At 60.1% G+C, this 115,343-nt stretch carries 92 protein-coding genes, 1 tRNA gene and 2 pseudogenes (1 of these 95 running past the window's edge); 36 read left to right on the forward strand and 59 right to left on the reverse strand.

What is annotated here, in order from left to right; genetic code table 11:
- Positions 1–183 precede the first annotated feature (183 nt).
- Both CQ009_RS18485 and CQ009_RS18490 read right to left on the reverse strand, forming a co-directional pair.
- Positions 184–936 (reverse strand): class I SAM-dependent methyltransferase, encoded by a 753-nt coding sequence (locus tag CQ009_RS18485; protein ID WP_105708037.1) that lies wholly within the window; start codon positions 934–936, stop codon positions 184–186.
- A 108-nt stretch (positions 937–1,044) separates the two neighbouring features.
- Positions 1,045–1,719: a glutathione S-transferase family protein gene (locus CQ009_RS18490; protein ID WP_218275801.1), complete on the reverse strand. Its 675-nt coding sequence runs from the start codon at positions 1,717–1,719 to the stop codon at positions 1,045–1,047.
- 153 nt (positions 1,720–1,872) lie between these two features.
- Here CQ009_RS18490 and CQ009_RS18495 point away from each other — a divergent pair, with 153 nt between their 5' ends.
- Together CQ009_RS18495 and CQ009_RS18500 are read left to right on the forward strand one after the other, a co-directional pair.
- Positions 1,873–2,883 carry an AraC family transcriptional regulator gene (locus tag CQ009_RS18495; protein ID WP_105708039.1) on the forward strand — a complete coding sequence of 337 codons (1,011 nt, stop codon included), beginning with the start codon at positions 1,873–1,875 and terminating at the stop codon, positions 2,881–2,883.
- 248 nt (positions 2,884–3,131) lie between these two features.
- Positions 3,132–3,440 (forward strand): hypothetical protein, encoded by a 309-nt coding sequence (locus CQ009_RS18500; RefSeq protein WP_064390965.1) that lies wholly within the window; start codon positions 3,132–3,134, stop codon positions 3,438–3,440.
- 62 nt (positions 3,441–3,502) lie between these two features.
- Here the strand turns inward: CQ009_RS18500 and CQ009_RS18505 are convergent, their stop codons facing one another.
- From CQ009_RS18505 to CQ009_RS18520, 4 genes are all read right to left on the reverse strand, one after another.
- Positions 3,503–5,893, reverse strand: coding sequence for a TonB-dependent siderophore receptor (locus CQ009_RS18505; protein WP_105708041.1), 2,391 nt, complete (start codon positions 5,891–5,893; stop codon positions 3,503–3,505).
- 111 nt (positions 5,894–6,004) lie between these two features.
- Positions 6,005–6,985 (reverse strand): FecR domain-containing protein, encoded by a 981-nt coding sequence (locus CQ009_RS18510; RefSeq protein ID WP_105708043.1) that lies wholly within the window; start codon positions 6,983–6,985, stop codon positions 6,005–6,007.
- Positions 6,972–7,487, reverse strand: coding sequence for a sigma-70 family RNA polymerase sigma factor (locus CQ009_RS18515; RefSeq protein WP_105708046.1), 516 nt, complete (start codon positions 7,485–7,487; stop codon positions 6,972–6,974). Before CQ009_RS18515 ends, CQ009_RS18510 begins: the two co-directional genes overlap by 14 nt.
- 384 nt (positions 7,488–7,871) lie before the next feature.
- A tRNA-Ser gene (locus tag CQ009_RS18520) sits at positions 7,872–7,959 on the reverse strand.
- 122 nt (positions 7,960–8,081) lie between these two features.
- On the opposite strand from CQ009_RS18520, the gene CQ009_RS18525 reads away from it, so the two are divergent.
- Positions 8,082–8,753, forward strand: a complete 672-nt coding sequence (locus tag CQ009_RS18525; protein WP_064391025.1) for a Bax inhibitor-1/YccA family protein — start codon at positions 8,082–8,084, stop codon at positions 8,751–8,753.
- Between the two features lie 79 nt (positions 8,754–8,832).
- Here CQ009_RS18525 and CQ009_RS18530 read toward each other — a convergent pair whose 3' ends face one another.
- Both CQ009_RS18530 and CQ009_RS18535 read right to left on the reverse strand, forming a co-directional pair.
- On the reverse strand, positions 8,833–9,162 hold the full coding sequence (locus CQ009_RS18530) for a YceK/YidQ family lipoprotein (protein ID WP_105708047.1): 330 nt from the start codon (positions 9,160–9,162) through the stop codon (positions 8,833–8,835).
- Between the two features lie 58 nt (positions 9,163–9,220).
- The gene (locus tag CQ009_RS18535) at positions 9,221–9,658 is read right to left on the reverse strand and encodes an Lrp/AsnC family transcriptional regulator (protein ID WP_064391027.1); all 438 of its coding nucleotides are present in this window, start codon (positions 9,656–9,658) and stop codon (positions 9,221–9,223) included.
- A gap of 149 nt (positions 9,659–9,807) precedes the next feature.
- Here CQ009_RS18535 and CQ009_RS18540 point away from each other — a divergent pair, with 149 nt between their 5' ends.
- On the forward strand, positions 9,808–10,707 hold the full coding sequence (locus CQ009_RS18540; protein WP_105708049.1) for a DMT family transporter: 900 nt from the start codon (positions 9,808–9,810) through the stop codon (positions 10,705–10,707).
- Here the strand turns inward: CQ009_RS18540 and CQ009_RS18545 are convergent.
- The 5 genes from CQ009_RS18545 to CQ009_RS18565 form a co-directional block, all read right to left on the reverse strand.
- Complete coding sequence (locus CQ009_RS18545) at positions 10,704–12,605, reverse strand: acyltransferase family protein (protein WP_105708051.1); 1,902 nt, start codon at positions 12,603–12,605, stop codon at positions 10,704–10,706. The genes CQ009_RS18540 and CQ009_RS18545 overlap by 4 nt on opposite strands.
- A gap of 83 nt (positions 12,606–12,688) precedes the next feature.
- Complete coding sequence (locus CQ009_RS18550) at positions 12,689–13,729, reverse strand: FUSC family protein (protein WP_177330963.1); 1,041 nt, start codon at positions 13,727–13,729, stop codon at positions 12,689–12,691.
- A 61-nt stretch (positions 13,730–13,790) separates the two neighbouring features.
- Positions 13,791–14,750: an HlyD family secretion protein gene (locus CQ009_RS18555; protein ID WP_064391030.1), complete on the reverse strand. Its 960-nt coding sequence runs from the start codon at positions 14,748–14,750 to the stop codon at positions 13,791–13,793.
- Between the two features lie 5 nt (positions 14,751–14,755).
- Entirely contained in the window at positions 14,756–15,106 is a 351-nt protein-coding gene (locus CQ009_RS18560; protein WP_105708053.1) for a DUF3302 domain-containing protein, read from the reverse strand.
- Between the two features lie 130 nt (positions 15,107–15,236).
- Positions 15,237–16,862, reverse strand: a complete 1,626-nt coding sequence (locus tag CQ009_RS18565; protein ID WP_105708054.1) for an NADP-dependent glyceraldehyde-3-phosphate dehydrogenase — start codon at positions 16,860–16,862, stop codon at positions 15,237–15,239.
- 383 nt (positions 16,863–17,245) lie between these two features.
- Between CQ009_RS18565 and CQ009_RS18575 the strand changes: the two genes are divergently transcribed.
- The 14 genes from CQ009_RS18575 to CQ009_RS18650 all read left to right on the forward strand — a co-directional run bounded on the left by CQ009_RS18575 (position 17,246) and on the right by CQ009_RS18650 (position 31,450).
- Positions 17,246–17,599: a cytochrome c5 family protein gene (locus tag CQ009_RS18575; RefSeq protein WP_064391033.1), complete on the forward strand. Its 354-nt coding sequence runs from the start codon at positions 17,246–17,248 to the stop codon at positions 17,597–17,599.
- Positions 17,600–17,675: 76 nt separating this feature from the next.
- Positions 17,676–19,007, forward strand: coding sequence for a D-arabinono-1,4-lactone oxidase (locus CQ009_RS18580; protein ID WP_177431009.1), 1,332 nt, complete (start codon positions 17,676–17,678; stop codon positions 19,005–19,007).
- Positions 19,008–19,078: 71 nt separating this feature from the next.
- Positions 19,079–20,287, forward strand: coding sequence for a DSD1 family PLP-dependent enzyme (locus CQ009_RS18585; RefSeq protein ID WP_177431010.1), 1,209 nt, complete (start codon positions 19,079–19,081; stop codon positions 20,285–20,287).
- 290 nt (positions 20,288–20,577) lie between these two features.
- Positions 20,578–21,180 (forward strand): transposase, encoded by a 603-nt coding sequence (locus tag CQ009_RS30475; RefSeq protein ID WP_064391036.1) that lies wholly within the window; start codon positions 20,578–20,580, stop codon positions 21,178–21,180.
- A 56-nt stretch (positions 21,181–21,236) separates the two neighbouring features.
- Positions 21,237–22,835 (forward strand): ShlB/FhaC/HecB family hemolysin secretion/activation protein, encoded by a 1,599-nt coding sequence (locus tag CQ009_RS18595; RefSeq protein WP_105708063.1) that lies wholly within the window; start codon positions 21,237–21,239, stop codon positions 22,833–22,835.
- A gap of 12 nt (positions 22,836–22,847) precedes the next feature.
- Positions 22,848–24,644: a DUF2341 domain-containing protein gene (locus CQ009_RS18600; protein ID WP_105708065.1), complete on the forward strand. Its 1,797-nt coding sequence runs from the start codon at positions 22,848–22,850 to the stop codon at positions 24,642–24,644.
- Between the two features lie 11 nt (positions 24,645–24,655).
- Positions 24,656–25,081 carry a biopolymer transporter ExbD gene (locus CQ009_RS18605; RefSeq protein ID WP_007915482.1) on the forward strand — a complete coding sequence of 142 codons (426 nt, stop codon included), beginning with the start codon at positions 24,656–24,658 and terminating at the stop codon, positions 25,079–25,081.
- Between the two features lie 3 nt (positions 25,082–25,084).
- Complete coding sequence (locus CQ009_RS18610; RefSeq protein ID WP_093433049.1) at positions 25,085–25,789, forward strand: energy transducer TonB; 705 nt, start codon at positions 25,085–25,087, stop codon at positions 25,787–25,789.
- Positions 25,790–25,828: 39 nt separating this feature from the next.
- Entirely contained in the window at positions 25,829–27,526 is a 1,698-nt protein-coding gene (locus tag CQ009_RS18615; protein WP_105708067.1) for a putative porin, read from the forward strand.
- Between the two features lie 17 nt (positions 27,527–27,543).
- Complete coding sequence (locus CQ009_RS18620) at positions 27,544–28,173, forward strand: DNA repair protein (protein WP_105708069.1); 630 nt, start codon at positions 27,544–27,546, stop codon at positions 28,171–28,173.
- Positions 28,174–28,203: 30 nt separating this feature from the next.
- Positions 28,204–28,674, forward strand: coding sequence for a YbjN domain-containing protein (locus CQ009_RS18625; RefSeq protein WP_064391042.1), 471 nt, complete (start codon positions 28,204–28,206; stop codon positions 28,672–28,674).
- Positions 28,671–29,618 carry a peptidylprolyl isomerase gene (locus CQ009_RS18630; protein WP_064391043.1) on the forward strand — a complete coding sequence of 316 codons (948 nt, stop codon included), beginning with the start codon at positions 28,671–28,673 and terminating at the stop codon, positions 29,616–29,618. The genes CQ009_RS18625 and CQ009_RS18630 overlap by 4 nt, the downstream gene beginning before the upstream one ends.
- Positions 29,619–29,775: 157 nt before the next feature.
- Positions 29,776–30,756 (forward strand): LysR family transcriptional regulator, encoded by a 981-nt coding sequence (locus tag CQ009_RS18640; protein ID WP_105708072.1) that lies wholly within the window; start codon positions 29,776–29,778, stop codon positions 30,754–30,756.
- A gap of 175 nt (positions 30,757–30,931) precedes the next feature.
- Positions 30,932–31,450: a GNAT family N-acetyltransferase gene (locus tag CQ009_RS18650; protein ID WP_105708075.1), complete on the forward strand. Its 519-nt coding sequence runs from the start codon at positions 30,932–30,934 to the stop codon at positions 31,448–31,450.
- Between the two features lies 1 nt (position 31,451).
- On the opposite strand, the gene CQ009_RS18655 is transcribed toward CQ009_RS18650, so the two are convergent.
- Positions 31,452–32,144 carry an aspartate/glutamate racemase family protein gene (locus CQ009_RS18655; protein ID WP_064391046.1) on the reverse strand — a complete coding sequence of 231 codons (693 nt, stop codon included), beginning with the start codon at positions 32,142–32,144 and terminating at the stop codon, positions 31,452–31,454.
- 195 nt (positions 32,145–32,339) lie between these two features.
- On the opposite strand from CQ009_RS18655, the gene CQ009_RS18660 reads away from it, so the two are divergent.
- Entirely contained in the window at positions 32,340–32,831 is a 492-nt protein-coding gene (locus CQ009_RS18660; RefSeq protein ID WP_105708077.1) for a hypothetical protein, read from the forward strand.
- A gap of 140 nt (positions 32,832–32,971) precedes the next feature.
- Here CQ009_RS18660 and CQ009_RS18665 read toward each other — a convergent pair whose 3' ends face one another.
- Both CQ009_RS18665 and ccoN read right to left on the reverse strand, forming a co-directional pair.
- On the reverse strand, positions 32,972–33,193 hold the full coding sequence (locus CQ009_RS18665) for a hypothetical protein (RefSeq protein ID WP_064391048.1): 222 nt from the start codon (positions 33,191–33,193) through the stop codon (positions 32,972–32,974).
- Between the two features lie 15 nt (positions 33,194–33,208).
- Positions 33,209–34,636: a cytochrome-c oxidase, cbb3-type subunit I gene (ccoN, locus tag CQ009_RS18670; RefSeq protein WP_064391166.1), complete on the reverse strand. Its 1,428-nt coding sequence runs from the start codon at positions 34,634–34,636 to the stop codon at positions 33,209–33,211.
- Positions 34,637–34,975: 339 nt separating this feature from the next.
- On the opposite strand from ccoN, the gene CQ009_RS18680 reads away from it, so the two are divergent.
- The 3 genes from CQ009_RS18680 (at position 34,976) to CQ009_RS18690 (ending at position 38,333) form a co-directional block, all read left to right on the forward strand.
- Positions 34,976–36,649, forward strand: coding sequence for a nitrite/sulfite reductase (locus tag CQ009_RS18680; protein WP_064391049.1), 1,674 nt, complete (start codon positions 34,976–34,978; stop codon positions 36,647–36,649).
- Positions 36,646–37,125, forward strand: coding sequence for a DUF934 domain-containing protein (locus CQ009_RS18685; protein ID WP_105708079.1), 480 nt, complete (start codon positions 36,646–36,648; stop codon positions 37,123–37,125). Before CQ009_RS18680 ends, CQ009_RS18685 begins: the two co-directional genes overlap by 4 nt.
- Before the next feature lie 233 nt (positions 37,126–37,358).
- On the forward strand, positions 37,359–38,333 hold the full coding sequence (locus CQ009_RS18690) for a hypothetical protein (protein ID WP_064391051.1): 975 nt from the start codon (positions 37,359–37,361) through the stop codon (positions 38,331–38,333).
- 811 nt (positions 38,334–39,144) lie between these two features.
- Here CQ009_RS18690 and CQ009_RS18695 read toward each other — a convergent pair.
- Positions 39,145–41,502: a tetratricopeptide repeat protein gene (locus CQ009_RS18695; protein ID WP_105708082.1), complete on the reverse strand. Its 2,358-nt coding sequence runs from the start codon at positions 41,500–41,502 to the stop codon at positions 39,145–39,147.
- Positions 41,503–41,713: 211 nt separating this feature from the next.
- Here CQ009_RS18695 and CQ009_RS18700 point away from each other — a divergent pair, with 211 nt between their 5' ends.
- On the forward strand, positions 41,714–42,388 hold the full coding sequence (locus CQ009_RS18700; protein ID WP_105708084.1) for a DUF3313 domain-containing protein: 675 nt from the start codon (positions 41,714–41,716) through the stop codon (positions 42,386–42,388).
- A 49-nt stretch (positions 42,389–42,437) separates the two neighbouring features.
- On the opposite strand, the gene CQ009_RS18705 is transcribed toward CQ009_RS18700, so the two are convergent.
- From CQ009_RS18705 to CQ009_RS18770, 14 genes are all read right to left on the reverse strand, one after another.
- Positions 42,438–43,433: a DUF3829 domain-containing protein gene (locus CQ009_RS18705; RefSeq protein WP_105708086.1), complete on the reverse strand. Its 996-nt coding sequence runs from the start codon at positions 43,431–43,433 to the stop codon at positions 42,438–42,440.
- A complete protein-coding gene (locus CQ009_RS18710; protein WP_105708089.1) occupies positions 43,430–45,067 on the reverse strand; it encodes a J domain-containing protein in 1,638 nt (545 codons plus the stop codon). The genes CQ009_RS18705 and CQ009_RS18710 overlap by 4 nt, the downstream gene beginning before the upstream one ends.
- A gap of 100 nt (positions 45,068–45,167) precedes the next feature.
- Positions 45,168–47,672, reverse strand: a complete 2,505-nt coding sequence (locus CQ009_RS18715; protein WP_105708091.1) for a fused MFS/spermidine synthase — start codon at positions 47,670–47,672, stop codon at positions 45,168–45,170.
- 196 nt (positions 47,673–47,868) lie between these two features.
- Positions 47,869–49,449 (reverse strand): arylsulfatase, encoded by a 1,581-nt coding sequence (locus CQ009_RS18720; protein ID WP_105708094.1) that lies wholly within the window; start codon positions 49,447–49,449, stop codon positions 47,869–47,871.
- A 73-nt stretch (positions 49,450–49,522) separates the two neighbouring features.
- The gene (locus CQ009_RS18725; RefSeq protein ID WP_105708097.1) at positions 49,523–50,545 is read right to left on the reverse strand and encodes an HAD family phosphatase; all 1,023 of its coding nucleotides are present in this window, start codon (positions 50,543–50,545) and stop codon (positions 49,523–49,525) included.
- The gene (locus tag CQ009_RS18730) at positions 50,542–51,957 is read right to left on the reverse strand and encodes a BatD family protein (protein WP_105708101.1); all 1,416 of its coding nucleotides are present in this window, start codon (positions 51,955–51,957) and stop codon (positions 50,542–50,544) included. The genes CQ009_RS18725 and CQ009_RS18730 overlap by 4 nt, the downstream gene beginning before the upstream one ends.
- A complete protein-coding gene (locus CQ009_RS18735) occupies positions 51,954–53,534 on the reverse strand; it encodes a VWA domain-containing protein (RefSeq protein ID WP_105708104.1) in 1,581 nt (526 codons plus the stop codon). Before CQ009_RS18735 ends, CQ009_RS18730 begins: the two co-directional genes overlap by 4 nt.
- A 1-nt stretch (position 53,535) precedes the next feature.
- Positions 53,536–54,528 (reverse strand): VWA domain-containing protein, encoded by a 993-nt coding sequence (locus CQ009_RS18740; protein ID WP_105708106.1) that lies wholly within the window; start codon positions 54,526–54,528, stop codon positions 53,536–53,538.
- Complete coding sequence (locus CQ009_RS18745) at positions 54,515–55,114, reverse strand: DUF4381 domain-containing protein (RefSeq protein ID WP_105708108.1); 600 nt, start codon at positions 55,112–55,114, stop codon at positions 54,515–54,517. Before CQ009_RS18745 ends, CQ009_RS18740 begins: the two co-directional genes overlap by 14 nt.
- The gene (locus tag CQ009_RS18750; RefSeq protein ID WP_064391063.1) at positions 55,111–56,046 is read right to left on the reverse strand and encodes a DUF58 domain-containing protein; all 936 of its coding nucleotides are present in this window, start codon (positions 56,044–56,046) and stop codon (positions 55,111–55,113) included. The genes CQ009_RS18745 and CQ009_RS18750 overlap by 4 nt, the downstream gene beginning before the upstream one ends.
- Positions 56,043–57,023 (reverse strand): MoxR family ATPase, encoded by a 981-nt coding sequence (locus tag CQ009_RS18755; RefSeq protein WP_064391064.1) that lies wholly within the window; start codon positions 57,021–57,023, stop codon positions 56,043–56,045. The genes CQ009_RS18750 and CQ009_RS18755 overlap by 4 nt, the downstream gene beginning before the upstream one ends.
- 23 nt (positions 57,024–57,046) lie before the next feature.
- Entirely contained in the window at positions 57,047–57,997 is a 951-nt protein-coding gene (locus CQ009_RS18760; protein ID WP_064391065.1) for a transporter, read from the reverse strand.
- 12 nt (positions 57,998–58,009) lie between these two features.
- Positions 58,010–58,210: a hypothetical protein gene (locus tag CQ009_RS18765; RefSeq protein ID WP_105708111.1), complete on the reverse strand. Its 201-nt coding sequence runs from the start codon at positions 58,208–58,210 to the stop codon at positions 58,010–58,012.
- A gap of 10 nt (positions 58,211–58,220) precedes the next feature.
- On the reverse strand, positions 58,221–59,009 hold the full coding sequence (locus tag CQ009_RS18770; RefSeq protein ID WP_105708227.1) for a hypothetical protein: 789 nt from the start codon (positions 59,007–59,009) through the stop codon (positions 58,221–58,223).
- 326 nt (positions 59,010–59,335) lie between these two features.
- Here CQ009_RS18770 and CQ009_RS18775 point away from each other — a divergent pair, with 326 nt between their 5' ends.
- Positions 59,336–59,560: a cold-shock protein gene (locus CQ009_RS18775; RefSeq protein WP_064391067.1), complete on the forward strand. Its 225-nt coding sequence runs from the start codon at positions 59,336–59,338 to the stop codon at positions 59,558–59,560.
- 100 nt (positions 59,561–59,660) lie between these two features.
- Here the strand turns inward: CQ009_RS18775 and CQ009_RS18780 are convergent, their stop codons facing one another.
- The gene (locus tag CQ009_RS18780; protein WP_224790858.1) at positions 59,661–60,041 is read right to left on the reverse strand and encodes a YciI family protein; all 381 of its coding nucleotides are present in this window, start codon (positions 60,039–60,041) and stop codon (positions 59,661–59,663) included.
- Between the two features lie 229 nt (positions 60,042–60,270).
- Positions 60,271–60,696 carry a YciI family protein gene (locus CQ009_RS18785; RefSeq protein WP_105708117.1) on the reverse strand — a complete coding sequence of 142 codons (426 nt, stop codon included), beginning with the start codon at positions 60,694–60,696 and terminating at the stop codon, positions 60,271–60,273.
- Between the two features lie 344 nt (positions 60,697–61,040).
- Here CQ009_RS18785 and tpx point away from each other — a divergent pair, with 344 nt between their 5' ends.
- From tpx to CQ009_RS18825, 7 genes are all read left to right on the forward strand, one after another.
- Positions 61,041–61,541, forward strand: a complete 501-nt coding sequence (gene tpx / locus CQ009_RS18790; RefSeq protein WP_007955056.1) for a thiol peroxidase — start codon at positions 61,041–61,043, stop codon at positions 61,539–61,541.
- 175 nt (positions 61,542–61,716) lie between these two features.
- Positions 61,717–63,024: an MdtA/MuxA family multidrug efflux RND transporter periplasmic adaptor subunit gene (locus CQ009_RS18795; protein ID WP_064391069.1), complete on the forward strand. Its 1,308-nt coding sequence runs from the start codon at positions 61,717–61,719 to the stop codon at positions 63,022–63,024.
- Complete coding sequence (locus tag CQ009_RS18800) at positions 63,021–66,122, forward strand: MdtB/MuxB family multidrug efflux RND transporter permease subunit (RefSeq protein WP_064391070.1); 3,102 nt, start codon at positions 63,021–63,023, stop codon at positions 66,120–66,122. The genes CQ009_RS18795 and CQ009_RS18800 overlap by 4 nt, the downstream gene beginning before the upstream one ends.
- Positions 66,123–66,264: 142 nt before the next feature.
- Positions 66,265–69,372 (forward strand): efflux RND transporter permease subunit, encoded by a 3,108-nt coding sequence (locus CQ009_RS18810; RefSeq protein ID WP_105708119.1) that lies wholly within the window; start codon positions 66,265–66,267, stop codon positions 69,370–69,372.
- Positions 69,369–70,841, forward strand: a complete 1,473-nt coding sequence (locus tag CQ009_RS18815) for an efflux transporter outer membrane subunit (protein WP_064391072.1) — start codon at positions 69,369–69,371, stop codon at positions 70,839–70,841. The genes CQ009_RS18810 and CQ009_RS18815 overlap by 4 nt, the downstream gene beginning before the upstream one ends.
- A gap of 348 nt (positions 70,842–71,189) precedes the next feature.
- Complete coding sequence (locus CQ009_RS18820) at positions 71,190–73,271, forward strand: bifunctional diguanylate cyclase/phosphodiesterase (RefSeq protein WP_105708122.1); 2,082 nt, start codon at positions 71,190–71,192, stop codon at positions 73,269–73,271.
- A 190-nt stretch (positions 73,272–73,461) separates the two neighbouring features.
- Positions 73,462–74,208, forward strand: a complete 747-nt coding sequence (locus CQ009_RS18825) for an SDR family oxidoreductase (protein ID WP_095118727.1) — start codon at positions 73,462–73,464, stop codon at positions 74,206–74,208.
- Between the two features lie 149 nt (positions 74,209–74,357).
- On the opposite strand, the gene mapR is transcribed toward CQ009_RS18825, so the two are convergent.
- The 3 genes from mapR to CQ009_RS18840 all read right to left on the reverse strand — a co-directional run bounded on the left by mapR (position 74,358) and on the right by CQ009_RS18840 (position 77,954).
- On the reverse strand, positions 74,358–75,767 hold the full coding sequence (gene mapR, locus CQ009_RS18830) for a GntR family transcriptional regulator MpaR (RefSeq protein WP_034155962.1): 1,410 nt from the start codon (positions 75,765–75,767) through the stop codon (positions 74,358–74,360).
- Positions 75,768–76,079: 312 nt separating this feature from the next.
- A complete protein-coding gene (gene ccoG, locus CQ009_RS18835) occupies positions 76,080–77,510 on the reverse strand; it encodes a cytochrome c oxidase accessory protein CcoG (protein ID WP_105708124.1) in 1,431 nt (476 codons plus the stop codon).
- 195 nt (positions 77,511–77,705) lie between these two features.
- Positions 77,706–77,954 carry a DUF3203 family protein gene (locus CQ009_RS18840; RefSeq protein WP_064391076.1) on the reverse strand — a complete coding sequence of 83 codons (249 nt, stop codon included), beginning with the start codon at positions 77,952–77,954 and terminating at the stop codon, positions 77,706–77,708.
- 123 nt (positions 77,955–78,077) lie between these two features.
- On the opposite strand from CQ009_RS18840, the gene CQ009_RS18845 reads away from it, so the two are divergent.
- Positions 78,078–78,590: an MgtC/SapB family protein gene (locus CQ009_RS18845; protein ID WP_105708126.1), complete on the forward strand. Its 513-nt coding sequence runs from the start codon at positions 78,078–78,080 to the stop codon at positions 78,588–78,590.
- 136 nt (positions 78,591–78,726) lie between these two features.
- Here CQ009_RS18845 and CQ009_RS30095 read toward each other — a convergent pair whose 3' ends face one another.
- Positions 78,727–78,885 carry a hypothetical protein gene (locus tag CQ009_RS30095; RefSeq protein WP_016985118.1) on the reverse strand — a complete coding sequence of 53 codons (159 nt, stop codon included), beginning with the start codon at positions 78,883–78,885 and terminating at the stop codon, positions 78,727–78,729.
- 216 nt (positions 78,886–79,101) lie between these two features.
- Between CQ009_RS30095 and CQ009_RS18850 the strand changes: the two genes are divergently transcribed.
- The 3 genes from CQ009_RS18850 to glgB all read left to right on the forward strand — a co-directional run bounded on the left by CQ009_RS18850 (position 79,102) and on the right by glgB (position 86,841).
- Positions 79,102–81,096, forward strand: a complete 1,995-nt coding sequence (locus CQ009_RS18850; RefSeq protein ID WP_105708128.1) for an alpha-1,4-glucan--maltose-1-phosphate maltosyltransferase — start codon at positions 79,102–79,104, stop codon at positions 81,094–81,096.
- A 169-nt stretch (positions 81,097–81,265) separates the two neighbouring features.
- The gene (treS, locus tag CQ009_RS18855; protein ID WP_105708130.1) at positions 81,266–84,607 is read left to right on the forward strand and encodes a maltose alpha-D-glucosyltransferase; all 3,342 of its coding nucleotides are present in this window, start codon (positions 81,266–81,268) and stop codon (positions 84,605–84,607) included.
- Positions 84,608–84,609: 2 nt separating this feature from the next.
- Positions 84,610–86,841 (forward strand): 1,4-alpha-glucan branching protein GlgB, encoded by a 2,232-nt coding sequence (glgB, locus tag CQ009_RS18860; RefSeq protein ID WP_105708132.1) that lies wholly within the window; start codon positions 84,610–84,612, stop codon positions 86,839–86,841.
- A gap of 123 nt (positions 86,842–86,964) precedes the next feature.
- Here the strand turns inward: glgB and CQ009_RS18865 are convergent, their stop codons facing one another.
- The 20 genes and pseudogenes from CQ009_RS18865 to CQ009_RS30485 form a co-directional block, all read right to left on the reverse strand.
- The gene (locus tag CQ009_RS18865) at positions 86,965–88,035 is read right to left on the reverse strand and encodes an autotransporter outer membrane beta-barrel domain-containing protein (protein ID WP_105708134.1); all 1,071 of its coding nucleotides are present in this window, start codon (positions 88,033–88,035) and stop codon (positions 86,965–86,967) included.
- 323 nt (positions 88,036–88,358) lie between these two features.
- The gene (locus tag CQ009_RS18870; protein WP_105708230.1) at positions 88,359–90,896 is read right to left on the reverse strand and encodes an autotransporter outer membrane beta-barrel domain-containing protein; all 2,538 of its coding nucleotides are present in this window, start codon (positions 90,894–90,896) and stop codon (positions 88,359–88,361) included.
- Between the two features lie 195 nt (positions 90,897–91,091).
- Positions 91,092–91,874, reverse strand: coding sequence for an endonuclease/exonuclease/phosphatase family protein (locus CQ009_RS18875; RefSeq protein ID WP_064391082.1), 783 nt, complete (start codon positions 91,872–91,874; stop codon positions 91,092–91,094).
- Between the two features lie 188 nt (positions 91,875–92,062).
- Positions 92,063–92,821, reverse strand: a complete 759-nt coding sequence (locus CQ009_RS18880; RefSeq protein ID WP_064391083.1) for a PIG-L deacetylase family protein — start codon at positions 92,819–92,821, stop codon at positions 92,063–92,065.
- A gap of 187 nt (positions 92,822–93,008) precedes the next feature.
- A complete protein-coding gene (locus CQ009_RS18885) occupies positions 93,009–93,665 on the reverse strand; it encodes a glycosyltransferase family 2 protein (protein WP_064391084.1) in 657 nt (218 codons plus the stop codon).
- A complete protein-coding gene (locus CQ009_RS18890; protein ID WP_064391085.1) occupies positions 93,662–94,261 on the reverse strand; it encodes an SAM-dependent methyltransferase in 600 nt (199 codons plus the stop codon). Before CQ009_RS18890 ends, CQ009_RS18885 begins: the two co-directional genes overlap by 4 nt.
- On the reverse strand, positions 94,258–95,016 hold the full coding sequence (locus CQ009_RS18895) for a PIG-L deacetylase family protein (protein WP_064391086.1): 759 nt from the start codon (positions 95,014–95,016) through the stop codon (positions 94,258–94,260). The genes CQ009_RS18890 and CQ009_RS18895 overlap by 4 nt, the downstream gene beginning before the upstream one ends.
- A complete protein-coding gene (locus CQ009_RS18900) occupies positions 95,013–96,011 on the reverse strand; it encodes an acyl-CoA dehydrogenase family protein (protein WP_064391087.1) in 999 nt (332 codons plus the stop codon). The genes CQ009_RS18895 and CQ009_RS18900 overlap by 4 nt, the downstream gene beginning before the upstream one ends.
- A 1-nt stretch (position 96,012) precedes the next feature.
- Positions 96,013–98,172, reverse strand: coding sequence for a glycogen debranching protein GlgX (gene glgX / locus CQ009_RS18905; protein ID WP_064391088.1), 2,160 nt, complete (start codon positions 98,170–98,172; stop codon positions 96,013–96,015).
- A 224-nt stretch (positions 98,173–98,396) separates the two neighbouring features.
- On the reverse strand, positions 98,397–98,711 hold the full coding sequence (locus CQ009_RS18915; RefSeq protein ID WP_064391089.1) for a DUF2934 domain-containing protein: 315 nt from the start codon (positions 98,709–98,711) through the stop codon (positions 98,397–98,399).
- 27 nt (positions 98,712–98,738) lie between these two features.
- Positions 98,739–101,507, reverse strand: a complete 2,769-nt coding sequence (locus CQ009_RS18920; RefSeq protein ID WP_105708138.1) for a malto-oligosyltrehalose synthase — start codon at positions 101,505–101,507, stop codon at positions 98,739–98,741.
- Positions 101,504–103,582, reverse strand: coding sequence for a 4-alpha-glucanotransferase (gene malQ, locus CQ009_RS18925; protein ID WP_105708141.1), 2,079 nt, complete (start codon positions 103,580–103,582; stop codon positions 101,504–101,506). The genes CQ009_RS18920 and malQ overlap by 4 nt, the downstream gene beginning before the upstream one ends.
- On the reverse strand, positions 103,579–105,381 hold the full coding sequence (treZ, locus tag CQ009_RS18930; RefSeq protein ID WP_105708143.1) for a malto-oligosyltrehalose trehalohydrolase: 1,803 nt from the start codon (positions 105,379–105,381) through the stop codon (positions 103,579–103,581). The genes malQ and treZ overlap by 4 nt, the downstream gene beginning before the upstream one ends.
- A gap of 18 nt (positions 105,382–105,399) precedes the next feature.
- On the reverse strand, positions 105,400–106,986 hold the full coding sequence (gene glgA, locus CQ009_RS18935) for a glycogen synthase GlgA (RefSeq protein ID WP_064391093.1): 1,587 nt from the start codon (positions 106,984–106,986) through the stop codon (positions 105,400–105,402).
- Between the two features lie 592 nt (positions 106,987–107,578).
- Entirely contained in the window at positions 107,579–108,532 is a 954-nt protein-coding gene (locus tag CQ009_RS18940; RefSeq protein WP_105708145.1) for a D-2-hydroxyacid dehydrogenase family protein, read from the reverse strand.
- Positions 108,533–108,545: 13 nt separating this feature from the next.
- Positions 108,546–109,595, reverse strand: a complete 1,050-nt coding sequence (locus CQ009_RS18945; protein WP_064391095.1) for an alpha/beta fold hydrolase — start codon at positions 109,593–109,595, stop codon at positions 108,546–108,548.
- Positions 109,596–109,682: 87 nt separating this feature from the next.
- On the reverse strand, positions 109,683–110,117 hold the full coding sequence (locus CQ009_RS18950; protein WP_064391169.1) for a YqaA family protein: 435 nt from the start codon (positions 110,115–110,117) through the stop codon (positions 109,683–109,685).
- Positions 110,117–110,563, reverse strand: coding sequence for a DUF411 domain-containing protein (locus tag CQ009_RS18955; RefSeq protein WP_064391096.1), 447 nt, complete (start codon positions 110,561–110,563; stop codon positions 110,117–110,119). The genes CQ009_RS18950 and CQ009_RS18955 overlap by 1 nt, the downstream gene beginning before the upstream one ends.
- A gap of 325 nt (positions 110,564–110,888) precedes the next feature.
- Positions 110,889–111,416: pseudogene (locus CQ009_RS30480) on the reverse strand (methyl-accepting chemotaxis protein); the annotation flags it as partial.
- Positions 111,417–111,749: 333 nt separating this feature from the next.
- Positions 111,750–112,880: pseudogene (locus tag CQ009_RS30485) on the reverse strand (cache and HAMP domain-containing protein); the annotation flags it as partial.
- A 382-nt stretch (positions 112,881–113,262) separates the two neighbouring features.
- Between CQ009_RS30485 and CQ009_RS18965 the strand changes: the two are divergent.
- A complete protein-coding gene (locus CQ009_RS18965; RefSeq protein WP_064391098.1) occupies positions 113,263–113,790 on the forward strand; it encodes a hypothetical protein in 528 nt (175 codons plus the stop codon).
- A gap of 53 nt (positions 113,791–113,843) precedes the next feature.
- Here the strand turns inward: CQ009_RS18965 and CQ009_RS18970 are convergent, their stop codons facing one another.
- Positions 113,844–114,782, reverse strand: a complete 939-nt coding sequence (locus CQ009_RS18970; RefSeq protein ID WP_064391099.1) for a GNAT family N-acetyltransferase — start codon at positions 114,780–114,782, stop codon at positions 113,844–113,846.
- Positions 114,770–115,343, reverse strand: the 3' portion of a protein-coding gene (locus CQ009_RS18975) for a phenylacetate--CoA ligase family protein (protein ID WP_105708149.1). It continues 728 nt past the right edge of the window; only the last 574 of its 1,302 coding nucleotides appear in the window; its start codon lies off the right edge, out of view; its stop codon occupies positions 114,770–114,772. The genes CQ009_RS18970 and CQ009_RS18975 overlap by 13 nt, the downstream gene beginning before the upstream one ends.

The raw sequence follows: 115,343 nt of genomic DNA on the forward strand, positions 1-115,343 counted from the left end.
AAAAAACGGAGAGACCAAGGCGAAAGTGCGCAAGAAGTTGCGCAGTACTGCGCAACTTCTTGCGCACTTGGCTGCAGGCCATGACAGGCCTGGCCTGCAGCGAATTTAAGGGCGAAATATTACGAGCATGTGCGCAACTTCTTGCGCAGTATGGCAATAGGCCGCGCCGGGCATTTGAAGGCGTCAAACTTTTCGCGCCCAGCCTGCGAACATCACATCACCGACGTACACGCCTGAAGAGGCTGAACGTTCCTGATCCAGACGCTCTTGCAACGTTTCAATTCCGACCTCTTCCGCGCTGGCGACGCCTAGTGCGAGGATTCGCGGCAAGCACGCTCGAACAATGGCGCCAAGGCTGTAGGGACTATCAGGGGTTTGTATCAGGCATTCAGCGCGCACGCTTTCTACGGTCAAGCCTGCCTGAGTGAAAGTACGGTGGAGATTGAAACCGATGTGTAAATCCGCGCCTTCGCGAGCAATCATTTCCTGTATCCAGAACTGCGCTCTTTTATGCAACGGGAAAGGGTCCACGCTTGCAGGCGCCATCGTCGTATCGTGTTCTTGAAAGACCATGACGCCGCCGGGACGCAAGCGGTTCGACAGCGCTCGGATCGTCGCCACAGCATCCCTTTGATACATCAGGACGCGCCTCCCGACGATGGCATCAAAAGTACCAAGCGAATCCTGCAGTTCCAGAAGCTCGCACTGGATGAACGTTAGTGAAGGGTAACCATGTGCGGCGCTATGCTGGCGTGCGATGGCAATGGCATGGGCGTCATGATCAACGCCGACGACCTCTCCATTCCCTCCCGCCAGATCACACAACAAAACAGAAACATCACCCGAGCCGCAACCCACGTCCAGGATTCGCATCCCTTTTTCGATGCCCGCGTCGATCAGCAAACGCGTGGTGAAGTCGAGTCGGTTGATCGACATTGCTAAGCCTCTCTGAATGTTCTGAAAAGTCTATGGTATGCACTTCGGCCAACACGCCGCTTGAGGTCGATAGCACCCGTCGCGAACGGCGGCTCTCGACCTCAAGGATCAGGCTGCACCCAGCATTGCTTCATCCTTCGCCACCGCACGTTTAAAGGCGTCGCGGCTCGTTAACTTCTCGGCGTAAGCGAGGAACGCAGCTCTGGGTGGCAAGGTTTGCAAGCCTAGTCCCCAGCCGATGTGGGAGCCAACATAAACATCCGCAGCGGTGAAGTGTTCACCGGCAATAAAGGGATGCGCCAGCACCGCGCGTTCGAGCTGATCCACGGTGCGCTCATAGCTTCCGTAGCCAAAGAAAAACTCCTGTTCCGGCTTCGGATTGAAACCGGCGCGGTGGTTAGTCACCGCCTGTTCCAGAGGCCCCGCAGCAAAAAACAGCCAGCGGTAATAAGCGGCACGATCCACCGCCGCAGGAGCCAGCCCGGCCTCGGGAAATGCGTCGGCCAGATACGCACAGATGGCGGCAGTTTCTGTTATGGTTTGCCCGTTATGCACCAGCGCGGGGATCTTTCCCATCGGGTTCACGTCGCGAAAAAAACCGACGCGTGAATCATCAGCATCGGCCAGCGTCGGCGCGGCCAGCGCGGCACCACCCCAACGGTCGGTCTGACTGATCGACTGGTAATCCATAATCACCGTCTCATAGGTGCAGCCGATTTCTTCGAGCATCCAGCGCACCATGCGTCCGCGTGAATTGGGGTTGGTGTAGAAAGTCATTGTCATCGTGAGCTCCTTTTGGCTCGGTTTGTTGACGACAATGGTAAGAGCGAAGCTGCATCAGCCCGTGGGCGGTTTACGCCAGAATACTTGCGGAACGCGCCATTAGCGGCGCGTAGCATTACGCATTGCCGCCCTCCTGCGGTTCGGAGCTTAGAAATGTCGCACCTTCACACCAGCGCCGAACGGTGTAAATTGCCCAGGGTGTTCTGGCAGTCGATAGAGCAACTGGGCCTGGATCCCTCGTTGATTCAGCAGCACGCTCAACTGCCCCATGATCTTCACCTTAACGAGTCTGCTTTTGTCAGCACCCATCAACTGTTTGCCGTCTGGAACGCCATCGAAGTGCTTTCGGCGGATCCTGCCTTCGCGATAAAGATGGTTCGCGACACACCTAGCGCGAAACACAAACTGGCGTTCCTCACTGCGTTATATGCGGCTGACTTTCGTGACGGCCTCGCTCGGTTGGCGCGCTTCCAGCGTCTATGTAGCCCCGACAAACTTTGCATCGACGAGCGCGAGGGCACTGTTTCACTCACGATTCAGTGGCCTTCCGGCACGGATCCGGCGCCTTATCTTTCAGTCGAGGCGTGTTTTGCCTTGGCACTGGAACTCGGTCGACGAGGCACCGGCAAACACATTGAGCCTCTGTCATTGAGCTTGAGAAGGCCCCAGCAAATGCTGGAAACGCACTCAAGTTATTTCGCCTGCCCCATTCTCTACGGCGCTGCCAGGGACGAATTGATCCTTCGCACCTCTGACATCGGTCTGGCTTTTCTTGAGCACAATCCGGAAGTGCTGCACATGATGACCCCCGGCCTCACCGCCGCAATTCGCGCGATTGAAGCGCCAGTTGGCTTTTGTGAGCAGGCCATTGAAGTGCTGAAACGCGCACTGGCGGGCGGGCGGCCAAGTTTGCAATTCCTCGCCCGTGAACTCTTGCAGAGCGAGCGCACGTTGCAACGACGATTAGCGTGCGAGGGTACAACGTTCAGCGCTCTGCTCAACGAGGCCCGGCGCCAGGTGGGATTACTCCTGTTGGCTGATACCGGCCTTGAGCTGAAAGAGGTGGCGTATCTGCTTGGCTACGAGGACGTCAACTCTTTCCATCGGGCTTTTCGGCAGTGGGAAAAGATTTCGCCCACTCAGTGGCGACGTTTCAATGCCTGAAGCATGGCGCTGGCCATAGGCGCAAAGGCATGACTGCTTATGGCCGAAGACCTCGCCGCGACGGCTGAGTGTCCGGCGACTGCCTTCGTACTGGAATGATCAAGCGCTTCGCTAAAGGCCCTCACAACAATAGCCGATTCAAGGATCCCGATTACTATCCCCCTGCGAATCTCTATCCCGGCACAGACGTTTTATAAAGGGGCCAGCGAAAGACCAAGACTGCCAATACAACTGGAAGGAGTCGTTCATTGAGTGTCAGAAATGACTGGAAAACGCTCGGCGAACGAGCATCAGAAGATCTGTTCGCATGGGCGGCGTTTGTCGCGAAAACAGAGTTCCTGTGGCAAGACCCTGCCTCGGTCAAGGACGCCGATGCTTGGCAGCGTCTTTGGTTTGAACTGGAGATCATCAACGGGCTTGCGTTGGCGCAATGGGAAGATGAGGGAAAGCCAGATGACTGGTCACGCAGCTGGAGCAAAGACTATCGACAAGAAGCGGCCGCCCTGGCGACTGAACTGGTAGCAATGCTTGGCGATGCAGATTCATCTGCCACCTGACTGGCGGTGCCCGCGGTAAAGCGGGCACCGTTTCCTGTGTGGGAAAAGGGCTAGACGCCTGCTTACCAGTTGTAACTCACTTTGGCGGTAATCTCGCGACCCGGGTTGTAGAAGTTCGCTGTGCCGGAACCGACCACGTGCTGCTCATCCAGCAGGTTGCTGAGGTTCACCGCAAGGTCGGTGCCCTTGGCGATCTTGTAGTTGAGCGCGGCGTCGAACAGCGTGGTGCCATCGCTTTTGCCAGAGTTGGCTGCATCGAAGTAGTAAGAGCCGACGTAGCGCGCACCCAAGCCAACGCTGACATCAGTGGCAGGCACGTCGTAGTAACTCCAGAGCGAAGCGGAATGCTTGGGTGCCGTGGCGAACTCATTACCCTTCAAGGAGCTGCCGTCGTACAACGAGCCGCGCTGTACCTCGGACTCCATATAGGAATAACCACCGATCAAGCTGAGGTTCTGCGTCACCTGCGCCTTGGCTTCCAGGTCGAGGCCACGCGCCCGCGACTCGCCCACCGTCTGCTGCTCAATGATGCCGCTCGGCAGCACCACGGCGATGGTGACGTTTTCCTGGGTCAGGTCATAAACGGCTGCGGAGAACAGCGCGTCGATCGCCATAGGCGAATACTTCACGCCCACTTCGTACTGCCGGCCCGTCTGCGGTGTTACACCAACCTGCGGCGGCGAGACGGATTCCACCATGCTCACATAGGTGGACACCTCATCGTTGACGATATAGGTCAACGCACCTCGGTAGGAGGTTTCGGAGAAGGTGTCTTTCTCAGTGGATTCCAGGCCTTTGCTGGTCAGGTCCATCGAGTCGTTGCGCACGCCGCCGGTGACGATGAAACGCTCGTAGAACGACAAGTTCTGCTGGAGGAATACGGCCTTGGTGGTCGCGTCTCGCTTGTTCACGGCATACGGCGCGATTGAGCGTGAAACGCCAGTAAACACCGGGTTGGCAATGTCAATCGAAGTCGTCGGAGCGTAGACCGAGCTTTCCTTGGTGGTCGAATCGAGGTATTCGACGCCCACCAGGCTGCTGCTGTCGATGTTCTCGAAGCGGGCATCGTATTGCAGCATCAGATTGCCGTTGAACTGGTCGGCTTCGGTGTCCGTTCCAAACTGATAGCGGTCAACGATGGTACCGACACGTGCGGCGCTGTCGCTGAGGTAAACGTAGCCAAAATCATCAGTCAACTTGCTGTAACGCAGATTGCTGCGCAGTACGAAGCCGTTGTCGAAGTCATGGGTGACGTTGCCGCTGAGGCTGGTGCGCTCGACATCGTGAAAGTTGTAGCTGGGCTCGCCATAAAACTTGCTGCGGTCGTATTCCCTGTCCAGCGGATAGCCACCGCTGTTTGGCGAACTTTCGGTTTTCAGGTAGTCCAGAATCATCGTCGCCGACGTGTAATCCGTCGGTGCCCAAGTGAGGCCACCCATAAACAACTGGTTGTCGTCCTGCGAGTGATCGTACTCGCGGTCGCTGTTTTGGCCTTTGGCAGTAAAGCGGCCAGCCAGGGTTTTCTCGTCGTTCAGCGCATCCCCGACATCGATGCCTGTCTCGACATGGTCAAAGGAGCCGTAGGTGACATAGCCTTGGCCAAACTGCTCGAAGCGCGGCTGTTTGGTCACGAAATTCACCGAACCGCCCGGGTCCGCCGGTCCAAACAGCGTGGAGTTGGCGCCACGCAGAATCTCGATGCGCTCGTAAGCGAATGGATCTTCGCGTACGCCGCGCATCGAACTCAGGGTCAAGCCGTCACGGTAAGTGGTGGCCTGGAAGCCACGGATCTGGAAGTAGTCGTTGCGGTCATCCGTACCATAGAAGTCAGTGATCACGCCGGGTGTGTATTGCAGCGCTTCTTCCGTGGTGCTGACGCTGCGCTGTTCCATTTCCTTGTTGGTCACAACCGACACTGATGCCGGTGTATTGAGAATGCTGGTCGCCACCTTGCCGCCAACCCAGAGTTCCTTGGCGACCACCGAGTTGGCGTCGTCGTCGGCACTGACCCTGACCTTGGCGTTGATGATGAGGGGCGCAAGGCGGTAGTCCTCGACGTCGGTTGCGTCGAGTTCGAGCGGGCCGGCAGGCTTTGGCTGAGGTGTCAGCAGGTAAGCGGTCGGGCCTTGCTGCTCGATCTGCAATTGGCTCCCCTGCAGCAACGATGACAGCGCTGCCGACGTATCGAGCGAGCCATTTACGCCAGCGGTGGTGCGGTTCGCAACACTCGACGCATCGAAGGAAAGACTGATGCCAGCCTCACGCGCAAAGCGATCAAGCGCCGGCGCCAGTGGGCCGGCAGCGATGTTCCACTGCTTGACTTGATTGCTGTGGTCAGCGCTCGTCGTTTGCCCCAGCGATGGCAATGCGTAGCTGCTGACAATCAGACCCAACATCGCACCTTGCAAGGCACGATTTAATGGATGGCGCTGTGAAACCGGGGACGAACTCATTTTCTCGCTCCAAGAAAGGACATCGGCAGACTGGCCTGTATTCCGGCCTTCCTAAGAGGTCGAACGAGAATGCGAAACCACCTCATTATTTTTCAGGTGGTTTTGATGGGCTCAGGTAGCAGCGGTCACAGTCACCCAGTAACGGGTTCGGTAATCGATGTGCAAGCGCAGTGATTGCGCGATCAATGCCAGGACCTGATCGTTGTCGGCGAGTTGGAAGGTGCCGGAAACGCGACGATCCGCGACCTCTTCGGCGCAGCGCAATACACCGGGACGATAACGCGACAACTCGACGATGAAATCATCGAGACGCATATTGCGCGCACTGATCACTCCGTCACCCCAGCTCCACAGATCGAGGCCGTTGTCGCTGAACGTTCGGGCGCCACTCGATGTGAACAGCAGCTGATTGCCTGCCTGGACGCTGCGGTTCGCAGGCGTTTGACTGAAGCCGGGGAACACCGTGACTGACCCTTCCTGAGCCGCGACCAGCGTGCCATCGTCACGTTCGCGTGCCAGAAAGCGCGCACTCTGAGCGCGCATGATCCCGTCACGTGATTGCACCCAGAGCGGTCGCGCTTGAGGCGAGTGTTGATCGGCGCCGACATTCACGATGATTTCGCCCCGTCGCAGGATGATCAGGCGTCGCTGGGCGTCGAAATCGCTGTCGACGGCGCTATCGCTATTGAGCTGGATAAGGCTGCCATCATCGAGTTGGAAGCGTCGTTGCTCGCCGGTGCTGCTGCGTTGTTGCGCAAGCATGGCGGGAACGGGTGTGTAGTCGCGACCGAGCCAGGCTGCCGTGCCAACAGTCGCCAATAGGCCCAGTAGCTTCAGGCTTTCGCGCCGGCGCATTCCCTGATGGGTGCCATTGAGGGTTTGTCGCGCCAGTTGAGCGGGTACGCCGGCAAATTCATCCCCAAGGGTTTCCACACGCTGCCACGCCAACACATGCTCTGGGCGCTGCTGCAGCCAGTGCTCAAAAGAGTGCTGTGTTTGTTCATCGGCCAGATTGAAGCGAAGGCGCACCAGCCATTGGATCGCCTGCTCAACGATGGCCGGATCCAGCGCCTGCGGCTCAGGCCTCGACATAACGCAAGCGATAGCAGTGTTGCAGGGCCGTGGCCAGGTCGCGTTCCACCGTCGCGCGGGAAACACCCAGCTTTTCGGCTATTTGCGCGCACGTCAGACCGTCGAGTCGGGCACATAAAAACGCCTGACGAACCCTTGGTTTAAGCAAACTGAGCATGCGGTCTATGCGCTCGAGCGCATCAAGAATCAGCAACCGGCTTTCTTCCGAGGGGACCTCGTGTTGAGGCAGCAACGTAACGCTTTCCAGATAGGCACGTTCGAGTTCGCGACGACGATACTGATCAATCATCAGTCCGCGGGCGATGCTGCTCAAATAGGCGCGCGGCTCGCGCAAGGGGCTGGACTGACGGGATTTGAGCAGACGTACAAAGGTGTCCTGCGCCAAATCTGCTGCGTTATCGCGACATCCAATGCGTCGGATCAGCCAGCCGTGTAACCACGAGTGGTGGGTGCGATAGAGCAGCCCTAGATCTGCAGTACCTAGCGTTTCGTCGCTGCGCATCGGAATCCCGGAAAGTACACAATTGATAATTAATCGCATTCTACTCACGGGATAGGGCCGGAGGCAAATACGTGGCGCTCAGCGTTCGGATTTGGGCGAATGGGGTCATTCTGAAGGGGGGCGAGTGGAAGGATGCGTCCAGCGATTGGAAGATTTGAACCCTGGCGATTAGCGTGAACGTAAAGGTTTCAGGAGGGATGCGGACCCGTGTAATGGGGCAGCAGGGGCCGGCGGTGGAGTCTTGGTCCGAGCCGCCGGCATTGAGCATGGTAACTCTACGATGCAGATTTTCTACTCGGGTGATTTGCCTAACCCACTGCGCAGAATGCTCCCACGCCAGAAACGACAAAGCCCTGAATAATCAGGGCTTTGTCGGTACAAATATGGCGGAGGCGATGGGATTCGAACTCATGGACCTGTTACAGTCGACGGTTTTCAAGACCGTTGCCTTAAACCACTCGGCCACACCTCCGTTGCGTTGCGGGCGCCATAATACCTGAATGAAACACACTGTCAAACTCTCTGCATGGCTTGTTACAGAGCGTCTGTTATGATCTTTGCGACTGAACGTTTCAAACCAACAGGAGTGTCGCCATGCGCGAACAGGATTACGCAGTTAATAACGGCGTGCAGGCTGAGCAGCTAGAGGTTAGCCGCGTCCTGCGCAACACTTACGGCCTACTGGCTCTCACCCTTGCATTCAGCGGTGTGATGGCTTTCGTTGCCCAGCAGATGCGCGTTGGCTACCCGAATATTTTCGTGGTGCTGATCGGCTTCTACGGGTTGTTCTTCCTTACCAACAAGCTGCGTGATTCCGCGTGGGGCCTGGTGTCCGCATTCGCGCTGACCGGTTTCATGGGTTTCCTGCTCGGCCCGATCCTCAACCGCTATCTGGGCATGCAGGGCGGCGCTGAAGTGGTCAGCTCGGCGTTCGCGATGACTGCACTGGTGTTCGGTGGTCTGTCGGCCTACGTGCTGATTACCCGCAAGGACATGAGCTTCCTCGGTGGTTTCATCACCGCCGGTTTCTTCGTGTTGCTGGGAGCAACGCTGGCAAGCTTCTTCTTCCAGATCAGCGGCCTGCAACTGGCGATCAGCGCAGGTTTCGTGCTGTTTTCGTCGGTGTGCATCCTGTTCCAGACCAGCGCCATCATCCACGGCGGCGAGCGTAACTACATCATGGCGACCATCAGCCTGTATGTATCGATCTACAACCTGTTCGTCAGCTTGTTGCAGATCTTCGGCATCATGAGCCGCGACGACTGATCGCAGTCTGTGAAATAACGAAAAACCCGCCTAGGCGGGTTTTTTGTTGTCTGCGTGAAAGTGGTGAGGCCATGCTCGGCTAATTGATCACGATGCTGCCGTCGACCTGCTGCTTGTAGATGGTGTAGGGCAGCAGAAAAGTATCGAGTGCCCCGGATATCACCGCATCGATCAACACCACAGGAATCGCGGCGTTTTTGTAGTCGTCGGCCTCCACGCCTTCGCCCAGAGGGGCATGCAAACTGCAGAAATCGTAGGCGAGGCCGCTGTAGATTCTTGGCACCGCCCCGCAATAACTCTTCTGTTTCTTGAGGCTGTGCACCGCGGCCTGATCATTGCGCACCACGGTTTGAACTGTCCCGCAACCGCCTAGCATCAACGCCGCCAGTATCATTGCCTGAATTCTCATTGCCGCCAATCCTTCGCCGGAAAAACCTCAATCTACGCCGAACATGCTGAAAAAGCACTTACGCCATCGGCGGCAATCGGCGTTTGACCGGTGTCTTCTTGACAATCGCAGTATTGGTTTCCGCCAGAGTATTGAGCCGGTCGAGAAGGGTGTCCAGTTGCTCCATCGAGCGCACGTGCAGACGGGCGATAAAGCAGTCCTCGCCGGTGACCTTGTCGCACTCGGTAAACTCTGGAATCGCCAGAATCTGCCGCTCCACTTCCTGCAATTGCCCCGGCAGTGGCCGCACGCGAACGATTGCCTGTAGCTGGTAACCGAAGCATTTCGGGTCGATTTCGACGGTATAACCTTTGAGCACACCGCGCTCTTCAAGCCTGCGCAAACGTTCGGCCACGCTCGGCGAAGACAACCCACTTAGCTGTGCCAGCGCCTTGAGCGAGCGCCGCGAATCTTCCATCAATGCGCTGATGAGGATCTGGTCTATATCGTCTGTCATGAGCTGATTCCAGGATTAGGCAGCTGAGGGAAACCACCCTCGATAAAAAAGGCACAAATCGAGTTTAGCCTGCTTTTTACTCTGGAGAACAGGTGGTTGGGCTTGACATACTTTTGTCACGTTTTCAGCAAATGCTCAGGAGATTGATGATGGACAACCCAATCCGTCGCGGCACATTTGAAATGACTGCGGCCATGCTTATCTCTGGGACGATCGGCTGGTTCGTCCTGGTGTCCGGGCAACCGGTGCTCGACGTGGTGTTCTGGCGCTGTGTGTTCGGCGCAGGCACCTTGCTGCTGATTTGCGCGGCCTTCGGCTTTTTGCGTCCGGGTATTCTGACCCGCACGACGTTCTTGCTGGCGGTGCTCAGTGGTGTAGCGATTGTCGGTAACTGGGTGCTGTTGTTTGCTTCTTATTCGCGCGCTTCGATAGCCATCGGCACGGCCGTGTACAACGTGCAGCCGTTCATGCTGGTCGGTTTGGCGGCGCTGTTTCTTGGCGAGAAAATCACCTTGCAGAAGCTGTTCTGGCTGGCGATTTCGTTTATCGGCATGCTGGCGATTGTCAGTGCCCATGGTACGCAAGGCGAGGGCGGCAACGACTACCTGCTGGGCATCGGCCTGGCATTGGGCGCGGCGTTGCTCTATGCGATAGCGGCGCTGATCATCAAGCGCCTGACGGGCACACCGCCCCACCTGATCGCACTGGTTCAAGTGTGCACCGGCGTGTTGTTACTCGCCCCGTTTGCGCACTTTTCTGCGCTGCCGCAAGTCCCCGGTGCCTGGGCCAGTCTGGTGACGCTGGGCATCGTCCACACCGGCCTGATGTATGTGTTGCTGTATGGCGCGATCCAGAAACTGCCGACGGCGTTGACCGGTGCACTGTCGTTTATCTACCCGATCGCGGCGATCCTCGTCGACTGGTTTGCCTTTGGCCATCGCCTGGAAACCCTGCAATGGCTCGGGGTGGCAGCGATCCTGCTGGCGGCCGCCGGCATGCAACAGGGGTGGGGCGTGAAATCCCGGGCCGCGGTGGCTGCGCGGCCCTAAATGGCCTTGATCAGTTCCTTGAACAGACCTTTCAACTGTTGGTTACCGGCATCCACCAAATGGTTGTCATCGAAGTACCAGGCCACGCCGTCCCTGGACCCCATACAAGTACCTGCCGGGCAAAGGTACGGCGTCGGATCGATCACCGTTGCATGGCAGCGTTTGGCGGCTGCCTCAATGGTGTAGTTGGCGATTCTGTTGCGTTTTTCATACTCGCTCAGCGTGATCGAAATATCGGCGTTCTGCCGGAACAGGCGTTGATTAAGATTCAGGCCTTTGTAGACGCTGAAGGGCATTTCCGGGATCGGCCTGACGATGTAAACCGGGTGGTTTTCGGCAATCGAGCAAACGGTCTTGCTGTATTCGGCGATGTAGGCGTCGACAAAAGCTGCATCGCCAGAATGCGCGCTGTCCGGAAAGTGAATGCGGTAATTGTTGCTTCTCCCGGGATCGGCATACAGCGCGGCGCGGCTGAACAGCACTACCGGAACGCCCGGGAAGTCAGTCTTCAACACGCGCAGCTTTTCATCGTTGAAGGCGCGGCATTTGTCTTGCAGATCCTTGTCGCGCATTTCGAAGTTCAGCAAGGGCGGGCAGCCGCCGCGCGACCAGGACAGTGCGGCTTGCGGATTACTCATCTGTACGGCGGCAGCGGTGGATTGCGCGTGACTGTCACCGAACAGAATCACCGAGATTTCGCCTGTGCCCAATTTGCAGTCAGCCGCAGCGTAGCGGTTGGGATAGCACTCTTGGGGATACAGTTTGCTGGTGTATTCGGGCTGACCGAGGTCGACAAATGCCAGGCGGGCATCCGGGTATTGCTTCACCAGCGAGGAGGTTGCGGCCGAAAAACCGATGACGCCGACGATCAGCGAGGCAAACTTGAACAGTGTGCGTGGTGCGGTACCTGTTCTGCTGACCTTCGATTCGACCCAGTAGTAGGAGACGGCGCCGAGCAACAGTGAAAGAGCGATGGCGCCCAGCACATGCGGCCAACTGCTCAACAGTCCGCACAGATACAGAAGCACCACCAGCGGCCAGTGCCAGAGATAGACGGAGTAGGAAATGCTGCCAGTGAATTGCAGGATTTCATTGCGACTGAAGAGCGACTGGCGGTTGCTGTAGATCACCAGCAGGGTACCGATCACTGGTAGCAGGGCGAGATAACCCGGCCAAAGATCTTCTTCCGAAAAATACGTAACGCTGAGGGCGATCGCCAGGAGTCCAGCTCCCTCACACAGCGCACTGTTGCGGCGGCTGAGAGCCAGAGGAAAAACAAAGGCCAGACCGCCGACGATCATCTCCCAGGCGCGGGTGGGCAGCATGTAAAAGGCAAAAACCGGGTGGGTTTTACTCAAGTAAACCGAAGCACCGAGCGAGATGGCCGCCAGCACGATCAAGGCGATTTTGCTTGTGCGCTCGCCACAATATTTGAACAGCCCCATCATCAGAAGGGGATAAAGCAGGTAGAACTGCCACTCAACCGACAGCGACCAGGTGTGCAGCAACCAGTTTTCGTGCAGCGGTGCGTCGAAGTAATTGCCGTCTTTGGCGAAGAGGAAATTGGAACTGAACAGCAGGCTGCTCTTGATCGTGCGAATCGTCTCGCGAAAATCATCCAGCGGCAGGTACACGTAGCCGAAGATCAGCAGCGCGATACACAGGGTCAGCAGCGCCGGAATGATGCGTCGGGCACGAGATGCATAGAAGCCGAGAAGGGAGAAGTTTCGTTGCTGCAAACCCGTGACGATGATCCCCGTCATCAGGAAACCGGAGATTACGAAGAATATGTCAACGCCGACAAAACCGCCGTCAAAGCCCGGAATCCTGAAGTGGAAAAGCACTACCGCGAGAACGGCAAGCGCCCGTAAAGCATTGATATTCTTCCTGAATTGCATTTATGCATCCATGACACGTCCACTGTGATGGCGCATTGTAATGATCCTGTCGGCTTTGTTACATGGAAATTATCCAGCGCTGCTCAGATGTTCCAGCGTGGCGCCGTTAGCGCCAGGCGCTGGCGCATCTCGCCGATGTTGGCGGCGAGTTGCCGGGTCAACAGGCGATAGCCATCCAGCGTGCTGTAGACCGGTGCATCAAGGCTGGCGTCGGGCAATTCCAGCGGGCGCTCCAGCCGTTGTGATGCACCGGTCTTCAACGCCCGCGCCATGCCGATCAATTGCACACGAATCTGTCGGTGTTCAGACTTCAACGCGGTTCGCAGATGGGCCATGGCCTGTGGGTCGTTGGTGTCTGGCCGGGTATTGCCGAGGATCTCCAGCGTGCTGATGCACATGCGCAGGTTGCGCTGGATGGCATCGAGCTCGGTCATGGAAATCTTCACTTCCTTGGACACCGATGGCATCAGCGAACGCAGTTGCACCATCACGGCACCCAAGCGGCTCATCAGCTTCAAATGCTCATCGGCGCTCACCGCCTGGCCGCTGATGATGCGGCCGTACACCGTGGCGCAATCGCGCAAGGCGTCGGCGAGGTTGTAGCGCCACGAGTACACGGCGTACAGCGGCAGAGCGAAAGAGAAGGCCAGAGCGAGGGCAATGCCGATCAGAATGTCGACGCCGCGCCACAAGCCGTCGGTGATCGGATTGTCGCCATGCCCGGCAACAATGAACACGGTGATCGCCGAGAGCAGGGCGGTATAACCCCCTTTGCCAATCGCGTGATAAGAAAAAAAACCGCAGACCACCGCCATCGCAAAATACGTCAGCCACGGCATGCCGAGCCACGCCTGCTGCGCCACCAGCAACAAACCGACGCCGGCGCCGATCAAGGTGCCGGTGGCGCGTTCGGCGGCTTTTTTACCGATGTTGCCGTGGTGCTGCAAACCGCCGATCACCACCAGCATGGTCACCGAGGCCCACTCACCGTGGGGCAGGTTGATGCCGGTGGTCAGCAGGATCGTTGCCAGCAACCCGAGGGCCACGCGCACTGCATGAATCAGCCGCGCGTGCCGGTAGCGTCGATAAGGATCAAGCAACGGACGCAGGACACGGCGCAGCAAGGGCGGAAGTCGATGGGTGCTGTAAGTACTCAGTGCGGGCCTCTCGTGATTGGGCTTCAGATCAATGGAAAGGGAAAATGTAATTCATCCATGCTGCCATACGCAGGAGGATTTTGCGCATCGTGCCAATGTGGTGAAAGTGCTGACTGTACAACGCGGCCTGCCCGTAAGCACCGCCCGGCATTAGCTTGCTGTACTGGGCGAATTCCGGATCGGTGATTTCGATGATCACCGGCACACGCCCGGCCGGCGGCGAACCGGTGTAGCCGATCAGCGTGCCGGAAGGCTGCACCTGACCTTCGGCAATCACCCCGATGACGTTTTTCACCCGACCGGCGAAAACCTTTCCGGGAATGCCGTCGAACGCGACTTCAGCTTCATCGCCGACGGTCAGGCGCAGCAGGCTGTTCTGGCGCATCCACGCGGCGAAGTATTGGCCTTCCTCGGGAATGAACACCATTGAGGGACGCAACGGCAACTTGCTCGCCATCATTCCCGGACGCAGCGAAACATGGGTGACGAAGCCTTTGCTCGGCGCGCGGACGGTGGTGTTGTCCAGCTCGAACTGGGCGTTATCCAGTTGCGCCTGCAGATCATCGGTGCGGGCGATGGCAGCGTCCAGTTCGCGCTGGGTGCCGAAGTTGCGCCGGATCAGTTCGGTGATGCGATAGCGATCACCCTTGGCGGCCACCAGTTGCGCTTTGAGCGACTTCATGCGGTTTTCAAACGGTGTAGGGTCGATGCGAAACAGCACATCGCCTTTTTCCAGCGGCTCGTTACCCTTCACCGGCACGTCGATCACCTGGCCGCTGACGATGGGAATCACCGGCACAGACACGAAGTAAGTGCGCGCCACCTCGGAGTAGGGATGGTTGTAGTTCATGGTGAAAATCAGGGCGCCGATCATCAGGATGCCGCCCAGTACGGCGGTGGGCACCGTCCATTTGTTCAGCGGGATACGGAAGATCTTGAACACTGCGACGCAGAACGCGGCGTAAGTCAGGATGAGCAGCAGATCCATGGCGTTCAGCCCTCCCGGTTTTGGGGGGCGGTGGCATTCAGCGCTTCGAGTCGTTCGAGGCGTCCTTGCAGTTCGACCACCTGTTGCTCCAGGCGAACCACATGGTTTTGCACGGATTTACCGTCACCGAAGCCCCAACCGCGATCTTCTCGATAGGCCATCGCCCAGATCCACAGGAAAGGCCAGAGCGCATGCAGCGTGAACAGACTGACCCAGCCAGTGGCATGGATCGCATCCTGATGCGGGTGTTTACGATGAACGGCAATTTCATAGGGAATGTCGTGCAACACGATGATCCCGTAAAACAGTACGAGCCCGGCAAACACCAAAACCCCTAGCGCAAAGTAATCCAGCATGGTCAAGCTCCCGGCATCCAGCACAGTGCTGGCATCAGTGTAGACACTGATTTGCCGGGCGCTTGGCGACTTTGGATCAGAACCGCACGGGCTCGCCTTCTTGCTTATTCACGATTCGGGAGACCGTGGATCAGAAGATGTAATCGGTGGTCAGGAAGCTCGAATCACGCCCGCGAATGATCTCGCTGATCAGGTCCTTGTTGCTGTCCTGGAACTTGGTTGCCACCAGCGTACGGATCGAGAACACCCGCAACGCATCGTGCACCGAGAGCGTACCTTCGGCGGAGTTTTTGCGGCCGTTGAACGGGTAGGTGTCCGGGCCGCGCTGGCATTGCGCGTTGAGGTTGATCCGCCCGACCTGGTTGGCAAAGGTGTCGACCAGACGACCGACCGCCACCGGGTTGGTGCCGAAGATGCTCAACTGCTGACCGAAATCCGACTCCAGCACATAATCGATCACGGTATCGAGATGACGGTACGGCACGATCGGCACCACGGGGCCGAACTGTTCCTCCTGATAGACACGCATCTGCGGATTTACCGGGTACAGCACTGCCGGGTAGAAGAACGACTCGCGGGATTCGCCACCATTGGGGTTGACCACTTCGGCGCCTTTGCTGCGCGCATCGGCCACCAGACCGTGCAGGTAATCGACCTTGCCTGATTCCGGCAGCGGCGTCAGCGACACACCCCTGTCCCACGGCATGCCCGGTTTCAGAGTGGCCAGCTTCGCGTTGAATTTTTCGATGAAACTGTCGACGACATCTTCATGGACGAAGAGGATTTTCAGCGCGGTGCAGCGCTGGCCGTTGAACGACAGCGAACCGGTCACGGCCTCGCTGACGGCATTGTCCAGATCGACTTCCGGCAAGACGATACCGGGGTTTTTTGCATCCAGACCCAGCGCCGCGCGCAAGCGGTGAGGTTTTGGGTGGAGTTTCTTCAGATCGCTGGCAGCCTTGTTGGTGCCGATAAACGCAAAGATGTCGATCTTGCCGCTGGCCATCAGCGCGCTGACGGTTTCACGGCCGCTGCCGTAGATGACGTTGATCACACCGGTCGGGAAGCTGTCGCGGAACGCTTCCAGTAACGGACGGATCAGCAGCACGCCAAGTTTGGCCGGTTTGAACACTACGGTGTTGCCCATGATCAGCGCCGGAATCAGCGTGGTGAAGGTTTCGTTCAGCGGATAGTTATAGGGGCCCATGCACAAAGCGACGCCGAGCGGCACGCGGCGGATCTGGCCGAGGGTGTCCTGTTCCAGCTCGAAACGGCTGGAGCGGCGGTCGAGTTCCTTGAGTGCATTGATGGTGTCGACGATGTAATCGCAGGTGCGGTCGAACTCTTTTTCCGAATCCTTGAGGTTCTTGCCGATTTCCCACATCAGCAACTTCACCACCGCATCGCGCTGCTGGCGCATGCGGCCGAGGAAGGCTTCGACGTGCTGGATACGTTCGGCCACGCGCATGGTCGGCCACAGGCCCTGGCCCCGGTCGTAGGCACGCACGGCGGCGTCGAGCGCGGTGAGGGCGGTGTCGGCATCGAGCAGTGGCGTGCTGCCGAGGATCACTTGTTCGTCGCCATTCTCACCTTTTAGATAGACCGGGCTGCGCACGGTGGCGAGCGGGCCGTCCCAACGCCGCAACTGACCATCGACGAGGTATTCGCGTTGCTCGACCTGACCGTCGAGGCGGTATTTTTCCGGGATGTCGCTGACAGAAGGGAACAGGTTGCCAAGGATGTTTGTTGTGGTCATGTCGCTACCCCGTGTTGATGTCCGTATGCAGATCAAAAAGCCTTCACAGGTTATACGCCTGAATGCGCCGCAATTTAAACCCGCAAATGTCACCCGAATGTCACGCAAACGCGCAGAGCAGAGCGGGCAGCAACACCGCAAACTCTGTGGGAGCTGGCTTGCCAGCGATTGATCGTTCCCACGCTCCGCGTGGGAATGCAGCCCGGGACGCTCTGCGTCCCATTGGAACGCGGAGCGTCCCTTGAGGCATTCCCACGCAGAGCGTGGGAACGATCATCGGGGGAGAGGGCTGGCCTCGTTTGCCCCCCTCGCTGTCCCGCAATGCCCTCAACCCGTTGCAGCCGCTGCCTTAAGGTGTGAACACAACAATAAGCGAGGCCGTTATGCGGGCAATCCGACTCACTCTAATGCTGGCGTTGGCCGTGGCGCTGCCTGGCTGCGGCGAAGATCCCAAACCACCGGTCACCACCCATAACGCCATGCCCAACGACCCGGCACTGGCGCAGATCTACACCAACAGCTGCCAGCTCTGCCACGCCAACCCCGCTGCCAACGCGCCGCTGACCGGCGACCGCAAGGCCTGGGAACCGCGCATCCAGCAGGGCACCGACACGCTGCTCGACCACGCCATCAACGGCTACAACGGCATGCCGCCGATGGGCCAGTGCGTCGAATGCTCGCAAGAACAGTTTGTGCAATTGATCGGCTTCATGGCCGACCAGCCCCTCCCAGAGTAAGGTGCCCGGCATGACCATGGATCTGACTCGGCGTCAGTTGTTGCAGCGAGCAAGCATCGTTGGCGCATTCAGCGCGTTGGCGAGCCATCCGGCATTGGGCCAATTGATGCGCGCACCAAGGTTGATTCCGTGGCGCAACTGGTCGGGTGGGCAGAGCTGCCTGCCAGCAGCGCGGCTGGCACCGAAAAATCTCGATGAGCTGGTGACCGCTATCCAGCAGGCGCAGGGCAAGATCCGCCCGGTCGGCTCGGCGCATTCCTTCAGTGCGTTGGTGCCCACCGATGGCACGCTGTTGTCGCTGAGCTATTTCAACGGTTTGCTCAATCACGATGGGAAAACCTTGCAAGCCGAATTCGCCGCCGGCACACCGATGTCACGCATGGGCCTGCCGCTGAAAGACATCGGCCAGGCCCTGCAAAACATGGCTGACATCGATTACCAGACCCTGGCCGGAGCCATTGCCACGTCGACCCACGGCACCGGGAAAAACTTCCAGTCCTACTCGGCCCACGTCTGCGGCCTGCAACTGGTCACCGCCAATGGCGAAGTGTTGGACTGCGACAGTCAGCGTCACCCTGAAGTATTCAATGCCGCACGGGTTTCCCTCGGTGCCCTCGGCGTGGCGACGAAAATCCGCCTGCAAAACCGCCCGGCCTATCGCCTGCGCGAACGCCAGTGGATCGCCAAGACCGAAGAACTGCTCGAAGACCTCGACAGGAACACCCGCGAAAACCAGCACTGGGAAATGCTCGTCGTCACCCATTCCGACTACGCCTTGTCCATCGCCCTCAACGAAACCGACGAACCGGCGACGCCGCCGATCCCGCCTGAAGAGGAGGGCGGCAACGAGTTTGTCACCCTGATCGAGAAGATCGACAAGTACGGCAGCGACTTCCCCGACCTGCGCCGCACGCTGCTCAACAGCTTGCGCCATCTGGCCAGTTTCGATGATCGCATCGGCGACTCGTTCGACATTTACGCCAACGTGCGCACCGTGCGTTTCAACGAGATGGAATATTCGGTGCCCGCCGAACACGGGCCGGCCTGCCTGCGCGAGATTCTCAAGCTGATCCAGGACAAGGACCTGCGCACCTGGTTTCCCATCGAGTACCGCTACGTCAAGGCTGACGATATCCCGCTGAGCATGTTCGAGGGCCGCGACAGCTGTTCGATCTCGGTGCACCAGCATTATCAGATGGACCATCACAATTTCTTCGCAGCGGTCGAGCCGATTTTCTGGAAGTACAACGGCCGCCCGCACTGGGGCAAGTTGCACACGCTCAACGCGCAAACCCTGCAGCCGCTGTATCCGCGCTGGCGTGAGTTTGTCGATGTGCGACAGGCGCTCGATCCGAACGGGCGCTTTCTCAATGCGCATTTGTCGTCGATTTTGGGGATGAGCTTATGACGGTCAATCGACGTAATTTCCTGTTGGGTACGTTGGGCGTCGGCGCTTTGTTGGTGGGCGTTGGCGCTTGGCTGCGGCCGGGGGATCGTGGCGCGCCGTACAGCGAATACTTCCGGGCGCTGAACAACGAGTTAAAGGAAAAGGGGCCGATGCGTCCGGTGCTGCTGATTGATCTGGATCGCCTCGACCACAACATCGATGTGGTGATGCAGTCGGTCAAACGCGGTGGCAAGCAATTGCGTTTGGTGGAGAAGTCGCTGCCATCGCCGGGGCTGTTGAGCTACATCGCCCAACGTGCCGGGACGCAAAAATTGATGTCGTTCCATCAGCCGTTTCTCAATCACGATGCGCAGGTGTTTCCGCAGTCCGACATTCTGCTTGGCAAACCTTTGCCGGTGCGTTCGGCAGCGCAGTTTTATCAATCCCACAAAGGCGCGTTCGATCCCGCGAAGCAACTGCAATGGCTGCTCGACGGGCCGCAGCGTTTGCAGCAATACCTCGCGCTGGCTCAGGGGTTAGGCACAAGGATGCGCATCAACATCGAACTGGACGTCGGCCTGCATCGCGGCGGCGTCAGTGATGTGAATGTGTTGGGCCAAATGCTCACGCTGATCAGCGCCAATCCGCAGCATCTGGAGTTCGCCGGGTTCATGGGCTACGACCCGTTCGTGGGCATGGGCGTGCCGGGGATCCTTGGCGCACCGGAAGAACTGTTCGCCAAGGTCATGGTGATTTATCAGCGTTGCGTCGATTTCACCCGGCAGCAGTTTCCGGCGTTGTGGCATGACGGCTTGTGCCTGAATACCGCTGGCAGTCCGAGTTATCGCATTCATGAAAACGAGAAACTGAGTACCGAGGTTTCCGTGGGCACGGCGATGCTCAAACCGACGCACTATGATTTGCCATCGCTGGTCGAGCACGTACCCGCGACTTACATCGCCACGCCGGTGTTGAAAAGCACCGGCGCGGTGAACATTCCGGCGCTGGATGACAAGTCGAAGCTGTTTTCGTGGTGGGACCAGAACCAGCGCCAGACTTTCTTCATCTATGGCGGCAACTGGATGGCCGAATTCGAATCGCCCCAGGGTTTACAGAGCAACAGCGTCTACGGACGCAGTTCCAACCAAGAGATGGTCAATGGCTCGAATGCCGTCGGCCTCACAGTGGAAGACCAGGTGTTCCTGCGCCCGATCCAGACCGAAGCCGTGCTCCTGCAATTCGGCGATCTGCTCGCCGTGCGCAACGGCAAAATCGTCGACACCTGGCCCGTCTACACCTGACCCAAAATCACCCAAACACTGCAAAACCCTGTGGGAGCTGGCTTGCCAGCGATAGCGTCATGTCAGCAATCCTTTACTTCGCTGACAGACCTCTATCGCTGGCAAGCCAGCTCCCACAGGGTTCTCGATGTATGTCCCATCTCATTGCCAAATTCTGTAATGAAGCTTTTATGACAAAAGTTCGGTAGCACATCGCCAGTCCGGTCATGCCTATGTAACGCGCTTGAGGAGCCCAACGGGGCGCTTTTCACAAGCCGAGGCGGGACGCCGGGAGTGAGGCAATGGGGACTATGGAACGCTACTCGAAAGTGGGCATGCAGGAACTCGATCAACGCCTGTCGAAGATCGTCGAAGCCGCGCGCAAGAAGCCGGTTTCGGTGTATCGCTACGGCGCGCCGTGGGTCTGGATCGTCTCGCAGGATGACTGGCAAGGCGCCTTGAAAGAGGTGTCCAGCTACATTCCGCCGGGGCATTCGCTGGTTCTGTTGCGCCCGCAGATCGATGATCTGCTCGACGCCCACCAAAGCCTTCTGCACGACCTCAATGCCCAGCCCGGCATGCTGATCCCCGCGCAAACGGTCATGCACATTCTGCTTCTGCAACTGCTGTATTCGGTGCCCAGCGAGCAGCAACTCTACGAACAGCTCAATTACAACTTGCTGTTCCGCTGGTTCGCAGGTCTTGGCCTGAACCAGAAAGTCTGGAGTTTCAACGCCCTCAGTCGCGACATCGCCACGCTGCTCAATGAGCCGCGCGCGGTGCTGCTCATTCAAAAAATCATCGGCGAAGTGTTCTGCGGCGCCTTGCTGCAAATGCCCGAGTTCTCGTTGAACTTCGCGCTTTTGCACACGTGGCTGGGCAAACACGCCTGCGCCTCGACAGCCAGCAATTGACGCCATACACGCGGCGTTCGAAACGCCAACAGGTCATCGCGAATTCAGGGGGTAGTGTGGAACCGATTTTCAAGTCACGGCTGGCGCTGTGGGGCTGGCTGCTGGTGACGGCGGGCGCGCAGCCGGCATTGGCCGAAGAGGCTGCCGAAAACGCGGCGGCCCAGCGTCTGGTCGACGTCAACGAATACTTCGTGCGCGGCAACACTGTGCTCGATGCGCGGGCGATTGAAGAAGCGGTGTACCCGTTCCTCGGCCCGCAAAAAGCCCTCACCGATATCGAAGGCGCACGGGATGCCTTGCAGAAGGCCTATCAGCAACGCGGCTATCAGTCGGTGTTCGTCGAGCTGCCGGAGCAAGCCGTCGCCGATGGCATCGTATATCTGCAAGTCAGCGAAACCAAGGTCGGCCGCGTGCGTGTGGTCGGCGCCAAACACTATTCGCCGCTGGACATCCGCGACGACGTCCCGGCGCTGAAAGAAGGCGAGGTGCCGGACTTCGCCAAGGTTCAGGGCGAACTGGCGCAGCTCAACAAAACCCCGGGCCGGCAAGTGATGCCGCTGGTGCGCGAAGGGCAGCGCCCCGGCACCATGGACGTCGATTTACAGGTCGAAGATCAGAACCCGTGGACCGCCAGCGTCGGCCTCAATAACGACTACAGCGCCGACACGGAAAAGCTGCGCACCGTCACCAGCCTCGGCTACAACAACCTCTGGCAACTCGGCCATAGCGTCAACCTGACGTTCTTCACCGCGCCGCAGGAAACCGACAATGCCAAGGTCTGGTCGGGCTCCTACACCGCGCCGCTGACCGATCGCTGGAGTGTGCAGTTTTCCGGTTACCAGTCCGACAGCAACGTCGCCACCATCGGCGGCAGCAACGTGCTCGGCAAGGGCCACAGCTACGGTGTATCGGCGATCTACACGCTGCCCTCCAGCGGCAACTGGTCGAACTCGCTGTCGGCCGGCATCGACTTCAAGGACTTCGACGAACGTCTGACCCTGTCCGGCGAGAGCGACAAAGTCCCCCTGCAATACGCGCCGTTCACCTTCGCCTACAACGGCTATCGCTACAGCGAAAAGAGTCAGCTCGGCCTCGGCCTGAGCCTGGTTGCCGCGACCCGCAGCATCTTCGGTTACGGCAGTTCCGACGAAGATTTCGACTACAAACGCTACCGCGCCAAACCGAGTTTCGCCGTGCTCAAGGGCGATACCAATTACACCTGGACCTTCGACAGCGACTGGCAGAGCGCAAGCAAAGCCGCGTTCCAACTGGCGTCCGGGCCTTTGGTTTCCAACGAACAATTCTCTGCCGGTGGCGCCACTTCGGTGCGCGGTTATCTGGCCGCCGAACGCACCGGCGATGACGGCGTGCTGCTCAGCCAGGAAGTGCGCACGCCATCGCTGGCCAAGTACGCCGGCACATGGATGCAGGACTGGCGCTTCTACGCCTTCGCCGAAGGCGCGCAACTGTATCTGCGCGACGAGCTGCCGGATCAGGACGCCAATTACGCCTTGGCCAGCGTCGGCCTCGGCACCCGCGCCAGCCTGAGCAAATGGCTGTCCGGCAGCCTCGACTGGGGCTACCCGCTACTCGAAGGGCCGAACACCTCGAAACAGGAATCGCGCCTGCACTTCAACCTTCAAGCCACTTTCTAAAGGAGCACGTTCATGCAGCGCCTCATTCTTTCGTTGTTGATCTGCCTGGGCTTCGTGCTCCCGGCCACGGCTCAGGCCTGGTGGCAGGACGACTGGCACTATCGCAAACAGATTGCCGTCGACACCACGCCACAAGGCGCGGCGATCAATCAGGCCCTCGGCCGCACCGCGCTGCTGGTGCGTCTGCACACCGGCAACTTCACCTTCGATGGGGTGAAGGAGGACGGTTCGGACCTGCGCTTTGTCGCCGCCGATGACAAAACCGTGCTCAACCATCAGATCGAGAGTTTCGACGCGTTGATGGGCATGGCGCTGATCTGGGTCGATGTGCCGAATGTCGAGGGCGGGCAGCGTCAGGACATCTGGATGTACTACGGCAATCAGAAGGCCCCGGCGACTGGCAACGGCCAACTGACTTTCGACCCGAATTACACCGCGCTTTATCACTTCGACGGCGCCACCGGCGCCCCGGCCAAAGACACCACCGCCTATGGCAACACGGCGCAAAGTGCGACCGGCGCGGCGATTGACGGTGTAGTAGGGCGCGCGTTGCAGTTCAGCGGCCAGCCGTTGTTGCTGCCGGCGAGTCCTTCGTTGCAACACAACGCCGGCAGTGCATTCACTTTCAGTGCCTGGTTGCGACTGGATCAGGCCAGTGGCGAACAACTGATTCTCGCCCGTCGCGAAGGCGCCAACAGTCTGCTGATCGGTGCGAATCAAGGCGTACCGTTTGTGGAAGTCGATGGCCAACGCGCCGTCGCCACGCAAGCGCTGAACCCGGGCCAATGGCAACACGTTGCGCTCTCCGCTGAAGGCTCGAAAGTGACCCTGTTCATCAACGGTCGCGAAGCTGCCATGCTCGCTCAGGCGATGCCGGCCTTCAACTCGGTCATGGCCATCGGCGCCGACCTGCACGAAGGCCCGTTCCAGCCTTTTGTGGGCGCTATCGATGAATTGCGCCTGTCGAAGGTTTCACGCCCGGCAGCGCTGTTGCTGGCGGACGCGACTTCCCAAGGCGCCGAGTCGAAACTGGTCGCTTACGGCGTCGACGAAGAACAGTCCGGTTTTGGCTTCGGCAGCCTCGGCTTCCTGCTCAACGCGGTGCCAATCGACGCTTGGGTGATCATCGCCGTGCTGGTGCTGATGATGTTCCAGTCGTGGATCATCATGCTGCGCAAAAACCGCAGCCTCAGCCGCGTGTCTGCCGCCAACGAAGACTTCCGTGTGCAGTTCGCCAAGGTCGGCACGCGTCTGGAGATGTTCGCCGACGACGCGCAACTCGCCCAGCGCTTGCAGCATTCGTCGCTGTGGCGTCTGTACCTGGTGGCGGTCAAAGAGATTCGCACCCGTCGCGAGCAGGGCGCCGATACCTCGTCGGTTTCAGCGGCGACCATCGAAGCGATCCGCTGCTCGATGGACGGCGTGCGTACCCGCGAAAACCAGCAGCTCAGCTCGAAACTTTCGACCCTGTCCAACGCCATCGCCGGCGGCCCGTACATCGGCCTGCTCGGCACCGTGCTGGGGATCATGGTGGTGTTCCTCGGCACGGCGATGGCCGGTGACGTGAATATCAACGCCATCGCCCCGGGTATGGCTGCTGCGTTGCTGGCCACGGCAATGGGCCTGTTCGTCGCGATTCCAGCGCTGTTTGGTTACAACCGCCTGATCACCCGCAACAAGGAAGTCAGCGCTGACATGCGCGTGTTCGTCGACGAGTTCATCACCCGCCTGGCGGAGATGCATGGCGAGAGCCAGTTCAGTGAGGCGTCGCATCGCGGCCATCACGCCAACCACTCCGTACCGGCCTGAGGAGCACTGACATGGCGTCTGTAAATGCCTCCCACGACGATGACGAAGATGCAGCGGTGGACAGCATCAACATCACCCCGCTGGTCGACGTGCTGATGGTGGTGCTGGTGATGTTCATCCTCACTGCCACCGCGCAGGTCTCGGGGATCCAGATCAATTTGCCCAAGGCCAGCGCTTCCGTGTCGCTGTCCGAGGCCAAGACCAAGGCGATCTCGGTCAACGACGGCGGCCAGGTGTTCCTTGACGCTTACCCGGTGACCTTGGCCGAGCTCGAAGAACGCCTGCGCATCGAGAAGGCGCAGAGCCCGGATTTCCCGGTGATCGTGCGCGGCGACGCGACGGTGCAATACCAGAAAGTCATCGAAGTGCTGGATCTGTTGCGCCGGCTCGAACTGTCCCAGGTCGGTCTCGTCACCGGCAAACCGAGTCAGGGCTGAGTCATGACCGCACAACTCCCGATCGAGCCGCTGCCGGTGAAAAAACCGGCGCTGCGTTACGCCAAGTGGGGCGCCGGATTGCTGATCGGCGCGCTCGCCGCGTGGTTCCTGTGGCAGTGGGCCAACGACATGAGCGGCATCCGCCGCGAAGCGCCGAAGGTGCCGACGATCATTCCGTTGCCACCACCGCCACCTCCGCCGCCGGAAAAACCGCCGGAGCCGGAAACCCCGGTGGAAGAAAAAGTCGTCGAGCCAGAACCGACGCCGGAACCCGAAGAGGTCAAGCCCGAGGAAGAAGCGCCGCCATCCCCGGCGGACGATCTGGCCAACCCGATGCAAATGGACGGCGATGCGCAATCCGGCAACGACGCCTTCAACATCGGCGCGGGCAAGGGCGGCGGCATGGCTGGCACTGGTGGTGGGCGTTTGGGCACGGGGACGTACAGCCAGTTTCTGGCGTTCACCTTCCAGCGTTTGCTGCGCGAGAACCCTGAGCTGCGCAACCTCGCGTTCTCGTTGCAGGCCGATGTCTGGTTGAGCGGCGTCGGCGAGATCACCCGGGTCGAGCTGATCAAGTCCAGCGGCAACCCCGAAATCGATACCCAAGTGTTGGCGGCGCTGCGCGGTGCCCCGGCACTGAGCGAACGGCCACCGGCCTCCATCACTTTGCCTGTGCGCCTGTCCCTGCAAGGGCGGCGTCCGGGTTAATTCATTTATTTACGCTTTGGCAAAAGGAGTTGTGTGCAGATGATTTCCAACGTGAATCGATTGTCCCTGGCGGTCGGCATGGTCATTGCGACCCTGGTCGGTCAGGCCGCGGCAGCGCCTGCGCCCTCGGAGAACGCCACGATCAATCTGATCCGCTTGCTGGTCGAGCAGGGCATTCTGAAACAGGACAAGGCCGACGCACTGATCGCTCAGGCGCAGAACGAAGCGGCCCAGGCCAAACAGGCCGCTGCGTCTACCGCAGTCGCAGCCGGACCAGTGGCGGCGCCGGGCGACGTGCGTGTGCAATATGTGCCGGCCGCGGTGCGCGACCAGATACGCGATCAGGTCAAAGCCGAAGTCATGGCCACTGCCAAACAGGAAAACTGGGCCGCGCCCAACAGCTTCCCGGAATGGGCTGCGCGCATCAGTTTCGACGGCGACATTCGCTTGCGCAACGAATCGCGCTACTACTCGGACAGCAACAGCAACGAGATCGTCGACTTCGCCAAGCTCAACAACAACGGCCCGTACGATGTGAATCCCAACAGCAGCACCAGCCTGCCGCCGCTGCTCAACACCCGCGAAGACCGCACCAACCAGTTCCGCATCCGCGCACGGTTGGGCATGAAAGCCGAGATCTCGCCGCAATGGACCGCCGGCATTCGTATCGGCACCGGTTCGGACAACAACCCGGTGTCGACCACGCAAAACCTCGGCGGCGGTTTCGCCAAAAAGGACATCTGGCTCGATCAGGGCTACCTCAACTGGAAGCCGACGGATGAGCTGACCCTGACCGGCGGGCGCTTCGCCAATCCGTTCATGTCCACCGACATGCTCTATTCCAACGACTTGAATTTCGACGGTGTCGCGGCGATTTTCGACCACAAGCTCAACCGCGATTGGGGGGTGTTCGGCACCGTCGGCGCGTTCCCGGTGGATTACACCAACGACACCGCCAGCAGCAACGGCTTCGACAAGGAAGAGAGCGACAACAAGTGGCTGTACGGCGCGCAAGTCGGCGCCAAATGGGCGATCAACAGCAACAACCGCTTGAAGGGCGCGTTGGCGTACTACCGTTTCGACGACATTCAGGGCGAGCGCTCCAGCCCTTGCGAGCCGTGGGCCGGTGCGCCGGGCTGCGACAGCGACGGCAGCCGCACGGCGTTCATGCAGAAGGGCAACAGCGTGTTCCTGCTGCGCGACATCACGCCGAACCCGCTCAACCCGACCACCACGCCGCAGCCGCAATTCGTCGGCCTCGCTTCGGAGTTCAATCTGCTTGATCTGAACGTGGTGTGGGACGCCGACCTGCCGGAAGACTTCAAACTGCGCAGCCAGGGCAACTACATCCACAACCTCGCGTACGACGAAGGCGACATGCGCAAGCGTTCCGCCGGGCAGATCGTCAACAACCTCGACAGCAACGGCAACATCGAAAGCGGCGCCAATGCGTGGATGGTGCAGTTCACCCTCGGCAGCGCACTGGACCTGAAAAAGCAGGGCGACTGGAATCTGTTCGCTGGCTACAAGTACATCCAGCCGGATGCCTTGCCAGATGGCTTCAACGACTCCTCGTTCCACCTCGGCGGCACCAACGCCAAGGGTTATTTCATGGGTGGCAACTACGGTCTGGCGAAGAACGTTTATGCCACCGGTCGCTGGATGAGCACCGAAGCGGTGTACGGCGCGCCGTTCGACATCGACGTCTTGCAGCTTGAGATCAACACGCGCTTCTAAGGCGCCGGGAGAGGGTTATGAAAACGCGATTTGTGTGGCTCGGGCTCGGGCTTTTGATCGCCACTGGAGCGCATGCCGAAGGCATGGAAGAACGCCTGCGCACGCAATTGCGCAGCACCGCTCAGCAACTGCAGACCCTGCAAAGTCAGCAGGCCCAGGCCAGCGCCGCGCAACTGGCGGCGCAAAACGAAGCCAAGGCTGCGCAGGCGCAAATCAAGCAATTGACTGCCGAACTGGCCAAGGCCAAAGGCGTTGCCGAGCAATTGGCCGGACAGCAACAGAGCCTGCACAGCCAGGCGCAGGCACAAGTGGCAGCCAGCGCCGAGCAGACCGGCAAGTTCAAAAAGGCCTATGACGAGTTGCTCGTCATGGCCCGTGCCAAAGAGGCAGAACGGTCTAAGCTTCAAGCGCAATTGACTGAACGTGACACACAAGTGCAGCAATGTTCAGTCAAGAATCAGCAGATGTACGGCGTCGCCAAACAGATCCTCACTGCCTACGAAAACATCGACGTGGCCGAGGTGATGAAGATCCGCCAGCCCTTCGCGGGCAGCGCCCGGGTCAAGTTCGATGAACTGGCTCAGGGGTTCGGTGACGAGCTCTACAAGACTCAATTCGACGCGCCGCAAGCCGCGCTCGCGCATTGATTTAAAAGACTGCTAAACAAGGAAGAAACAATGACTCAATTGATCAGCCACGTATCGCCACAATCCCTGACCGACGTCCTGCAAGCGGCCGGTTATCGCGTCAATCAGACCGAACAGAACGGCATCGTCCAGTTGCTCAGCGCCAGCCAGGGCATTGGTTACGCCGTGCGTTTCGGCAACCCGGCGGTGGAGCAGGGCAGCTACGTCGATTTCACGTTCAGCTGTGCGCTGCGGGTGCAGGGTGAGTTGCCGCAGGGTGTGGCCGAGCAGTGGAACGCCACGCGCCGTTTTGCGCGCTTGTCGTTGCAGGGCGAGTTTCTGGTGATGGAAATGGACGTGGTCGTGGCGGCGGGCGTGAGCAACGATCACCTGCGTGGCAACCTGGAATTGTGGGATCGTCTGCTGCAGGAGTTCATCGTTTATCTGCGTGACTTCACCCAGAACGGCAGCGCGCAGACCGCCAAAGTCGCCGTGGCCGAGGAAGAGGAAGTCGCGCTGTGAAAAAGCCTGCCATGGTGATCAGCGCCGCTGCGGTAGCGCTGTTGGTGGTGGCCGTGGCGCTGGTGGTGCGACCGGGCAGTGACCCGGTCGCCGCCCAGCAATCGTCGCCAGTGGCGGCGGTTGCTGCGGGGCCGGCGGTGGCGCGGTTGGGTAATCAGCAGGTAACCCCTGCGGAACTTCAGACCCTGCTCGCGACAGTCCCGCCAGAGACCCGCGAACAATTGCGCGGCAATCGTGAGGCGCTGGAACGCTGGATTCGCACGCGTCTGGCCGAGAAAGCGGTGCTGGAGCAGGCTGATGCGCAGGGTTGGGCGCAGCGCCCGGAGGTTGCGCGGCAGACTCGTGCGGCCACCGAGCAGATTGTCTTTCGCGATTACTTGCGTTCGGTCAGTGAAGTGCCGGCGGATTATCCGAGTGCGGCTGAATTGCAGCAGGCTTATGACGCGGGCAAAGCCAATTGGCAGACCCCGGCGCTGTATCGGGTCAGTCAGATTTTCCTTGGGGTGAATGATCCGCAGAATCTTGAATCGGTGCGCAAGCAGGCGCTCGAACTGAGCAAGAAAGCCCAGGCGACGCCGGCAGAATTTGCCGCGCTGGCGACTCAATATTCACAGGATCGCGTCACCGCTGAACGCGGCGGCGATAGTGGCCTGCAACCGTTGCAGCAACTCGTTCCGGAGGTGCGTGGCGCTGTGGCGCGGCTCAAGGTCGGCGCAGTCTCTGATCCCGTCCAAAGTGCGGCCGGGTTTCACGTAATCAAACTCACCGAGCAACAGCCTGCACGCACCGCAACCCTCGATGAACTGCGCGATCAACTGACCCAGGCCTTGCGTGCGCAGCGCCAGGAGCAAATCGCCCAAGCCTATCTGGACGGAATGCTCAACACCGCAACACTGAGCATCGACGGCGCTGAACTCAACAAAGTCCTAGAGGAAAAACGCTAATCCCACCGTCACCACAAGCCCCCTGTAGGAGTGAGCCTGCTCGCGATAGCGGTGTGTCAGGTTAAGCAATGTCGACTGACACACCGCTATCGCGAGCAGGCTCACTCCTACAAGGAATTGCGTAAAGGCAACCACAAAGATCGACAGGGAGTCATCGATGTCATTCACCGAACCCGCAGAACGACAGGGCAGCGCCGAGTACTGCTGGGCGCAGGACAAAAGCGATTCCTGGCTGGCACAAGCCGCCGCGATCAATGCCGATATCGCCCAATATTTCCTGGTCAGCGCCCGCTGCGGCTGCTTCATGCAAGCCGCGCGCAGCCTCAACGTACGCTCGACCTTGCTGCGCAAACAGTTGGCGCAGCTTGAACAAGAGCTCCAGCACTCACTGTTCAGCTTTCAGGGCAGCGCCCTGAGCCTGACCCGCGAAGGCCAACAGCTACAGGCCAAACTGGTGGCGCTGGCCAACGAACGCAAACTCCCGGTGATCGAGCAACCGCTGATTCGCCTGGCCGTCGCCGAATCGATCCTGCATGACATCCTCGGCCGCGACCTGATCGCGCTGCTGCGCCGCAACGCCAGTGTGCGCCTGGAAATCATCGCGCTGGACAGCGAATTGTCCCTGCGCGCGGTCAGCGCCGACATCGTCCTCTGGCTCGCCCACGGCGAAACCCCACACCCCGGCCCGACCTTCGCCACCAGCGAACCGCAACCGCTGGCGCGTCTCGACTACCTGCCGCACATCGCCAAACGCTACTCCCGCGTTACCGCGCGCCCGGACACCCCCGACGACCTCGCCGACTTCATGCTGGTGCAATGGCAACACGACCGGCAGATCCATAGCTTTCGCCCATGGAATGAGCTGGTCGAACAGCGGTTGGCCGGGGTGGTGCAGATGCAGTCCTATGAACTGATGCTGGAGATGATCCGTTGCAGCGCGTGCATTGGTTTGCTGCCGGCGTATATGAGCCGCTTTGATCGAGGCCTGATTGCGCTACCGGGGCTGTTCGAGGAACCGATGCAATTGCAGGCGTGGCTGGCGGTCAACGCTGAATCGCAGAGCATGCCCGAAGTGCAGACCCTCACCGACCTCATCCACCACACTTTCAACGAACGCCAGGAATGGTTCCAGCCCTGACGCATTCCCCTGTAGGAGCGAGCCTGCTCGCGATAGCGGTGTGTCAGATTGATCAATGTTGACTGACACACCGCTATCGCGAGCAGGCTCACTCCTACAAGTATTTACCTATGGCAGATGTCGTGTTTGGCGGTTTAGAGTGGTCAGCCACACATCGATCCAGGAAGGATCCGCCATGCCCGACCACAACGCCGCCATTCACATCGAACGCTTCAGCGAGGCGCACCTCGAGGCTGTCACTGCGCTCTACAACGAGCGGGCCGTCACCCGGCAAGTGTTGCAGATGCCGTTTCAGTCCGTCGACGTCTGGCGCCAACGGTTGCTGGCGGAAAATGAACGGGTGTTGAAGCTGGTCGCGCTGCATCAGGGCGTGGTGATCGGCCATCTGGGGCTGGAAAACTATTCGCGGATTCGCCGCAGCCACGCCGGCAGCGTCGGTATGGCAGTCGCCGGGGCGTGGCAGGGCAAAGGCGTGGGTTCGAAGCTGTTGGCGGCGGCACTCGACGTCGCCGACAACTGGATGAACCTGCACCGCGTCGAACTCTCGGTTTACGCCGACAACGAGGCCGCCATCGCGCTCTACCGCAAATTCGGTTTCGAGGACGAAGGCCTGTTTCGCGATTACGCGGTGCGCGACGGGCAGTGGGTCGACACCCTGAGCATGGCCCGCCTGCGCAATCGTTCGAAAACCTGACTTACTCGCCCAGCGCGAACGCCACCGCCGACTGCGCATGCAGCTCGGTGGTGTCGAGCAGGGGCAGGGCGCTGTGTTCGGGTTTGAGCAACAGGCCAATTTCCGTGCAACCGAGAATGATCGCCTGCGCGCCACGAGCGGTGAGGGATTCGATCACCCGCTGATAGATTTGCCGCGACTGATCGCTGATCACGCCGACGCAGAGTTCGTCGTAGATGATTCGGTGCACGTCCTTGCGCTCGGCTTCGTCCGGCACCAATACGGTCAAACCCTTGGCGACCAGGCGTTGCTTGAGAAAGTCCTGTTCCATCGTGAATGCGGTGCCGAGCAAACCGACGGTGCGCGCATCAATGTCCAGGGCAGCCTGCGCGGCCGGTTCGGCAATGTGCAAAAACGGAATGCTGATCGCCGCCTGAATCTGCTCGGCGACCTTGTGCATGGTGTTGGTACACAGCACCACACATTCCGCGCCTCCCGCTTCCAGCCTGCGCGCAGCATCGACCAGAATCGCCGCCGCATCGTCCCAGCGCCCGGCGTGCTGGGCCTGTTCGACAGGGCCGAAGTCGACGCTGTACATCAGCAATTGTGCCGAGCGCAAAGGGCCGAGACGATCACGGACGTGTTGATTGATGAGTCGATAGTATTCGGCGCTGGATTCCCAGCTCATGCCGCCGATCAGGCCGATGGTGCGCATTGGATGTCCTCAGGCAAATGACAGTGTCGAGTATTCAGGTCTGCCAGGAGTTTCCTTCGGTTTCCGGCACGATACCAGCAGCAACTGACTGTACCGCTGATCTTTCGCGCAAGTGTCATGGTGTTTCTGACCGTACAGAGAGGCTCCGATCTGCCACTATGGTGTTTCGCAGGATCCTTTCCGAGGCACACCGCAATGAGCGACGTTCAACAACTGGGCGAGATGCTTCGTCACTATGCCGAAAGCGAAGCGCACAAGAAGCAGGTTTTCGAAACGCAGTCGCAAGTCTGGGCAACACGGATTACCGCGTTGTTCGGCGATATTCAGCAATGGCTGGAACCGGTGCAAGCGCCGAATCTGCTGGAAGTCAGCCGCGAACCGTATGTCGCATTCGGGCCGAGCACGCCGGTGGAGACATCGACCTTCAAGACCGAAAAACTGAGCATCGTCATCGCTGGAAAACCGGTCGAGTTTGTGCCAGACGTAATGGGCAGCGCGGGACAGATTTCCCTGGCGGTGATGGGGCTGACGGCAGCGCGCTATGGCAGCATTTCGCTGGTGGGATTGCCGGACGGCGCGTGGCAGTGGCGCAAGACCAATGGCCTGAAGGACCCGGATACCTTCGCCTTCGATGCCAACTTCCTTGCCCAGCAACTGCAAAGTCTGATCCCCCGCGATCGCGCCTAGATCACACGGACTCTCGCGATGATCGTCCCCACGCTCTGCGTGGGAACGCCTCTACGGACGCTCCGCGTTCGGCTTTTGGGACGCAGAGCGTCCCGGGCTGCATTCCCACGCAGAGCGTGGGAACGATCAAGGCGAGAAGGCTACATATCGAGATTGACCCACCCCGGCTTCGCCACCTCGGGCGCCACCGCTTTCACGGTTTTACCGGTGGCCAGCTCCACCCGCCGCGCCACTTCCGGATCGTCGGCAAACGGCACCATGCTCGCCTCATCCAGACTGTCCGCCGTCTCCCGCCGCAAGCAGTACTCGACCGCCAGCCACAGAAACACCACGCCCAGCACATCGAAAAAAATCTCCAGCATGACCGGCTCCCCGCCTCAGGCGATTTGCGCTTCACGGTGGGCCAGTGCGACGTCGGCGACCCGCACCGTGCGCCAGACGTTGTAGGCCATCAGCAACATCCCGGTGAGGAAAAACACCCCCCCGGCGAAGCGCACGATGAACCCCGGATGACTGGCCTGCAGCGCTTCGACAAATGAGTAAGTCAGCGTGCCGTCCTCGTTGATCGCCCGCCACATCAGGCCCTGGGTGATACCGTTGACCCACATCGACGCGATGTACAACACGGTGCCGATGGTCGCCAGCCAGAAGTGCAGGTTGATCAGCGGCGTGCTGTACATCTGCTCGCGGCCAAACACTTTTGGCACCATGTGATAGGTCGCGCCAAAGGTGATCATCGCCACCCAGCCCAACGCGCCGGCGTGGACGTGGCCGATGGTCCAGTCGGTGTAGTGGGAGAGGGCGTTGACGGTTTTGATCGCCATCATCGGCCCCTCAAATGTCGACATGCCGTAGAACGCCAGCGACAGCACGAGGAAGCGCAGGATCGGGTCAGTGCGCAACTTATGCCAGGCGCCGGACAAGGTCATCATGCCATTGATCATGCCGCCCCAGCTCGGCGCGAGCAGGATCAGCGACATGGCCATGCCCAGTGACTGCGCCCAGTCCGGCAGCGCGGTGTAGTGCAAATGGTGCGGGCCGGCCCAGATGTACAGGGTGATCAGCGCCCAGAAATGCACGATCGACAAGCGATACGAATACACCGGCCGATTGACCTGTTTCGGCACGAAGTAATACATCATGCCGAGGAAGCCTGTGGTCAGGAAGAAACCCACCGCGTTATGCCCATACCACCACTGCACCATGGCGTCGGTGGCGCCGGAATACACCGGATAAGACTTGAACCAGTCCACCGGAATCGACAGGTGATTGACCACGTGCAACATGGCGATCACCAGAATGAACGCGCCAAAAAACCAGTTGCCGACGTAGATGTGTTTGGTCTTGCGTTGCACCACGGTGGTGAAGAACACCACGGCGTAGGCGACCCAGACAACGGCCATCCACACCGCGCCGGAGAATTCGATTTCGGCGTATTCCTTGGTAGTGGTGTAGCCCATCGGCAGGGTGATCAGCATGATCACGATCACTGACTGCCAGCCCCAGAAAGTGAATGCGGCGAGGGCGTCCGAGTACAGCCGCACCTGACAGGTGCGTTGCACCGCGTAGTAACTGGCGGCAAATTGCGCGCTGCCGGCGAAGCCGAAAATCACCAGGCTGGTGTGCAGCGGGCGCAAGCGGCCGAAGGTGGTCCACGGCAGGTCCAGGTTCATCTCTGGCCAGACCAGTTGCGAGGCGATCAACACGCCCATTGCCATACCCACCACACCCCAGAAAATTGTGGCGATGACGAATTGACGGACGACCTTGTAGTTATAAGCCTGTCCGATTGTTGCTGTGCTCATGGTCAGTTCATCCACGGTTGCAAAGTCTTGCCAGGCCACCCGGTCTGGCATGAGCTGCACTGTAGAAACCCCGTCAGAAACAAAACAGGCTCAGGAATTGTTCATTTGTGCGGATCAGATGTAAGTACTGGCTGCGGCGTTCTGCCGCGCCCTGATATGGTTTTTATCGCTTCAGGTGAATCTGTAACGCGCTGCGCTGCTTCGTCATAGTGCTTTGAAGAAAACTGTGGGAGCGAGCCTGCTCGCGAATGCGGTGTGTCAGCCAACAATGCAGTTGCCTGACACACCGCATTCGCGAGCAGGCTCGCTCCCACAGGAATAACTGATGAGGTGGCACGCATGTATCAATACGATGATTACGACCGGGCGCTGGTGTTCGAGCGCGTTGCGCAATTCCGCGATCAGGTCGAGCGCTTCATGGCCGGGGAATTGAGCGAAGAGGAGTTTTTGCCGCTGCGCCTGCAAAACGGCCTGTACCTGCAAAAACATGCCTACATGCTGCGCGTAGCGATTCCCTACGGCACCTTGAGCGCCGAGCAGATGCGCACGCTGGCCAGCATCGCCAGTGACTACGATCGTGGTTACGGCCACTTCACCACGCGGCAGAACATGCAGTTCAACTGGATCGAGCTGGCCGAGGTGCCGGACATCCTCGAACGCTTGGCGCAAGTGAACATGCATGCGATCCAGACATCGGGCAACTGCGTGCGCAACATCACCACCGAAGCGTTCGCCGGGGTCGCCGCAGACGAAATGATCGACCCGCGCCCGCTGGCCGAGATCCTGCGGCAGTGGTCGACGATCAACCCGGAATTCCTCTTCCTGCCACGCAAATTCAAGATCGCCATCTGCTCGGCGAAGCAGGATCGCGCGGCGATCATGATGCACGACATCGGCCTGTATCTTTACCCCGGGCGCGACGGGCAGATGTTGCTGCGAGTGATCGTCGGTGGTGGCCTGGGGCGCACACCGATTCTCGGTTTGCAGATTCGCGAAGGTTTGCCATGGCAGCATTTGCTGTCCTACGTCGAAGCGGTTTTGCGCGTGTACAACCGTCACGGCCGGCGCGACAACAAGTACAAGGCGCGCATCAAGATTCTGGTCAAGGCGTTGGGCATCGAGGCGTTTGCCAAGGAAGTCGAGGAGGAGTGGCAACACCTCAAGGATGGCCCGGCGCAGTTGACCGAAGCCGAATATCAACGGGTCGCCAGTGCCTTCGTGCCGCCGGTTTATCAGACCTTGGCCGACACCGATCTGGACTTCGGCACGCGTCTGGCGCAAAGCCCGGCGTTCGCCCGTTGGGTCGCGCGCAACGTGCAGCCGCACAAGGTCTCGGGTTACACCAGCGTGGTGTTGTCGACCAAACCGGGCCCGACGTCGCCGCCAGGGGATGTGACCGGTGTACAGATGCTGGCGGTGGCCGACTGGTCGCAGCGTTTCGGTTTCGGCGAGATCCGTATCGCCCATGAGCAGAACATCGTCCTGCCCGACGTGGCGAAGAGCGACCTCTACGCGTTGTGGCAACTGGCGTGCAAACACGATCTGGGCAGCGCCAACGTCGGCCTGCTCACCGACATCATTGCCTGCCCCGGTGGCGATTTCTGCGCGTTGGCCAATGCCAAGTCGATCCCGATTGCCCAGGCAATTCAGGCGCGCTTCGATAACCTCGATTTCCTGCATGATCTGGGCGATATCAGCCTGAACATCTCCGGCTGCATGAACGCCTGCGGCCATCACCACATTGGCAATATCGGCATTCTTGGCGTCGATAAGAACGGCAGCGAGTGGTATCAGATCACCCTCGGCGGCGCCCAAGGCAAGCACAGCGCGCTGGGCAAAGTCATCGGCCCGTCGTTCAGCGCTGCCGAAGTGCCGCAGGTGATCGAGCGGATTATCGGCACGTTTGTGCGCTATCGCGAGCATGAGGAATTGTTTATCGACACCGTGGCGCGAATAGGCCTGGAGCCGTTCAAGGAACGGGTCTATCCGAAGACGCTGGAGGCCGCGGTATGAATAATCTGTTGCGGCTGGAGCAGGGCGTGGCGCGAATAGTGACGAACGATCCGTGGACGCTGGTGCGTGAGCCTTCGACGCCACGGCCTTCGGGGTTGTTGATGCTGCCGTTGGCGCATTGGCTGCAATCGCCGGCGACTCACGCCGTGTGGCTTGGGCCGGACGATGAGGTTGAAAGCCTGCTGCCGTGGCTGGCCTCGTTGCCACTGATTGCGCTGGATTTCCCGAGCTTTCGCGATGGGCGTGCTTACAGTCAGGCGTATCTGCTGCGCAGCCGGTTTGGTTGGACAGGGGAGTTGCGCGCGATTGGCGATGTGCTGCGTGATCAGCTCAGCCATATGCGCCAGTGCGGGTTCGACAGTTTTGCGGTGCGTGAGGACAAATCCGCCGAGGATGCGCTGAAAGGATTGGCCGGCATGAGTGTGCTGTACGGGCGCTCGGTGATCGAGCCGCGTCCGCTTTTTCGTCGGCGTTGACGGTTAAAAAGATCGCAGCCTTCGGCAGCTCCTACATTTGATCCCGTGTAGGAGCTGCCGCAGGTTCGGGCCGCGTTCGGACGATCTTTTGATCTTCGATGTACACCGGGGAAACCCCTACAACCCTCACTCGTTGGGCATTTTTCCTTGGGTCGATGGTGGCCTTTTGGTAGAGTCGCCGTCGCCAGCGGGTTTTCGGCTGGACGATGGAACCGAAGAAGGGAGTCTGATCAGTGAGTCCGGGCAAAAAAATTCTCGGCCTCACAGCGTTGCTTTTGATGGTGACGCTGTGGGCCAGTTACTTTTACGTATTCAAGGAAAACCGCGGCGGCCAGCTCGGCGGCGTCGGTGAAAGCACCGCGTGGTGCGGCACGCCGCCATCCACGGAAGCAGCGTTGCTGGGCAAGGACCAACTGACCTTGCGCGTCACCAACAACCTGCGCGGCGAGTTCATGCTCGGCGGCTCCCTGGTGGTCTCCGAACGTACCTTCAACCGCTATGACCTCGGTCGCAACGAACTGCGTTTGCGTCTGGAACCCTTGCAGTGGACCTACGGCGCCACGCCGATATTCCTCGAACAGGTGAAGATCCAGCCACTGAGTCGCAACCTCTCTACGACCAACAAAAGCGCCTACGCGCAACTCGAATCACGTCCGATCGGCGTGCAGGGCCAGGTCACCGAATTCCCGTTCGACACGTATCGCTACGGCTACAAACCGGTGCTCTATTACCTCAAGGGCAGCGAGCGCATCGACCTGCGTTTCAAGAACATCACCACGCTGATGGAGATGTCCAACACCTTCACGCCGATCCAGAAGTACAACCGCGTCGACTACATCAACGAGAAAACCTCGATGATCCGCGATGAGGATTACAAGGCCTACGGGCCCCACGAATGTGCCTTCAGCGTCGAGCGCAAAGGTTCGTTCAAGGTTGTCGTGTTGTTGCTGCTGTTGGTGTTGTGCCTGCCGTTGCTGCTGGTGTTCTACCGCAATGAACCGGGGATCGACTTTCTCGCCACGCTGTTGGGCGCTGCGATCGTGCGGGTGCTGCTGATCGGGCCGGTGCAGGACTTCCAGTTGTACAACATCGACTTCCTGTTGGGGGCGGCGATTTTGCTGGTGGGCACGGTGTCGCTGATCAAGGCGATGCACATCAACAGCCGGCGGGAGATGGCGTTGCGCAGCGGTGAGACTTCGTCCTGGTAATGGGGTGAACCCTTGAAAGCCCCTCACCCTAACCCTAACCCTCTCCCGGAGGGAGAGGGGACTGACCGAGGTGTCTGGCGAGTGACACCGACGTGAAAGACCGAGTCGATTATGGATTCAAATCCATACGTTCACGTCGGCGTATCTCTTGAATCTCCCCCAATCGGTCCCCTCTACCTCTGGGAGAGGGCTAGGGTGAGGGGGCGACGATCTCCAGCCAATCACTTGAGCGCCGGATCACCCATATTCATCTTCTTCCACCCCTGCAACAGCACCCGCGCCTTTTCCTGGTAAACGGTTGAACCTTGAAAAGCCCCTCACCCTAACCCTCTCCCGGAGGGAGAGGGGACTGACCGAGGTGTCTGTCGTCCTGCACCGACGTGAAAGACCGAGTCGACTATCGATTCAAAGCCAATCGTTCACGTCGGTGTATCTCTTGAACATCCCCCAATCGGTCCCCTCTACCTTGGGAGAGGGCTAGGGTGAGGGGGCGACAATCTCCAGCCAATCACTTGAGCGCCGGATCACCCATATTCATCTTCTTCCACCCCTGCAACAGCACCCGCGCCTTTTCCTGGTAAACGGTTGAACCTTGAAAAGCCCCTCACCCTAACCCTCTCCCGGAGGGAGAGGGGACTGACCGAGGTGTCTGTGGCCCTGCACCGACGTGAAAGACCGAGTCGATTATGGATTCAAAGCCTATCGCTCAAGTCGGCGTATCTCTTGAATCTCCCCCAATCGGTCCCCTCTACCTCTGGGCGGTCCGACGTTTCGGGAGGGCTAGGGTGAGGGGGCGACAATCTCCAGCCGATCACTTAAGCGCCGGATCCCCCATATTCATCTTCTTCCACCCCTGCAACAGCACCTGCGCCTTCGGTTCCTGCCCACTGTCGAGATACCACTGAATCAGCGACAACCGCGCATTACGGTTCGCCGGTTGAGTCTTGAGCAAACCTTCGAGCACCGCACACGCCTCATCGACCTTGCCGCTTTCATGCAACGCCACCGCCAGCACATAACCGTACTGCGCGTTCTGCGGTTCCTGTTGCGCAGCTTTCTTCAGCGGTGCCATGGCTTCGGCAGTTTTGCCCGCGCGGATCAGCGACAGACCTTGAGTGTGCTGCAACAGCGCCGCGTCCGGGTGTTGCTTGAGGCTGTCATCCAACAGCGTCTGCGCTTCCTGACCACGACCATTGGCTTCCAGCCATTGCACCAGCGTCACCAGCGCCGGATAGAAATCCGGGTCGCGCTTGAGTGCCGAGCGCAACAGACCTTCAACTTCCGCGCCACGGCCACTGGCCTGGTACAGCATCGCCAGGTTCAGATTGGCTTCGGCGCGTTCCAGCAGACTCTTCTGCACCGCTTCGTATTCGGCAATTGCGGCATCCCAGTTGGCTTGCGCAGAACCGAGACCGCCATTGCGCGCAACACTGAGCAGATCCCGTGCGGCAACGATGCGTACGGCTTTCACCGGATCACCCAGCAACGGCGCCAACAACGGCGCACGCTCCGGAGGCGGCAAGAACGCGCTGATCGCCCGCACGGCGCTTTCGCGTACCTGCGGTGCCTGATTTTTCAGGTCCTGTGTCGCCAGCTTCAACGCTTGCTCACTCGGATACAGCGGCAGCTCCGCGAGCAATGTCGCCCGTTGAATCGCCGGCAGATTACTGCGCTGCAACTGCTCATAAAGTGCATCAGCGGCGCCCGGTCGCCCATTGCGGATCAGCCACAGGCTTTCGTCGTAGCGCGGTGCTTGCGGCGCGGTGGAGGCGCTCCACAGCTTGAATTGTGCGGTGACCTTGTCGCCGGCCTTGCCTTGATGGCAGGTCAGACAGGCATCCGGCGTGCCGAGCTTCTGCGCGCGTTCCGGGTCGGGAATGCTGAAGCTGTGGTCATGTCTGAAGTCGTTGCCCATATAGAACTTGCCAGGCATGTGGCAATCGACGCACTGCGAACCGGGCTGACCCATGGTGTGACGGGTGTGTTCAATGGAATCGTAGTTCTTCGCCTGCAGGCCCTTGCCGTCCACACCCTCGACCGAAGTCTTGCCAGCAGTGTTGTGACATTGCAGACACACCGCGTTGCCCGGTGCTTTCAGTTCATTGCTGTGCGGGTTGTGGCAATTGCTGCAGCGCACACCCTTGTCGAACATCTTGCTTTGCAGGAACGAACCGTGTTCGAACACTTCGTCCTTGATCTTGCCGTCCAGCGCGTACAGCTCACGGGTGAGGGGGCTCGGCAGATAATCGTCCATCAAGCGTTTGCCGACGGTGTAGCCGTCGCCCAACGGCGCACGGCGCGCATGGCAGCGTGCGCAGGTTTCGATCTCGACGGTGGCGTTCTTGTCCTTGAGATCGACAGCGAAACCCTGATGAATCAGATCGCCTTTTTTCTGCGTCCATTCCAGGTGATTGGACGCCGGACCGTGACAGGCCTGACAGCCGACACCGAGGCTGTTCCACTGACTGTTGAAGGTGTTGCTGGCCGCATCAAAATTGCGTTTGAAACCGGTGGTGTGGCACTCGACGCACATGAAGTTGGCGTTCTGGCTCGGCTTGCTCCAGTGCAGCGGATTCTTGAAGTTGACGCCCTGGCCGGGATAGAGATGAAACCAGCGATGTTTCTCGGTATCCCACGCCACGCCGAGGGCCTGCAAGCGACCTTCGCCAACCTCGATCAGGTATTGCTGCAACGGCGCGATGCCGAAGGTGTAGGCGACTTTGAAGTCGGCATGCTTGCCGTCGATGCCGGGCGTGTTGACCCAGAACTCATCGTCCTTGCGTGAAAAGCGCGTGGTCTCGTTTTCGGCCTTGAAGGTGATGTTGTTGAAATCGCCGAGCATCGTTTCAGCGTTCGCCGGCTGCATCGCCAATTGGTGATGCGAACCTTGCCAGTCCTTGACCTGTTCGGTGTGGCAGCCCTGGCATTGTTGTTCATCGACCATCGTCGCTGGTTTGCTTGCGAGCACGGCTTGCGGCTTGGCGGCGACAATGGGGGCGCTGACCGGCGCAGGTTTCACCGGCACCGAAGCGGGGCTGAACAGAAACCAGCCGATCCCCGCCACGGCGGCCAGCAGCACGCCAATGGTGATCGGGAACAGATATTTTGAGGGTGAAGATCGAGTCGAATCAGGGTCAGGTTGTGCGGTTTTATTTTTATGCTTGGGCATTGCGACTTCCGTAGTCCAGGTGCATTTGCCGTCTGGCGTGCGTTCAAGCTCGATGCAGCTTTGCCGGATGACAGGCGTCTGTCAAATGACCGTTGTGATCCGCCACGCAGCCTTGCGTGAATTTTGTGCTTTGCAATCGCAATTACTGAGGTTTTAGCTATACCTGTAACTCCCCCGGCAAAGTTTTTGGCCTTCTGACAGGAGTTACAGCATGAAGCTAGCAGTGATGATGGGCACTCTGTGTTTTGCCACGCTCGCAGTGGTGGGTTGTTCCAGCAAAACCGTCGACCCGAAAGAGTACTCCGGCTTCCTCAAAGACTACAGCCAGCTCAAGGAGGCCAAATCGCCGTCCGGTGCCGAGGTCATGCGCTGGATCGATCCGAAGGTCGACATCAAGAAATTCACCAGCGTTTATATCGAACCAACCCAGCTCTACCCGAAACCGCAACCGACCGCGAAGATCTCCCAGCAAACCCTCAATGGCATCACTTCCTACTACGATCAGGCGCTCAAGCGTGAAATCGGCAAAGACTTGCCGTTGGCGACTGGCCCAGGTCCAGGCGTGATTGTGGTGCGTGCGGCGATCACCGCCGTGAGCAGCAAGACCGAAGGCCTGCACGCGTATGAGGTGATTCCGATTGCCTTGGTGGCAGCAGCGGTCAGCACGGCCAGCGGTATTCGCGATCAGGAAACGACGTTGGCCACCGAAGCGGTATTCCTCGATGGCGCGAACAACAAGGTTATCTCGCAAGTAGTGCGCAAAGGCACCGGCAAACCGTTGGAAAATGACTCGCAGGCGATGACGGCGAATGACGTCAAACCGGTGATCGATGGCTGGGCTTCAGACATGCGTCAGTCGTATCTGAAGCTTAAGGCCGGCAAATAAGCGCACGAGGCCGGATTGTCCGCGAGGACCGTCCGGCCTGTGCACACCCTCAAAAGTTGGCGCGTGCCTGACGGTTGTATTGGCTGAGCAGGGCGTCGTAGCCACGGGTGACGGCGTAGTAGTCGTCGCTCAAGCGTTGCGGTTCGGCGTGGTTCTGCCAGTCCTTGTGCAGGGTGTTCAGCGCGTCGAGATAGCTTTGCGCTGGCTCACTGATGTGCCGCCACAGCTCCCGCGCGTCATCGTCCTTGTTTCGAAATCCACCCTCGCGAAGAGCAATGAAGGGCGCGCGACGATTCCACGCCTGTTGCAGATCAGCGGTGGTATCGGCCACAGCTTGCGGGCTCAGGGTGCGGTGTTTCATCCCGTTTTCTAGCAACTCCAGTGTCTCCCGAGCCTGAATCATGTACGCCAGCAGCGACCAGTGGATCTCCTTACCCACGCGCGCTTCCAGCCGCTTGAGCTGCTCGGGGCGCTGTGCCACGTCCAGTGGCAGCAGTTCCTCTCGCAAGGCTGTCGATGCGTTGATGTAGGCATTGCTGGCGGCCTGGATTTGCCCCGAGCCCTGGGACAACCGGGCGAGCGGCGTGGCATAAAAGTTCGCACTTCTGTCGAGTCGCTCCGGCGTAAAGATCACCGCTGCCCCCTGCAGTGCTTGCGCGTAGTCACGGACTTTTTGCGAAAGCACTGGCTGATAGGCCAAGAGTTCGAGTTTTTCGTTGATATGACTGAGGCAGAGATCCTTTTGGATGTCCTGCACGGTGTACGCATCCGTGTTGTCGAAATCCCGTGCCTCAGCAAGATAATGCCCGAATGCATCACTTGTTGGTCGCGGACGTTCGAACTTGTCGTAGGCGTTGCGCCAGTGCACATCGACGCGGTTGACGCAGGCGATGATCGGGCTCAGCGCGTTGGCCTGCGCGGTCACGGGGGATTCGCGCTGATCAAGCCACAGATCGAGCTTCAGGAACGGCCGTGTCGCGCTCGACAGCCCCATCACCACCAGAACGACCACTACGCCGCTGACAAACATGAATCTCGACGTCATGGCCGTGCCTCCGCGGGATACCACTGTTCACGGGTGGCCGGAGCGCCGCAATCGAAAGAACTCGCCGGCAACCGGCTACACAAACGCTCCGCCCAGGGTTGTAGCCCCTGATTGCGATTGACCGTGCCTTGACTGGCGGCCACTTTGAACACGCCCAGCACCAGCACCAGGGCGACAACCCCGAGTAGCGTCAGGCCGATTTTCACCGGCAGGTTGGTCTTTTCCCAGGACGTGTGTGGTTTGACCTGACGGCGACGGATCAAACCCACGCAGGCCAGTGTGGCGGCATAGACGACGCCGGCGATGGGGCCGAAAAACCAGCTGAGCCCGGCCACCATCAATACGCAGGGAATCAGATCGCGCAGTACGCCGAACGGCGCAGCGTCCTTGGCTAAACCTGGCCACAACCGCGCGCTGAGGCGGTCATCCAGCAGCCAATGGGTGTGCGCCAGTTCGTGAGTCAGCCAGTTGATGCCCGCAGCGATCACCCCAAACACGATCGTTGAGGTCATGACGATATTGATCAGCCCGGTGACGCGTAGCCCCAGCGGGATGAAATGAGTAAACGCACCGATCAGACAGGCCAGCACCACGCCAAGGTATGTCGGCCATTCGTCACGGCCGAGCTCCCAGTCGCGCCAGAAAAACGCGGTGCCACCGGGCAACTCTGCGCAGACCTTCGGATGATTGGCATACAGTGCCGAACTCAAATGTCGGCAATGCTCCCAATCTTTCTCCCGCAGGCGCCGGGCCAGTGCGCGACGCTGGCTGAACGGGCCGCTGCCGAGCAACAGGCGCGCGGCGCGGTGTTCGGCAGTGGCGGGCGGCGCTTCGGCGAGTTGACGCTGCTGCGCCAGAAAAAGCGGTGCTTCATGGCGCGCGACCAGTCGCTTCCATTCATCTTGCGGGCAACGGTTGGCCGGGCCGGAATGCCAGCCCTGGCCCGCACAAACCTGCTCGAAAACAGTGGAGGACCAGTGTTCGCTGTCCAGTAGCAATCGACTCAGGAACAGGTTGAACCACTGCCGGTGTACTTCTGCGTCGAGCCAGAGGCATTGCGCGCACTGTGCGTAGGCCTGCAAAAAGGCCGCAATGTCCTCACGTTCGAGGGCCTCACGCAACGGTCGAGTAATGCGTTCCCGCTGCTGATCGAGCAAATGTTCGATGGATTCCTCGTCCAGTTCCAGGCGCTGCCAGGCACTGAACCAGTGATAGGTCTGCACCGCCCAATCGACCATCGGCGCTGATGTTTGCGGGTTCTCGATGCAATGCTGCAGCAGGGTCTCTTCGAGGATATGCGCGCAACCCTGCTCAACGGCGAGGGCATGGCGCTGCTGCAACTGTGCAAGGCTGGTGCCCTGCAGCGAGCGAGTTGCTTGTTGCAAGGCATCGACTTCGACCACGGTCAGGCCGGTCAAATCCCAGCTGTCGTCCTGCGCTGCGTTGTCTTCGTTGTCTTCGTTGGCCTGCGCCCATTCCTTGTAATTCAGGGCTTGCTCATAGGCGTCACGCAGGCGCTGGAAGCCCTCGGCGTCTTCGTCCGGACGGGTCTGTTTGAGCAGGGCAGCGTATTGTCGTTTGATACTGCGCGTATCGGCGTCGGCGGTGAGGCCAAGGACGGTCCAGCAACTCATTGCGTGTACAACTCCATGAAAACCGTCGACGCGGTCCAGTGGTGGCACTTTGATTGTGCGCACCTTATCTGTTTCGCGTCGAAAAGTCCTCAGCCGCCGCTTATTTGCCGACGAACCAGCGGAAATACGGGTTGCTGCCGTCGCCGCGCATCACCTCGCCGATATCCCGCGCCCAGGCATCGCGGTCACCGTCATAGGCATGCAGGCTGGCGCGATAGAACTGCATCAAGCGCTGACGATGACTTTCCATACGCTCATTGAACCCGGCATCGGCATTGATCAGTGGCGGTGCCTGATACAGGTCCAACAGTGCCGGCAACACCCGCGTGATCTCCTTGCTGCGCACCCACGGCGCATATTCGATACGCGGTTGATCGTCGGTCACCGCAGGCGCGTCGGCAGCGAAGCGCTCAAGCCCGGCGCGATCGGTGACCCAGGTCGAGAGCAGGGCAGCGGCCGAGCCGATGCCGACATCCTGCAAGGTGCTACGCACGCTGTCCTGCTGGAAACGCGCGGTGATTTTCGCGGCATCCAGTTCCATTGGCTGCAGCGAACCGACCAGCAACATCTCATGGAATTCGCTGGTCCACAGCGAGGCGTACGGGAACACATCAAGGAAACTGCGCACCAGCGATCGCGAGTCATCGATGTTCTGCGTCGGCAACGGCAGCCATTGGGCGACGATGCCTTGGTGCTCCAGGCGACTGGCGGTTAACTGATAGAAGTCCCGCGAATACAGATTGACCACACCAGCAGCGGAGGGCGGCGGCGGTTCGAGGGTGATCAGGTCGTAGGTTTGTGCGCTGCGCAGCAGTTCCTGGCGCCCGTCGCGCAGACGCACATCGACGCCGGGATCGCTGGCGGCATTGAAGTTGCCTTTGAACAGCGGTGCGGCTTTGACCACCGACGGCAGCAGCTCGGCGACCACTCGATGTTCCAGCCCGGGATAGCGCAGCATGGCGCCGGCAGTGATGCCCGTGCCGAAACCGATCACCAGCGTCGAGCGTGGCTCGCCGTTGTGAATCAGCAGCGGCAGCAAGGCTTGCACGCGCATGTAGCGCAGTGAGGGCATGGCATCACCGGTGTTCGACACGCCTTGAATATACAAACGGTGGAAGGTGTTATCGCCGCGTCCTTGAGCAACCACCGCAACCGTACCGCCGCGACCTTCTTCATAGAACGCCAGTGTGCCGTTGCGCGCGCCGGGTAACAGGCTGGCGAGCTTGTCGACCGGGGTGAACACGGCAAACGCAACCGAGACCAGGCCGAGGGCGACGACGGCCTGACGCCGGCCTTTCTTGACGTGATGACCTTTGCGCACGGCAAAGTAGCCGATGCCGGCAGCGATGAGCGCCAGCAGGCCCAGCGTGCGCACCAGCCCCAATAGCGGGATCAGCAGAAAGCCGCAAAGCATCACCCCGACAATCCCGCCGAGCGTATTGAAAGCCACCACGGCGCCGACATCCCGGCCGACGCGCTCATGGCCGACACTCAAACGCAACGCCAGCGGAAACGCCGCACCGAGCAACAACGTAGGCACAAAGACAATGCTCAACGCTGCCACGGCGAAGCGTGCGCTCATGCCGGCCAGTTCGCTGGCGCCCAGGCTCAACAGCCACATTTCCGCCTGACTTTGCGCGATCACCAGCCAGCGCCCGAGCACGGCGATTTCCAGTAGCGCGATCAACCCGGCGCCGGCAATCAGCAAGCCGAACACGCCCCACGGATCGCGGATCCGTTCGACCCGCCGGGCGAGCAGGGCGCTGCCGATAAACAACCCGGTCAGATACGTCGCCAGCACCACGGCAAACGCGTAGGTGCGCGTGCTCATGAACTGCACGATCGATTGCGACCAGACCACCTCATAACCGAGCGCCACGCCACCGGCGATGGAATACAGCCACAGCGCGGTTCGATCCGGGGCTTTTTCTGCGTGATGTTTAGCGAGGGTTGCCACTGGCACTGGATGCTGCCGGGCCAGCCATAACGCGCCGATGGCTGCCAGCAGATTGAGCATCGCCGCGAACAACGCGCTGCCTCGGACGCCGAGGCTGGCGATCAACACAAACGCGGCGAGCAGGGTGCCGACAATCGCCCCCAAGGTATTGGCCGCATACAACTGACCGCCAGCCTTGCCCGGATCGGCGGCGAGCGAACGCACCAGCACCGGCAGGGTGCCGCCCATCAACACCGCTGGCAGGCCGACCAATGCGAACGGCAATATCCACGCGAACAGGCCGACATGCTCTTGCAGCCAGGCAAAAGGACTGGCCGCCAGGCTCATGGCCACGGTCGCGCCGACGCCGAGAATCGCCACCAGCACTTCCAGCCCGGCATACAACAACACCGGTTGCTGCAAGCGATCGGCCCAGCGCCCGAACAGCCAGCCACCGATCGCCAGGCCTGCGAAAAACGCACTGATACCGGTGGTGATCGCGTACACCTCGACGCCGACCACCAGCGACAGTTGCTTGATCCACAGCACCTGATAGACCAGCGCCGCGGCGCCGGAGATGCACAGCAGCAGGGCGGGGATCAGCAGCGCCGGGGCGGCGCTGTGCGAGGCGGGTATGGCCGACGGCTTGCTGGCGATACGTGAGGACATGCGGAGGCCTTAATTCAAAAGTCATTGAGACTGGCTGATCGTTCCCACGCTCTGCGTGGGAATGCCTCATTGGACGCTCTGCGTCCGCTTCGGCAAGGGACGCGGAGCGTCCCGGGCTGCGTCCCCACGCAGAGCGTGGGAACGATCAAAAAAAACGGGCCGTCCGCCGGTGAGGGCGGGCGGCAGTCCAGCGGTCTTACTGTGCAGCTTTCATTTTTTCAGCGATTTTCGCGTCTACCGCAGCACGGATCTGGTCAACACTGAAGCTGGCCGGTTTCTGGCTCGGTGGGTACTCGATGAAGGTCTGCAGGAACGCCGCCGACTTCATCACGGCCATCTCGGTCAGATAAACGTTTTTGGTGGTCCAGTCGTAGTACTGATCGGAAACGATGTCAGCACGTTCATACGGGTCCATGCGCAGGTTGAAGATTTTCGGTACGCGCAGACACACGAACGGTTCGCTCCAGACCTTGAAACCACCCGGTGCACGTTGTTCGCAGAACACCGCTTTCCAGTTGCCGTAGCGCATCGACACCAGTACGCCGTCGTCGTTGAAGTAGTAGAACTCTTTGCGCTCACTCTTAGGGCTTTGGCCGGTCAGGAACGGCAATTGGTTGTAACCGTCCAGATGCACTTTGAAGCTGGTGCCGCCAGAGGTCGGTGCCCAGCCTTTGAGCAACTTGTTGGCGACATCGGTTTCACCCGCCGCCGCGAGCAAGGTCGGGAACCAGTCCAGGCCCGAGAACATCTCGTTGGTGACTTCACCCGGTTTGATCTTGCCCGGCCAGCGAACCATTGCCGGCACGCGATACGCACCTTCCCAGTTGGAGTTTTTCTCGTTGCGGAACGGCGTGGTTGCCGCGTCCGGCCAGGAGAACTGGTTCGGGCCGTTGTCGGTGGTGTAGACGACGATGGTGTTGTCGGTGATTTTCAGGTCATCGAGGGTTTTCAGCAGTTTGCCGACGTCAGCGTCATGCTCGAGCATGCCGTCCGCGTATTCGTTGCCGGGCATGCCACTCTGGCCCTTCATCGAATCACGTACGTGGGTGAACAAGTGCATGCGCGTGGTGTTCATCCAGACGAAGAACGGTTTGTCCGCCTTGGCCTGTTTCTCGATGAACGCTTGTGCCGCCGCCGTGGTTTCGTCGTCGATGGTTTCCATGCGTTTGGTGGTCAGTGCGCCGGTGTCTTCGATCTTGCCGTCGGCGAAGCTGTGGATCACACCACGCGGGGAAACAGCCTTGACGAACTCGGCGTCATCTTTTGGCCAGTACGGACGCTCCGGCTCTTCTTCGGCATTGAGGTGATACAGGTTGCCGAAGAACTCGTCGAAACCGTGGTTGGTCGGTAGGTATTCGTCCTTGTCGCCCAAGTGGTTCTTGCCGAACTGGCCGGTCGCGTAACCCTGCGACTTGAGCGCCTGAGCAATGGTGATGTCGCGTTTTTGCAGACCCACCGGGGCACCGGGAATGCCGACTTTCGACAAGCCGGTACGCAACGGCGTCTGCCCCGTGATGAACGAAGATCGTCCAGCCGTGCAGCTGTTCTCCGCATAGTAATCGGTGAACATCATGCCTTCTTTGGCGATGCGGTCGATGTTCGGGGTCTTGTAGCCAACCACCCCCATCGAATAGGCGCTGATATTGGTCTGGCCGATGTCATCGCCGAAGATCACCAGAATGTTGGGTTTTTCAGCCGCTGTGGCCGTTGCCGACAGCGCCATGACCGAAGTCGCCACTAAGGCGAGCTTGGGTAGCCACTTGCGTATGCGAGTCATCTGACTTGCTCCTTTTCGCGGGGGTCGTTTATTGCGACTTACGTTTATTGCAGTCCTGCAGCACGCTTTTTTCTTATTGCACCTGCTCGGTTACCGCTGGCTCGAACGGATAGATCCGGCGCCATTCGGACGCCATGTCGACCACGGTCCAGCCACGGGAATTTGCTTCGTCGAGGGCCTTGTCGAGCCGGCCGATATCGGATTTGCGGTCATAGGCCCACTCGCGTTTCGCGTCGGTGTGGTGCACCAGGCCCATGAAACGCTTGCCGGAACCTGCAGCGGTCCACTGCAGCATCTGCAGGTCGCCGTCGGAGTTGCCGAAGGCGAGGATCGGCCGTTTGCCGATCACCGCGTCGATGCTTTCCGGTTTGCCGGGGCCATCGTCGTTGTGCGCCAGTTTCGGGGTGCGCACGATCGAGGCCTTGCCGTCCTTGAACTGGTACGAAGTGATGAACGTGGTGCCGATCACCTGCTCCGGCGGAATGCCGTAGACCTTCTCGGCGAAGGCACGCATGAAACCGGTGTCGCCGCCGGAGACGATGTAGGTCTTGAAGTCCTGTTTGCGCAGGTAGTCGAGCATTTCCAGCATCGGCTGGAAGATCATCTCGGTATAGGGCTTGCCGGTTTTTGGATGGCGCGCCTGGCTCAGCCAGGTCTTGGCGTAGTCATCGAAGGCTTCAGTGGTCATGCCGGTATGCGTTGCGCCGACGATCTTCAGCAGGCCATCCATGCCCGACGCGGCGAGGGCTTTGTGATCGTTTTCCAGCACGGCTTTGAACGGTTGGGTGGTCTTCCATTCCGGGTGCTGCGCGGCGGTACGCTTGATCTCATCGAAGGCGAACAGCAATTCGAAATAGGCCGGTTGTTCACTCCACAACGTGCCGTCGTTGTCGAACACGGCGATGCGGTCGCCCGGTTTGACGAAATCCTTGCTGGACTGGTCGGTTACGGTCTGCACGAATTCGATAATGCTCTTCTTTGCCGGGCCGTCATTCCACGACGGCAGCGGCTCGTTGGCCTGGGCCAGCAGCGGCAGGGCGAGGCCAAACAACAAGGCCAGGGCGAATCGTTGGCGGTGCAGTAGCGCAATCGTCATGGGAAATCCTTCTCGTGAACGGGGTTGAGCGGGCGCAGGGCCGAGGCCGGTTTTGCGTGTTGCTGTTCGGCCTGACTGTGAAGCGTAGTCAATGATTCGCGCAGGTGAACGAGTGTTTGCCCGGTACTCGGCTGGCGACCGTAAAGCCCGCGTAACAGGCCTTGCAGGCGTGGGCCGGCATTGACCAGTTTCAGCCCCAGGCGACTGCGCCGCAGCCACAGGTACAGCGCCGTCAATTGCGCCGGACTGGCCTGCAGTTGGCTATTGATTTGTTGCCAGGCGAAAGCAGGGGATTGCTGCCAGGCCCGTTGCTGCGCTTGCCGGCGTGCTTGCCACTGTTGCCTGGCGCGGATGAACGCAGGACGCAGCAGATAAACGGCGGCAACGACTGCGGCAATCAGCGTCAGCCACAACAGCCAGCGCGTGGAGAAACGCAGGTGATTCTGGCCCAGTCGCTGAAGGTCTTCGCTGATCGAAAACACCGGTTTGTAGGCAGTGCCGGCCGCTGCTTCGAAGGTCACCGCCGGCACTTGCGCGATGCGCGGTTGGCGAGTGCTGGCGTCCCACCATTTCACCTCAACGGCCGGCAGGGTGTGTGAGCCGGCCTTGTCGATGCGGTAGCTGACGCTGTCGATGCGCTGACCGCCGAGGATGTCGCCACGACCGTCGTCCAGAGCGGTGACTTGCGGGGTTTTCGCATAGCGGCTCAGACCGGGAACATCACCGAGCGTTGGAATCGGCAGAGCCATGGCCAGTGCGCCGTCCGCTTGCAGGGTCAGTTGGCGGGTGATGCTGTCGCCGACTTTCAAGGGGGTCGCCGAGTTTGTGACGGTCTGGGTGAAACGCAATCCACTGGCCACCAGCGGTGTTTCCCCGGGTTTGAAACCGGGCGTTTGTGCCACGCTGAACTGCACCGGTTGGCTTTGCGCACTGATTTCTGTCGTGGCTTGGCCGGGTGTCGCGCGCACGGTCAGAGAAGGGATATCAAACGTGCGCGCAACGTTCGGGGTGATCAGGTAGCTGTAGCGCAAACCGCTGAAAGCCTGGCCGTCGATGGTTTGATTAAGGTGTTGGGCTTGCCCGCCCGGCGGCATGACCAGGGCGCCGTCGAGTTTCAGGTCGGGCAGGGTGGCGGCGCTGGTGAACCAGGTGTCGGTGAGGACATCGACTTGCAGTTCGACCAGTCCGCCGACCATCGCGCCTTCGGCGGGTTGCAGGTGGGCCTGGACTTTGAGTTGGGGTTCGGCGGCGAAGGCCTGGAGTGTGAACAGGCCACTGATGAGCAAGGTGCTGAGTGTTCGGGCGCCTGTGCTGGCCTTATCGCGAGCAGGCTCACTCCTACAGGGGATTGTTGGCGCACACAAAACCAATGTAGGAGTGAGCCTGCTCGCGATAGCCACGACTCGGTTCATGGTCTGGCCTCCTGCTGATCCTGCAAGCTGAACTTCTGCCTGAGAAACTTCGCCGGCGAGGTGGTCAGATTCTGCAACCACAAGGCATCGGACGCGGCCTGCTCAGTCTGCACGGCTTTGCTCTGGCCCTTGCCCGGTGCCTTGTCGAATTTCACCTCGTCGGGTTTGGTTTCCGGGGCGTTTTTCTCGGCGCTCTCGGTGTCCTTCAGCAAGGCTTGCGCCAGGGCCAGATTGGCCGTGGCTTCTGGGAACTGCGGTTGCAGCTTCAAGGCCTGGGTATACGCGGCGATGGCTTGATCGAACTTGAAGCGCCGCACGTAAATATTGCCCAGATAGAAGTACGCCTGCGGCGTGTCCAGCCGTGCGAATGTCGCCAGCGCCAGGTCGTAATCGGCCGCGTGATACGCCGCCACACCTTTCCAGTATGGGTCGACAAACAGCGCCGCTGCTTGCGGCAGATGCTCATGTTCGAACGCCCAGCGCCCTTGCTGGTCGCGGGTGAAGAAGGCGTCGGTCAGGGCGTTGGCCTGTGCTGGTGCTGCTGGCCAGCTCAAGCCAACCGCCAGCGCCAGCGCCGGCATCCAGTTGACGCTCCAGCCCTTGCGCACATTGCACAGCGCCAACAGCAACAACGGCCAGCACAGCCAGTAACCGGCGTCTTTCCAGTGCAATTCGCGCTGCTCGGCGCTGGCACTCTGGAAGTGTTGCTGCGCGTGCAGTTCAATCCAGTCGAGGTCATCGTCATTGAGCGTCAGGCTGCCCAGTGGCGCAGCGACGGCGGAGGCCAGTTGCTTGATTGCCGCCTGATCGAAGCTGCCCAGCGCCGGGCGGCCGTTGGCATCGGTGCGCGGCTGGCCGCTGGCGTCGTGAATAATGCCGCCGTCCTCATTGCCGACGGCCAGTACCAGCACTTGCAACGGACTGTCGCCCAGACGTTTATCGAGGCCGTCGAGTTGCGAGGTGTCGGCACCGTCGGTGATCAACAACAGACTGCCCGGAGTCTTCTCGGCGCTGAGCAAGCGTTTCGCCTGATCGATCACCGCGCCGACGTCTTTGCCCGGTTTGTCGATCAGCCCGCTGCCCAAGGCTTGAATGAACGTGTCGAGCAGCGCCGGATCGTCGGTGGGCGGCAACACCAGATGCGCGCTGCCGGCGTAGGCGATCAGAGCAGTGCGGGCGCCGGCGCGGCGCTGGATCAGGTCGTGCAGTTTGTGTTTCGCCGCTTCCAGGCGAGTCGGCTGCACATCGCTGGCGTCCATCGACGGCGACAGATCGACGGCGACAATCAGCGGCGCGCGGTTCTCGAGAAAGTCTGGTCGATCCTGTTCCCAGGTCGGCCCGGCGGCCGCGACTGCGCCGACGATCAACAGTGCGCACAGCAGGTGCACCGGGCGCAGGCGCTGATGGTCTTGCGGGGTGATCAGCAAATGCGGCAACAGGTGCTCGGCGATATTGCCGCGCAGACGTCGTTGCAGGTCGCGACCGCGACGCCAGAGCAACGGCAGCGCGGCGCCGAACAGTGCAAGGAGCAGCCATAGCGGGCGCAGGAAATGGAAGTCGCTGAGGTTGATCTCCATCTCAGGCCTCCTGTCGCTGACGGGTAAACGCCAGGCGCACACGCAGCAGCGCGCCAAGGTGATACAGCGCCAACAGGGCAACTGCCGCGCCCAGCGGCCAGTAGAACAATTCGCGTTGCGGTTGATGGCTGAGGGTTTTCACTTGATGCGGGGTCAGTCGATCGAGGGTGCTGTAGACCTGATCCAGCGCGTTGCGGTCTTCGGCGCGGAAGAACTGGCCGCCGGTGGTTTTGGCAATCTGCTCCAGCGCCGACAGGTTGACCTTGGCTTCGCCGGATGCGCTCGGGTCGCCGATACCGATGGTGTGGATGATCACGCCTTTGTTGGCGGCCATTTCAGCGGCGTGATCGGGAGTGATCGCGCTGCTGGTGTCGTTACCATCGGTGAGCAGGATGAGGACTTTTTCCTGTTCGTGGGCCTTGTCGAGCAGCTTCAGGCTCAGGCCGATCGCGTCGCCGATCGCGGTGTTGGGCCCGGCCATGCCGATACCGGTGTCCGCCAGCAACAGCGACAGGCTGGCGTGATCGAGGGTCAGCGGCGCCTGCGGGTAGGCGCCGCTGCCGAACACGATCAGGCCGAGACGGTCGTCCTTGCGCTTATCGATGAAGCCTTGCACGACTTCTTTGACGGCAGCGAGGCGATTGATTTTTTCACCGTTGGCGTTGCTGAAGTCTTCGGTTTCCATCGACTGCGAAAGGTCGATGGCGAGCATCAGGTCGCGCACCGGTTGCTGGCGTTCGATAGGTTTTTCGATAAACACCGGACGAGCAGCAGCCAACAGGATCAGTGCCCAGACCAGCACATTGAGCAGCAACTGCCAGGTGTTGCGCCGATTGCCGACGTTGCTCGGTGCTTCACCGACTGCGCGACTCATGGCGCTGAAAAACGGCACGCGCACTGCGCTGCGCGCTTCGTTGTAGGCGGGCAGATATCGGTAGGCCAGCCAGGGGAGCGGCAGCAGCAACAACAGCCATGGGTAATCAAGCTGCCACATGGTGATGCTCCATCCAGTATTGGCAGGTCTCGAACAGTGCCTGACGCTGCGGCGCGGGGAGGGCGCGCAGGGTTTCGTCAGGGGCGTAGGCGAGTTGTGCGAGTTGTTCGCTGAAATCCGCCGGGAGCGGCTTTTTGCAGTGGCGCTGCAAGAAGTCTTGCCAATCCTCCCTCCCCAGCGCCGCAGGACCCTGTAGGAGTGAGCCTGCTCGCGATGGCGTCCGGTCAGTCGATGAATGTGTTGAACGTGATGACGCTATCGCGAGCAGGCTCACTCCTACAGAGATCGGGTTCCAGCTCGGGGATTGTGTGGGCATCGACAGCGCCACGCGCTTGAGCAGTTCCGGCAGTTCGCGCAAGGCATTCAAGTCATCACTGCGGCTGCGCAACTGCGCCAGACGCGCAAGGCCCTCGCGCCGATAAGCGTCCCTGCGCCATTGCCAATAACGCCGAATGCCGATCAACAACGCGGCCAATATCAGCAGGGCAAGCAACACCCACCAACCCCACGTCTGCGGTGCATAACTGACCGGAGCCGGCAGGCCCAGCTCTTTAAGCTGTTCGATGCTGGGAATATTCGGATTCACCGCCGCGCTCCAGCACTCTTGCCCAGCTCGGCGCGCAGTTGGGCATGGGCTTCTTCTGCGGTGCTGATCATCATCAGCGGTACCTGACTGCGGCGCAGCAGGGTGGCGACGTCCTGGAGCCGCCCGCTGAGAAAATCCCCCAGCGGCTGATGCACATTGCGTTTCTCGATGGCCAATTCAACCTGCAACTCGCCTTGGGTGACCAGCAGGCGACCATTGTTCGGCAGCTTCATCGCCAGCGGGTCGTAGACCTGCAGCGCAATCACATCGTTGTGCGCCGACAGTTGCCGCATCAGTTGCAAGGTACGCTCGCCAGCCCCGGCGAAGTCGCTGACGATGCAGATCAGGTGGTCGTGCCCGGCCAGCGCGAGACAGCGCTGCAAGACTTTGTCCAGTTGATCCTCATCCTCGGCGTCACGGTTGCCGGCGTTCAAGGCGCGGTTCTGTTCGGCAATGCGGCTGAGCAGCGCTTCGACGCGCTTGCGGCTGCGCAGTGGGGCAATGCTGTCGATGCGTTGATCGTTGAACACCAGCCCGCCGACCCGGTCGCCGGCATGGAACACCATCCACGCCGCGAGTGCGGCGAGTTCGGCAGCCACGGCGGATTTGAAGCTGCGTTGCGAGCCAAAGAACATTGACATGCGTTGATCGACCACGAGCAGCGCCGGCCGATCGCGCTCTTCGGTGAAGGTGCGCACCACCGGTTTGCCGGTGCGCAGCGAGGCGCGCCAGTCGAGGTGGCGCAAATCATCGCCTGGCTGATAGCGGCGCAGTTCGTCGAAGTTCAAGCCACGGCCGCGCAAGCGCGAGGCGTGATTGCCGGCAAGGATGCTGCCTTGCGGCTGGCGGGCGAGAAAACTCAGGTCACGGGCCTTGAACTCCAGCGCCATCAGTTGCGCGAGAGAGACGTAGACCAGGCCTTCATCGTTCATGCCGGAATCGCCACTTTATCGAGAATCCGGTCCAGCACCTGATCGGCGCTGACACCGTCCGCCACCGCGTCATAGCTCAGTTGCAGACGATGGCGCAGCACCGGATGCACCACGGCGCGCACGTTGTCCGGCGAAACGAAATCCTGGCCCTGCAACCACGCATCGGCACGCGCACAACGATCCAGACCGATGCCTCCACGCGGGCTGGCGCCGATGCTGATCCAGCGCGCGAGGTCTTCGTCATAGTCGGCAGGGTGGCGGGTAGCGTTGATCAGGTCGATCAGGTAGCTGTCGATGGCCGGCGACACGTGCACGGCGCTGACCTCTTTGCGCGCCGCGAAGATCACATCCTGCGCGAGGCTGAAACCCTTGATGGGTGTGGTGCTCGCACCTTGAGCGAATTCTTCGTTGCGCAACAGGCGCAGCACCTGGCTCTCGTTTTCCGCGCTCGGGTAATCGAGCAGGACTTTCATCAGAAAGCGATCCATCTGCGCTTCCGGCAGCGGGTAAGTGCCTTCCTGCTCGATCGGGTTTTGCGTCGCCACCACGATGAATAATTCGGGCAATGCATGACTGTTGCCGGCGACGGTGATCTGCCGCTCCTCCATGGCTTCGAGCAACGCCGCCTGCACTTTGGCGGGGGCGCGGTTGATCTCGTCGGCGAGAATCAGATTGCCGAACAGCGGGCCGGGCTGGAAGCGGATTTCATTCTTGCCTTCGACCTGATGCAGCACCTCGGCGCCAGTGATGTCTGACGGCAGCAGATCCGGGGTGAACTGGATGCGGCTCATCTTCGCGTCGAGGTGTTTGGCCAGTGCTTTGACCGTGCGGGTCTTGGCCAGCCCCGGCAGACTTTCCAGCAGCAAGTGACCGTTGGCCAACAGGCCGAGGAGGATTTGGCGGATCACCTGATCCTGGCCGAGTACGGCTTCGGCGATGCTGGCTTGCAGGGCATTGAGGTCGGTAAGTGCGGTCATGGCAGCAGTCCTTTGTGTCCGGTCTAGAAAAACGCCAGGGTCAGGTTGACGCTGAAGCCGTTGCCCTCGGGGCGATTCTTGGTGTCGAATTCCGGCACCCAGCGGGCGCTGATGTTGGCTTGGGCATCGGCGAATTTGCCGGTCCAGCCGAGCACCGGACCAGCGCCCACAGAACGTCCGCGATAGCCGTTGAACGTGTTGGCGGTCTGGCCTTTGTCGTCGGTCAGTTGCTGGATATAACCGGCGGCAACGCCGGCATTCCAGCCTTCGCCAAACCCAAGGGTCCACAGGGCATCGAGGCGGAAGATGTTGCCGTTGCGGTAATCGGTGGCGTCGTTTTCGGTGTAGCGCTCGAAAGCGCTCATGAGGCTGAATTCGCCACCCTTGCCATCCAGATGAGTGAACGCCACGGTCGGCATGAACGTGTAGTTGTTCTGTCCCGGGTTGGCCAGGCGATCCTTGTTGTAGGCACCGGTGGGCACGTAGATCGGCAGCGAAAACGAGATGTGGTTCAGCTCATCGAAGTGGTAGCCGGCGGCAATCGGCGTGATCAAGGCGTCGGCGAATTGTGTGCCGGAATCGCTGTCGCCCAGCGTGCGGCCGCGCGGGCCGGAGATACTCGCTTTGATGTCGGTGTACTGCACCGGCACGCCGATCGCCGAGGCGTAGTTCCAGCGACCCTTGCCGGTGTCCCAGACGTGGGTGAAGTTGCCCATGGTGTAGGAGACTTTCATGTCGATCCCGCCACTGACGGCACCGGAAATCGGCGCGCCGGAACTGCCCTTGAGCGAGCCGTCGTACCAGATGCTGGTCAGCGACATGACCCAGCCCGGTTCGGGCGGGACTATCCCGGCGTTGGAAAACACCTGCTGGCCGGTGATCGGTCGGCCAACGCCACCCTCTGCTGCGTAAAGCAGAGGACTGCCGATCATGCACAGCGCCAGCAATGGGCGCACTACGTTGGGCTTGATCATCAAAAACTCCGCTTATTGTTTTGAATTGATCGGGTTGAGCAACGGCATTTTCCATTCACCACTGGCGACTTCCGGTGTCGGCTTATCAAGGCGAACAATCTCCTGTGCCGACCCGTTTGGCGTCGTGGGGCAGTTGGGTTGCTGGGCGCCGACACCACAGCTGACAAACATGATCATCAGGCCGTATCCAGTGGCTTTGAAAATAGCGTGCATGGCGTTTTCCTTATTTGCCGAATGTCACATTGATGCCGGTGTACACAACGAACTGCGGCAGTCCTTCGCCCTTGCGATCAACCGTCCACTGCGGCTCGACGAAGGCGTTGAGGATGTTGCTGCCGGACTTCCAGGCTTTGCCGACACCCAGACCGAGCGGGATGTAGTGCGTGTCGTTTTTCAGGTCGAAAGTCCAGGTGCCGGTAGAGCGCAGATACCAGCCTTTTTCCAGGTTATGGATGATGAACGGCTGCATGGTGGCGCTCTCGACGTGCGGGCGGTCGTTGTCGCCAGCGAAGGAGCTTTGATACTGCACGAGAGCGCCGAGCAACCCGCGCGGCGAAGCGTCGATGGCCACCGCTGCCAGACCGCCTTGCCATTTGCCGGTACCGAGCTCGTCCTGTTCAGCCGTCGGTGCGGTGATCAACGGGCCAATGCCCAACTGCACGCCTTCGGTTTTCAGAATGAAGATATCGAACAGGTTCAGATCGCCGATGCCGGTGCTGTATCCGTTATGCGGGTCTGGGCGAGTGCTGATCGGCAGCGTCGCGCGAACCAGTTGCGGCACGCCGATGAAATCGTTCGGCGCGATCGGCAGGGTGCCGCGCAGCAACACGTCATTGCTGTGCGCATTGCTGTCGTAGAGTTTGGGGGTGTAGTAATCCTGCAGATTGGCGCCCGGTGCGACGTTCAACGGGTTGTTGCTCTTGTTCGAGTCCTCGGCGTTATCCGCCTGTGCCGCACACGCAGCCGCCAGCGAACTCACCAGAAAAAGAGTCTTCCCCACTCGATTGAACATCATCCCCGATTCCCTGGTGGCTTATAGACAGCTCGGCACTCTCGTCGGCACTTCTCGACCGTTACGGCGTAATCCCTTTCTTATCAAGCCTGTAGGACACGTCTGAATGACGCTAGCAGCTAATCGGGAGTTAGCCAGCCGAATGGATTAATTCTTTGGTTTTGTGTACGGGTTAACAATCGAGTTGTGTACTGGATGGCCTGCGACCGTTAGTCGGTAATGCTCGGCACCTGTCAGAGTTGACAGTTGTTCAGCGAGGATGAATGTCGCTTGATGTTGAGGGAACCACTGCTGACTGGTGGTGAAGAGAAGGCTTCAATAAGGGGATGGATGTGGCGACGGGAACGGTGATCTTCTACAATGTTGCTCAATATTCCGGATTTATCAAGCAGGATGAAACAGGAGAGCTTGTGTACTTTAGTGCCAAGGATATTGGTTTGGACATCTACTTACTGGTCAATCAGAATTCAAGAGTTGAATTTGAAAAAGTCGAGTGCCCCATGGATAAAGGTAAAAAAACCTGGCGTTGCGATAGTCTCAAGTTGATCTAAGGCTTACTGCTTTGTCTGTGATGCCAGAGACTGCGATCGTTTGCTTATGTTTTGAAGATCAAAAGATCGCAGCCTGCGGCAGCTCCTACCTGTGTAGTGTTCAGCTATTTTTCTTGGCTTGTTCGCGAACGCGTTCTTCCTGCGCACGTGCTTCGGGGGTGAACTCGGCGCCGAAGTCTTCGGCAGAAAATATCTGACGGATTTCAATTTCCGAATCGCCGGGCATCGGGTTCGGGCAGCGCTTGACCCATTCGATGGCTTCTTCTTTTGATTTCACTTCCCAGATCCAGTAACCCGCAACCAGTTCTTTGGTCTCGATGAACGGCCCGTCGATGACCGTGCGTTTATCACCGGAGAAGCGTACGCGGGCGCCTTTGCTGCTCGGGTGCAGGCCATCGGCGTCGATGAGAATGCCGGCTTTGACCAGTTCTTCGTTGAAGTTGCCCATGGCGGTGATCAGTTCTTGATTGATCGTTCCCACGCTCTGCGTGGGAATGCAGCCCCTGACGCTCTGCGTCAAATTCGCAATTTGGAACGCGGAGCGTCCCGAGAGGCATTCCCACGCAGAGCGTGGGAACGATCAAGATCCGCTCTATGCCCGAGTGATCGATTCTGTAGCTGTCGAATGAAACGAGGCTGTGATCTTTTGACTTTGCTTTTCAAGATCAAAAGATCGCAGCCTTCGGCAGCTCCTGCATGGGATGTCCGGTTTAGCCGTTTTTCTTGGCTTGTTCGCGAACGCGTTCTTCTTGCGCACGCGCTTCAGGGGTGAACTCGGCGCCGAAGTCTTCTGCAGAAAATATCTGGCGGATTTCAATATCGGACTCGCCCGGCATCGGGTTAGGGCAGCGCTTGACCCATTCGATGGCTTCTTCTTTTGATTTCACTTCCCAGATCCAGTAACCCGCCACCAGTTCTTTGGTCTCGATGAACGGCCCGTCGATGACCGTGCGTTTGTCACCGGAGAAGCGTACGCGGGCGCCTTTGCTGCTCGGGTGCAGGCCATCGGCGTCGATGAGAATGCCGGCTTTGACCAGTTCTTCGTTGAAGTTGCCCATGGCGGTGATCAGCTCTTCGCTGGGCATGATGCCGGCTTCCGAGTCGACGCTGGCTTTGACAAGGATCATGAAGCGCATGGCGGTTACTCCTTGGATTGTGGGGATTCGTTGTTTAGTCGAACGGGCCGGGCTTGAATCGACAGGGCCTCTGGTAAAAGGTGCGGAGAATTTTTTCACACCGCAGATCTCATTGTAGGAGTGAGCCTGCTCGCGATGGCGGTGGGTCATATACGCAGATGTTGACTGACAGACCGCTATCGCGAGCAGGCTCACTCCTACAGGGGAACGGCTGTGGTTTTGTATACAATTTTTCGCGCAGGCACCCAACAATTTCCAAACAGGGCATAGGTCGTCGGACAATTTCGTGGTTAACTTCGGCCTCTTGCATGCTTTCCAATCAAAACATCAGAAGGACTCAAGTCATGGCTCAAGTCACCCTCAAAGGCAATCCGGTTCAAGTCAACGGCCAGTTGCCACAAGCCGGTTCCAAGGCGCCAGCCTTTTCTCTGGTTGCCGGCAATCTGTCCGACGTCACCCTGAAAGACTTTGCCGGCAAGCGCAAAGTGCTGAACATCTTCCCAAGCGTTGACACCCCGACCTGCGCTACCTCCGTGCGCAAGTTCAACGCTCAGGCCAATGACATCAGCAACACCGTGGTGCTGTGCATCTCCGCTGACCTGCCGTTCGCCCAAGCGCGTTTCTGCGGCGCCGAAGGTCTGGAAAACGTCCAGAACCTGTCGACCCTGCGCGGTGCCGAGTTCATCGAGAACTACGGCGTGGCCATCGCTGACGGCCCGCTGAAAGGCCTGACCGCTCGCGCCGTCGTGGTTCTGGACGAAAACGACAACGTTCTGCACAGCGAACTGGTCAAGGAAATCGCTGAAGAGCCTAACTACGAAGCGGCACTGTCCGTTCTCAAGTAAGCGCTTTTACAATTGTTAACGGCCTGGCCCTGTCCAGGCCGTTTTCATTTGTGTATCAGTGTTTTGCCTCACACCTTGAAACGTAAGGTGTAAGTAAATTGCCGGTAAAGCTGCTTTGCTAATTCCCCATCAGTGCTTATCGTTCAGCCTCCCGTAATAGAAGCCCACGCGCCCAATGGTTAATCACTCCATGCAATCGTCCCCCCGTAACTCCCGTCGCTGGCTGATCAGCCTGCTTGTCCTGTTGGTGATCGCCGTTTTGTGCTGGAAATTCTGGCCGGCCGGTTCAGCCCACAAGGAGGGCGCTGACAAGGCTGCTGCCGGGCATGCCGGACGTTCGGGGATGATGCGGCCGGGCTTCGGTGGCGGCACCGGGCCGATTCCGGTGCGGGTGGCGCCGGCGGTCACCGGCGACTTTCCGCTGTACTACAAGGCGCTGGGTACGGTGACTGCGCTCAACACCATCAATGTGCGCAGCCGTGTGGGCGGCGAGCTGGTCAAGATCAATTTCGAAGAAGGCCAGATGGTCAAGGCTGGTGACCTGCTGGCCGAGATCGACCCGCGTCCCTACCAGAACGCCTTGCTGCAGGCCGAAGGCACCTTGCTGCAAAATCAGGCACAGCTGAAAAACGCGCAGGTCGACGTCGAGCGTTATCGCGGTCTGTTCAAAGAGGACAGCATCGCCAAACAGACGCTGGACACCGCCGAAGCGCTGGTCGGTCAGTATCTGGGCACGGTCAAGACCAATCAGGCGGCGGTCAATGACGCCAAACTCAATCTGGAATTCACCAAAATCCGCGCGCCGATTGCCGGCCGTGTCGGTCTGCGCCAGATTGACGTCGGCAACCTCGTCACCGCCAACGACACCACGTTCCTCGCGGTTATTACCCAGACACAACCGATCAGCGTCGCTTTCACCTTGCCGGAAAACAGCCTCGAAACAGTGCTCGCCCGCTATCGCAGCGGCGCCAAGCTGCCGGCCGAAGCGTGGGATCGCGGCGACACCAAACTGCAGGCCACTGGTGTTTTGCAAAGCCTCGACAACCAGATCGACGTCGCCACTGGCACCCTGAAATTCAAGGCCCGCTACGAAAACCGCGATCAGGCGCTGTTCCCCAACCAGTTCGTCAACGTGCACTTGCTGGCTGACACGCTGAAAGGCGTGGTGCTGGCGCCGTCGGCGGCCATCCAGTTCGGCACCAACGGTACCTTCGTTTATGCGCTGGACGGCGACAAGAAAGTCACCATTCGCCAGTTGAAGATCGGCGCCAGCGATGGCGAAAACACCGTCATCACCGAAGGTCTGGCCGCTGGCGACCGCGTGGTGCTGGAAGGCACCGACCGCCTGAAAGAGGGCAGTGAAGTGGAAGTGGTCAACGACAGCAATCAAGTGCCGACCACCCCGACCGAACACCTGCAAGGCAAATCCGCCGCCAACGCACCGGATGCTGCGGTCACTGACAAGGCCAAGAAGGGCGCATGAACATTTCGCGGCTGTTCATCCTCCGACCGGTAGCCACCACCCTGAGCATGCTGGCCATTGTTCTGGCCGGCCTGATCGCTTATCGCTTGCTGCCGGTGTCGGCACTGCCACAGGTCGATTACCCGACCATCCGCGTCATGACCCTGTATCCCGGCGCCAGCCCGGATGTGATGACCAGTGCTGTAACTGCGCCACTCGAGCGCCAGTTCGGGCAGATGCCGGGCCTGACGCAAATGGCCTCGACCAGCTCCGGCGGCGCGTCGGTGCTGACCCTGCGTTTCAGTCTCGATATCAACATGGACGTCGCCGAACAGCAGGTGCAAGCCGCGATCAACGCCGCGACCAATCTGCTGCCGACCGATTTGCCAGCGCCGCCGGTGTACAACAAGGTCAACCCGGCAGACACCCCGGTACTGACCCTGGCGATCACCTCGAAAACCATGCTGTTGCCCAAACTCAATGATCTGGTCGATACGCGCATGGCGCAGAAAATCGCCCAGATCAGCGGTGTTGGCATGGTCAGCATTGCCGGCGGTCAACGTCAGGCCGTGCGCATCAAGGTCAACCCGGAAGCGTTGGCCGCCAACAGCCTGAACCTGTCGGACGTGCGCACCTTGATCGGCGCTTCCAACGTCAATCAGCCGAAAGGCAACTTCGACGGCCCGACCCGAGTGTCGATGCTCGACGCCAACGACCAGCTGACCTCGCCCGAGGATTACGCCAACCTGATCCTCGCCTACAAGAACGGCGCGCCGTTGCGGCTCAAGGACGTGGCGGAAATCGTCGATGGCGCCGAGAACGAGCGTCTCGCGGCGTGGGCCAACCAGAATCAGGCGGTATTGCTGAACATCCAGCGTCAGCCGGGTGCCAACGTCATCGAAGTGGTTGACCGCATCAAGGCACTGCTGCCGAGCATCACCGACAACCTGCCGGCCGGCCTCGATGTCACCGTGCTGACCGACCGCACGCAGACCATCCGCGCCTCGGTCACTGACGTGCAGCACGAATTGCTCATCGCCATCGCCCTGGTGGTGATGGTGACGTTCCTGTTCCTGCGCCGCGCCAGTGCGACGCTCATTCCGTCGGTGGCCGTGCCACTGTCGCTGATTGGCACCTTCGGCGTGATGTACCTGGCCGGGTTCTCGGTCAATAACCTGACCTTGATGGCGCTGACTATTGCCACCGGTTTTGTGGTCGACGACGCCATCGTCATGCTCGAGAACATCGCGCGCTTCATCGAAGAGGGCGACAGCCCGATGCAGGCCGCGCTCAAGGGCGCCAAGCAGATCGGCTTTACCCTGATTTCCCTGACCCTGTCGCTGATCGCAGTACTGATTCCGCTGCTGTTCATGGCGGACGTGGTCGGGCGGTTGTTCCGTGAGTTCGCCATCACCCTGGCCGTGGCAATCCTTATTTCCCTGGTGGTCTCGCTGACCCTGACGCCGATGATGTGCGCACGTTTGCTCAAACGTGAACCCGAGGAACATGAACAGGGCCGTTTCTACCGAGCCAGCGGCGCTGTCATCGACTGGATGATCGCCGAGTACGGTCGGATGCTGCGCTGGGTACTCAAGCACCAGCCACTGACCTTGCTGGTGGCCATCGGTACGCTGGCATTGACCGTGTTCCTCTATATGGTCGTGCCGAAAGGCTTCTTTCCGGTGCAGGACACCGGGGTGATTCAGGGCATTTCCGAGGCGCCGCAGTCGATTTCCTTTGCCGCCATGGGTGAGCGTCAACAGGAACTGGCGAAAATCATTCTCGAAGATCCGGCGGTGCAGAGCCTGTCGTCCTACATCGGTGTCGACGGCGACAACGCCACGCTCAACAGCGGCCGTTTGCTGATCAACCTCAAGCCCCATGGCGATCGTGATCTGACCGCCACTGAGGTGATTGCGCGCCTGCAACCACAACTGGACAAACTGGTCGGCATCCGTCTGTTCATGCAGCCGGTGCAGGACCTGACCATTGAAGACCGCGTCAGTCGCACGCAATACCAGTTCAGCATGTCCTCGCCGGACTCTGAACTGCTCAGCCAGTGGAGCGGCCGACTGGTCGAAGCGCTGGCGCAGCGTCCGGAACTGACCGACGTTGCCAGTGATTTGCAGGACAAGGGTTTGCAGGTGTATCTGGTGATCGACCGCGATGCCGCTTCCCGCCTTGGCGTTTCGGTGGCGAACATCACCGATGCGCTGTACGACGCTTTTGGCCAACGCCAGATCTCGACGATCTACACCCAGGCCAGCCAGTACCGCGTGGTGCTGCAAGCTCAGGCCGGGGAAAAGATCGGCCCGCAGGCGCTGGACCAGATTCACGTCAAGACCACCGACGGCGCACAGGTACGCCTGTCGAGTCTGGCCCATGTGGAAGAACGTCAGGCGCAACTGGCGATTACCCATATCGGCCAGTTCCCGGCAGTGATGATGTCGTTCAACCTGGCGCCCGGTGTAGCGTTGGGGCATGCGGTCGATGTCATCGAACAAGTGCAGAAAGACATCGGCATGCCGGTCGGCGTACAAACCCAGTTCCAGGGCGCGGCGGAAGCCTTCCAGGCCTCGCTGTCGAGCACCTTGCTGCTGATTCTGGCGGCGGTGGTGACCATGTACATCGTGCTGGGCGTGCTGTACGAGAGCTACATCCACCCGATCACCATTCTCTCGACCTTGCCGTCGGCGGCAGTTGGCGCCTTGCTGGCGTTGCTGCTCAGTGGCAACGATCTGGGCATGATCGCGATCATCGGCATCATTCTGCTGATCGGTATCGTCAAGAAGAACGCGATCATGATGATCGACTTCGCCCTCGATGCTGAACGCACCCAAGGCATGGCGCCGGAGCAGGCGATCTATCAGGCGGCGCTGCTGCGCTTCCGGCCGATTCTGATGACCACGCTGGCGGCGCTGTTTGGTGCGGTGCCGTTGATGCTCGCCACCGGTTCCGGGGCTGAACTGCGTCAGCCGTTGGGTCTGGTGATGGTCGGTGGTCTGCTGGTGAGCCAAGTGCTGACGCTGTTCACCACACCGGTGATCTACCTGTACTTCGACCGTCTCGGACGGCGCTTTGGCAAGACCAATGCGGATGCCGAAGAGGTCTCGGTATGACTGTCCGTACACATAACCCCTGTAGGAGTGAGCCTGCTCGCGATGAGGCCGGCACATTCAATATCAGTGGAGGCAGACACACCGCTATCGCGAGCAGGCTCACTCCTACAGGGGATGGGTGTGAAGTCGGGGTTTGTGGTCAATGAACCTCTCCGGTCCTTTCATCAAACGCCCAGTCGCGACGATGCTCCTGAGCCTGGCGATCATGCTGCTCGGCGGTGTCAGCTTCGGCCTGCTGCCAGTGGCGCCGCTGCCGCAAATGGATTTTCCGGTGATCGTTGTGCAGGCGAGCCTGCCCGGTGCCAGTCCGGAGGTCATGGCGTCCACCGTGGCCACGCCGCTGGAGCGCTCATTCGGCGCGATCGCCGGCGTCAACACCATGAGCAGCCGTTCCAGTCAGGGTTCGACCCGGGTCATTCTGCAATTTGATCTCGACCGCGACATCAACGGCGCCGCGCGGGAAGTGCAGGCCGCAATCAACGCCTCGCGCAACCTGTTGCCTAGCGGGATGCGCAGCATGCCGACCTATAAGAAGGTCAACCCGTCGCAGGCGCCGATCATGGTGCTGTCGCTGACCTCCGATGTGCTGGAAAAAGGCCAGCTCTACGATCTGGCTTCAACCATTCTTTCCCAGAGTCTGTCCCAGGTGCAGGGTGTCGGTGAAGTGCAGATCGGCGGCAGTTCGCTGCCGGCTGTGCGCATCGAACTGGAACCGCAGGCGCTGAACCAGTACGGAGTGGCGCTCGACGATGTGCGCAAGACCATCGCCGATGCCAACGTGCGCCGGCCAAAAGGTTCGGTCGAGGACGGTCAGCGCTTGTGGCAGATCCAGGCCAATGATCAGTTGGAAAAAGCCAAGGATTACGAATCGCTGATCATCCACTACGCCGACGGTGCCGCGTTGCGTCTGAAGGACGTGGCCAAGGTCAGCGACGGTGTCGAGGACCGCTACAACAGCGGCTTCTTCAACGATGACGCGGCGGTGCTGCTGGTGATCAATCGCCAGGCCGGTGCCAACATCATCGAGACGGTCAACGAGATCAAGGCGCAGTTGCCGGCCCTGCAAGCGGTGTTGCCGGCCAGCGTGAAGCTGAATCTGGCCATGGACCGCTCGCCGGTGATCAAGGCGACACTGCATGAAGCCGAGATGACCTTGCTGATCGCCGTGGCACTGGTGATTCTGGTGGTGTTCCTGTTCCTCGGTAATTTCCGCGCGTCGCTGATTCCTACCCTGGCCGTACCGGTGTCGCTGGTCGGCACCTTTGCGGTGATGTACCTCTATGGTTTTTCGTTGAACAACCTGTCGCTGATGGCGCTGATTCTGGCCACCGGTCTGGTGGTGGATGATGCCATTGTGGTGCTGGAGAACATCTCGCGGCACATCGACGAGGGCGTCAAACCGATGCAGGCCGCTTACCTCGGGGCCAAGGAAGTCGGTTTCACCTTGCTGTCGATGAACGTTTCGCTGGTGGCGGTGTTCCTGTCGATCCTGTTCATGGGCGGGATTGTCGAAAGCCTGTTCCGCGAGTTTTCCATCACCCTGGCGGCGGCCATTGTCGTCTCCTTGGTGGTTTCGCTTACGCTGACGCCGATGCTCTGTGCCCGTTGGCTGAAACCGCACACGCCGGGGCAGGAGAACCGCCTGCAACGCTGGAGCCGCCGCACCAACGACTGGATGGTCGGCAAATACGCGACCAGCCTCGACTGGGTGTTGCGCCATCGTCGTCTGACCTTGCTCAGTCTGCTGATCACCGTTGGCGTCAACGTCGCGCTGTACGTGGTGGTGCCGAAAACCTTCATGCCGCAGCAGGACACCGGCCAGTTGATCGGTTTCGTGCGCGGTGACGATGGTCTTTCGTTCAGCGTGATGCAGCCGAAAATGGAAATCTTCCGCCGTGCCGTGCTCAAGGACGAAGCAGTGGAAAGCGTCGCCGGGTTCATCGGTGGCAGCAACGGCACCAATAACGCCTTCATGCTGGTACGTCTGAAGCCGATCAAGGAACGTCAGCTCAATGCGCAAAAGGTCATCGAACGCCTGCGCAAGGAAATGCCCAAGGTCCCCGGTGCGCAATTGATGCTGATGGCGGATCAGGATCTGCAGTTTGGCGGCGGCCGCGAGCAGACCACGTCGCAGTACAGCTACATCCTGCAAAGTGGTGATCTGGGTGAGTTGCGCAAGTGGTATCCAAAAGTGGTTGCTGCGTTACGTGCGTTGCCCGAACTGACCGCGATCGATGCCCGTGAAGGCAAGGGCGCGCAGCAAGTGACGTTGATCGTCGACCGCGATCAGGCCAAACGCCTCGGTGTCGACATGGACATGGTTACCTCGGTGTTGAACAACGCCTACAGCCAGCGGCAGATTTCGACGATCTACGACAGCCTCAACCAGTATCAGGTGGTGATGGAGGTCAATCCGAAATACGCCCAGGACCCGGTGACGCTCAAGCAGGTGCAGGTGATCACCGCTGACGGTGCGCGGGTGCCGCTGTCGACCTTCGCTCATTACGAAAACAGCCTGGAGGACGACCGCGTCAGCCACGAAGGCCAGTTTGCCTCCGAGGACATTTCTTTCGACATGGCCGAAGGCGTGACGGTGGAGCAGGGCAGTGCCGCCATCGAGCGGGCGATTGCCAAGCTCGGCCTGCCGGAAAACGTGATCGCGAAAATGGCCGGCACCGCCGACGCCTTCGCCGCGACGCAGAAGAGCCAGCCATTCATGATTCTCGGCGCGCTGCTGGCGGTGTATCTGGTGTTGGGCGTGCTGTATGAAAGCTACATCCACCCGCTGACGATCCTGTCGACCCTGCCGTCGGCCGGGGTCGGCGCGTTGCTGTCGATCTATGCGCTGGGCGGCGAGTTCAGTCTGATTTCGTTGCTCGGGCTGTTCCTGCTGATTGGCGTGGTGAAGAAAAACGCCATTCTGATGATCGACCTCGCGCTGCAACTGGAACGTCATCAGGGCCTGTCGCCGCTGGAGTCGATTCGCAGTGCCTGCCTGCAGCGTCTGCGGCCGATTCTGATGACCACGCTGGCGGCGATTCTCGGTGCCCTGCCGTTGCTGCTGAGCCGGGCCGAAGGCGCGGAAATGCGCCAGCCGTTGGGCCTGACCATCATCGGCGGGCTGATTTTCAGCCAGGTGCTGACGCTCTATACCACGCCTGTGGTTTACCTCTATCTCGACAAGCTGCGCCATCGTTTCAACAAATGGCGTGGCGTGCGTACTGACGCCGCTCTGGAAACTCCGCTATGACTGACCGTTCGCTTTTCAATCTGGCCACTGTTCGCGGCTCGCGTCTGCTGAGCCTGTCACTGTGCGTGGCGATGCTCAGTGCCTGCGCCGTCGGCCCGGACTACCAGCGTCCGCAGACCGCTGAAATTGCCCAGTACAAGGAGGCCGAAGGCTGGACCCAGGCCAACCCGAGCGATTCGCTGGCCCGAGGTGCCTGGTGGGAGCTGTATGGCGATCAACAGCTCAACGGGCTGATCGAAAAACTAAACAGCTCCAACCAGACCGTCGCGCAATCGGAAGCACAGTTTCGTCAGGCCCAAGCCTTGGTGCGCAGCGCACGCGGGGCGTTCTATCCGAGTGTCGACCTCAGCGTGGGCAAGACCCGTTCCAGCCAAGGCACCGGCAGCAGCAGTTCGAGTCTGAGCAGTTCCTCCAGTGGCATCCGCGACACTTATAACGCCGAACTGGGTGTCAGTTGGGAAGCTGACGTTTGGGGCAAGCTGCGCCGTGGACTGGAAGCCGATGAGGCCAGCGCCCAGGCCAGTTTTGCCGATCTGGCCGCCATGCGCCTGAGCCAGCAATCGGAACTGGTACAAAACTACCTGCAACTGCGCGTGATCGATCAGCAAAAACGCCTGCTCGAGGCCACGGTTGCCGCTTACGAACGCTCGCTGAAAATGACTCAAAACCAATACCGCGCCGGCGTTTCCGGGCGCGATGCGGTCGCCCAGGCGCAGACGCAACTGAAAAGCACCCAGGCCGATCTCGTCGACCTGATCTGGCAGCGCGCGCAATTCGAAAATGCGATTGCCGTGCTGACCGGGCAAGCGCCGGCGGATTTCAACATTGCCGAAGTGCAGACCATTCCGAAGCTGCCGCAGGTGCCGTTGAGCCTGCCATCACAGTTGCTGGAGCGGCGCCCGGACATTGCTTCGGCGGAGCGCTCGGTGATTGCGGCCAACGCCAACATCGGCGTGGCCAAAGCGGCGTATTACCCGGATCTGAGTCTGAGCCTGAGCGGTGGCTACAGCAGCAGTACCTCGCAGAACCTGATCAGCCTGCCAAACCGCTTCTGGTCGGTAGGGCCGAAACTGGCGCTGCCGCTGTTCGACGGCGGCATTCGTTCGGCGGAAGTCGATCGCACGGAAGCGGTGTACGACCAGACCGTGGCCAAGTACCGCCAGACCGTGCTCGACGGTTTCCGCGAGGTGGAAAATTATCTGGTACAGCTCAAGGTCTATGAGGACGAAGCGGCGGTGCGCCAGGAAGCCCTCGATGCTGCCCGCGACTCCCTGCGCCTGACGGAAAACCAGTACAAGGCCGGGCTGATTGCCTACATCGATGTGGTGGTGGTGCAAGCCACGGCGTTGAGCAACGAGCGCAGCGTGCTGAACATTCTGCAAAGCCGCTTGATTGCCAGCGTGCAATTGATTGCGGCGCTGGGCGGTGGCTGGGACGGGCAGCTGGATGTCAGCGATAACACCCGCTGAAGGTTGGCTTCACTGATCGTTCCCACGCTCCGCGTGGGAACGCCTCAACGGACGCTCCGCGTTCGGCTTTGAAGGGACGCGGAGCGTCCCGGGCTGCATTCCCACGCGGAGCGTGGGAACGATCAAATCGGAGGACGTATTCGCGAGCAGGCTCGCTCACACAGTGAGTTGCGCAAGCTGCAGAAAGGCCCACTCCAGAGCCTTGTCGGACGATCGAACAAGCGTTTCATCGGCTTGATGGCCATTTGATTACTTTGTCAGTGCGTTCTTCTGTGCAATCAGTACAATCGCCGCATTTGCCCGACCGGGAATGGACGCAATCCGCGTTGGGTGGCCACGAGAAATCCCATGCTCATCGGTAGTTATTCCTCCACCCTGGTTTTCATTTCGTTGTGCGTGGCGATTCTCGCTTCGTACACCGCGCTCGACCTTACCGGCCGCATTGCCACGGCCAAGGGCCGGGCGGTGCATTTCTGGACCGCCGGCGGTGCGTTTGCCATGGGCATCGGCGTCTGGTCGATGCACTTCATTGGCATGCTGGCCTTCAAACTGCCGATCGATCTGGGCTATGACATCACCCTGACGGCGCTTTCGCTGCTCATCGCGGTGTTGTCCTGCGGGTTCGCCTTGTGGCTGGTCAGCCAGCCGAAGCTGCCGATTCTGCAACTTGCGTTCGGCGCGCTGATCATGGGCGCCGGCATCAGTGCCATGCATTACACCGGCATGGCGGCGATGCGCATGACCCCCGGGATCGACTACGACCCGACGTTGTTTGGCGCCTCATTGCTGATTGCGGTCGGCGCTTCGGCGGCGGCGCTGTGGATCGCCTTCCGCTTGCGTCAGCACTCTCCCTATGTGCGGCTGATCCGTGGTGGCGCAGCGATCATCATGGGCATCGCCATAGTTGGCATGCACTACACCGGTATGGCTGCCGCGCAATTTCCCGACGGCAGCTTCTGCGGTGCGACGATCAATGGCCTCAAAGGCAACGGCCTCGACAGCCTCGTGTTGATCACTACGCTGGCAGTGCTGTCGATTGCCTTGCTGACCTCGATTCTCGACGCGCGCCTCGAAGCGCGCACCGCCGATCTCGCGCACTCGTTGACCGTGGCCAACCGCGAACTCACGCAACTGGCCCTGCACGACACCCTGACCGGTTTGCCGAACCGCATGCTGCTGGACGATCGCATTAATCAGGCAATGAAGAAGGTCCATGAGCAGGGCGGCTGTTTTGCCTTGATGTTCATCGATCTGGACGGCTTCAAACCGGTTAACGATGCGTTTGGTCATCACATGGGCGATCAGTTGTTGCGCGAAGTCGGTGTGCGTCTGCGTGAAGATTTGCGCAGCCTCGACACTCTCGCGCGGATCGGCGGCGATGAGTTCGTCCTGCTGGTGCGTCTGACTGAGCCGAACGACGCGCTGGGGCTGGCGGCACGCCAGGTCGGCTTGATTGCGCAATCGTTCCGCGTCGCCGAGCATGACTTGCAGATCTCCGCCAGCGTCGGCATCGCCCTGTATCCGGGCAATGGCCAGAACGCCCAGGAACTGCTGATGAACGCCGACGCAGCGATGTACCACGCCAAGGGCGGCGGCAAAAACGGCTACAGCTTTTTCGACGCATCGATGAACACCAACGCGCGCAAGCAATTGCAGTTGTTGCAGGATCTGCGTGCGGCGCTGGAACACAGCCAGTTCAGCTTGCATTACCAACCCAAGTTCGACGCCGCCAATGGCCGTCCGGTCGGCGCTGAAGCGCTGTTGCGTTGGCAGCATCCCGTCCACGGCATGCTGATGCCGGACAAGTTCATCGAACTGGCCGAGAAAACCGGTCTGATCATACCCATCGGTGAATGGGTGCTCAACGAAGCCTGCCGGCAGATGCGCGAGTGGTACGTGCTCGGTTACACCGATTGGCGCATTGCGGTGAACCTGTCGGCGTTGCAGTTCTGCCACACCGGTTTGGTTCGTAGCGTGGCCAAGGCCTTGGCCACTCACCACTTGCCGGCCAACAGCCTGACCCTGGAAATCACCGAAACCACGGCCATGAGCGATGCCGATGCCAGCATGACGGTGTTGCAGGAGTTGTCGGACATGGGCGTCGACCTGTCGATTGACGACTTCGGCACCGGTTATTCCAGCCTGATGTACCTCAAGCGGTTGCCGGCCAATGAGCTGAAGATCGATCGTGGGTTTGTGCGCGATCTGGAGCATGACAGTGACGATGCGGCGATTGTCTCGGCGATCGTTGCGTTGGGCCAGGCGTTGGGGTTGCGCATTGTCGCTGAAGGCGTTGAAACCGGAGTGCAGCAGGAGTTTCTGACGCAGTTGGGGTGTGATTCGTTGCAGGGGTATCTGCTGGGGCATCCGATGCCGGCGGAGAAATTCATGCAGGATATTGCACGGGGTGAGCAGTTGGCGGTGGTCTGATCGACTGCGTTATCGTTCTTCGCGAGCAGGCTCGCTCCCACATTGGCTGTGTGAACGACACAGAACCCTGTGGGAGCGAGCTTGCTCGCGAAGGCGTCTGCCCAGACACCACAGACTCCATGCAAAACCCGCCAATGGCGGTTATTCTTCCCCCCGACTGTTACGTGTGCATTGGGGGAGAAAGGCCAGCATGGATAAAGTCATTGTGATCACCGGTGGCGGGCGCGGGATTGGCGCCGCTACGGCGTTGTTGGCTGCCGAGCAAGGCTATCGGATCTGCATCAACTATCAGTCGGATGAACAAGCCGCGCAAAGCGTGCTGGAGCAAGTCCGCGCACTGGGCGCACAAGCCATCGCGGTGCGCGCCGACGTCAGCATCGAAGACGAAGTGATCGCGCTGTTCCAGCGGGTCGACACTGAATTGGGCCGTGTTACTGCGCTGGTGAACAATGCTGGCACCGTCGGGCAAAAGTCGCGGGTCGACGAAATGTCCGAATTCCGCATTCTCAAGATCATGAAAACCAATGTCCTGGCGCCGATCCTTTGTGCCAAACACGCGATCCTGCGCATGTCGCCCAAGCACGGCGGGCAGGGTGGCAGTATCGTCAACGTGTCGTCGGTGGCGTCGCGTCTGGGCTCGCCAAATGAATACGTCGACTACGCCGCGTCCAAAGGCGCGCTCGACACTTTTACCATTGGCTTGTCCAAGGAGGTGGCGGGTGAGGGGATTCGGGTCAACGCCGTGCGCCCGGGTTACATCTATACCGATTTCCACGCTTTGAGCGGCGACCCGGATCGGGTCAGCAAGCTGGAGTCGGCGATTCCGATGGCCCGTGGCGGGCGGCCGGATGAGGTGGCGGAGGCGATTGTCTGGTTGTTGTCGGACAAGGCGTCGTATGCGACCGGGACGTTTGTTGATTTGGGGGGCGGGCGCTGATCGTTGGGATTTTTGTTGCCTGATCCGGCCCCATCGCTGGCAAGCCAGCTCCCACAGGTTTCTATGTCGTACACAACATACGCGGTGACATAGAACACTGTGGGAGCTGGCTTGCCAGCGATGGGGCCAGTGCAGTCAGCAACAATCTTTCAGAACGACCGCACAATCCGCCCCAACGTCTCCATGGCTTTTTCCGAATCCTCGGTCCAAGGGCTGCCATAGTTCAGGCGAATACAATTCCTGAAGCGCTGCGTCGGCGAGAAAATCGGCCCCGGCGCAATACTGATGCCTTGCGCCAGTGCCATCTGAAACAACTTCAATGAATCCATTTGCGGTGGCAGTTCCAGCCACAAAAAGTAGCCGCCCGCCGGTTGGCTGACCCGGGTCTGCGCCGGGAAGTAACGGGCGATGGCGGCAAGCATCGCGCTCTGCTGTTCTTCCAGTGCATAGCGAAGTTTGCGCAGGTGACGGTCATAGCCGCCGTGTTGCAGATAGTCGGCAATCGCCGCTTGCGCCGGCATCGAGGCACATAACGAAGTCATCAGTTTCAGCCGTTCGATTTTCTGCGCGTAACGCCCGGCAGCGACCCAGCCGATGCGATAGCCGGGGGCCAGGCTCTTGGCGAACGAGCCGCAGTGCATCACCAGACCTTCGGTGTCGAAGGCCTTGGCCGGTTTCGGCGCCTGTTGGCCGTAATAGAGCTCGGCGTAGACATCGTCCTCGATCAGCGGCACCTGATGGCGGCGCAGCAGTTCGACCAGTTCCTGTTTTTTTGCCTCGGGCATGGTTGCGCCCATCGGGTTCTGGAAGCTGGTCATACACCAGCAGGCCTTGATCGGATGCCGTTCCAGCGTCTGCGCAAGTACGCCAAGGTCGATGCCGTCACGCGGGTGCACGGGGATTTCCACGGCTTTGAGTTTCAGCCGTTCCAGTACTTGCAGGCTGGCGTAGAACGCCGGGGCTTCGATGGCCACTAGGTCGCCAGGCTCGGTCACCGCTTGCAGGCACAGGTTCAGCGCTTCGAGGGCGCCGTTGGTGATCAGCAGTTCTTCCATCGGCAGCATCAGGCCGCCGACCATGTAGCGCAGAGCGATTTGCCGGCGCAGTTGCGGATTGCCCGGCGACATGTCGGTGACGACCATGCGCGGGTCCATCTCGCGGGCGGCGCTGGCCAGCGAGCGCGACAGGCGTTGCAACGGGAACAGCGTGGGGCTGGGGAACGCCGAGCCGAAGGGGATCGTGCTCGGGTCCTTGATCGAATCGAGGACCGAGAACACCAGTTCGCTGACGTCGACTTCGGTGGAGTCGTTAACGTGGCTGCTGATCACCGGCTCGGAAAACGGGCTCGGCGCGTGAGTGTTGACGAAGTAGCCGGAGCGCGGCCGCGCGCGGATCAGGCCGCGGCGTTCGAGCAGGTAGTAGGCCTGGAACACCGTGGACGGGCTGACCCCGTAGGTCTGGCTGGCGTAACGCACCGAAGGCACGCGCTGGCCGGGGCCGAGGACACCGGAGCGGATCAGTTCAGCGATGTCGTCGGCGAATTTTTCGTAGCGTTTCATCGAGGAGCCTTGGTGCTGGTTGATGATGAGGTGTGTCAGGAGTACTGCCCCTCACCCTAGCCCTCTCCCAGAGGGAGAGGGGACTGATTGGGGGATGCTTGCTAAATACACCGACCTGAAAGTGCTTTGCTGAATCCACAATCGACTCGGCCTGAAAGTGTTTTGCTGAATCCACAATCGACTCGGCCTGAAAATACTTTGCTGAATCCGTAATCGACTCAGTCTGTCAGGTCGATGGATAGCGACAGACACCTCGGTCGGCTCCCTCTACCCCTGGGAGAGGGCTGGGGTGAGGGAGCGGATTCTAAGGGATCAGCGATTCATCGGCGCCACAAACCTGCTCTTCGCCACGCTGTAAACCTCAGGCTCATCGCTGTCGGCAATTTTGAAACTCAAGGTTTGCGAGCTGCTGGCCGGGCGCTCCGTGGTCATCGCCACCGACACCGGCACATCGACAATTTCCCCCGGCGCCAGGCTGAGCTCGGTCTTGCCTTGCAGCTGGAAGCCATCGCCATCCACCAGCGTCAGGTTGTAGTCCTGGCGTTGCTGGGTCTTGTTGATGACTTTGAGGCTGTAGATGTTTTCGATCTGGCCTTGACCGTTCTCACGGAACAGCCCGCGATCCTTGGTCACGTCCAGCGAGACCATTGGCCGCTCGACCAGCGCCAATGCCAACGCGCCGATCATCGCTACCAGCACCACGGTGTAGCCAATCAGACGCGGACGCAGCAGATGGGTTTTACCCCCCTGCAATTCGCGCTCGGAACTGTAGCGGATCAAGCCGCGCGGGTAGTTCATTTTGTCCATGATCGAGTCGCAAGCGTCAATGCACGCGGCGCAGCCGATGCACTCCATCTGCAAGCCGTCGCGAATGTCGATGCCGGTCGGGCAGACCTGCACGCACAACTGGCAGTCGATGCAATCACCCAAACCTGCTTCTACCGGTTTCACGTCGCGTTTGCGCGGGCCACGGTTTTCGCCACGGGCCACGTCGTAGGAAATCGTCAGGGTGTCCTTGTCGAACATCACGCTCTGGAACCGCGCATACGGGCACATGTGCATGCACACCGCCTCACGCAGCCAACCGGCGTTGATGTACGTGGCGGCGGCGAAGAACAGCACCCAGAACAGGCTGACCCCGCCGATCTGCAAAGTCAGCAGCTCTTCAGCCAGTGGCCGGATCGGGGTGAAGTAACCGACGAAGGTCAGGCCAGTCATCACGCTGATCGCCAGCCACAGCGTGTGCTTGGCCGCACGCCGGGCCAGTTTGTTCAGGCTCCACGCCGCAGCTTGCAATTTGATCCGCTGGTTGCGTTCGCCTTCGGTGATTTTCTCGCACCACATGAAGATCCATGTCCACGAACTCTGCGGACAGGTGTAACCGCACCAGACCCGACCGGCGAACACGGTGATGGCGAACAGGCCGAACGCGGCGATGATCAGCAGCGCCGACAGCAGGATGAAATCCTGCGGCCAGAACGTCGCGCCGAAGATGTGGAATTTGCTTTCAGAAAGATCCCAGAGCACTGCCTGACGTCCGCCCCAATTCAGCCACACCGTGCCGAAAAACAGCACAAACAGAAATCCCGCGCCACTCATGCGCAGGGTGCGGAACAGACCGGTGAAGCTGCGGGTGTGGATCTGGTTGTCACTGGACTTGGCCGTCGCCTTCATTGGGCGTGCGGGCACACTTTTAATGGTTGGCGTTGCTTCTACGGTTCGGACGGGGATTTGTTCGCTCATGGTTATTCGCTCATCAGCCTCCATCAGGCCAGAGCACTATGAGCGTCGATCTGTTTGCATAACAGACTCAGGTATTTCAATAAAAAGCGGATCAGATGGGTTTTCGCGCAGCGCCTGCGACAACTTGAAGCAGCCCGCAGACAAAGGCGCAAACGCCTATCGCAGACGTTTGCGCGGGGTTTTGATCAGGGTCAGTCAAATCACCGAATCACTCTCGTCGGCCTTCAAGTGCTTGCGACCGTCTTTGGCGCCTGCGACGGTCAAGGCGTCAGCTTCTTTTTCGCTGATGTAAACGCGCCGGCCTTCTATTTCCACGAACGACATGGATTTTTCGCTATCCGTCATGACTTCCAGGGTGTCGCAAATGCGAATTTCCTCGCCATGTTCAACGGTGAAAAAACACACTTTTTGTTCGGGGTTGGATTCATCGACTCGGAGAGGCATGGGAGCAGTCCTTTTTTCAGGGAGGTCTGCAAGGTTAGGGCGCACGCTGCGCCGATCGTTCTGCGCAACTGATTAATGGTCGCCGCTGTCCATCCTTTATAGACCCTTGGAAAGGACTGCCGGATGAACGCGTGGTGGCATGAAGTGTGGGAAACCCTGCAAGCGGAATTCGCCGACGTCGGCGATGCCTCGCAACTGACGCGGATTACCGTGCGCCTGCTGATGGCGGCGATTCTGGGTGGCATTCTCGGGTTCGAGCGCGAACACAAAGGCAAGGCTGCCGGGGTGCGCACACATATGCTGGTGGCGCTCGGCGCGGCGTTGTTTGTGCTGGTGCCGCAGACTTCGGGGGCAGAGTCGGATGCGATGAGCCGGGTGGTGCAAGGGGTGATTGCCGGGATCGGCTTTCTCGGTGCCGGGACCATCCTGAAAAACAAGGAAGGCGATGAAGGTCATGTCAAAGGCCTGACCACGGCTGCCGGGCTGTGGATGACCGCTGCGATCGGTGTTGCGGCTGGGTTGGGCAAGGAAGCAACGGCGTTGCTCAGCACCTTTCTGGCGCTGGCAATTTTTAGCGTGATGCCGCGGATCGTGAAGCTCTTCGAAAAAGAAGAAGAGAAGACTGATGACCACTGATCATTCCGGCGCCGGAGATCGTTCCCACGCTCTGCGTGGGAACGCCTCAATGGACGCTCCGCGTCCGCTTTGGGACGCGGAGCGTCCCGGGCTGCATTCCCACGCGGAGCGTGGGAATGATCAGTCACACTGTCAGTCAGACGATGACGGGTGGCATCGTGCTCGGCGGTTCTTCCTTAGGCGGTGGCGTGGTGCCCGGCGGTTCCTGCTCGGGAATCGGCTGCGGCTCGGTCTCGGGCAAGGTGGGTTTGTCGATGTTCGGATCGGGCGTTTCCGCCGGGATCGGGATATTCATCTGATGACCTCCGTGTGGCACATGGCGTGAGAAGTGCTTAAGTGGATTGACCACCTCATGGCGAATTCGATCCGCTTTTCTGACACGGTAATTTCATCTGAACTTTTCCCGGCGCCGGTCGCTCGGAACCTAAGTGAGTTCATTCCGGGCAGGCGCTCGATTGCGAACGCTGAACCGGCACAAGAGCGTCCTTGGGGCGTTAAGGAGAGATGCTCAATGACTGCTGAAAAACCCTCAGAATTAAACTACAACCCGCATATGCCACTGTCGCAGGCTTTGCTGTTGCCACGCATTGCCATCGAAAACACCATGCCGACCCTCGATGGCGGGCAGTTCGCGGTGAAGTCGATCGCCGGCCGTGAAGTAGTGGTTACCAGCAAGGTGTTCGCCGACGGCCACGACAAACTCGCGGTGCGCATCCGCTGGCGCGAGGAAGGCGAAGAGCAATGGCAAAGCGAAGTCATGGCCGATCAGGGCAATAATGGCTGGCAAGGCCAGTTCCGCCCTGAACAGCAGGGCCGTTACCTATATTGCATCGAAGCGTGGATCGATCACTTCGCCAGTTTTCAGTACGAACTGGAGAAAAAACACAATGCCGCCGTCCCCGTTTCGCTGGAGTTGCAGGAAGGCCGGACCATGATTCAGCAGGCCGCCGAACGCAGCGAGGGCCAGCTCAGCGAACAACTGGCGGCGTTGCACCACGAATTGTCCGGGTTGCTCGAAACCGAGCAGGTCGCGCTGTTTCTGCACTCGCGCAGTGCGCAATTGATGGCTGAGGCCGATCACCGCGCCTACTTGAGCGTCAGCGCCGAATTCCCCATGGACGTTGAGCGAGAACTGGCCGAGTTTGCCAGTTGGTATGAACTGTTTCCGCGCTCGATCACCGATGATCCCCGCCGTCATGGCACTTTCAATGATGTGCACGCGCGTCTGCCGATGATTCAAGACATGGGCTTCGACGTGTTGTACTTCACGCCGATCCACCCGATCGGCCGCGCGCACCGCAAGGGCCGCAATAATTCCTTGACCGCCGGCCCGGATGATCCAGGCAGCCCTTATGCCATCGGCAGTGAAGAGGGCGGCCACGAGGCGATTCACTCGCAACTCGGCACCCGCGAAGACTTCCGCCGACTGGTTGCCGCTGCTGCCGATCATGGTCTGGAAATCGCCCTCGATTTCGCCATCCAGTGTTCCCAGGATCACCCGTGGCTCAAGCAGCATCCGGGCTGGTTCAACTGGCGCCCGGACGGCACGATCAAATACGCAGAGAACCCGCCAAAGAAATACCAGGACATCGTCAACGTCGACTTCTACGCGCCGGACGCGATTCCGAGTCTGTGGGTCGAACTGCGCGACATCGTCATTGGCTGGGTCGAGGAGGGCGTGAAGATCTTTCGCGTCGACAATCCGCACACCAAACCGCTGCCGTTCTGGCAATGGCTGATTGCTGACGTTCGCGCGCTTTACCCCGAAGTGATCTTCCTCGCTGAAGCCTTCACTACGCCGGCGATGATGGCGCGCCTCGGTAAGGTTGGTTACACGCAGAGTTACACCTATTTCACCTGGCGTAACAGCAAGGCTGAGCTGGCGACGTATTTCACCGAACTGAACGAATCGCCTTGGCGCGAATGCTACCGGCCGAATTTCTTCGTCAATACGCCGGACATCAACCCGGCATTCCTGCACGAATCCGGGCGCCCGGGGTTTCTGATTCGTGCGGCGCTGGCAACCATGGGTTCGGGCTTGTGGGGCATGTATTCCGGTTTTGAACTGTGCGAGTCGGCGCCGGTGCCGGGCAAGGAGGAATACCTCGACTCGGAGAAATACGAGATCCGCGTTCGCGACTTCACCGCGCCGGGGAACATCATTGCCGAGATCGCCCAGCTCAACCGCATCCGCCGGCAGAACCCGGCGCTGCACACGCATCTGGGCCTGAAGGTCTACAACGCCTGGAACGACAACATTCTGTATTTCGGCAAGCGCAGCTTTGACGGCAGCAATTTCATTCTGGTCGCGGTCAGCCTCGATCCGCATAACGTGCAGGAGGCGAACTTCGAACTGCCATTGTGGGAAATGGGCCTGCCCGATGACGCGACGACCCACGGCGAAGACTTGATGAACGGCCATCGCTGGGACTGGCACGGCAAATACCAGTTCATGCGCCTGGACCCGGCTTACCAGCCATTCGGCATTTGGCGAATCACTGCCTGAACACAGAACCATTGTAGGAGTGAGCCTGCTCGCGATAGCAATCTTGCAGGCGACAACTCTACTGAATATGAAACCGCTATCGCGAGCAGGCTCACTCCTACAGGTTGCTCAGCGTTTTCGAGCCAGATGATCGGCTCACGGTTTATCCAGAATTCAACAGGAGTTTCACATGGCGAAGAAACCCAAGGCAGCCACCTTTATCAAAGACCCGCTCTGGTACAAGGACGCGGTGATCTATCAAGTCCACGTCAAATCGTTTTTCGACTCCAACAATGACGGGATCGGCGACTTTCCCGGCCTGATCGCCAAACTCGACTACATCGCCGACCTCGGCGTCAACACCATCTGGCTCCTGCCGTTCTACCCCTCGCCACGTCGCGACGACGGTTACGACATCGCCGAATACCGAGGCGTACACAGCGATTACGGGACCATGGCCGATGCCAAGCGCTTTATCGCCGAGGCGCACAAGCGCGGTTTGCGAGTGATCACTGAACTGGTCATCAACCACACCTCCGACCAGCACCCGTGGTTCCAGCGTGCGCGCAAGGCCAAACCCGGCTCGGCGGCGCGGGACTTTTACGTGTGGTCGGATGACGATCAGAAATACGACGGCACGCGGATCATTTTTCTCGACACGGAGAAATCCAACTGGACCTGGGACCCGGTCGCGGGCCAGTACTTCTGGCATCGTTTCTATTCGCACCAACCCGATCTGAATTTCGACAACCCGCAAGTGATGAAAGCCGTGCTCTCGGTGATGCGTTACTGGCTGGACATGGGCATCGACGGCCTGCGTCTCGACGCCATCCCTTACCTGATCGAGCGCGACGGCACCAATAACGAAAATCTCCCCGAGACCCATGACGTCCTCAAGCAGATCCGTGCGGAAATCGACGCCAACTATCCCGACCGCATGCTGCTCGCTGAGGCCAACCAGTGGCCGGAAGACACTCAGCTGTACTTCGGTGACACCGATGCCGAAGGTCTAAACGGCGACGAATGCCACATGGCGTTTCACTTCCCGTTGATGCCGCGCATGTACATGGCGTTGGCCCAGGAAGATCGCTTCCCGATCACCGACATTTTGCGCCAGACTCCGGAAATCCCCGCCAACTGCCAATGGGCGATTTTCCTGCGTAACCACGATGAGCTGACGCTGGAGATGGTCACCGACAAAGAACGTGACTATCTATGGAATTACTACGCCGCTGACCGCCGTGCGCGGATCAACCTCGGTATTCGCCGTCGCTTGGCGCCGTTGATGGAGCGCGATCGCCGCCGCATCGAATTGCTCAACAGTCTGCTGCTGTCGATGCCCGGCACGCCGACGTTGTATTACGGTGATGAAATCGGCATGGGTGACAACATCTACCTCGGCGACCGCGACGGTGTGCGTACGCCGATGCAATGGTCGATCGACCGCAACGGCGGTTTCTCCCGCGCCGATCCGGCGAGCCTGGTACTGCCACCGATCATGGATCCGCAGTACGGCTATCTGTCGGTCAACGTCGAAACCCAGTCCGGCGATCCGCATTCATTGCTCAACTGGACCCGACGCTTGCTCGCTGTGCGCAAACAGTCGAAAGCCTTCGGCCGTGGCACCTTGAAGATGCTCTCACCGAACAACCGTCGCGTGCTGGCCTACACCCGCGAATTCACCGATGTCGATGGCAAACACGAAATCATCTTGTGCGTGGCCAACGTCTCGCGCAGTGCGCAAGCGGTGGAACTGGACCTGTCGGCCTACGTCGGCATGGTGCCGGTGGAGATGCTCGGCGGTAATGCCTTCCCGCCGATCGGTCAGTTGAATTTCCTCCTGACCCTGGCGCCGTACGGTTTCTACTGGTTTGCACTGGCCGCGGAAAACCAGATGCCGAGCTGGCACGTCGAACCGGCGCAGAGCCTGCCGGACTTCACCACGCTGGTGTTGAAGAAACGCATGGAGGAATTGCTCGAAGCGCCGTCGCGCACGACGCTGGAGCAGAGCATCCTGCCGAGCTGGCTGCAGAACCGGCGCTGGTTCGCTGGCAAAGATGCTGGCATCGACAAGGTGCATCTGGCCTATGGCGTGCGTTTCGGCGACGCGCAGCATCCGGTGCTGCTCAGCGAAATCGAAGTCACCAGCGCTGGGCAGACCAGTCGTTATCAATTGCCGTTTGGCTTCATTGCCGAAGATCAGGTCGGCCCGGCGTTGCCGCAGCAATTGGCGTTGTCGCGTGTACGAAGAGTGCGACAAGTCGGTTTGATCACCGATGCGTTCAGCCTTGAAGCGTTCATTCGCGCGGTGCTGCACGGCATGCAGAACAACACGGTGCTGGAATCAACCGAGGGCGAAATCCGTTTTGCGCCGACCGCGCAACTGGAAAAACTCGGCCTCGGCGGCGAGGCGGAAGTGCGTTATCTGTCCGCTGAGCAATCGAACAGTTCGGTGGTGATCGGCAACAGTCTGGTGCTCAAGCTGATACGTAAAGTCGCTTCTGGCGTACACCCGGAACTGGAGATGAGCGCTTACCTGACCGAGGCCGGATTTGCCAATATTTCACCGCTGCTCGGCTCGGTTATCCGCCGCGATGGCAAGGGCGAAGACAACTTGCTGATGATTGCCCAAGGCTATCTGAGCAATCAGGGCGACGCCTGGGAATGGACGCAGAACAACCTCGAACGGGCGCTGCGCGATGAACTGGCCGATGCCATGTCCGAACAGGAGCAGCATTACAACGCGTTGGGTGAACTGAGGGACTTTGCCGGCATGCTCGGCCAGCGCTTGGGTGAGATGCACAAGGTGCTCGCCGCGCCAACCGACAATGCCGACTTCGCCCCGCAAGTGTCGACCACCAAGGACATGCAGGCCACGGGCAAGGATGTCGTGGCCCAGGTCGAACATGCCTTGAAGCTGCTTAAGCAACATCAGGGCGAGCTCAATGCAGCGGATCAGAAGCTGGTCAAACGCCTGATCGACGAGAAGAAAACCATTCTTGCGCATGTGCAGGATCTGGCGAAAAAAGCCACGGGTGGCTTGCGTATCCGCGTCCACGGCGACCTGCATCTGGGCCAGGTGCTGGTGATCAAGGGCGATGCCTATCTGATCGACTTCGAGGGCGAACCGGCGCGGCCATTGAGCGAGCGGCGTGGCAAACACAGCCCGTACAAGGATGTCAGCGGCGTGTTGCGCTCCTTCGATTACGCGGCAGCGATGACCATCAACGTGCACAACGTTGACCACAGCGCTGAGTCTGAAACTGCGCGGCGTCTGGTGGCCGAGCGCTATCTGCGTGAGGCCCGTGAGGCATTTGTTCAGGCATATCGCCGCGCGGCAGCTAGTCTTGAGCATGCCTGGCAAGATCCTGAAGGTGCCGACGCTGCGCTTGCGTTGTTCGGCCTGGAGAAGGCGGCCTATGAAGTGGCCTATGAAGCCGAAAATCGCCCCACGTGGCTGCCCGTGCCGTTGCACGGTTTGTACGGGTTATTGACGGGGCTTAAACCCTTTTCCGATCTTGGTGGAGAGTAGTCATGAGTTTCTCAAACAAGGAACAGGGTCAGGTCAAAGAAGCGCTGCTGCCCTCGGCGAAAGATATCGACGCCTTGGTCCGCGCTGAACATCACGACCCTTTTTCCATTCTCGGCCCGCACGGCGATGGCGCTGGTGGGCAATTCATTCGCGCGTATCTGCCCGGTGCATTGAGCGTCGTGGTAGTGGACAAGGACAGCGGCGAAGAACGCGGTCCGTTGGAGCAGACCGAAACGCCGGGGCTGTTCGTTGGTCATTTTGATCAGGCGCGGCCTTACCAGCTGCGCACGCGCTGGGCCGGCGGCGAGCAAGTCGCCGAGGACCCGTATAGCTTTGGCCAGTTGCTCGGTGAAATGGATTTGTATCTGTTCGCCGAGGGCAATCACCGTGACCTCAGCGCCTGCCTTGGCGCGCAGCTAAGAACCGTGGATGGTGTCGACGGCGTGCGCTTTGCGGTGTGGGCGCCGAATGCCCGGCGCGTGTCAGTGGTGGGGGATTTCAACGTCTGGGACGGGCGTCGCCATCCCATGCGCCTGCGTCATCCGTCCGGGGTCTGGGAGCTGTTCATTCCGCGCCTGCAAGCGGGCGAGCTGTACAAATACGAGATTCTCGGTGCCCACGGCATTCTGCCGCTCAAGGCCGACCCGATGGCGCTGGCCACCAGCCTGCCGCCGGATACGGCGTCAAAAGTCGCGGAACCCCTGCAGATCGACTGGCAGGATCAGGACTGGATGAGCAGCCGCCGCGATCGTCACAAGCATTCGGCGCCGCTGTCGATCTATGAGCTGCACGCCGGTTCGTGGCAATGCGAGCTGGATGATCTCGGTGAGGTGGCGCGTCAGTACACCTGGCCGGAACTTGCCGAGCGGCTGATTCCTTACGTCAAGGAACTCGGTTTCACCCACATCGAATTGATGCCGATCATGGAACACCCGTTCGGTGGTTCTTGGGGTTATCAGTTGCTCTCGCAGTTCGCGCCGAGCGCGCGGTATGGTTCGCCAGCGCAGTTCGCCGAATTCGTCGACGCCTGCCACCGGGCCGAGATCGGCGTGATTCTCGACTGGGTGCCAGCGCATTTCCCCACCGATACTCACGGTCTGGCGCAATTCGACGGCACCGCGCTTTACGAGTACGGCAATCCGCTGGAAGGTTTCCATCAGGATTGGGACACGCTGATCTACAACCTGGGGCGCACCGAGGTGCACGGCTACATGCTCGCCTCCGGGCTGCACTGGCTGAAGCATTTCCATGTCGATGGTTTGCGCGTCGATGCGGTGGCGTCGATGCTCTATCGCGACTATTCGCGCAAGGCTGGCGAGTGGGTACCGAACCGTCATGGCGGGCGCGAGAATCTCGAAGCCATCGATTTCCTCCGGCATTTGAACGATGTGGTTGAGCTGGAAGCGCCGGGTGCGCTGGTGATCGCCGAAGAATCCACGGCGTGGCCCGGTGTCAGTCAAAGTACGCAGCAGGGCGGCTTGGGTTTTGCCTACAAATGGAACATGGGCTGGATGCACGATTCACTGCATTACATTCAGCAGGATCCGGTGTACCGCGCCCACCATCACAACGAGTTGAGTTTTGGCCTGGTCTACGCTTGGTCCGAGCGTTTCATCCTGCCGATCTCCCACGATGAAGTGGTACATGGCAAGCATTCGCTGATCGACAAGATGCCCGGCGACCGCTGGCAGAAATTCGCCAACTTGCGCGCGTATCTGAGTTTCATGTGGACCCATCCCGGCAAGAAGCTGTTGTTCATGGGCTGCGAATTTGGCCAGTGGCGCGAGTGGAATCACGATCAGCAGCTCGATTGGTATCTGCTGCAGTACTCCGAGCACAAAGGCGTGCAGAAACTGGTTGGCGATCTTAATCGGCTGTATCGCGAGGAGCCGGCGTTGCACGATCAGGACGACGCGCCGCAGGGGTTTCAGTGGTTGATTGGTGACGATGCGATCAACAGCGTTTATGCCTGGCTGCGCTGGAGCAAGGAGGGCGCACCGGTGCTGGTGGTGGCCAACTTCACCCCGGTGCCGCGTCAGGCGTATCGCGTCGGTGTGCCATTTGCCGGGCGCTGGACTGAGTTGCTCAATAGCGATGCCGACACCTACGCCGGTTCCAATTACGGCAATGGCGGCGGGGCATTTACCGAGGAAGTGGCGAGCCATGGCCAGTCGTTGTCGCTGGAACTGAACCTGCCGCCGCTGGCGGTGTTGATCCTCAAACCGGAGGGTTGATCCAGTAGCGAGTTGCTGCCATCGCGAGCAGGCTCACTCCTACACTTGGAATGCGTTCCCCTTGTAGGAGTGAGCCTGCTCGCGATGGCGTCAGCACAAACACTCTCGCCGCCAAGCCAAACGCTACCAACGCATCCGCACCCCAAGACTGCCAATGATCCCGTTCAAATCATTGTCATCGACATCACTGCTGTAATCGGCACTGACATACAGACTCACTGCCGGCGTCACCCGCGCCACCAGGCCCAAGCCCAATTCAACGGTAGATGACTTGCGGCTGCTGCTGATCTTGTCGACCTGATCCAGTGTCACGGTATTGCCGGTGTACACCGTGTGCCAGAGGTTGGTGCGCACATAGGGCTCGACCGGCAGGCCGTTCAAATCGTAACTGCCTTTCAAGCGTGCGCCGACACGACCGCTCCATGCCGTCAGATCGGCGGAAGAGGCATTGCCCGAGCCGGCGTAGGGCGTGTCGAGGGTGATGCGTTGATTGATCAGTTGCGCCTGCGGTTCGACCACCCAGTTTTCACTCAGGCCGATCGGATAACCGCCTTCGACCGAAAAAGTCATGGCGCTGCCTTCGGTGGCTTGCCGCGCGCCTTGGCCGTTGCGGCTAAAGCCACTGACCCGGCCGCCGCTGGCGGATAAATCGACGTGCCAACCCTGCGCGCCGATCAGGCTGTAATAGGCGCCGAGGCTTTGGCCTTGCAGATTAAGCGTGTCACTGTTCGGGTCTGCCAGGGCGCGGCTGGTAAGCGGACCATTGCCATTGGCTTGAATCTGGTTGAGACCACCAATCAGGCCGATTTTCTGGGTATGGCTACCACTTTGCAGCGTCAACACAGCCGGGCCTTTGAAGTCGCCGCTGCCAGGCATCGCGTAACCCGACGACAACACATCGGTTTGTGCCTGACGGGCACTTCTGCCATACAGCTCATCCCAGGCCGACGGTGCGAGGTCTTCGGTGATCAGGCGCGTGCCCTGCAGGTCTGGACGTGGACTGAGGCGTTGCGGGCCTGGGGTAATGACCGTGGCGGGCAAAGTCATGACGGGAACGTCCGCGCGATACCACGGGGTCGTTTCATCCGACACAGGGCTGGCCTGCGCCTCCATGGATGAGCACAGCAGGATCGAACTCGACACTGTGCAGAAAGTGATTTTGATCTCGTGTGGGGTGATGGTGGGCGTTTTCATGGAGGTCTACCTTGCAGGCGCATGCGGTATCTCGAGTTTGGCGTCTCTCCTACCCCGAACGAGGGGCGACCGAATGGAGCGGGGCGAACCCTGACCGCTCGATTTCGCGAGTGTCCGAAGGCTCGTCCCGGGTAGTGATTCCGGGGGTAGTAAGGTAGAGATAAGAAGACTGGAAGGCGCCCGTCAAGAAATTGAACGATGAGCGGTAGTGGTAAAGCAGCGTTTGCAAGCGTTTGTTTTTCTGCACATAACTAAGTTGTTGTTTGCATGGTAAAACGCAGTGAAAGCCCCGAGGTAGAGAGGTTTAATTGCCGACGGAAGGTCTACCAGCTAATCCGCACACCCAGATTGCCTACCACGCCGCGCAGGTCATTGCTGTCAATATTGCTGGTGTAATCGGTACTGGCGTACACACTGACGGCGCGATCGAGGGTCAACACGACGCCCAGGCCAATGTCTGCTGTCGAGGATTTCTGTTCGGTGGTAATGACATCGCTGGTGCCGAATGTCACCGAGTCAGTTCCGGAAAACGTATGCCATAGATTGGCGCGCAGGTACGGTTCCACCGGCAAACCGCTGACTTGATAACGACCCTTGAGGCGCGCACCGAGACGGCCGGTCCAGGCACCGTCGGAATCGAACGAGACGCGTGAAATACCATCGTCCTGGCTGTCGAGGGAGATTTTCTGGTGGATGACCTGCGCCTGCGGCTCGATTACCCACGTATCACTGATCGGCAATGGATAACCGGCTTCGGCCGACAAGGTCAGCGCGTGCCCACGATTGTCCAGTTTTACCCCGCGATCGGAATGGTTGTCGCCGTCGAAACGCGTGCCCATCACCACGGTGTCGACGTACCAGCCGTAGGGATCCGTGAGCGTCCAGTACAGGCCATAGCTGTCGCCTTCGAGTTTGATCTTGCCAGCGCTGTTGTGCTGGAAGCCCTCGTTGAAACCGTCGACATCACCCTGCAAACGGCTGTGGCCGACAAAGAACCCCACGCGCTGGTGCTGGCCACTGGAATTCTGCGAACTGAACAGATCGTTGCCGACCTGAAAGCCATTGAGTGAGCCGTCCAGACGCGGAGTCACCGTACCGGCCCAGGTCTGCTCGAGGTTCTTGCCGTAGACCCGGCCCCAACCGGCGCCAAATGCGCCGGTTTCGCTGAGCAGGCGCTGCTCGCCCTGACGATCATGAAACGTTCCCAGTGCATTCAGCGTCAGTTGCGCGGCAGCGGGCGGCAACACCGACCAGGTCGGTACTTCCGGGCGATACAGGGGAATTGGCGCGGCACCGGCCACGGCGGCAGGTAACACCGGCAGCGAGGCGATGGACAGCGCTTCGCCGGGCGCGCCGTCGAGCGGGGTGATGGCCGCCGCAATGGGCGTGGCCACGACTGGAACCAGAAGCGGCGGTAATGCCGGATCGGGATTGGGCACGCTCATCAATTGCGGTGCGACAACGGCTGAGCGCAGATACCAGTTATTCTCGGTGCCGGCGGTGACGCCCCCCTTGAACAGGTAGTAATCGTAAGCGCCGGCAGACACCGGGCCGCTGAGAGTAAACGCCGTATTGCTGCTGACAGCGCTGCCTTGTGCCTGCACCAGTTCAATGCCATTGACCTGAGTCAGTGCGCCCAGACCGCCGACGTTGCTGACACTGATGACCGTCGACCCGCCAAGGCTGCCGTTGTTGATGATCAGTCTGTCGCTTGCCGAATCATCACCAGCAACGGCGCTTTGCAGCAGTAACTGACCACGATTACCGACGTAGTTGCCTTGCACGGTCAGTGTGTCGTTGGTGCGGCTGTTGCCTTGTGTCAGGTCGATGATCCCGGCGTTGTTGAGCGTCACGTTTTGTCCCGCCAGCGCTGGCGCAACGCTGCCCTGAGTGGAAAACAGTGTGCTGCTGGCGTCGATGTTCAACGCGCCCGTGCCGGTTCCCGCGTCACCCAGCACCAGGCTGGACGAACCCAGATCAAGCTGCGAGGCATTGCTCAGGTTGACTGTTTCCCAATTGATAAGGCGTACAGGCAGGGCGGTGCGCGTGTTGTCCAGCGTCAACGTATCAGTACCGACGCCGCCATCAATGCTGGGCGTCAGCGCAAGAATGCTGTCGTCCAGATTACGCAGGGTGGCCGTGTCATTGCCGATGTCCATCAGGATCGCCGAGCGGATAATCCCGCCGCCGTCCCACATGAAAGCGTCATCACCGACGCTGGCGCGAATCTCGCCGACGATTTCCCCACCACTGACGGTGATGCTGTCGTTACCGCCGCTGACACTGATGTTGCCGCCGATGCGGCCGCCGGAAACGATGATCGTATCGGTGCCGAACCCGGTCACCAGATTGCCGAAAATCTGCCCGCCCGACAGGTTGAAAATATTGTTATCGAGTTTCATGTCGACCCGGCCGATCGTGCCGCCGGTCATGCGTGCGACATCACCGTCCTCGAAAGCGCCGACGATGGTGCCGCCGGTCATCAGGAACGTATCGCGGCTATCGCCTTGGGCCAGTGAACCGATAGACCCGCCATTGATGACGAAATCATCGACGCCGTTGCCCTGACTGACCGCGCCGGTGATCACGCCGGAATTGATCTCGACCCGGTCGGCACCTGCGCCGAAAGTTACGCCGCCATTGATCTGGCCAGTGCTGTTGGCGGGGAGGGTCAGGCTGTTGTTGCCGGCGAGATCCGTCAGTGAACTGCTGGTGCCGCTGTCACAGGTGAAGTTGTCATTGCCAGGCCCCGGCACAAGCGTGCAGGCCGCTGAAACGGGTTGGAGGATCAATAACAGCAAGGAAGCGGGCAGGAACAAAACGTGCGGTAGTGTCCGCAGAGGCGTGGAGTAGCGCGGCATGGTCATTCCCTACGGCAAATTCGGGGGGAATTCATCCTTGGGTATGCCATGGGTCCGGCATCGTTTACAGCTGATGCCTTACATCAACTCCATGACCTAACAGATTGAATGCGCTACTCCCTGAGCTGATTTAGGTGTAGATGGTTTTCCTCGCGGTTCAAGCGGGGCTGACAGACGGTCTTGTCAGAATCGCGCTTACAAATGCACTTCCACCGCCAGCGGCAAGTGATCGGAGAGATGCGTCCACGGCTTGTTGCCGAGGATCCGGGGATCATGACTGCTGGCATTGCGCAGGTAGATACGGTCCAGTCGCAACAGTGGAAAGCGTGCCGGATAAGTCTTGGCCGGGCGCCCGTGATGCCGCTCGAAGGCTTCGTGCAGATAGTCGCGACGGGCGAGGGCGACGTTGCCCTGAAGTTGCCAGTCGTTGAAGTCGCCGGCAATGATCACAGGGGCGTCGTCGGGCAGCGATTCGAGCAGTTGGCAAAGCAGCTGCAGCTGCAATTGCCGATGACTTTCGAGCAGGCTTAAATGCACGCAGATCGCATGCACTTCGGCATGCCCCGGTACATCGAGCACGCAGTGCAACAGGCCGCGCCGTTCGGGTCCGGTGATCGAGACATCGAGGTTGCGGTATTCACGGATCGGGTATTTCGACAACAGCGCATTGCCGTGGTGGCCGTCGGGGTAGACGGCATTGCGTCCGTAGGCGAAATCGCTCCACATGCTGTCGGCGAGAAACTCGTACTGCGAGGTTTGCGGCCATTCGTTGTAGCGGCTGGAATGACGCTCGTGTTCACCGACCACTTCCTGCAAGAACACCAGATCGGCCGAGGTACTGCGCACCGCTTCACGCAGTTCCGGAAGGATGAAGCGCCGATTCAGCGCGGTAAAACCTTTGTGGGTGTTGACCGTCAGCACCCTGAGACGATGGATGACGGGCGCGTCGACTACATGACGCTCGGGATCGCTGGACACGGTGACTCCTCTGGATAGCGGTCGGCTTATTCATGCGACTGATGGGGAGGGGCGGCAGTTCCTTTTGCTTGGGGGCGCCATTCATCTGTAGAAGCTGTCGAGTGAAACGAGGCTGCGATCTTTTGCTTCTGCTTCTGCAGATCAAGATCAAAAGATCGCAGCCTTCGGCAGCTCCTCCAAGGTACTTGTCAGACGAAGACGATTTCGTAGGGCAAACGCATCCTCTCAAGAATCACCGGCGGCAACATTGGCGCGATGCCGATGGCCGGCTCACCCTTCAGCTGGCTGGCGTAAGCATGGGTGGCGTGGCTCTTGCGGGCGACGGTCCAGGTGTCGAGGCGCAGCTTGCGCGCGCGCTGCCAGGGGATCAGCGCGTGATCGCGTTCCGGCCAGTGCCAGGCCCAGACCGGCACGTCGTGATAGCTGGCGCCAGCCAGCTCGGCAGCCTTGGCACTGGCGCGGCCGACGACTTCATGGTCGTCATTGCTGTCCTCGCGCCAGGTACTGAACACCACGTCGCCGGGGCGCAGGTAGCGGCCGATGAAGTCGGTCAGCTGGCGTTCCTGATCCAGCAGCGCGTTATCGGTGAAACCACCGCGTACCCACTTCAAACTGTGCATGGGCAAGCCCAGGCGCCGCAGGGCTTCGACACTTTCCTGCGGACGGAACACGCTCAGGCGTTTCTCCGACCATTGACGTGAACCGGGGTGGCTGGCGCTGCCGTCGGTGATCGACAGCAGTTGCAACGGATGGCCGAGGCTGGCGAGCAATTGCAGAAGGCCGCCGCAAGTCACCACTTCATCACCGGGATGCGGGGCGATCACCACGGCGCGCGCGCCAGGGGGAACCAGGCTTTGGGTGGCGATGACCGGAATATTGTCGAGTTGCGCGGCGCTGTTCCAGATCTGCCCGTTCGGGCTGTTTTCGCTGAGAAATAACGGTTTCATGGGGGATGACGTCCTTGTTGAGTCTGGCCCTCAGTCGTGCTTGCAACCTCGATGGTTGTCGCGAACGACCCGTGAAGGCGGGGTAAATGCCATGCGACGCTCCGAACCCTGGATTGCCGCGCAGCAGAGTATTGCTCATGAAGTACAGTTCGTCGCGTTACAGATCAATCTGATCCGGATTTATTTGTCAAAGCTGTGCCAGATTTCGCAGGTAGTCGCCAAATCCGCCACGGGCGCGGCTGTCGAGGCGGGCGCTGGTATGCACTCGCGGGCGATGGCTCCAGGCGATGTCGGCACCGGACAATTGCAGTTGCCGGACCAACTGCACATCTTCATCGCACACCAGCGGCGGGAAGCCTCCGGCCCAGCGATAGGCGTCGGCGCTGATGCCGAGGTTGGCACCGTGGATGTGCCGATGGTCATCGCGGGCCTGATACTGGCTGTGATAGCGAATTTGCGCGGCTTCGGCGAACGACTCAGGCCAGTGTTCGACCGTCACGGTGCCACACACCGCGTCTGCCCCCAGGCCCAGTTGCGCCACCAGCCAATCGTCGGCCACGCGACTGTCGGCATCCGAGCAGGAGATCCAGCGGGCACCGCGCTCCAGCAGAACCTGCGCCCCGGCGGCACGCGCCTGACCGACATTGCGCGCCTCAATGTGCAGGCTCTGCACCGGGTAACGGCTGACAATCTGCGCCGAGCGATCGGTGCAACTGTCGAGCACCACCAACACCTCGACCCGCTCACCAGCCAGCAGTCCGTGCCTGCTGGCGCGCATCGCTGCGCTCAGGCAATCGTCGAGCAGCGCCTCTTCGTTGTGCGCCGGGATCAGGATGCCGATCATCGCAAACCCTCCAGTGCCGCCACTGAACGTGGCTCGCGGCTCCACACCTCAAGAATGAAATCGGCTTCCTGATGCAGCGCCAGTCGCGGCAGATGCAATTGTTCGTGGATCAGGTCGTGTACCTGTCGCGCATTCAGCGGGCAGTCATCGATCGGCGGCCGCCAGTGGCAGGCGAGCAATTGACCGTCAGCGGTCAGGCTGTGACTGATCCGACGGATCACTTCTGTCAGATCCTTGCTGTCGAGGTAGTAGCCGATTTCGCTAAATACGATCAGGTCGAATTTTTCCTCCGGCCAGTCGTCCGGCAAGCGGTTTTGCCGGACTTCGGCGTGATCGAACAGGCTTAGTCGGGTACGCGCCAGACTGACGGCCGCACTCGCCGTGTCGCAACACAGCAGACGGTCGCAACGACCTGCCAACTCGGCGCTCAATTCACCATTGGCGCAGCCCGGTTCGAAAATCGCCCGATAGTGCGCACGCGGCAGGGCGGCGAGAGTGATTGCGCGTTTGCGCTGTTCGTACCAGCGCTGGCGAAACGCCCACGGATCATCGTTGCCGGCAAACAGCCCTTCGAAATAGCGGTCTTCGACGCTCACAAGAACACCACTTCGAACGGTTGCAGCAGCCGGTCCAGCACGTAAGGCGCAAGCACCGGCGCCAGTCCGGATTCGGCGTCGCCCTCCAATTGGCTGGTGAAAGCGTGCACGGCGTGACGCTTGCGCGCGATTTGCTCGGGAGACAGGAGAATCTTGCGCGCCCGCTGCCATGGCACCAAAGCGTCTTCCGGCGTTGCCCAGTGCCAGGTCCATACCGGCAGTTCGTGGCAGGTCGCACCGACAAGCCGCGCCGCTTCGGTACTGGCGCGGCCGACGGCTTCATGGTCGCAATGGCCATCTTCGCTCCAGGTGGTGAAGAGCACATCGTTGGCGCGCAGATGCCGCTGGATGAAGGCGCGCAAGGCGGGTTCTTCAGCGGCCACCTGTGTGTCAGTGAAACCCGCGCGCAGCCACTTCAAACGATGCATCGGCAGGCCGAGACGGCGCAGGGCCTCGGCGGACTCCTGCGCACGCACCACGCTCAGCCGTGCCACCGGCCAGCGCGCGGAGCCGGGATGGCTGGCACTGCCATCGGTGACCGAGATCAGTTGCAGCTCACGCCCGGCAGCGGCAAGCCGTTGCAGAAAACCGCCGCAGCCGAGCACTTCATCGTCTGGATGCGGCGCGACAATCACCGCGCGTGAGCCAGGCGGCACCAGACTAAGGATGTCGATGCTGTCGAGCTCCGCCAGATGTCGTGAGCTTTGCCATTGATGCAGGGATGTTCCCTGGCCGACGATTGGATTGGTTCTCATAGCGTCCATACCTCATCCGATTGCGCGGTGATCAGTTGGCCGAGGGCGGCGAGATCGCGTTCGGCGTGGCTTTGCCGCAGAAACACCGGCAGATCGGCGATCAACCGGGCGAAATGCCGGTCTTTGCAAAAAGGCCCGGCACCCAGGGCTCGGCCCACTTCGCGCATCACCTGTTCGGCCGATTGCTCGACCACCGCGCGGGCCCGCCGCGCGAGCAATTCGGCGTCGTCCTCGGGATGGGCATCGATGTGCAGTGCGCTGAAGCGCAAGACGTCAGCGCCAGCCTGCAAAGCCGTGTCGACCGCGCCGAGATGGGCGAGGGCGTGGGCTTCTTCGCGTCGCGCGCAGTGTTGGCGCAGACTTTCGCCAAGCTGCCGTGCGGCACCGTACCAGCAGGCAGCGATGCCGATCCCGCCCTGCCAGAAACCCGGGCGTTGCAGATAGTCGCCAGGGTTGCCGATCGCCTGTGCTTCGGCGCCTTCGAACACCACTTCGACGCTGCCGGTCGCCGCCATGCCCACCGCTTGCCAACCCTGATCGGTGATGGTCACGCCCGGTTGATCGAGGGCGACGGCGACCAGTTGCTGCTGATCGTCAGCGTCCCACGCGGTCAGCAGGGCATGGCTGAGTACCGCCGCGCCAGAACACCAGGCTTTGCGCCCGTGCAGCGCGACCATGTGCCCGGCCGCCGAAACCTTGACCCGAGCCTGCGGCGGCTCCGCAGCCCACATGCCCCACGTACTGCCGGGCGTCGGCGAACCGCCCAGTTGCTCGATGATTGCCAGTGCGTCGGTGTGCCCCTCGAAGAGTTTGCACAGGCCCAGATCATGCCCGCCGACATCGGCCAAGTGCTGAAAACGTTCCAGGGTGCGACCGCTGCCGGGTAGCGGCAAACGGTCATGCCCGGCCTCGACCATCGCCCGCAGGCAACTGCCGAGGGCGGTGGTATTGGCGTAGTCCGGCGGGCGCCGGGCGAGATAGCTGTGCAAGTCCATATCAATCTTCTTCTTCGTGTTGCAGCTCGAACAGCAGCAGTGAGCGCCCGGTGACGGAATATTCATGACCGAAATCGAAACGTTCCTGACCGCGAATCGACGGCTGATTGGTGTCGATCATGCACGTCCAGAAACCGCCGTCAGGCACTTGCGGCAAGGTGAAATTGACGATGTCGTGGTGCGCGTTGACCACCAGCAGCAGCGTCGCGTCGCCACCTTTGCGGCGAATCCCGGTTTCCTGCGCGCGACCATCGAGCAACATGCCGAGACAGCGATTGTGTGCGTCATGCCAATGCTCGGTGGTCATCTCGGTGGCGTCCGGCGCCAGCCAGGTGACGTCCTTGACGCCGATGTCTTCGTTGTATTCGCCGACCAGAAAACGCCCGCGTCGCAGAATCGGATAGGCCAGACGCAACTTGATCAGACGTTTGACGAATTTCAGCAGCGCCTTGCCATCCTCGCTCAGGTCCCAGTTGACCCAACCGATCTCGCTGTCCTGGCAATAGGCGTTGTTGTTGCCGTCCTGGGTGCGGGCGAATTCATCGCCGGCGACGATCATCGGTGTGCCCTGAGAGAGCAGCAGGGTGGCGAAGAAATTGCGCATCTGACGATGGCGCAGCGCGTTGATCTCGGGATCGTCGGTCGGCCCTTCGACGCCGTGGTTCCACGATAGATTGTTGTTGCTGCCGTCCTGATTGTTCTCGTCGTTGGCTTCGTTGTGCTTGTCGTTGTACGAAACCAGATCGTTGAGGGTGAAACCGTCGTGCGCGGTGATGAAGTTCACCGACGAATACGGCCGGCGTCCGCGCTGATTGAACATCTCGCCGGAGGCGGTCATGCGGCTGGCGAAGTCTGCAACCTGACCGTCATCACCTTTCCAGAACGCGCGCACGGTGTCACGGAACTTGTCGTTCCACTCGACCCAGCCCGGCGGGAAGTTGCCGACCTGATAGCCACCGGGGCCACAGTCCCACGGCTCGGCGATCATTTTCACCTGACGCAGCACCGGGTCCTGACGGCAGGCCACGAGGAAGCTGTGACGCTCGTCAAAACCGTCGTGATAGCGGCCGAGAATCGTCGCCAGGTCGAAGCGGAAACCGTCGACGTGCATTTCCGTGGCCCAGTAACGCAGCGAGTCGGTGACCATTTGCAGCACGCACGGGTGGCTCAGGTCCAGCGTGTTGCCAGTGCCGGAATCGTTGATATAGAAGCGCTTGTCGTCGGGCATCAAGCGGTAGTAGGAGGCGTTGTCGATGCCGCGCATCGACAGGGTCGGGCCTTGCTCGTTGCCCTCGGCGGTGTGGTTGTAGACCACGTCGAGAATCACTTCGAGGTTGGCTTCGTGCAGGTGCGCGACCATTTCCTTGAACTCGGCGATTTTGCCGCTGGCCAGGTAGCGCGGGTCGGGGGCAAAGAACGCGATGCTGTTGTAGCCCCAGTAATTGGTCATGCCTTTGTGCAGCAGATGCTGGTCGTTGACGAAGGCGTGGATCGGCAGCAACTCGACCGACGAAACGCCGACGCTGCGAATGTGTTTGAGTACATCGTCATTCATCAGACCGGCAAAGGTGCCGCGCACGTTTTCCGGCACCGAGGGGTGACGCATGCTGATGCCGCGCACGTGGGTTTCGTAAATGATGGTTTTGTCCCACGGCACACTGACACGCTGGTCGTTGCCCCAGGTGTGTGCGGGGTCGATGACTTTGCATTTGGGCACGAAAGGCGCGCTGTCGCGTTCATCGAAACTCAGGTCGGCATCGGGATGGCCGATGGTGTAGCCAAACAGTGCCTCGGACCATTTGAGCTGGCCGACCAATTGTTTGGCGTAGGGGTCGATGAGCAACTTGTTGTGGTTGAATCGGTGGCCGTTGGCCGGGTCGTACGGGCCGTAGACACGGTAGCCGTAGATCAGCCCCGGGTGCGCATCGGGCAAGTAGCCGTGGTAGATCTCGTCGGTGTATTCCGGCAGTTCGATGCGTTCGAGTTCGACTTCGCCGGCATCGTCGAAGATGCACAGTTCGACTTTGGTGGCGTTGGCGGAAAACAGCGCGAAGTTGACCCCCAACCCATCCCAGGTCGCACCAAGCGGGAAGGGCAGGCCTTCACGGATTCTCGACGGCTCGGCGTGCGCGGTGGGCTCGGGTTTGTTTGGACGGGTCATGATTGCTCCTGCAAAACGGGTAATTTCTGGGCTTACACATCCCCGTGCAGGAGTGAGCCTGCTCGCGATAGCGGTCTATCAGGCGACATCGATGTCGAATGTCAAATGGCTATCGCGAGCAGGCTCACTCCTACAGGGGATTGGTGGGTTTCTTGAGGACGAACGCGTCCTCGGTGGCGAGCGAGCCCGCCACACGGTCATTCAGTTCAATCGTCGTTAAAGCTTTAGATCGCCGAAGGCTTGCGCGGCGCTCGGGGCTTTTTCTCGGCGGCTTTTTCGCCCGGGGGAATCACTTTGGCGGCGCTGGCGGGCTTGGCTTTCAACGCAGGTTTCGGTTTGGCGGCCGGCGCCTTGGTTTCGGCAGTCTTGCCAGCGGTTTTGCTGCCAGCCGCTTTCGGTGGCTTTTTCGGGGCCAGCGCCTCGGCTTCGGCCAGTTTGCGCGCCATCTCCCAGTGGCGTTCTTCCTGACCGTCGGGCTGACCTTCCGATTCCCAGATCTGATAGGCGAATTCGCGAATGCGTTTATCGTCGGTACTCATCGCAATGCTCCTGAACTGAACTCATGCTTACGTTAAGTGTTGGATAAAGAGATTGACCGGGACATCCCCCAGCGCGTCGCTGATATTCAGCTCCCTGTTTTTTGTGACTGCGCTGCTTGAAAAAAGTCCCTTCAGGTTTGTGTCAGAGGCGGCGAACGGTAAAACCACCCGCGTATCGCCCCAGCGCAGCGCATCGACCTGAGGTACAGCACCGTTTTCCAGCAGCGTGGCGCAACGGATCGGCACGATCACGATGGCCTGCTTCCCCTCGTGCTCGCGGGCAAACGCGAGCACGTTGTGCGCCTGACTGCCGAGCACTTCCAGGGCTTGGTAGCTGCCACGCCGAAACAGCTCGGCATGCTCGACGCGCAGGTTCAGCACCTGGGCGATCAAGGCTTGTTTGATACGCCCGTCACGCCAGTTCGCCAGCAACTCCACAGGTGGCAATGGCTCCTGCAAGGCTCGCTCGCGAGCGGCGTAATCCACTGGCCGGCGATTGTCCGGATCGACCAGGCTGAAATCCCAGAACTCGTTGCCCTGATACAGATCCGGCACCCCCGGCACGGTCATGCGCAGCAAGGTTTGCGCCAAACCATTGAGCGCGCCGGCAGCGGCGATGCTGTTGACGGTCTTGCTCAGCGCGGCGCGCAGCAGTTCACCTTCTTCTCCGGTAAGGAGTTTTTCGGTGAACGCTTGCGCGGCGTTTTCATAGGCTTCGTTCGGCGCACTCCAACTGCTTTGCAGCTTGGCTTCCCGCAACGCCTTCTGCTGCCATTGCCAGATACGTTTGGCGTAGTCGGCGAACCCGGCCTGATCGTCATCGCGCAGTTGCAGCGGCCAACTGCCGAGCAAGGCTTGATAGAGGATCAGTTCATCGCCACTCGACGGCATTTGCTCGTCAACCCGAACGGGGCGGGCGAGGGCGCGCCACAATTCGATCTGCTCCGCGTACCAATGGCTGCGCTCGCTGAGCACGGCCAGCCGCGCACGGGTGTCTGCGCCGCGTTTATGGTCGTGGGTGGCGGTGGCCAGCAGGTTGTCGGGAAATTCATCCAACCGTTGCTGATTGACCGCATGAAAGTCGCTGACCGGCGCGCTGAACTGCTCGGTGTTGTAGCCGACATCGTTACGCGACAGCAGCACGGCCGAGCGATACAGCGCGGTGTCCTCCACGGCTTTGGCCGCTGCCGGTGAGGTCAGTTGCTGAAAGCGTACGCAGGCATGCTTGAGAATCTTCCGTGAACGCCCGCGCGGTTTGCGCCGCCACGGCGTGCCACCGAGCCAACTCGCCACGCAGTCGAGCACCGGCCAGTCGCCTTCGCTGAGGGTTTGCCGGGCACCGTCCATGGCCTGCTGGAAAAACCCCTCGTCCTGCGCCGAGCGGCCCATGGCGCTGATGTAAGTGCGATACACCGGGAAGTGCACGATCAATGCCTGCAACACCCGGCGGATCGCGCCCAGCGTCAGGTCGCGGGTCATCAGGTCATCGCGGGCGACTTGCAGCAGGGCCTGAGCGACGCTTTCGCAGTCACTGGCGAGCGAGCCGTTGAGGATCTGCTGACGCGCCAGTTGCGCTTCTTCGATGAACGCGGCGGGGCGTTCGGTGCGGCGTTGCCAGAGATCACCGAGGACGTATTCGCCGTCCGGATCGTGTTGCAGCAGCGATAGTTGATTCATGAACTCGTAACCGGTGGTGCCATCCACCGTCCAGTCGCGGCGCGGGGTTTCACCGGCGCCGAGGATCTTCTCGACGTAGATCGGCAAGTGCCTGCCCGGTGCCAGCCGATCGACGCGCCGGCGCAGTTTGCGGCAGTAGCCGCGCGGGTCGGCGAGGCCGTCGATGTGGTCGATGCGCAAGCCGTCGACCAGCCCTTCGGCGATCAACTGGAAGATCTTGCCGTGGGTGGCTTCGAACACCGCGGGGCGTTCGACGCGCAGGCCGCCGAGCTCGTTGATGTCGAAAAAGCGCCGCCAGTTGATGTCATCCGCTGCGGTGCGCCAACTGGCGAGGCGATAGCTTTGCCGTTCGAGCAATTGATGCAACTGCTGGAAGCCTTCTGCCGTGGTCGAGTCGTAATGCTCAAGGTTGCGCTGAATCGCGGCAAGGATCTGCGGGTCGCGCGCCAGTTGCCGCAACTCGTCCTTCAGCGGGATCGCCAACGCATGCGCATCGGTCTGGTAACTCAGCGTGCTGAAGCGATCCGCGAGGGGTTTCAGCGCTTCCGCGGGCTTCAGCAACTCGCCGTAATCGTTCGGGCAGATCGGGAAGTGATGATCATAATGCTCGACATGGAAACTGCCTGCCTGCGCATTGAAACGCAGTTTCAGCGTGCCCTCCTGCAACGCGACCCCGTAATCGCTGCCAAGAAACGGCAGCAACAACTGGCCTTCCATTAACGGGTCGGGCGAGTGCCACTGAATGTCGAAGAACTCGCCATAAGGGCTCAGCCGCCCCCACTCCAACAGGTCGAGCCACCACGGATTGTCGCTGCCGCCGACGGCCATGTGATTGGAGACAATATCGAGGATCAGCCCCATGTTGTGTTCGCGCAGGGTGCTGACCAAACGCCGCAACGCCGCTTCGCCGCCGAGCTCCGGGTTGACCTGGGTCGGATCGACCACGTCGTAGCCGTGCATCGAGCCGGCACGCGCGGCGAGTAGCGGCGAGGCATAAATGTGGCTGATGCCGAGCCGGGCAAAGTACGGTACCAGTGGCACCGCTTGTTCGAGGGTGAAGCCTTTATGAAACTGCAGACGCAACGTCGCGCGCAGTGGCTGGATGAGCGCTTGGTTCATTGGTCACGCTCGGCCGCCTGAAGGCGCGCGCACGCCAGTAACTCAAGCCGTCGCGCAGCGTCGTCGCTATCGAGCAACGCTTCGCTGGTACCGGGCAAGCGCCGCGACCAGTTCGGGTGTGTGTCGATGGTACCGGGCAGGTTCGCCTGTTCGTTGATACCCAGCGCGTCTTCCAGTGGCAGCAACACCAAGGGGGCGCGGGTATGGCCAAGGAAGCGCACAGCGGCATCGACTACTTGATCGGCCTCGTGGGATTCCTCGCGAAAGTTTTGCGGATCCTGGCTCAAGGCGCTGCGCAAACCTTCGCGCTCACGCTGGCGATGATGGCGCCATTCGATTTCACCGTTGGCATCGACAAAATCCAGGCGCGCGTTCCAGTCGATGTCGCGGCCATGCCACCAGCCATTGAGTGTTGGCAGGTCGTGGGTGCTGGTGGTGGCGAGGGCGTTGTCCGGCCAGTCGAGGATGGGCTTGAAGTGACAGTTGTCCTGTTCGAACAGCAGCACGCGCATGCCGAGCATCGAGCGGGCGATGAGTTTCTCGCGCAGGCCATCGGGCACGGTGCCGAGGTCCTCACCGAGGACAATCGCCTGATGACGATGGGATTCGAGGGTCAGCAAACGCAGCAAGTCATCAACCGGGTAGTACAGATAAGCGCCGTCGGCCGGCACCGCGCCATTGGGAATCACCCACAGGCGTTGCAGGCCCATCACATGGTCGATGCGCAGACCGCCAGCGTGGGCGAAATTGGCCCGGAGCATGTCGATGAACGCGCGAAAGCCATTACGGATCAGGCCTTCGGGGGAGAACGCGGAAATGCCCCAGCCCTGACCGGAGCGGTTGAGGATATCGGGCGGCGCACCGACGGTCAGCGAGGCGAGTAGTTCGTCCTGAAAGCTCCAGGCCTGGCTGCCAGCGCCATCGGCCCCGACCGCCAGATCGGCGATCAGACCAATGCCCATGCCGGCACTGCGTGCGGCGGTTTGCGCACGTTCCAGGCAGCGGTGGATCAGCCATTGGCAAAAAGCGAAATAGCCGATGCGCTCGGCATATTCTTCGGCGAAGGCTTCGAGCGCCGCGCCGCGTGGGTCGTGCCAGTGTTCCGGCCATTGCCGCCAGTCGAGGTTCTCGCCACGGGCGGCGCGCATTTCCTGAATCGCTTCGAAACGGCAGTGGTTTTCCAATGCTTCGCCACCGGCGTGACGGAAACTGGCGAAGTCCGGGTGCAGCGGATGCTCACCGGCGATGAAACCTTCATACAACGCTTGCAGGAGTTTCTGCTTGGCGTCGGCGGTGCTCGGCCAGTCGATCAGCGTCAGGTCTTCCAGTTGCGCGAACTGCTCGGCCAGGCCGGCCGCGTCGATCGCATCACGTAAGGCGCGCTCACCGAGAATGGTCCCGGGTGCTGCGTAAAGAGAATTGAGGAACAACCGACTGGATGGCGAATAAGGGCTGTAGCGTCCGTTATCGGCGTTGAACATGGCGTGCAGCGGGCTGATCGCCACCGCATCGGCGCCGCGTTCACCGGCCACGCGCACCAGGTCTTCCAGCGCCTGAGTATCGCCGAATCCGCCGTCACCGGGGCGGCGCAGCGAATACAGCTGCGCACTCAGGCCCCAGACGCGGGGAATCGGATTATCCACTGCATCGCCGACGCTGAAGCAGCGCTCCGGGGCCACGGCCAAGGTGAAATACTGATCGCTGATGTGCACCTGTTGATAGCCGACCGGGATCAGCCCCGGCAATATCGCTTCGGAATCGAGTTTCAGATTCAGCCGCGAGCCGTCTTCAAGGTGAATTTCACACGGCGTTTGCGGGGCGAAATAACGCGCCAGATCGACGCCGACACCGACATCGGCGGTCAACAACGGCGGCAAGTGGCGATCTTGTTGAACGGCTTGCAGTTCCAACAGGCTGGCGTCGATTTCCTGCGCCGTGCTGGCGGGGTGACCGAGGCCGATCAGGACATTGCGCAGCACCGCCGGAGCGACTTTTTGCGGGCGGCCGTTGGCGTCGATCCAGTCGACGGCAAGGCCGGCGCGGCTTGCAAGAATTTCCAGTTGCGCATCGCTCATAGGCGCTCTCCATTCAGAGGTTGCAAAGGGGTTGCGGCCGTGAGGCTGACAAGCGCGCAATACGCGGGCAGTACGCCCGATTCCGATAGATCGACGGTGGGTGGCTGTTGAAACAACCACACGGCCTCGGTCTGTGGAGGGTTGACCACTGGCGTGTCGCTGAGGTTCAGGTCAATTCGCAGCTCGCTGCCATTGCCCAGACGCCAGCGCGCACTGACCGCGCCATAACCGAGCATATGCGCGCCGAGCGCTTGCGTGCCGGACAGATGGGGAATGATGTATTGATGGCGAAATTGCAGGAGCTTTTGGTAGAGCGCGAGGGTTTCCTGCTGTTTTTCGCTGCCATGACCGATCAACCTTGGCTGTGAAGCGTGGAAGGTTTTTTCGCCGTTCGGGTCGGGAATCTGCTCGCGCTTGTGCGGATCGGCGAAGGCGCTGAACGCGGCGAATTCATTGCGCCGACCCTCGCGCACCCGTTCCGCCAGTTCGCCGTGGTGACTGGTGAAAAACAGGAATGGCTGCTCGGCGGCGAACTCGTCACCCATGAACATCAGCGGAATCATCGGTGACAGCAGCAACAACACGGTCGCTGCCTGCACCGCGCGCGGATCGGCCAGATGATGCAGGCGCTCGCCGAATGCACGGTTACCGATCTGATCGTGGTTTTGCAGGAACAGCACGAACGCCGTGGAGGGCAGGTGTTCGCTGGGCTCGCCGCGCGGTTCGCCATGGCGGGTGATGTGGCCCTGGAAGACAAAACCCTGACTGAGGCAGCGCGCCAATTGTTCGGTGGGTTGTGCGGCATAGTCGGCGTAGTAGGCGTCGGTTTCGCCGGTGAGCAGCACGTGCAGGGCGTTATGGCCGTCGTCGTTCCACTGCGCGTCGTAGTCGTATTCGAGCAGGCTCGACTGGTTCAGTTCGTTTTCCACGGTCAGCCAGACATGCCGGCTCGGGTCGATCTGCGCGCGGATGCGCTGGGCCATTACCGTGAGGAAATCCGGGTCTTCGATGGCATGCACCGCGTCCAGGCGCAGACCGTCGAAGCGGTATTCGAGCAACCACATCAGGGCGTTTTCGATGAAAAATTCCCGCACTTCGTCGCGGCGGAAATCGATCGCCGCGCCCCACGGCGTGTGTTTGTCCTCGCGGAAAAAACCTTTGGCGTAACGATGGAGGTAATTGCCGTCGGGGCCGAAGTGGTTGTAAACCACATCGAGAATCACCGCCAGGCCGTGGCCGTGGGCGCTGTCGATAAGGTGTTTGAGTTGTTCCGGCGTGCCGTAGGAGGCTTGCGGGGCGTAGGGCAAAACACCGTCGTAGCCCCAATTGCGTTCGCCGGGAAACTGCGCCAGCGGCATCAGTTCGATGGCGGTGATGCCCAGGCCCGCAAGGCGCGCCAGATGTTGTTCGACTTCCGCGAATCCCCCGAGCGCACCGACGTGCAACTCGTAGATCACCGCTTCGCTCCACGGCCGACCGTGCCAGGCCGTGTGTCGCCATTGATAAGCCAGCGGATCGACCACCACGCTGTGACGGTCGAGGTCGCCGTCCTGCGCCCTGGAAGCCGGGTCGGGCACCTCCAGTTCACCGTCGATGTTATAGCGATAACGCGAACCCGCCGCACAGCGGGTCTTGATCACGAACCAGCCATCTGCCTGAGGCAGCATTGGCAGGGACTGGCCGTTGTCCAGCTCGACACTGACGTAAAACGCATCCGGCGCCCACAGTGCAAACTGCGTGTGTTCGGCGTCCAGCATGATCGCGCCGTGGGGCCAGGTTTCAGTAGACCGTAACGGCATCGTTGAAAACCTCCCTGGTTATTTGTGGTGCGCTTTACCCAGTGCCTTGGCCACCAGTTGCTCGTAGAGTTCGGCGTACGGTTCAACCGCTTTGCACCAGTTGAAAGGTGCCGCCATCGCCCGGCAACGCATGGCATTGAGCAGCTCTGGAAAGGCGAAGACCTTGAACGCACGGCTCAGGGCTTCTTGATAGCTCTCAGCAGTGGATTGGTCAAAGAGGAAGCCGGTGACGCCGTTTTCAATGGTGTCGGCCAGCCCGCCGGTGTTGCGCGCCACCGGCAGCGAGCCGAAGCGCTGGGCGTACATCTGGCTCAAACCACACGGCTCGTAACGCGATGGCATCAGCAGGAAATCGCTGCCGGCGAACATGCGGCGGGCGTCGGTTTCATTGAAGCCGATGCGCACGCCGATCTGCCCGGGAAAGCGCAGCGCCAGTTCACGCATGGCTTGCTCTTCTTCCGGCTCGCCGCGACCGATGATCGCGATCTGGCCACCGTTTTCAACGATGTACTCGGACACCGCGATCGTCAGGTCCAGACCTTTTTGATAGACCAGTCGCGACACCACGGCGAACAACGGGCCTTCGGAGTCATTCAATTCGAATAGTTCGCGCACATGCGCAGCGTTGACCGCTTTGCCTTCCCAGTCACCGATGGCAAACGGCGCGAACAGGTGCGGATCGGTGGCGGCGTCCCAGCTCTCGTCGATGCCGTTGGGGATACCGCTGAGCAAGCCTTGCTGGGTCTTGGCGGCGAGAAAACCGTCGAGGCCGCAGCCGAAATCCGGGGTGGTGATTTCCTGCGCATAAGTCGCGCTGACCGTGGTGATATGGCTCGAATAGGCCATGCCGGCCTTGAGGAACGACATCTTGCCGTAGAACTCCATGCCTTCCTGTTGGAGGGCATGGTTGGGAATGCCCAACTCAGGGCAGGAGCCGAGACTGGTCACGCCTTGATACGCGAGGTTGTGAATGGTGAACAGGGTCGGCGTGCGCTGCCCGCGCCAGTGCATATAGGCAGGGGCCAGGCCGGCCGGCCAGTCATGGGCGTGCACCAGATCCGGGCACCAGTGAATTTGTGCGAGGTTGGCGGCGATATCGGCAGCGGCCAGACCCAAACGGGCGAAACGAATGTGGTTGTCCGGCCAGTCACGACCGTTGTTGGCGCCGTAGGGCGAGCCTTCGCGCTCGTAGAGTTCGGGGCAGATCAACACGTAGATCACCAGACCGTCCGGCATGTCCATACGGCCGATCTTGCACGGCGGCAGCGCAGCGTGGCCACCGAGTTCGCCGATGATGTGGATCGGGTTCTCGCTGTGCATTACCTGCGGGTAACCGGGGATCAGCACGCGCACATCGTGCAGATGCGCCATGGCGCGGGGCAGGGCGGCGGAGACGTCACCCAGGCCACCGGTTTTCACCAGATCGGCGATTTCCGAAGTCACGAACAGCACTTTCTTTTTGTTCGGATTCTGGCTCGCTACCGGAGTCAGCGTCTTGGTGCCGGGGACGTTGATCTGTCGGCTGCCGGGAACACTGACGCTGCTCGATTCGCCAACTGACTGCTGAGCACGCTCTCCCTGAATATCCAATGCCGCACTGATCATATGTAACTCCCGTTTTGTTGATCTGATTCTTGTCTGGAACAAGTGATGTCCATGGCCACATCCTGTGGCCGGGCGCAAACGCGCCACGCATCGGTGAGCAAACGCTACCCAACACGCGCAAGCAGAATGGGTGTAGAGGCCATTGCAAGGATTGCACCAGTCGCTTTGGCCCTGCCTTTCAGATGACCCGCCGCTTTGCGCAAAAGTTTCGAGTTTTTTTCCGCAATGTGACTGGCAGGTCGTACCTCGAAAAAACCAGTCTAGGCCAGATCCTAGAGCGGGCCAGAGCAAATGGGTAAATTGTTCGACAATCGGTTGGCAGTCTGTGCAAACCGTACTTTGGCGGGGCAAACGCACCGACGAAGTGCAGGTTTTTTTGCGAGAGAGGGCCAAAACGGTGACTGGGCGGTCACGATTTTGTGCTAGTGGTCAGTGCGGTTGCACTGTTGTGGTGCGGGCAGTTTGTTGATGGGGTGACTGTTATGACGCTATCGCGAGCAGGCTCACTCCTACAGTTGAAATGCGATCCCCTGTAGGAGTGAGCCTGCTCGCGATAGCAATAGTGACTTCACCCTCTATTTGCAGAGAAGGGTCAGTTCAACAGGCGAACCGGCTCCCCAGCCGCCCAAGCCTGAATATCCTCGATCATCTGCGAAAAGAACTGCGCATAGTTCTGCCGGCTGACATACCCGACATGCGGCGTCGCCAGTACGTTGTCCAGTGTGCGAAACGGGTGCATGGCCGGCAGCGGTTCCTGCTCGAATACGTCCAGCGCCGCCCCGGCGATCTGCTGTTTCTGCAAGGCCTTGATCAGCGCCGCTTCATCGACAATCGGCCCGCGCGCGGTGTTGACCAGCAGAGCCGTCGGTTTCATCCAGCCCAGCGCCTGCGCATCGACCAGCCCGCGACTGCGTTCGCTGAGCACCAGATGCACCGACAGTACGTCAGCCTGCTCGAACAGTTGCTGCTTGCTGACGTACGTCACGCCCACTTGTTCAGCTCGTTCTGCAGTGAGGTTTTCGCTCCAGGCAATCACCCGCATACCGAACACCTGGCCAAACTGCGCGACACGCTGGCCAATACTGCCCAGACCGAGAATACCCAGCGTCTTGCCATGCAGATCGCCGCCCAGACCTTGCTGCCACTTGCCGGCGCGCAGGGCATTGGCTTCATTCACCAGGTTACGCGTGGCGGCCATGATCAGTGCCCAGGTCAATTCCGGCGCTGCATGTTTGTAGCTGTCAGTGCCACAGACCTTGACCCCAAGTCTGGCTGCCGCTGGCATGTCCAGCGCCGCGTTGCGCATGCCGCCGGTGACCAGCAGCTTGAGATTGGGCAGACGCTTGAGCAGGTCTTCATCGAAACGCGTGCGTTCGCGCATCACGCATATCACTTGATAGCGGCGCAGACGCTCGGCGAGCGTAGCGTTATCGGCCGGGTAATCATGTTCAAACGTCACTTCACCGAGGCTATCGAGCACTGACCAGTCGACCACATCGCGAGCAACGTCCTGCCAGTCATCGATTACTGCAATCTGCACCGCCATCAGCCTTACCTCATCAACGAACGGGATTGGATGTATTCAGCCAGTCGAGCAGAGCTTTGTGGAACTGCGCTGGTTCTTCCATTTGCGGCGCGTGGCCCATGCCGGGAAATTCCACCAGCGTCGACTGCGGAATCAGCTTGGCCACTTGTTTGCCGAGCACCTCGTAATGGCCGATTTTGGCTTTTACTTCCGGTGGGGCGAGATCCTTGCCGATTGCCGTGGTGTCGGAAGTGCCGATCAGCAGCAACGTCGGCATCTTCAGGTCTTTGAACTCGTAAAACACCGGCTGGGTGAAAATCATGTCGTAGATCAGCGCCGAGTTCCACGCGACCTGGGTTTTGCCCGGGCCTTTGCTGAGGCCGGCGAGCATGTCCACCCAACGATCGAATTCCGGTTTCCAGCGGCCGTCGTAATAGGTGGTGCGTTCGTAATCACGAATGCCCTGGGCGCTGACTTTCAGCTCGCGCTGATACCACTGATCCACGGTGCGATAGGGCACGCCGAGGGCTTTCCAGTCTTCCAGGCCGATCGGGTTGACCAGCGCCAGTTGCTCGACCTGTTCCGGGAACAACAAGGCATAGCGGGTGGCGAGCATGCCACCGGTGGAGTGGCCGAGCAGGGTGGCCTTCTGAATGCCCAGCGCTTTGAGCAATTGTTGGGTGTTGGTTGCCAGTTGCTGGAAGCTGTATTGATAGTTGTCCGGTTTGCTCGATGTGCAGAAGCCAATCTGATCCGGTGCGACTACACGGTAACCGGCCTCGCTCAGGGCCTTGATCGAACTGTCCCAGGTCGCGGCGCAAAAATTCTTGCCGTGCATCAGCACCACGGTGCGGCCATTGGCTTTGCCATGAGCGGCGACGTCCATGTAGCCCATCTGCAGGGATTTGCCCTGAGACTGGAAGGCAAAGTGTTTAAGCGTGTAAGGGTATTCGAAACCTTGCAGTTCCGGGCCGTAAGCCGGGCCTTCGGGCATTGCTTCGGCTGGCGCGGCAGCCTGCGCAGACAAGGGCAGGGCGGCGCAGAGGAGCAGTGAGGGGAGCCAACGGGAAAACGTGACAGACATAAGGTCAAACTCCGTTTGAAAGCGGCCGATGCTGGAACGGCCGGATTATGGCGACGTTAAACACAGGCAATGCCCGCGCCCGATCGTTCACCCCAGCCACCCCAGCGTCAGCATGGCCAGCACGCCGTAACGTGCGCTTTTGGCCAGGGTTACGATAAACAGAAACCGTCCGAGCGGTTCGCGCATGACACCGGCGATCAGCGTCAGCGGGTCGCCGATGATCGGCAGCCAGCTCAGTAGCAACGACCAGTGGCCGTAGCGCTCATAGTGCTTGCGCGCCTTGGCCATGTGCGCGGGACTGACCGGAAACCAGCGCCGATCCTGAAATCGCTCGAGCCGACAGCCCAGCCACCAATTGACCAGCGAGCCGAGCACATTGCCTAGCGTCGCGACCGTGAGCAGTCCCCAGAGCCAGTAACGATCACTGACGATCAGCCCGACCAGCAACGCCTCGGACTGCAGCGGCAACAATGTCGCAGCACCGAACGCGGCGAAGAACAGCCCGAAATAAGCCGCGCCGATCAATGGGCCGGGTAGTCCGCCACCACCACGTCAGCACCGTCCTTTTTCAGGCCGATCACTTGATAGGCATCGCTCATGCCATCCATTTCCATGCCCGGCGAACCCATCGGCATGCCCGGTGCGGCAACACCGAGCAGGTCATTGCGCTTGCTCAGGGCCAGCACTTGTTCAGCCGGTACGTGGCCTTCGACGAATTTACCGTTGATGATTGCGGTGTGACAGGACGCCAGACGCGGTGGTACGCCGTGTTGCTGCTTGAAGCTGCTCATGTCGCTTTCGACGTGATCTTCAACTTTGAAACCGTTGGCTTCGAGGTGGCTGATCCATTTTTTGCAGCAGCCGCAATTGGCGTCGCGATGGACTTCGATCGGGATCAGATCGGCTGCCTGGGCCAGGGATGAAAGGAACAGGGCGCTCAGGGCGACCAGACGCAGGTGGGTTCGCATGACGGATTCTCGGCTCGGGTGACGATCAGAAAAGAACGCATTTTGACCGGTTTTTCCCGTCTGGCATCAACGCAATGTTTCCAGTTGTTGCAAGGCAGGCTGGCAGGATGATCGTAGATCAAGGCTGACAGGTTGCTGAGCGCGAGATGACAAAGTTGTCAGGTGGCCACATCTGGCGATGGTGTGAAAGCCGTCGAACCCTGTGGGAGCGAGCCTGCTCGCGAAGGCCGTGTGTCAGGCACTGGAAGTAGTGACTGAAAGGACGCTTTCGCGAGCAGGCTCGCTCCCACAGGGGTTATAGGGTTGGCAGGAATTCCTGCATGAATCAGCGGACTTTGAAGCGTCCCATGATTGCGCTTACCCGGCTGTTGGCTTCCAGCAGTTGCCGGGTGTTGAGTTCGCTGGCCTGACCGCTCTGCACCAATTCATCGACCATGTGGCGGATCTGCACCATGCTGCGGTTGATCTCTTCGGTCACTGCGCTTTGCTGTTCGGCGGCGGTAGCGATCTGGGTACTGAGACTGTTGATGTGGCTGACCGAGCCGGCCATTTCATCAAGGCCCGAGTTGACGCGCGCGGTGGCATCCGCCGCCGACTGGCAACTCGCCTGGGTATTTTCCATGGCGCTGACCGAGGAGCTCACGCCTTGCGTCAGACGCGTCAACATCTCGTTGATTTCCGAAGTGCTGGCCTGGGTGCGAGCGGCGAGGGCGCGCACTTCGTCGGCAACCACGGCGAAGCCTCGGCCCTGCTCACCGGCACGGGCTGCTTCAATCGCAGCGTTGAGCGCGAGCAGGTTGGTCTGGCCGGCAATCGCCCCGATTACGCCGAGAATCTCGGTAATGCGTTGGGCGTCCTGCTGCATGTTTTCAACTTTGTGTGTAGCGCTGGCCACTTCGTCGATCAGCGCAACCACACTGCTCGTCGCTTCACCCACCACCACGCGTGAGCGGTCGGCGTTTTCGTTGGCGCGCTGGGTGAACGCTGCGGTCTCGGCGGCGTTTTGCGCGACGCTTTCCGCCGTCGAACTCATTTCGGTGATGGCGGTGACGGTCTGATCGGTTTCCGAGGCGTGACGCAGCAGGATGTGGCTGGTATGCGCCGAAGTACGTTGCAGATTGTCGAGGCTCGACGCCATGGCGCCGGTGGCCTGGGTGACTTCGCCGATCATGTTCTGCAGGTAAGCGATAAACGTGTTGACCGAATGGCCGATGGCGCCCAGTTCATCCTCGGCGCGAATGGTGATGCGTCGCGTCAGGTCGGCGTCGCCGCTGGACAGCGAATCGATGTTGGCTTTCAACGCTTTCAGGCGCGAGATCAACTGGCGGATCGCATAGACCTGCAACAGCACGAGCAGGATCACCAGCGGGATTTGCAACAGGCTCAGGGTGCTGAGGACGTCATCACGTTGGGCAGTGAGCATTTTCGTTGGCAGGGCGGTGGCGAGGAACCACGGCGTGCCTTCAATCGGGCGCATAAAGAAGGTGCTGGCTTCGCCGTTGTTGTCGAACTCGACGCGTTGCGCCTGATCACGATTCTGCAGGCCGGCCTTGGCCTGGCTGGCGAAGGTCGACGTGCCGGCCAGTTCGCTGATGTTCTTCAGCACGATCTGGCCACTGATGCGCGAGCTGTTACTGATGATCTTGCCGTCGGCTTCAACGATGAGCATTTCGGCGTTGAGGTCTTTTTCCTTGCGCGCCACCAGATCGTTGAAGAAGCCGAGGGTGACGTCAATGGTCGACACGCCCCAGGCATTACCGTTTTTCTGGATGGCCATGGCGCAGTTGGTGCGTGGTTCGGCGCTGGCATCGTCCTTGTAGGCGGCGGCCCAGGCGCACTGACCGCGCGGTGTCGCCATGCCGCCCTTGTACCAGCTCTGGTCGAAATAGTTGGGCGCCGCGTCGCTGTTCCAGAAGGTGTTAACCGCCAATTTGCCCGAGGCATCGCGATGCCAGAACGTACTGAATTTGTTGCGCCCGGCTTCACGCTGCCCCGGCAACGGCCAGATGCCGCCACCAAAAACCTTTAGCTCGCCGTATTGATCCACCAACCCCGGCAACACCGTATCGATCGCGGCGCTGTCGAGCAGCGGGATGGTCTGAGTGATGCTGCGTTGCTGCGCCTGCACTTTGTTCAGTTCGCCTTGAATCTGCTCGGCGACTTCTGCGATGCGGTTGAGGACGACTTGTTCTTCGGTATGACGCAGTTTGGGCGCGACCAGTTGGCTGATGCCGACCACGGTCAACACCGACAACAGCAGGATGAACAGAACCAGAAACAGCGTGTAGCGAGCCTGAATGGTACGGAATGCGGGCATGGGGATCCGGTCCTTGAACTGCGATTCTTGTTAGGGGGCAAAGCGTTAAACAGTGCGGGTATCCCAGCGTATCGTCGCGCCGGCAAGAAGCTTGAGGCACTGGCGTACTAAAAAGATGGCGACCGATGACTGGTCGGTATCAGCGTCGATACATTCAAGCGGGCTTGCCAGCTGGTCAGTGTCAAAAGCCGATTGTTCATCGACAGGCGCAGCCCCTCTGGCTCATCGTTTGTCGGCATTGGGGCTGTTTGTATCGGGAATGTACAAGATTTGTAAAAAAATGCAGAAAGAAGTTGGTGCCATCAGTTCGCCCGCTGATACTCGCGGCCATTAGAGGCGTTCAACACGGACATTTCATGGTCATTTCACAGGGAGTCTTCTCATGACGATCGGTATAGTCGGCGGCTGGCAGGCCAAGGCAGGGATTCTGGTACGCGACACCGGCGCAAAAAAACAAGTGTCCCAGAGCGTCAAGGTGCAGCAGATGCTCACCATGGTGGGCAACAACCCCACCGCGCTGAATACTGCCGAAATGGACAAGCAGGGTTTGCGCAAGGCTATCAAGGGTTTCGATCCATCCAATGTTTCGGTTAAGCAATTGGGCAATCTGAGCGAACTCTTGCGAGGCCGCGGGCTGATCTCCGAGATCACTTCCTTTACGCTAAAGAACGCTGGCGACAAGTTCGATCGTTTTGGCGTGACGAAAGATATCGATGCGAAATTCAACGCGCTTGAGTATTTCGCGACCCAGCTCGATGCCATCCAGACCAATGGGCTCAATGGCAATGCCTACGGCAAGAGCCTGATTCCCGAGTTCAAGAAAGCGATTTACGTCCTGCAGAACCTGAAAACCTACGGTGAGGGCAACATGCCTAAACCTGTGGACAGTGGCGTCAAAGCCAAGGCGTAAAAACCACGGAAAAAGGCCCGCACAATCTCTTGGCGGGCCTGCCGGTCTTTCATTCAGCCAGCTTGCAGTTCGCTATTGCAGCAATCGGCGAAGCGCTGCTGTATTTGATCCTGCAACTGTTGCATGCGCACGCAGTGCAATTGCAACTGGCGCGGCACGTAGTCCCGGTGAAACAGCGCCAGCCAACCTTCGCTGCGATCATCGGGGACAATTCCGGTGAATGTGAACCCTGCCATCGACAGGCTATGCAATGCGCCGGCAAATCCTTCTGCCAGCCTGAGCCTGATCGAAACCACCCAGTGAGCCGGCAATTGCCGCAGTTGCTGGAGCACGGCAATGCTCAACTGTTTGAGCACCATGTCATAACGCCCTGAACGTTGGTCGAAATGCATCGTTGGCCCGACCCAGGGTGATGGGGTTTTGCGGGTGCCAAATTCGTTGCACATCTGCTGCATGAAATCGGCGCAGCTGGCTGGCCAATCGAGCGATGGCAGCGGCCGCTCGTAGTCGTCGATGGCTCTGAAACCCATGACGATCGACTCTGGCAGCACCTCGCCAAATGGCGAAGGCGCGTAATCGGGTAACAATCCCGTGCTGTGAAACCCGAGCCTGTCGGCCATTTTTTGCGAGTAGGCGTGATGGGTCACTTGTTTGATCGTCACGCCACGGCAGCCCAGCGCTTGTGCATGGATCAACAATTGTTGCCCCAGCCGCGTGGCAATGTTTTGCCCGCGTGTCGCTGGATGAACCACGCTCAGCGCCAGTTCGGCGATCGGCGAGCCGGCATTTCTGAACAGTGTCGCGTGCCCGAGGATTTTCTTGCCGCTCACGGCCACCAGCGAATGCCAACGGCCATCGTCGTGGTTCTGGCTGATCATGTAGGGCAGATAAACGTGGGGTTGAACGTAGTGGTCGCCATAGACTGCACGGAACAGGCGGCTGACGGCCACAGCATCGGTACTGCGGTAGTTTCTCAGGGTCACGGTGTCCATGCGTGCGGCTCCGGATAAGCATTGCCATAGATGCGCAGGTCGACGACTTTCTGGTGTTTGCCGGAACGTGGGTGACAAGCGAAATCCTCCCCGGCGCAGCTCACCACTTGCAGATCGAGTAATCCATCGACAGTCAGTTGTTCGATCAACGGGTAGCGATCGATCAGCGCCGTGCGCAGGTCTGCATTGACCTGCGCCGTGTCGAGGTGCAGCGCCGCGTGCCGCCATTTCAGGTGCAAGTCATCGCGATCATTCGAATGATCGAGCACCAGTTGCCATTCGCCTCCGGCAGCGATGCGTTGCACGATTTCGCCAATTTCTGCGGTCAGCAGGGTCATGCTGCCCACCCGCACACGCTGGCTGTCCATGCTGCGCCCCATCAGGGCGAATTTTCGCATCGGTGTGCCACGAGGTTCTTTCCAACAGGCGAGGTCGCCCACCGGATAGCGAATCAGCGGCATGAGCCGACGCGTGAAATTGGTAAGGACCAGACGTCCCTTCCGCCCGCAATCCTCGATCACCTCACCGGTCTGTTCATCAAGAATTTCCACCACACTGTGG

Source organism: Pseudomonas sp. MYb2, from assembly GCF_002979955.1.
In the GTDB taxonomy this organism is placed as follows: domain Bacteria; phylum Pseudomonadota; class Gammaproteobacteria; order Pseudomonadales; family Pseudomonadaceae; genus Aquipseudomonas.

Excerpts from the sequence above, each read along its gene's own strand:
- CQ009_RS18490 (WP_218275801.1), bottom strand. The coding sequence starts at position 1,719 with ATGACAATGACTTTCTACACCAACCCCAATTCACGCGGACGCATGGTG.
- CQ009_RS18525 (WP_064391025.1), top strand. The coding sequence starts at position 8,082 with ATGCGCGAACAGGATTACGCAGTTAATAACGGCGTGCAGGCTGAGCAG.
- CQ009_RS18775 (WP_064391067.1), top strand. The coding sequence starts at position 59,336 with ATGGATGTGGCGACGGGAACGGTGATCTTCTACAATGTTGCTCAATAT.
- CQ009_RS18800 (WP_064391070.1), top strand. The coding sequence starts at position 63,021 with ATGAACATTTCGCGGCTGTTCATCCTCCGACCGGTAGCCACCACCCTG.
- CQ009_RS18615 (WP_105708067.1), top strand. The coding sequence starts at position 25,829 with ATGATTTCCAACGTGAATCGATTGTCCCTGGCGGTCGGCATGGTCATT.
- CQ009_RS18915 (WP_064391089.1), bottom strand. The coding sequence starts at position 98,711 with ATGAGTACCGACGATAAACGCATTCGCGAATTCGCCTATCAGATCTGG.
- mapR (WP_034155962.1), bottom strand. The coding sequence starts at position 75,767 with ATGAAACGCTACGAAAAATTCGCCGACGACATCGCTGAACTGATCCGC.
- CQ009_RS18605 (WP_007915482.1), top strand. The coding sequence starts at position 24,656 with ATGGCGTCTGTAAATGCCTCCCACGACGATGACGAAGATGCAGCGGTG.
- CQ009_RS18620 (WP_105708069.1), top strand. The coding sequence starts at position 27,544 with ATGAAAACGCGATTTGTGTGGCTCGGGCTCGGGCTTTTGATCGCCACT.
- CQ009_RS18810 (WP_105708119.1), top strand. The coding sequence starts at position 66,265 with ATGAACCTCTCCGGTCCTTTCATCAAACGCCCAGTCGCGACGATGCTC.
- CQ009_RS18895 (WP_064391086.1), bottom strand. The coding sequence starts at position 95,016 with ATGAGAACCAATCCAATCGTCGGCCAGGGAACATCCCTGCATCAATGG.
- CQ009_RS18545 (WP_105708051.1), bottom strand. The coding sequence starts at position 12,605 with ATGCAATTCAGGAAGAATATCAATGCTTTACGGGCGCTTGCCGTTCTC.
- CQ009_RS18755 (WP_064391064.1), bottom strand. The coding sequence starts at position 57,023 with ATGACCGCACTTACCGACCTCAATGCCCTGCAAGCCAGCATCGCCGAA.
- glgX (WP_064391088.1), bottom strand. The coding sequence starts at position 98,172 with ATGACCCGTCCAAACAAACCCGAGCCCACCGCGCACGCCGAGCCGTCG.
- treS (WP_105708130.1), top strand. The coding sequence starts at position 81,266 with ATGGCGAAGAAACCCAAGGCAGCCACCTTTATCAAAGACCCGCTCTGG.
- glgB (WP_105708132.1), top strand. The coding sequence starts at position 84,610 with ATGAGTTTCTCAAACAAGGAACAGGGTCAGGTCAAAGAAGCGCTGCTG.
- glgA (WP_064391093.1), bottom strand. The coding sequence starts at position 106,986 with ATGATCAGTGCGGCATTGGATATTCAGGGAGAGCGTGCTCAGCAGTCA.
- CQ009_RS18515 (WP_105708046.1), bottom strand. The coding sequence starts at position 7,487 with ATGCGCAGCGACGAAACGCTAGGTACTGCAGATCTAGGGCTGCTCTAT.
- CQ009_RS18770 (WP_105708227.1), bottom strand. The coding sequence starts at position 59,009 with ATGTTCAATCGAGTGGGGAAGACTCTTTTTCTGGTGAGTTCGCTGGCG.
- CQ009_RS18625 (WP_064391042.1), top strand. The coding sequence starts at position 28,204 with ATGACTCAATTGATCAGCCACGTATCGCCACAATCCCTGACCGACGTC.
- CQ009_RS18735 (WP_105708104.1), bottom strand. The coding sequence starts at position 53,534 with ATGGAGATCAACCTCAGCGACTTCCATTTCCTGCGCCCGCTATGGCTG.
- CQ009_RS18945 (WP_064391095.1), bottom strand. The coding sequence starts at position 109,595 with ATGTCTGTCACGTTTTCCCGTTGGCTCCCCTCACTGCTCCTCTGCGCC.
- CQ009_RS18535 (WP_064391027.1), bottom strand. The coding sequence starts at position 9,658 with ATGACAGACGATATAGACCAGATCCTCATCAGCGCATTGATGGAAGAT.
- CQ009_RS18845 (WP_105708126.1), top strand. The coding sequence starts at position 78,078 with ATGAACGCGTGGTGGCATGAAGTGTGGGAAACCCTGCAAGCGGAATTC.
- CQ009_RS18900 (WP_064391087.1), bottom strand. The coding sequence starts at position 96,011 with ATGGACTTGCACAGCTATCTCGCCCGGCGCCCGCCGGACTACGCCAAT.
- CQ009_RS18840 (WP_064391076.1), bottom strand. The coding sequence starts at position 77,954 with ATGCCTCTCCGAGTCGATGAATCCAACCCCGAACAAAAAGTGTGTTTT.
- CQ009_RS18565 (WP_105708054.1), bottom strand. The coding sequence starts at position 16,862 with ATGACCACAACAAACATCCTTGGCAACCTGTTCCCTTCTGTCAGCGAC.
- CQ009_RS18765 (WP_105708111.1), bottom strand. The coding sequence starts at position 58,210 with ATGCACGCTATTTTCAAAGCCACTGGATACGGCCTGATGATCATGTTT.
- CQ009_RS18575 (WP_064391033.1), top strand. The coding sequence starts at position 17,246 with ATGCGGGCAATCCGACTCACTCTAATGCTGGCGTTGGCCGTGGCGCTG.
- tpx (WP_007955056.1), top strand. The coding sequence starts at position 61,041 with ATGGCTCAAGTCACCCTCAAAGGCAATCCGGTTCAAGTCAACGGCCAG.
- CQ009_RS18505 (WP_105708041.1), bottom strand. The coding sequence starts at position 5,893 with ATGAGTTCGTCCCCGGTTTCACAGCGCCATCCATTAAATCGTGCCTTG.
- CQ009_RS18540 (WP_105708049.1), top strand. The coding sequence starts at position 9,808 with ATGGACAACCCAATCCGTCGCGGCACATTTGAAATGACTGCGGCCATG.
- CQ009_RS18815 (WP_064391072.1), top strand. The coding sequence starts at position 69,369 with ATGACTGACCGTTCGCTTTTCAATCTGGCCACTGTTCGCGGCTCGCGT.
- CQ009_RS18555 (WP_064391030.1), bottom strand. The coding sequence starts at position 14,750 with ATGGATCTGCTGCTCATCCTGACTTACGCCGCGTTCTGCGTCGCAGTG.
- CQ009_RS18795 (WP_064391069.1), top strand. The coding sequence starts at position 61,717 with ATGGTTAATCACTCCATGCAATCGTCCCCCCGTAACTCCCGTCGCTGG.
- ccoG (WP_105708124.1), bottom strand. The coding sequence starts at position 77,510 with ATGAGCGAACAAATCCCCGTCCGAACCGTAGAAGCAACGCCAACCATT.
- ccoN (WP_064391166.1), bottom strand. The coding sequence starts at position 34,636 with ATGAGCACAGCAACAATCGGACAGGCTTATAACTACAAGGTCGTCCGT.
- CQ009_RS18785 (WP_105708117.1), bottom strand. The coding sequence starts at position 60,696 with ATGCGCTTCATGATCCTTGTCAAAGCCAGCGTCGACTCGGAAGCCGGC.
- CQ009_RS18880 (WP_064391083.1), bottom strand. The coding sequence starts at position 92,821 with ATGAAACCGTTATTTCTCAGCGAAAACAGCCCGAACGGGCAGATCTGG.
- CQ009_RS18710 (WP_105708089.1), bottom strand. The coding sequence starts at position 45,067 with ATGAGTTGCTGGACCGTCCTTGGCCTCACCGCCGACGCCGATACGCGC.
- CQ009_RS18940 (WP_105708145.1), bottom strand. The coding sequence starts at position 108,532 with ATGGCGGTGCAGATTGCAGTAATCGATGACTGGCAGGACGTTGCTCGC.
- CQ009_RS18760 (WP_064391065.1), bottom strand. The coding sequence starts at position 57,997 with ATGATCAAGCCCAACGTAGTGCGCCCATTGCTGGCGCTGTGCATGATC.
- CQ009_RS18720 (WP_105708094.1), bottom strand. The coding sequence starts at position 49,449 with ATGACTCGCATACGCAAGTGGCTACCCAAGCTCGCCTTAGTGGCGACT.
- CQ009_RS18885 (WP_064391084.1), bottom strand. The coding sequence starts at position 93,665 with ATGATCGGCATCCTGATCCCGGCGCACAACGAAGAGGCGCTGCTCGAC.
- CQ009_RS18705 (WP_105708086.1), bottom strand. The coding sequence starts at position 43,433 with ATGACGTCGAGATTCATGTTTGTCAGCGGCGTAGTGGTCGTTCTGGTG.
- CQ009_RS18740 (WP_105708106.1), bottom strand. The coding sequence starts at position 54,528 with ATGTGGCAGCTTGATTACCCATGGCTGTTGTTGCTGCTGCCGCTCCCC.
- CQ009_RS18610 (WP_093433049.1), top strand. The coding sequence starts at position 25,085 with ATGACCGCACAACTCCCGATCGAGCCGCTGCCGGTGAAAAAACCGGCG.
- treZ (WP_105708143.1), bottom strand. The coding sequence starts at position 105,381 with ATGCCGTTACGGTCTACTGAAACCTGGCCCCACGGCGCGATCATGCTG.
- CQ009_RS18695 (WP_105708082.1), bottom strand. The coding sequence starts at position 41,502 with ATGCCCAAGCATAAAAATAAAACCGCACAACCTGACCCTGATTCGACT.
- CQ009_RS18970 (WP_064391099.1), bottom strand. The coding sequence starts at position 114,782 with ATGGACACCGTGACCCTGAGAAACTACCGCAGTACCGATGCTGTGGCC.
- CQ009_RS18820 (WP_105708122.1), top strand. The coding sequence starts at position 71,190 with ATGCTCATCGGTAGTTATTCCTCCACCCTGGTTTTCATTTCGTTGTGC.
- CQ009_RS30095 (WP_016985118.1), bottom strand. The coding sequence starts at position 78,885 with ATGAATATCCCGATCCCGGCGGAAACGCCCGATCCGAACATCGACAAA.
- CQ009_RS18865 (WP_105708134.1), bottom strand. The coding sequence starts at position 88,035 with ATGAAAACGCCCACCATCACCCCACACGAGATCAAAATCACTTTCTGC.
- CQ009_RS18665 (WP_064391048.1), bottom strand. The coding sequence starts at position 33,193 with ATGCTGGAGATTTTTTTCGATGTGCTGGGCGTGGTGTTTCTGTGGCTG.
- CQ009_RS18825 (WP_095118727.1), top strand. The coding sequence starts at position 73,462 with ATGGATAAAGTCATTGTGATCACCGGTGGCGGGCGCGGGATTGGCGCC.
- CQ009_RS18485 (WP_105708037.1), bottom strand. The coding sequence starts at position 936 with ATGTCGATCAACCGACTCGACTTCACCACGCGTTTGCTGATCGACGCG.
- CQ009_RS18700 (WP_105708084.1), top strand. The coding sequence starts at position 41,714 with ATGAAGCTAGCAGTGATGATGGGCACTCTGTGTTTTGCCACGCTCGCA.
- CQ009_RS18530 (WP_105708047.1), bottom strand. The coding sequence starts at position 9,162 with ATGAGAATTCAGGCAATGATACTGGCGGCGTTGATGCTAGGCGGTTGC.
- CQ009_RS18560 (WP_105708053.1), bottom strand. The coding sequence starts at position 15,106 with ATGCTGGATTACTTTGCGCTAGGGGTTTTGGTGTTTGCCGGGCTCGTA.
- CQ009_RS18730 (WP_105708101.1), bottom strand. The coding sequence starts at position 51,957 with ATGAACCGAGTCGTGGCTATCGCGAGCAGGCTCACTCCTACATTGGTT.
- CQ009_RS18685 (WP_105708079.1), top strand. The coding sequence starts at position 36,646 with ATGAATAATCTGTTGCGGCTGGAGCAGGGCGTGGCGCGAATAGTGACG.
- malQ (WP_105708141.1), bottom strand. The coding sequence starts at position 103,582 with ATGAGCGATGCGCAACTGGAAATTCTTGCAAGCCGCGCCGGCCTTGCC.
- CQ009_RS18920 (WP_105708138.1), bottom strand. The coding sequence starts at position 101,507 with ATGAACCAAGCGCTCATCCAGCCACTGCGCGCGACGTTGCGTCTGCAG.
- CQ009_RS18965 (WP_064391098.1), top strand. The coding sequence starts at position 113,263 with ATGACGATCGGTATAGTCGGCGGCTGGCAGGCCAAGGCAGGGATTCTG.
- CQ009_RS18655 (WP_064391046.1), bottom strand. The coding sequence starts at position 32,144 with ATGCGCACCATCGGCCTGATCGGCGGCATGAGCTGGGAATCCAGCGCC.
- CQ009_RS18725 (WP_105708097.1), bottom strand. The coding sequence starts at position 50,545 with ATGACGATTGCGCTACTGCACCGCCAACGATTCGCCCTGGCCTTGTTG.
- CQ009_RS18640 (WP_105708072.1), top strand. The coding sequence starts at position 29,776 with ATGTCATTCACCGAACCCGCAGAACGACAGGGCAGCGCCGAGTACTGC.
- CQ009_RS18955 (WP_064391096.1), bottom strand. The coding sequence starts at position 110,563 with ATGCGAACCCACCTGCGTCTGGTCGCCCTGAGCGCCCTGTTCCTTTCA.
- CQ009_RS18715 (WP_105708091.1), bottom strand. The coding sequence starts at position 47,672 with ATGTCCTCACGTATCGCCAGCAAGCCGTCGGCCATACCCGCCTCGCAC.
- CQ009_RS18495 (WP_105708039.1), top strand. The coding sequence starts at position 1,873 with ATGTCGCACCTTCACACCAGCGCCGAACGGTGTAAATTGCCCAGGGTG.
- CQ009_RS18750 (WP_064391063.1), bottom strand. The coding sequence starts at position 56,046 with ATGAACGATGAAGGCCTGGTCTACGTCTCTCTCGCGCAACTGATGGCG.
- CQ009_RS18850 (WP_105708128.1), top strand. The coding sequence starts at position 79,102 with ATGACTGCTGAAAAACCCTCAGAATTAAACTACAACCCGCATATGCCA.
- CQ009_RS18660 (WP_105708077.1), top strand. The coding sequence starts at position 32,340 with ATGAGCGACGTTCAACAACTGGGCGAGATGCTTCGTCACTATGCCGAA.
- CQ009_RS18650 (WP_105708075.1), top strand. The coding sequence starts at position 30,932 with ATGCCCGACCACAACGCCGCCATTCACATCGAACGCTTCAGCGAGGCG.
- CQ009_RS18510 (WP_105708043.1), bottom strand. The coding sequence starts at position 6,985 with ATGTCGAGGCCTGAGCCGCAGGCGCTGGATCCGGCCATCGTTGAGCAG.
- CQ009_RS18600 (WP_105708065.1), top strand. The coding sequence starts at position 22,848 with ATGCAGCGCCTCATTCTTTCGTTGTTGATCTGCCTGGGCTTCGTGCTC.
- CQ009_RS30475 (WP_064391036.1), top strand. The coding sequence starts at position 20,578 with ATGGAACGCTACTCGAAAGTGGGCATGCAGGAACTCGATCAACGCCTG.
- CQ009_RS18870 (WP_105708230.1), bottom strand. The coding sequence starts at position 90,896 with ATGCCGCGCTACTCCACGCCTCTGCGGACACTACCGCACGTTTTGTTC.
- CQ009_RS18680 (WP_064391049.1), top strand. The coding sequence starts at position 34,976 with ATGTATCAATACGATGATTACGACCGGGCGCTGGTGTTCGAGCGCGTT.